We start from the raw sequence: 115,343 nt of genomic DNA on the forward strand, positions 1-115,343 counted from the left end.
AGCCAGTCGTCAAAAGCGCGGAGTCGCGATGTCTGTCACGGGTGCGGGTCAAAATGCTGATCTGATCGTCATCAATGGTCGCGTGCGGACCATGGACGATGACAATCCCGCCGCCGAGGCGATTGCCGTCAAGGACGGCGCCATCATCGCCATCGGCAACCACGCCGCCATCGAAAAACTCAAGGGAACGACCACAGAGGTGATCGACGCCAAGGGCGGTTCGGTCCTGCCCGGTTTCATCGAAGCCCACATGCATCTGTTCTCGGGAGGGGCCGAGCTCGCGCATCTTCAACTCGGCGGTATCCATGGCTTCGAGGCGCTTCAAAGCGCCATCCGCGACTACGCAACGACGCGGCCCGAGGCGAAAATGCTTGTGGGCCAGGGCGTCGACTACACCGTGCTCGGCGACGAGCGGGTGACACGCCATCATCTCGACGCCATCCTGCCCGACCGCCCCTTCTGCATGGCGGCGCCCGACCACCATACGATGTGGGCCAACACCAAGGCGTTGGAGATGGCCGGCATCCTGAAGGGACGCACGCTCGGCCCGGGCAACGAGATCGTGATGGGTGACGACGGCCTGGCCGCGGGCGAATTGCGCGAGGGCGAGGCCTTCGGTCCGGTGCTCGACCTTGCCGGCGAAAGCCGGGTGCGGTTGGGGCTGTCGACCGGCGGCGAGCCGGACCCAATGCCGTCGGCCGCCGAGCGGGCCGCTGACCGTGACATCATGCGGCGCGGGCTTGCATGGTGCGCGCGCCACGGCATCACCTCGATCCAGAACATGGACGGCAATCTCTACGAACTCGAACTGCTTTCCGAGATCGAGGCCGAGGAGGGATTGCCCTGCCGCGTCAAGATCCCGTTCCACTACAAGAACTTCATGACGCTCGACATGCTCGAGAAGGCGTCCGTCATGGCCGAGCGCTACGACGGCGAGTGGCTGTCATCGGGCATGGTCAAGGTGTTCTATGACGGCGTGCTCGATTCCTGGACCGCTGTTATGGTCGAACCTTATGCGGATCGTCCCGACTGGGTCGGCGAGCCGCTGTTCACGCCGCAGCAATTTATCGATCTCGCCGTGGCTATCGACAAACGCGGGCTGCAGATCGCCGTGCACTCGATCGGTGACGGCGCGGTGCGCGCGGTGCTCGACGGTTACGAGGCGGCGCGGAAGGTCAATGGCAAGCGCGACAGCCGGCACAGGGTTGAGCACATCGAGGTCACCACAGCAGCCGACGTGCCGCGTTTTGCCGAACTCGGCGTCATCGCCTCGATGCAGCCGTCGCATCCGCCCGGAGCCATGGATTTTCCTCTGGAGCCGACGGTGTCACGCATCGGGCCGGCCCGCTGGCCGCTGAGCTATGCCTGGCGCGCCCTGAAAAGCGCCGGCGCCCATGTCGTGTTCGCCTCGGACTGGCCGGTGGCGGCGATCGACCCGATCCTGAGCATTCAGGCGGCAGTGCAGCGCAAACCATGGGCAGAAGGCGATCCTGACCAGAGTTTCTCGCTGCAGGAAGCGATTGCCGCCTACACGGTCGAGGGCGCCTATGCCGAATTCGCCGAGCATCGCAAAGGCGTTCTGAAACCCGGCTACATGGCGGATCTGGTGGTTTTGTCGGCCGATATCGAGAAGACGGCGCCGGCCGATCTGCACAAGCTGCGGCCGGTGACGACGGTCTGCGGTGGCAAGGTCACCTACCAGGCCTGACAATGGCATGCGGCTTGCACAGCTTGCCGCTTGCAAGACGAAATGACCGACTGAACTGTGATTCAATGCCGGACTTGCCAACCTACCGGCCGTGTGGTCACATCGAACAGGGGAAAAGCTCCGCCAGCAAGAGCGGGGTGAACAGTGAGGCGTATCGTGCCGGAAAAACCGGATCGGAATGCAATTGAAGTCGTAAACGTCAGTAAAATTTTCGGATCGGGTGAGGGGCAGGTCGCTGCCCTCGATACGGTCTCGGTATCCATCCGCGAGAATGAGTTCTTCACCCTGCTGGGACCATCCGGCTGCGGCAAGACCACGTTGCTGCGGCTGATTGCCGGCTTCGACTTTCCAACCGCCGGCGAAATCCTCCTCTACGGTCAGGACATCGCGCCGTTGCCGCCCTTCAAGCGGCCGGTCAACACCGTCTTCCAATCCTACGCGCTGTTCCCGCATATGACGGTCGCCGACAATATCGGCTTTGGCCTGGAAATGCTGGGCAAGCCGAAGGCCGAGATCAAGGCGCGCGTCGCCGGGATGCTGAAACTGGTGAAGATGGAGGCGCTGGCGGGTCGCCGAACCAGCCAGATCTCCGGCGGCCAGCAGCAGCGCGTGGCGCTCGCCCGGGCGCTGGCGCCGCAGCCCAAGGTGCTCCTGCTCGACGAACCGCTCTCGGCGCTCGACTACAAGCTGCGCAAGGAAATGCAGATCGAATTGAAGCGGCTGCAGCACGAGACCGGAATTACCTTCATCTTCGTCACCCACGACCAGGAGGAAGCGCTGACCATGTCGGACCGCATCGCGGTGATGTCGTCGGGCAAAATCCTGCAGGTCGGCTCGCCGCGCGACATCTACGACCGGCCGGCCGAGCGTTTCGTCGCCGACTTCATCGGCGAGTCGAACTTCCTCAAGGCGGATGTGGTTAGCGCGACTGGTGGCCGGGCGACGGTGAAGCTGCCGTCTGGTGTGGAAATCCCAGCCTCGCTGCCGGAAGGCTTCAGCCCCAGCGGCAAGGTCACCATCGTCGTGCGTCCAGAGCATGCGCAGTTGGGCACGGCCAGCCCGAGCGCTTCGCTGTCCGGCACCGTCGAAAACATCGTCTATCTCGGCACCGACACGCACTTCCATCTGCGCCTTGCCGGTGGCGAGCCGTTCATCGTGCGGCGTCAGAACAGCCGCGGCGCCGGTGACGGCTTCGTGCAGGGCGGCCAGATCGGCATCATGATCGGCAACGACGCCGCGCAAGTGCTGAAGGACTGATCATGGCGACCGCGGAACAAGTCGCCAAGGCAGCGGAGCGACGCGATGTGCGCGACCGGTGGCTGCTGTCAGCGCCAGCCTTGCTGGTGATCTTCCTCGCCGCGACCGGCCCCTTGCTGATCGTGCTGATCTACTCGTTCCTGACGCCTGGCCCCTATGGCGATGTGAAGTGGCAGTTTTCGCCCGATGCCTGGCTGTCGGTGTTCATGGAACGCGACATTTTCGACGATACGCTTTCGCTTGCGGCAGCGCATGTCACCATCTTCTGGCGCTCGATCAAGCTGGCGGTGATAACGACGATCGCCACTTTGGCATTGGGGTTTCCAACCGCCTATTTCATGGCGACGCGCAGCGAGAAAACCAGGGATCTCTGGCTGTTCCTGATCACCATTCCGTTCTGGACCAACCTTCTGATCCGCACCTTCGCCGTGCTGCAGATCATCCGCAACGAAGGCATCATCAACACCATCCTTATCAAGCTTGGTATCGTCTCAGCGCCGGTGCAGATCCTCTTCACCGACACGGCGATTCTGATCGGCATGGCCTATGTCTATCTGCCGCTGATGGTGCTGCCGATCTATGCCAGCATGGAGAAGCTTGATTTTCGCCTCGTCGAGGCGGGCTACGACCTCTACGCGACCCGATTCAAGGTATTGCGGAAGATCATTTTCCCGCTGGTCAAACCCGGCGTCATTGCCGGCTCCATCCTGGTCTTCATTCCAGCCCTTGGCGCCTATGTGACGCCGAGCGTGCTTGGCGGCGGCAAGAATATGATGCTGTCCAACCTGATCGAATTGCAGTTCGGCCAAGGCCGCAACTGGCCGCTCGGCTCGGCGCTGTCGATCACGGTGATGATCATCGTCATGGTGGCGCTGCTTGCCTATGTGCGCAATGCCGGCAAGTCGGGGACGCGGCATGGCTAAGAACTTTTCCATCAAGCACCAGACCGGCTTCACGGTGATCGCTGCGACCTGTTTTATCGTGCTCTATCTGCCGATCATCGTGCTGGTCGCCTATGCCTTCAACGCGGCGAACTCGACGTCCGAATGGGGCGGCTTTTCGATGCGCTGGTTCCAGTCGGCTTGGCAGAACGTGCAAGTTATCGACGCGACGCTACGCTCGTTCCAGATCGGCGCCGTCGCTGCGGTGCTGTCGACAATCTTTGCCACCATGGCCGCGCTCGCCACCACGCGCACCGCGTCCTATCCGGGCCTCACCTTCAAATATGCGGCGATCAACCAGCCGCTGATGGTGCCCGAGATCGTCACGGGCGTGGCGCTGCTGATCTTCTTCTCGCGCATCAAGATCTTCACCGGCTATTCCGGCATTGGCTATCTGATCGCCGCGCACACGGCGTTCTGCATCCCGTTTGCCTATCTGCCGATCCGGGCGCGGCTGGAAAACATGGACCTGACGCTGGAGCGCGCGGCCGCCGATCTGTACGCGACGCCTTGGAAGACCTTCCGCCGCATCACGCTGCCGCTTTTGTGGCCCGGCATACTGGCCGGACTGATGCTGGCCTTCGTCATCTCGCTCGATGACGTCGTCATCACCGAGTTTGTCAAATCGGGCGGCCAGGATACGCTGCCCACCTACATGCTCGGCCAGATCCGCCGCGGCATCACGCCTGAGATCAACGCGATATCGACCGCCTTCCTGCTGCTTTCGGTCGCGATCGTCACGTTGTTTTTCTTCGTCAGCAGGAAAAGAGACTGAACCGACAAATGGGAGCTAAAACCATGAACTGGAAAACAACGACAGCCGCCATGGGGTTGGCGCTGCTCGCAACGACGAGCCTGGCCCGCGCCGATGGCGAGCTGAACATCTACAATTGGGGCAACTATACCAGCCCCGACGTGATCAAAAAGTTCGAAGCCAAATACAACGTCAAGGTGACCATCACCGATTACGATTCCAACGATACGGCGCTCGCCAAGGTACGCCAGGGCGGCACCGGCTTCGACATCGCCGTTCCGTCGCAAACCTACGTGCCGATCTGGATCAAGGAGGGCCTCGTGCAGGAGACCGATCCGGGCAAGATGGAGAACTTCAAGAACGTGGCGCCGGAATGGGCCAATCCAGACTTCGACCCCGGCCGCAAATATTCCGTGCCGTGGGCGCTGGGCACCGTCGGCGTCGTCGTCAACACCGATGCCTACAAGGGACCAGCCGACAGCTGGGGCATCATCTTCAACACGCCGGACGAGCTGAAGGGCAAGACCAATGTCGTTCCCGAGATGAATGACGTTATCTTCGCGGCGATCAAATATGTCGGCGGCCAGCAGTGCACCGACGACAAGACGGTGCTGAAGAAGGTGCGCGACACGCTTGTCGCGGCCAAGCCGAACTGGATCGCCATGGAATACAACACCATCGAAAAGATGGGCGCCGGCGACTTCAAGGCGACCAGCGACTGGAACGGTTCGGCGCTGCGTCAGCGGCTGGCCAATCCGGCCATCCATTACAATTATCCGAAGGAAGGCTACGGCCTGTGGAGCGATAACGTCGTCGTTCTCAAGGAAGCCAAAAATGTCGAGAACGCCAAGCTGTTCCAGAACTTCATCATGGATCCGGAAAACGCGGCCGGCCTCTCGGCCTTCCACCGTTACGCAAACGCCATTACCGGCTCGGACAGATACATGCCGGCCGATATGAAGGATGCCCCGGAAGTCGTCATTCCGGAGGCTGCGAAGGCACAAGGCGAATTCCAGAAGATGTGCGCGCCTGAGATCCAGGACATCTACACCAAGATCTGGACCGAACTGCAGAAATAACCGCAGTCTGACTGACCCGGCGGCATGCGCCGCCGGGTCTTTTCTTTTCCGGAATGGCTTTCATGGACTCCTATCGCAACAGCGATCCGCGGCCGTCGATCATGCAGGGCTCGCCGCCTCAAATGGTGCTGCCGAAGCTCGACTGGGACCGGCCGCCATGGAATCGCTGGGCCTTCCAACACATCCGCGAATTCCTGCCGACCATCGAGGTCTGGCGCGGTAATGGCCATCGCCATCGTCTTGAGCGCGCAGAGACCGATCTCGACGCGCTGCCGGTGGAAGACAGCAAGGGCCGTCCGACGACGCTCGTTGGCCTGCTCGACGAGACCTACACGGACGGCTTCCTGGTGCTCAAAGACGGCAAGGTCGCCTATGAGCGCTATTTCAACGGCATGGCCGAGCGCACGCTGCATCTGTCGCAGTCGATGGCGAAGTCGGTAACAGGCACCGTGTTCGGTATTCTGGTTGGGCGCGGCTTGATCGACCCGGCCAAACCGGTGAGCGCCTATCTGCCGGAGCTCGGCGCGACCGGCTGGGACGGCGCCAGCGTGCAGCATGTGCTGGATATGACCACCGGCGTGCGGTTTTCCGAGGAATACACCGACCGTTACTCCGACATCGGCCAGGTTGATGTCGCCACGGGCTGGAAGCCGGTGCCGCCGGACAGCGATCCGGATTTCCAATGGCCGCCGCATCTGTTCGAGTTGATCCTGCAGCTGAAGGACAAGGTGCGGCCGCATGGCGCCGCGTTCGAGTACCGCTCGATCGAGACCGACGTGCTTGCCTTCATCATGGAGCGGGTCACCGGTAAACGTCTGGCGCAGCTGGTGTCCGAGGAGCTGTGGCAGAAGCTCGGCGCCGACGAAAGCGCTTGCTTCACGGTCGACAGCGCCGGCTATGCGCTGGCCGATGGCGGCTTCAACGCGACGCTGCGCGATTACGCCCGCTTCGGCCAGCTGATCCTCGACAAGGGCCGCGGCATCGTGCCGGCCGACTGGGTCGAGGCGACGCGCAACGGCAGGCATGGGCCGGACTTCAATCCGAGCCTGCCCGAAGGCAGCTATCGCAACCAGTTCTGGATCGAAGACCCGCGCTCACGCGCGCTGATGTGCCGGGGCGTGTTCGGGCAGATGATCCATATCGACTGGGACACCGGCATGGTCGTGGTCAAGCTTTCGACCTATCCGGATTTCAGCAATGTCGCCTATTCGGTGGCAACGCTGAAGGCGGTGCACACCATCGCCATGGCGCTTGGTTGACCCACAACAAATCACCCTCTGAGGAAACGTTCATGACCGGCAAGACCGCGTTCGAGACCCGCTACGGCTTTGCCCGCAATGAGGTGCTGCTCTCCAACTGGCGCGAAAGCCCGTTCAACCGCTGGTCGTTCCAGAACCTTGGCGAGCTGGTGCCGACCGCCCCCGTGGCGGCGACGCTGGGAAGCGTCGAGGCACCGGTGCGGGACCTGAGCGGCCTGCTCGGCGAAAACGTCTCCGTCGCCGGCGCGCCGGAGACGGTGGCCGAATTCCTCACACGTTCGAGCAGCGACGCGCTGACGGTGATGAAGGCTGGCAAGGTCATCGGCGACTGGTTCGCGCCCAATATGGATTTCGGCGCCCGTCACATCATCTTTTCGATCAGCAAATCGGTCACCGCGATCATCGCCGGAATACTGGAAGGCGAGGGCGTGTTCGACCCGGAAGCGCCGGTGACCCAGTACATTCCGGAAGCCGCCGGCTCGGCCTATGCCGATGCAAGCTGCCGGCATGTGCTCGACATGAGCGTCAGCCTCGATTTCGAGGAGGCCTATCTCGATCCCGAAAGCGCCTTTGCCCGTTACCGCCGCGCGACGCTGTGGAATCCGGGCGGCGGCACTGAAAGCTTGCGCGAATTCATTCTGACCTTGCAGCGGCTCGAAGAACCGCACGGCAAAACCTTCCGCTACCGTTCGCCCAATTCCGATCTGCTCGGCCTGCTGCTCGAACGAGCTTCCGGCCAGCGCTTCCCGGACCTGATGCGCGAGAAACTGTGGCTACCGCTGGGTGCAGTCAGCGAGGCTTCGATCGGCGTCGACATGGAAGGTACGGCGCGCACCGCCGGCGGCATTTCGGTGACGCCGCGCGACCTGGCGCGTATCGGCGAGATGATGCGGCAGGGCGGCACGGCCAATGGCCGCGGCATCGTGCCAGAAGGCTGGGTGCGCGATACGACCGTTGCCGGCGGCAGCGCGGAGGCCTGGCAGCGCGGCACAATGGTGCATCTGTTCCCAAAGGGCCGTTACCGTAACAAATGGTACCAGACGGGGGCGGCAAACGGCGCCTTCTGCGGCATCGGCATCCACGGCCAATGGCTCTACGTCAACCCGAAGACGGAAGTGGTGATTGCAAAAATGGGGTCGCAGCGGGTGCCTGAAGATTATCCGCTCGAACGCGAGATCGTTGCCTTTTTCGAGGCGCTGAGCGGGATGGTCTGAGGACGAGCCAAAGCAAGGCGCTTTCCTGTGGACCTCTTTGACGCTTGAGAACACTGCGGTTGGCGTGACGGACATCAGCGCCTATGGTCGCCGCTCTTTGCGACAGGGACCAGCATGGCAGCAGACAGCAAACGCATCGCATCCATCATCGCGGCAGAGATCGGGGCGCGGCCGGAGCAGGCATCAGCAGCTATAGGGCTGCTCGATGAGGGCGCGACGGTGCCGTTCGTGGCGCGCTACCGCAAGGAGGTCACCGGCGGGCTCGACGACACCCAATTGCGCGACCTTGCCGAGCGATTGGCCTATCTGCGCGAACTCGATGCGCGCCGCGATACCATTCTCGGTTCGATCCGCGAGCAGGGCAAGCTGACCGAAGAACTTGGGGCCAAAATTGTGGCTGCCGCCACCAAGGCTGAACTGGAAGACATCTACCTGCCCTACAAGCCCAAGCGGCGCACCAAGGCCGAGATCGCCCGGGAGCGCGGGCTGGGGCCATTGGCGGAGGCTATTTTGGCCAACCGGTCGTTGGTGCCCGCCGAGGCGGCGCTGGCTTATGTGACCGAGGATGTGACCGACGCCAAGGCCGCACTGGAAGGCGCACGCGACATCCTGTCGGAACAGTTCGCGGAAAATGCCGATCTGGTCGGCAAGCTTCGCACCTACATGAAGGAGCGCGCTTTCATGCGTGCCCGTGTCGTCGACGGTAAGCAGGAGGCCGGGGCGAAATTCTCCGACTATTTCGAGCATGTCGAGCGTTGGGCAAATGTTCCGAGCCACCGCGCGCTGGCCATGCTGCGCGGCCGCAACGAAGAGGTGTTGTCGCTCGACATCGAGGTCGATGCCGACGATGCCTCGCCGGTGAAGCCGGTCGAGCGGATGATCGCCAATGCCTACGCCATCGGCGGCAGCCTGCCGGGCGACCGCTGGCTGATGGAAGTCGCCGGCTGGACCTGGCGGATCAAGCTTTCGCTGCACCTGACGCTCGATTTGATGCGCGACCTGCGCGAGCGGGCGGAGGAAGAGGCGATCCATGTCTTTGCACGCAACCTCAAGGATTTGCTTCTGGCGGCACCCGCCGGCTCGCGGCCGACCATGGGGCTCGATCCCGGCATCCGCACCGGCGTCAAGGTCGCGGTGGTAGATGGCACCGGCAAGGTGCTGGCGGCGACGACCGTCTATCCATTTCCGCCGCGGAACGATGTGCGCGGCACACAGGCCCAGCTCGCAGCACTCATCCGCCAGCATAAGGTCGAGCTGATCTCGATCGGCAACGGCACCGGCAGCCGCGAGACTGAAAAGCTGGTCGCCGACATGTTGTCCGACATGCCTTCGGATGGTGGGCCAAAGCCGCTCAAGGTGATCGTCAGCGAGGCCGGCGCCTCGGTCTATTCGGCCTCGGCGACAGCGGCGGCTGAGTTTCCCGGGCTCGACGTGTCGCTGCGCGGCGCGGTGTCGATCGCCAGGCGCCTGCAGGACCCGCTCGCCGAACTGGTCAAGATCGAGCCGAAATCCATCGGCGTCGGCCAATACCAGCACGATGTCGACCAGTATCGGCTCGGCCGTTCGCTGGAAGCGGTGGTGGAGGACGCGGTCAATGCCGTCGGTGTCGATCTCAACACCGCCTCGGCGCCGCTCTTGGCCCGCGTGTCAGGCCTAGGCGCTTCGCTTGCCGACGCCATTGTCGCGCATCGCGATGCGACCGGGCCGTTCGCCAGCCGCAAGGAGCTGCTCAAGGTAGCGCGGCTCGGACCGCGCGCGTTCGAACAGTCCGCAGGCTTCCTGCGCATTGCCAATGGCAGCGAGCCGCTCGACGCCTCGTCGGTCCATCCGGAAGCCTATGGCGTGGCCAAGAAGATCGTAGCCGCCTGCGGTCGCGATGTGCGCTCGCTGATGGGAGACAGTGCCGCGCTCAAGGCGCTCGATCCGCGCGTCTTCGTTGACGAACGGTTCGGCCTGCCGACGGTGCGCGACATCATTGCCGAGCTGGAAAAGCCCGGCCGCGACCCGCGCCCCGGCTTCAAGACGGCGACCTTTGCCGACGGCGTCGACGATATCAAGGATCTGAAGCCCGGCATGCTTCTCGAAGGCACCGTCACCAATGTCGCGGCCTTCGGCGCCTTCGTCGATATCGGCGTGCACCAGGACGGGCTGGTGCATGTCTCGCAACTGGCCGATCGTTTCATCAAGGACGCGCATGAGGTGGTGAAGGCGGGCGATGTGGTGAAGGTGCGGGTCGTCGATGTCGACATCAAGCGCAAGCGCATCGCGCTGTCCATGCGCAAGGACGGCGGCGAGGGCGGGACGCCGAAGGGGCCGCGCGACAATGGCGGCGGCAAGCCGGCGCAACCTTCGCCGATGCCGCAGCGTCAGCCGGAAGGACCGGCACAGCAAGGCGCGTTTGGCGCAGCACTGGCCGATGCCTTGAAGCGGAAGTAGCCTCGAATGGTTCCTTGCAATCCCATCCTTGTGTGGAGATACGCGCGATATGGCAAGTTTCGAGAAAGTGAGTGTCCAAGAGTTGGGGCGTCTTTGGGACGAGGGCATGGCGAGTGGCAGTTCGGTCGATGGAGACCAGGCTTTCGCCCGGATCAAAAGCAAGCTCGATGCGAAAGTTGCCGAACGCAAGTCGCAAAAACGCTGCGCTTCCAGCCGGAAACCGAGTCGATGAAGCGGCAGTAGCTACCAGGCCAGAACGGCCGGTTCCTTCTCAACCTGGCCCAGCAGCCAGTCGCGAAAGCTGACGACGGGCGGGTGGCCGCGCTTGTCGTTCGGGACGACGAGGTAGTAGGCGCTGCGGCTTTGCATCGGCTGTCCCGGCGCCTGCACGAGCTGACCGCGCTGCAATTCGCCGGCGATAAGAACTTGCGGCAGGAGCGCGACGCCAAGCCCCGCCATGCAGGCTTGGGCAACGGTGCCGAATTGCTCGAACTGCATGCCGGGTCCGATCGGTGCGCTCAAGCCCTGTTCCTCGAACCATTCGCCCCAGGCCCCGGGACGCGTCGCCATGTGCAGCAGCGGCAGGCGGCTAATGTCGGCCGCCGTGGTGATATCGCGGCTGGCAAGGAAGTCTGGCGAGACCACCGGCATTACGGTCTCGCGCATCAGAAGCGTGGAGTCGGCGTCCGGCCAGTCGGGCTGGCCATGATGGATGGCGGCGTCGAGCCGCTCGCGGGCGAAGTCGAAGCGGCCGATGCGGGTGACAAAGTTGATGGTGATGTCAGGGTTTTCTGCGACGAAATCCGGGATCAGCGGCATCAGCCAGCGCGTGCCGAAGGTCGGCAGTATGGCGAGGTTCAGCATGCCGCTATGCCGATTGCTCATCAATCCGAGCGCCGCGTCGCGCAATTGCCCGAGTGCCGCCCGCACGGCTTCGGCATAGATTTCGCCCGCCGTGGACAGCCGAACATTGCGGCTGTCGCGCTCGAACAGCCGGCGGCCGAACTGTTCCTCCAGAAGGGCTATCTGGCGGCTGACGGCCCCTTGGGTCAAATCGAGTTCCTGGGCGGCAGCGGTGAAGGAGCCAAGGCGGGCCACGGCCTCGAAGGCGGCAAGGGCGCTGGTGCTGGGCAAAAGCCGGCGTTGGACGTTCATGATCCATTACTAAACCTCATTGATCGGTGATGCAATTTTGTTTGATTTTTCCGAAGCGAAGGCGGATAAGCCCGAGCACTTCAAGATTTTGGGAGAGAGCGAAGCCATGGCCGCCGACAAGAACGCGTTCGTTTGGGAAGACCCCTTCCTGATCGAGAACCAGCTTTCCGAGGATGAGCGCATGGTGCGCGATGGCGCGGCCGCCTTTGCCGCCGACAAGCTCGCGCCGCGCATCGAGGAGGCCTATCTCGAGGAAAAGACCGATGCCGGCATCTTTCGCGAGATGGGCGAGGCCGGCCTGCTCGGCATCACCATCCCTGAGGAATATGGCGGGCTCGGCGCCAATTACGTCACCTACGGGTTGGTGGCGCGCGAGGTCGAGCGGGTCGATTCCGGCTACCGGTCGATGATGTCCGTGCAGTCGTCGCTGGTGATGTATCCGATCCATGCCTATGGCTCGGAAGAACAGCGCAAGAATTTTCTGCCTAAGCTGGCCTCGGGCGAATGGATCGGCTGCTTCGGCCTGACCGAACCGGATGCGGGTTCCGATCCCGGCGGTATGAAGACGCGGGCCGAGAAGACCGCGAACGGCTACAGGATTTCCGGCTCGAAAATGTGGATATCCAACGCGCCGATCGCCGATGTGTTCGTGGTCTGGGCGAAGCTGAAGGGCGACAACGGCAAGGACGAAATCCGCGGTTTCGTGCTGGAGAAGGGCATGAAGGGGCTGTCGGCGCCGAAGATCGGCGGCAAGCTCAGCCTTAGGGCCTCGATCACCGGCGAGGTGGTGATGGAAGGCGTCGAAGTCGGCGAAGACGCGCTGCTGCCCAACGCCAGGGGCCTCGGCGGCCCATTCGGCTGCCTCAACCGGGCCCGCTACGGCATTTCCTGGGGCGCGATGGGCGCCGCCGAGGATTGCTGGCACCGGGCCCGGCAGTATGGACTCGACCGCAAGCAGTTCGGCAAGCCGCTCGCCGGCACGCAGCTGTTCCAGAAAAAGCTCGCCGACATGCAGACCGAGATTGCGCTCGGCTTGCAGGGCTCGCTGCGCGTCGGGCGGCTGATGGATGAAGGCAAGATGGCCCCGGAAATGATCTCGATCGTCAAGCGCAACAATTGCGGCAAGGCGCTCGACATCGCGCGCCAGGCCCGCGACATGCATGGCGGCAACGGCATCCAGATCGGCTACCACGTCATGCGCCACGCGCAGAACCTGGAGACGGTCAACACCTATGAAGGCACGCATGACGTGCATGCGCTGATTTTGGGACGGGCGCAGACGGGGATACAGGCGTTTTTCTAAGCTGTGCCGAATTCAAGTGAGGCCGGCCTGCAAATGGCCGATACCTGCGCTTCCGGTGCTCGCGTGCCAAAAGTACGCTCTGCTCCGGTTCTCGGTATCAGCCATTTTCGACTCGGCCTGACCTGAATCTCGACACAGCGTAGCCGGCTTCGGCTGCTTAATTTAGGTGCAGCGCAACATCTCTGCTTGGAGAATGGCCAATAGATGTGTCAGGGTTCGGCTGAAGAAACGCCGATCTCCGGGGCCCCATGGCAATACTGGCAGCCGTCTACCACCTGACCCATTACAAATATGACCGGCCGGTGGTTCTCGGGCCCCAGGTCATCAGGCTGCAGCCGGCACCGCATTCCCGCACCAAGGTGCTCAGCCATTCGCTGAAGGTCGGGCCGGCGAACCACTTCGTCAATCTGCAGCAGGACCCCTACGGCAATTTCCTGGCCCGCTTCGTCTTCCCGGAACCAGTGACGGAATTGAAGATCGAGGTCGATCTCGTCGCCGACATGACGGTCTACAATCCGTTCGATTTCTTCGTCGAGCCATCGGCCGAGACCTTCCCGTTCGAGTACCCCGAAGACATCAGGGACGATCTCGCCATCTACCGCACGCCGGAGCCGGCGGGGCCGCTGCTGTCGGCTTTCCTCGCAACCATCGACCGTAGCGCCACCAACACCGTCAATTTCGTCGTCGACCTCAATGCGCGGCTGCAGCGGGAGATCGCCTATATCGTGCGGATGGAAACCGGCGTGTTCTCGCCGGAGGAAACGCTGGCCGCGAAAAAGGGATCGTGCCGGGATTCGAGCTGGCTGCTGGTGCAAATTCTCAGGAATCTCGGCCTCGCCGCGCGTTTCGTCTCAGGCTATCTGATCCAGCTGAAGCCCGATCTGGTCGCGCTCGATGGCCCAGCCGGAACCGCCGTCGACTTCACCGACCTGCACGCCTGGTGCGAGGTCTATCTGCCGGGCGCCGGCTGGATCGGCTTCGATCCGACGTCGGGCCTGCTCACCGGCGAAAGCCATGTGCCGCTGGCGGCCACGCCGCATTTCCGCAACGCCGCACCCATTTCCGGCATGGCGAGCTTCGCCAATGTCGAATTCGGCTTCGACATGCGTGTCGACCGCATCGCCGAACATCCGCGCATCACCAAGCCATTCTCGGACGAAAGCTGGCAGGCGCTGGATGCGCTGGGCAACAAGGTCGACGCCGCACTTCAAGCGGGCGACGTCAGGCTGACCATGGGCGGCGAGCCGACCTTTGTCTCCATCGACGATTTCGAGTCCGCCGAGTGGAACACCGCCGCCGTCGGCCCGACCAAGCGCGAAAAGGCCGATGCGCTGATCCGTAAATTGCGCGAACGCTTCGCGCCGGGCGGCTTCCTCCACTACGGCCAGGGCAAATGGTATCCGGGCGAAAGCCTGCCGCGCTGGACCTTTTCGCTCTATTGGCGCACCGACGGCCAGCCGGTGTGGAGCGATCCGTCGCTGATCGCACGCGAAAAGAGCGACGCAAAGGTGGGGCCGCAGCAGGCCGAGAGCTTGCTGACGGCAATCGCCGGCGAACTCGGCATCGACAAGGCGATGGTCAGCGAGGCCTATGAGGACCCGGCCGAATGGCTGCTGAAAGAAGGCAAGCTGCCCGACAATGTCGATCCGTCCAACTCCAAGCTGGAAGACCCGGAAGAGCGCAGCCGCATGGCGAAAGTGTTCGAGCGCGGGCTGACCAAGCCGTCGGGCTACGTGCTGCCGGTGCAGCGCTGGAACAGCCAGGCTTCGGACCCGCGCTGGCGCTCGGAGAAGTGGAAGACCCGGCGCGGGCGGCTGTTCCTGGTGCCGGGCGATTCCCCTGTCGGTTACCGCCTGCCGCTGGGCACGCTGCCCTATGTGCCGCCGGCGCAGTTCCCCTATATTGTGCCGGTCGATCCGTCGCTGCCGCGTGGACCGCTGCCGGCGCGGGAAGCCATACTGCCAGAACCGGCTCCGGCCGAGCTGGAAGGCGCCGACGAGATGGCACGACGCCAGCAGGCGATTTCTTTCACGGCGACGACCGGCCAGCAGGATAGGGTCGAACAGGAGATCACCGAGATCGGCGGCGCGGTGCGTACAGCACTTTCGGTCGAGCCACGCGACGGGCGGCTGTGCGTGTTCATGCCGCCGGTCGAGGCGCTGGAAGACTATCTCGAACTCGTCGCAGCCGCCGAAAACGCGGCCAAGGCGATCGGCCTTCCCGTCCATATCGAAGGCTATGGACCGCCGCACGATCCGCGCCTCAACGTCATCAGGGTGGCACCCGATCCCGGCGTCATCGAGGTCAACATCCATCCGGCTGCCAACTGGCAGGACTGCGTGGCGACGACGACGGCGATCTACGAGGAAGCACGGCAGACGCGGCTTGGCGCCGACAAGTTCATGATCGACGGCCGCCACACCGGTACCGGCGGGGGCAACCATGTCGTCGTCGGCGGCGCGACGCCCAATGACAGCCCGTTCCTGCGCCGGCCCGATCTGTTGAAGAGCCTGGTGCTGCAATGGCAGCGGCGCCCGTCGCTGTCCTATCTATTCTCCGGCCTGTTCATCGGCCCGACCAGCCAGGCGCCGCGCTTCGACGAGGCGCGGCACGATTCGCTTTACGAACTCGAGATCGCGATGGCGCAGGTGCCGCACCCGGGCCAGGGCAACCCACCGCTGCCTTGGCTGGTCGACCGACTGTTTCGCAACCTGTTGACCGATGTCACCGGCAATACGCACCGCTCGGAAATCTGCATCGACAAGCTGTTTTCGCCCGATGGCCCGACCGGCCGGCTTGGGCTTGTTGAGTTCCGCGGTTTCGAGATGCCGCCCAATGCGCGCATGTCGCTGGCGCAGCAATTGCTGGTACGCGCCATCATCGCCCGTGCGTGGAACAACCCGCTTGATGGCCGCTTCGTGCGCTGGGGCACCTCGCTCCATGACCGTTTCATGCTGCCGCACTATGTCTGGGCGGATTTCCTCGACGTGCTCGACGACCTCAAGCTCAACGGGTTCGAATTCCGGCCGGAATGGTTCGATGCCCAGCTGGAGTTCCGCTTTCCGTTCTGCGGCGAAGTCCAGCATGCCGGCATCAAGCTGGAACTGCGGCAGGCGCTGGAGCCGTGGCATGTCATGGGCGAGCAAGGCGCAATCGGCGGCACTGTGCGTTTCGTCGACTCCTCGGTCGAACGGCTGCAGGTCAGGACCGAAGGCCTCAACCCGGAACGTCATGCCATTGTCTGCAATGGCCGAATCGTGCCGATGAAGGTCACCGACAATCGCGAGGTCGCGGTGGCCGGTGTGCGCTTCAAGGCCTGGCAGCCTTCGTCGGGCCTGCATCCGGCGCTGCCGGTCAACACGCCTTTGGTTTTCGACATTTACGACCGTTGGTCGGGGCGGGCGGTGGGCGGCTGCGTCTACCATGTCGCGCATCCAGGTGGGCGCAGCTACGACACCTTCCCGGTCAACGGCAATGAGGCTGAGGCGCGGCGTCTCGCCCGCTTCGAGCCGCGCGGCCATACGCCGTCGGCCTATGTGGTGCGCAATGAAGAAGCCTCTGAAGACTTCCCCATGACCCTTGACCTCAGGCGGCCAGCAAGACTCTGATCAGCGATGGCAAAGGGGAATCAGAAAAAGGTCCGCGGCAAGCCGCTGAGGCACAGTCTGCTGGAGCACTATCAGCCGATTGACGGCGTCGTCGACGAGATGGTCGATGCTTCGGGCCATCCGCGTCCGGCCTGGGCGCCCTTCATCGAGGCGCTGGAGGAGCTGGGTCCCGAAAAGCTGGGCCAGCGCTTTGCCCGCGCCGACCAGTATCTGCGCGACGCCGGCGTTTATTATCGCGTCTACGACAAGGCCGGCGCCAACGAGCGCGAATGGCCACTGGCGCATATCCCGCTGCTGATCGAAGACAAGGAATGGGCCGGGATCAGCGCCGGTCTCGTCCAGCGCGCCGAGCTTTTCGAGGAGATAGTCGCTGATATTTACGGGCCGAACCGGCTGATCGAGAAGGGAATCCTGCCGGCAGGCCTGATTGCGGCGAGCCCCGAATATTTGCGCCCCGTCGTCGGCACCATGCCGGCCAGCGGTCATTTCCTGCATTTTTGCGCCTTCGAGCTCGGCCGTGGGCCGGATGGAAGCTGGTGGGTGCTGGGCGACCGCACGCAGGCGCCGTCGGGCGCCGGCTTTGCGCTGGAAAACCGCGTCGCCACGACGCGGGCTTTGTCCGACATCTATGGCGAGATGCATGTGCATCGCCTGGCCGGTTTCTTCCGTCGCTTTCGCGATGCTCTGATCGGCATGGCGAAAGAGAATGACGGCCGCGTCGCCATTCTGACGCCGGGGCCGCTCAACGAGACCTATTATGAGCACGCCTATATCGCCCGCTATCTCGGCATCATGCTGCTCGAGGGCGAGGATCTGACCGTCTCCGGCGGCAAGCTGATGGTGCGCACGGTTTCCGGGCTGATGCCGATCAGCGTGCTGTGGCGGCGGCTCGATGCCGCCTTTGCCGATCCGCTGGAACTGAGGTCGGACTCGCATATCGGCACGCCGGGGCTGGTCGAGGCGATCCGCCGCGGCACGGTTTCGACGGTCAATGCGCTGGGTTCGGGCTTGATGGAAACCCGGGCGCTGCTCGCTTTCCTGCCGAAGATTTCGCGCGCATTGCGCGGCGAAGAACTTCTGTTGCCAAGCGTCGCCACCTGGTGGTGCGGGCAAGCAACCGAACGGGCCCATGTGCTTGCCAATATCGATCGCATGGTGATCGGTCCGGCGCTGTCGACGCGGCTGGCCTTCGAGGATGACGGCCAGACCAGGCTCGGTTCGGCACTGACGCCGGAGGAACGCATCGCGCTGATCGCGCGCATCGAGAGCGATGGCAGCGGTTTCGTCGGCCAGGAAGCGGTGACGCTGTCAACGACGCCGGTCTATGTCGGCGGCTGGCTGGAACCGCGACCGGCAAGCCTGCGCGTTTATCTGGCGCGCACGCCCGATGGCTGGACGGTAATGCCGGGCGGTTTCGCCCGTGTCGGCCTATCGCTCGACCCGACGGCCATCGCCATGCAGCGCGGCGGCCAGGCGGCCGACGTCTGGGTGGTCAGCGACCGGTCGGTCGAGCGCGAGACGCTGCTGCCGCAGGAGCATGACAGCTTCGTCCGCACCATGCCGGGCAGCCTGCCCAGCCGCGCGGCGGAAAACCTGACCTGGCTCGGCCGCTATATCGAGCGTTCGGAAGATACGGTGCGTATCCTGCGCGCCTATCATGTGCGGCTGGCCGAGACGTCCGATCCTGACATGCTGCTGCTCGCCGATATAAGGGACTATCTCGAACCCTTCGGCATCGATCTCGAAGCGGCCATTCCGCCCGGATTGATCGGCACGCTGGACAGCGCCGTCTACAGCGCCGGACAGATCCGCGACCGCTTTTCACCCGATGGCTGGCTGGCGCTGAAGGACCTGTCGAAGACCATTCATCAGTTCGCCACCACGGTGGCGCCGGGTGACGACGCGACACGGGCGATGACGGTCATGCTGCGCAAGTTGGCCGGCTTTTCCGGCCTGTTGCACGAGAATATGTACCGTTTCACCGGCTGGCGTTTCCTCGAGATCGGCCGGCGGATCGAGCGCGGCATCCAGATCGCCCGTACGCTAGCCCGACTGACAAGGTCCGGTGCGCCGGACGGCTCGCTCGACATGATGCTGGAGATCGGTGACAGCGTCATGACCCACCGCCGGCAATATCCGGTGCGGGCCGGACGGCGCACGGTGATCGACCTCTTGGCGCTCGACCCACTCAACCCGCGCTCGATCCTGTTCCAGCTCGAACGGCTGAAGGCGGAGATCGGCCTGTTGCCATCGGTTGGGCCGGAGGGGCATATGTCGGTCGCGGCCAAGGAAATCCTGCAGCTCAACACGGCAATTGCCGTCATGGAGCCATCGGAGATGTCGGCGGAGGTGCTGGACGATCTCGCAACTGAGATCGGCAACCTCTACAGCAGCCTGGCTAAAGCGTATTTCGGTTAACATGCTGTACGATATCAGGCTTCATCTCAGCTACGATTATGACGCCGCGGCCGGCGGCAGCCGGCATCAGGTGCGTGTATTGCCGCCGACCATTGCCGGCGTGCAGCGCGTGATCGCGGCCTCGCTTTCGTTTGTGCCGACCCCATCGGAGCGCACGGATTTTGCCGATTTCTTCGGCAACAATGTCACCGCGATCGCCTTTCGCGACGTCCATGACGGGCTCGACATCAGAATGAGCGCGCGCGTGTCGGTGTCACGGCCGGAGCCTGGGCTCGACGTGTCGCCCGATCTGCAGCGCCTGCGGGAAGAACTCGGCGCCGTACGGTCACTGGCGCCGGATGCACCGCATCACTTTCTCGCCGCCAGCGATCATGCCGGCATCGATGCGGCGATCACCGCCTATGCTCGCGACAGCGCCGGCGGCTCGACGGTCGGCATGGCCATCGATCTGTGCAACCGCATCCACCGCGACTTCACCTATGACGGGGAAGCGACCACGGTGCGTACCGGGGCCAGCGATGCCTTCCGTTTGAAGCGGGGCGTGTGCCAGGACTTCTCCCACATCATGATCGCCGGCCTGCGCGGTCTAGGTATTCCTGCGGGTTATGTCAGCGGCTTCCTGCGCACCATTCCACCGAAAGGGAAGCCGCGGCTCGAAGGCGCCGATGCCATGCATGCCTGGGTCAAGGTGTGGTGTGGGCGCGATGCCGGCTGGCAGGAATTCGACCCGACCAATGGCATGCGGGCCAGCAACGACCACATCACCGTTGGCTATGGCCGCGACTATTCCGACGTGGCTCCGATCGTCGGCGTGCTGAAAACCACCGGCGGCCAGGTCGGCGACCAGGCCGTCGACGTCATCCCGGTCGCGCTCGAGAAGGCCTGACAGCCTCGAAGCACAGCTTCTCAACAACGGCCATGCCCGCTATGCTCGGTCGAAACTTCGGGGAGGATCGGTCGGCAGGCATGCTGATGCGGAGTTCGGTATTGACGGCAATCAGTGTCATCATCCCGGCGCACAATGCGGCGGCAACCATTGCGGCCACGCTGGCCTCGCTTCGTTCCGAAGCCGAGGTTATCGGCGAGGTGCTGCTGGTCGACGATTCCTCCTCGGACGGGACGGCAGAAGCCGCGCTGAATGCCGCCACGCAATTCTCGTTGCCGTTGCGCGTGCTCAAGAGCAGCTGCCGGGACGCGGGCGGCTCCCGCAATGTGGCGCTGGCGCAGGCGCAATGCTCCTGGATCTACCTGATCGACGCCGACGACTTGCATCTGGAGGGCGGGCTGCGGTCGATGCTGGTCCGGGCGGGGGAGCAACCGGCCGCCGACATGGTGATCGGCGCCTACCGTCGGCGCACCGATGGCGAGAACCGGAACCTCAAGCTTCCAGCCGGCTACATAGAAGACGGTATAGCCAATGCCTCGGCCTATCTGGAAGGTCACATTCGCTCGATCGCCGTGGGCAGTGCGCTGGTTTCCCGGCGGGTCGTCGGCGACACGCGCTTCCCGACCGGGCTTGCCTATGACGAGGACACGCTGTTCTGGTCCAGGCTGATGGGCAGGGCGTCGCTTGCCCTGATCGTGCATCCCGTCATGATCTACCACGTTTCGGCAGTGCGTTCTGATGATCGCTTCATCACCAGGCCGGTGCGCCGCTTTCTCGACTGGCGGCTGGCGCTGCGCGAGCTGACTGACTGTGGCATCCCACTGTCGTCGCTAAAGACCAGGGAGGGGCTGGTCGCCCTCAAGATCGCCCGGGTTCACTATGCGCGCGGTGATCTGGAGACGGCGGCGCGGTTCCTGAGGATCGCGGCGGCGGCGCCGAAGGTGCGGTCGAACACCTGGCGCTGCAGGCGCTACCAGCTGAAGCTGGCGCTGCGGCGCTGGTTTTCCTCTCCGCGCGTCCAGTTGCAACGTGCCTGAATCAGCCCCGCCGCAGCTTGCCGTCATTGTCATCGGCTATCGCGCGCCGGCTCAAATCGTCGAGGCGGTGACATCCCTGCTGGATCAGGATGAGCCGCTCGAGATCATGGTGGTCAACTCGGGCGGAGGCGAGGTCATGGCGCTGCTGACCGGCGCCGGGGTCAAGGTGCCAGTGATCGAGGTCGGTCGAAGGCTGTTTGTAGGCGCAGCCCGCAATCTCGGCATTGCGGCCACCAAAGCGCCTTTCGTTGCCTTTCTTGCCGATGATTGCCTCGCCTGTTCGGGCTGGGCCGAGGCACGGATGCAGCGGCATCTGGCTGGCGACCGCGCCGTGGCGAGCGCGATGGTGAATAGCCATCCGCGCAATCTGATCGCCTGTGCGGCTCATCTGATCATGTTCATGCGACGGCTTCCCGGTCTGCCGTCGGATCGTGCGCTGCGTTACGGCGTGTCGTTCGATCGGCGGCTGTTCGATGAATATGGCTTGTTCGATGAAACCATGCCTGCTGCCGAAGACACCGAATTCCTGGGGCGCCTGCCGCAGGAACTGCAGCCGGTCTGGGAGCCTAAGGTACAAACCGTTCATCGCAACGAAACCCGGCTGTCCAGATTGCTTGCCGATCAGTACAGGCGCGGCTGTCGCCGCGGCGATTACCTCGCAGCGTTCGCCCTGAACACTCCGTTTCGGTGTTTTCGCGACACGTTTCGCGATCGGCGGAATGCCCGCAAGCTGGCGAAGATCGGGCTTTCCGAGCGGGATCGAACTTTCGCGATGATGTCGATGCCAATTGTCTGGCTTGCCCTGCTGGTCAAATCCGTGGGTGTCTATATTGGCGTGCGAAATCGCGTGAAAGCGGCAACAAGAAAATGATAACGAGCCAAATCAAGCCTCGACGCTGGCGACGGAGCCGACTGTTCTGGACGCGCCAGAGAACGGTCGCAGTTTTCAGCTATCGTTATGACGCGCATCTGGTTGCCGATCTGATCACCAATATCGATCCGGTCGTTGACGGCTGGATTGCCTATGACGATCGCGGGGCGACCGGCGTGTTCAGCAGCGAGCCGCAGCGGCGGCGGATCTTACTCGACGCAGCGCATGAAGCTGCCGCCGACTGGATCCTGGCTATTGATCCCGATGAGCGGCTGGAACGCGGTACCGCGGAGCGGATCGGACAGCTGACGGGGGATTACAGGCGCATGGCTTGGGGGTTCCGGCTCCGCGAATTGTATTCGCCGACCGAGTACCGGGTCGACGGGCTGTGGGCCGAAAAGTTCCAGTATCGTCTGTTCAGAGCCTACGATCCGGCGAAGTACCGACCAGAGGACCTGCACGGGCTCTGGTATCCTCCCGATCTTGGTTTCAAGGCCCGCAACAGCGGGCTCAACCTCTATCATTTAAAGATGATGGAGCCGAAGCGGCGGATCGCCCGCCGCAATCTCTACCACCACCTGGATCCAAAGGGGCTCCTGCAGGATGTGGGCTATGACTACCTTGCCGATGAGGCAGGGGCCGTGTTCGAACAGATTCCGCCCGGGCGCGACTACCATCCGCCTCACGTCGACGATGGCGGCCTCTGGATGGCCGTGCCGGCTGGTGCCACCATTGGTGGACCCGACCACATTCCATAGCAACGCGGTGGAACCAGCAGTCGGCCTGGCGCTTATCTACGAGAAAAATCTCGTGGAGCGGGCATGCTGGACAAATCTGGGACGCCATCCGGCCGGTCGGCGGCCGGACAGGGGGACGATGGGGCGCCGAAGAACGGCGCGCAGACCGCTGCCGAACAGGCCTCGCTCACCTATATCAGCGACAGCGAGCCGGGGATCCGGCGCCTGAAGGCGGGCGAAGCCTTTTCCTACAAGGGCGCGAAAGGACAGGCCGTCGGCGCGGCAGCCATTGCCCGCATCAAGGCGCTGGCCATTCCGCCGGCATGGACGGATGTGTGGATCTCGCCCGATCCCGCCGGCCACATCCAGGCGACCGGCCGCGACCAGCGCGGGCGCAAACAGTACCGCTACCATCCGCTGTGGGCCGCCGAGCGCGACGGCGCCAAATACTCCAGCCTTGTCGCCTTTGCCGAAAGCCTGCCGGAGTTGCGCCGCCGGATCGATGCCGATCTGCGCCGCCGCGGCCTGCCGGCCGAGCGCGTCGTGGCGGCAATTGTCTGGCTGCTCGACAACACGATGATCCGGGTCGGCAATGCCGCCTATGCCCGTGACAACAAGAGCTTTGGGCTGACGACGCTGCGCGACCGCCACGTCGACATCAAGGGATCTAGCCTGCGCTTTGCCTTCAAGGGCAAGTCCGGCAAGGAATGGAAATTGAAGCTGGTCGACCGCCGCATCGCCCGGGTCGTGCGCGGCGCGCAGGATATTCCGGGGCAGCAACTGTTCCAATATCTCGACGAGGATGGCGAGAGGCATGGAGTGCGCTCCGACGATGTCAACCGCTATATCCGCGACGCGATCGGCGCCAATTTCAGCTCCAAGCATTTCCGCACCTGGGGCGGCACCATCCATGCCGCGTCGCTGTTTGCGCGGACGGAGCTTCCCGAAAGCCAGGCGCAGACCAAGCGTGTAATGAACGCCGTCATCGACAAGGTGGCCGAGCGGCTCGGCAACACACGCGCCGTCTGCCGCAAATGCTACATCCATCCACAGGTTTTCGAAGCCTGGGTGGAAGGGCGGCTGCTTAGCGAAATGACCGAGGCCAACAAGCGCAAGCGATCGATAGACGGTCTCGATGATGAAGAGGCTCTTGTGCTGAGATGGTTGAAGGCAAGCGAAGGCTGACAAAAATGGCGTAACTTTTTTGTCGACGCCATGTCGGCACAGGCCCTACTGTTTCGTCCTTTGAGACAGAAAAGGACGTCCCATGCTCTACGCTATCCTCTGCTATGCCTCCGAAGATGTCGTCTCCTCCTGGAGCAAGGCACAGGATGACGAGGTCATGGCAAAGCTCATGCATGTGCAGGAAAAATACGCTCAAGCCGGCCGGCTTGGGCCGGTGGCGCGGCTTTTGCCCACCACCGCCGCGACGACGCTGCGCAAGGTCAAGGGCGAATCGGTCGTCATCGACGGCCCGTTTGCCGAGACCAAGGAACAGTTCCTCGGCTTCTACACGCTGGAATGCGCCGATCTCGACGAAGCCGTCGACTTCGCGCGCGAGCTTTCCGAGGTCAATCCCAGCGGCGGATCCTATGAGATCCGACCGGTTTCCGTCTTCAACCCAACCAGAGTAGCCACATGACAGACCTCGCCTGGATAAGCTCGGCGATCAGCGCTGCCCGCCCGCAGGCTATGGGTGCGCTGCTGCGCTATTTCCGCAATCTCGATACGGCGGAGGAAGCTTTCCAGGACGCGTGCCTGAGGGCACTCAAGAACTGGCCGCAGAACGGGCCGCCGCGCGATCCTGCGGCCTGGCTGATCTTTGTCGGCCGCAACACCGGCATCGACGCGGTGCGCAAGCGCGCCAAGCAGGCGCCGATGCCGGAAGAGGACCAGATCTCGGACCTGGAAGATGCCGAGAGCGATATCGCCGAACGGCTGGACGGCGCGCACTACCGCGATGACATATTGCGGCTCTTGTTCATCTGCTGCCATCCGGATCTGCCGCCTACGCAGCAGATCGCGGTGGCGCTGCGCATCGTCTCCGGTCTCACCGTCAAGCAGATCGCGCGTGCGTTCCTGGTCGGCGAAAGCGCCATGGAACAGCGCATCACGCGCGCCAAGGCGCGCATTGCCGATGCCGGCGTGCCGTTCGAGACGCCCGGCGCGGTCGAGCGCTCGGAGCGGCTCGCCGCCGTTGCCGCCATGGTCTATCTGATCTTCAACGAAGGTTATTCCACCAACAGCGGCGAGGCGCCGGCGCGTGCGCCGCTTTGCGAGGAGGCGATCCGGCTGGCGCGCCTGTTGCTGCGGCTGTTCCAGACCGAACCGGAGATCATGGGCCTGACGGCATTGCTTTTGCTGCAGCATGCGCGCGCGCCGGCCCGCTTCGACGAGAATGGCGAGATCGTGCTGCTCGACGACCAGGACCGCTCGCTGTGGAGCCGCAAGATGATCGACGAAGGCCTGGCGCTGGTCGACAAGGCCCTGCGCCACCAGAAGCCCGGACCCTACCAGGTGCAGGCGGCGATCGCCGCCCTTCATGCGCGGGCGGCAACCCCCGAGGAGACCGACTGGACCGAGATCGACCTGCTCTACAGCCTGCTGGAGGCGATGCAACCTTCGCCGGTGGTGACGCTGAACCGCGCGGTTGCGGTCGCCAAGGTGCGCGGGCCGGAAGCTGCCCTTGCCATGATCGAGCCGCTTGGCGAGAGGCTGTCCGGCTATTTCCACTTCTTCGGCCTCAAGGGCGGTCTGTTGATGCAGCTCGGCCGTGGCGAAGAGGCGCGTGTCGCCTTCGATCGCGCCATTGCGTTGGCCAACACGGCAGCGGAAGCCGCCCATATCCGCATGCATATCGACCGGCTGATGCGGGACGGAGCCGTGAAGGCGCCGGCGAAGACAGCGCACTAAGCCTGTTCCTCCTCTGGCTCAATCGTGCAATCCCGGCTTGGACCATGCCGGGGTGGCGATTTTCCCCTGAAACGAGTAATGGCACGCCATGACAGCGCCTGCGGCATGCGGGCGATAATGGCGCCAAGGCTCGACCGCCGCCCTATGATGGCGAGCGGATCTGAAAGGGATAAAAATGACGATAGCGAAGGAAACGGCCGAACTTCTGGCGAAACTGGGTGTGGCCAAGGACGCGCTGACCGGCGGCGACCTCGTCGTGCGCAGCCCGGTGACGGGTGAACAGATCGCGGCGCTGAAGACGATTTCGCCGGCCGATGCGGCCAAGACCATCGATGCCGCGCACACGGCGTTCCAGGCCTGGCGGATGGTGCCGGGTCCCCGACGCGGCGAACTGGTGCGGCTGCTCGGCGAGGAGTTGCGCGCGCACAAAACCGAGCTTGGCCGGCTGGTGTCGATCGAGGTCGGCAAGATCCCGTCGGAAGGCCTCGGCGAAGTTCAGGAAATGATCGACATCTGCGATTTCGCCGTCGGCCTTTCCCGCCAGCTCTACGGTCTAACCATCGCCACCGAGCGTCCGGGACATCGCATGATGGAGACCTGGCATCCGCTCGGCGTCGTCGGCGTCATTTCGGCCTTCAACTTCCCGGTCGCGGTGTGGTCGTGGAACGCGGCGCTCGCGCTGGTCTGCGGCGACGCCGTGGTGTGGAAGCCCTCGGAAAAGACGCCGCTGACGGCGCTCGCCTGCGAGGCGATTTTTGCCGGCGCGGTCAAGCGCTTCGGCGCAGATGCGCCGCATGGCCTGGCACCGGTGCTGATTGGCGACCGCTCCGTCGGCGAGATCCTGGTCGACCACCCGAAGGTGGCGCTGGTTTCGGCCACCGGCTCGACCCGCATGGGCCGGGATGTCGGCCCGCGGCTGGCCAAGCGCTTTGCCCGCGCCGTGCTCGAGCTCGGCGGCAACAATGCCGGCATCGTCTGCCCGACCGCCGATCTCGACATGGCGCTGCGCGCCATCGCCTTTGGCGCCATGGGCACCGCGGGCCAGCGCTGCACGACGCTGCGGCGCCTGTTCGTGCATGACAGCGTCTATGACACGCTGCTGCCGCGGCTGAAGAAGGCCTATGAGAGCGTCTCGGTCGGCAACCCGCTGGAGACGTCTTCGCTCGTCGGGCCGCTGATCGACAAGGCGGCGTTCGACGCCATGCAAAAGGCGCTCAAGGAAGCCACCGCTCACGGCGGCAAGCTGACCGGCGGTTCGCGGGTCGAGAATGGCCATCCCGATGCCTATTACGTGCATCCGGCGCTAGTCGAAATGCCGAAGCAGGTGGCTCCCGTTACCGAAGAAACCTTCGCGCCGATCCTCTATGTAATGAAGTACTCCGATTTCGATGCCGTGCTCGACGAGCACAATGCGGTCGGCGCCGGACTGTCGTCGTCGATCTTCACCCGCGACCTGCAGGAATCCGAGCGCTTCCTCGGCGTCGATGGTTCGGATTGCGGCATCGCCAACGTCAACATCGGCACGTCGGGCGCCGAGATCGGCGGCGCGTTCGGCGGCGAGAAGGAAACCGGCGGCGGCCGCGAGAGCGGCTCCGATGCCTGGAAGGCCTATATGCGCCGCGCCACCAACACGGTGAACTATTCCAAGGCGCTGCCGCTGGCGCAGGGCGTGTCATTCGACATCGATTGAGATGCTGCGCCCGGCTTTTGACCAGTTGATCCACCCGAACCCGTCGGGCGGATCGCTGCCGCTCGCGCGGATCGTTCCGCTTTCAGGCTTCGCCCCCGCTGTCCAGATGTCCGTATCCCGACGGCGGAAAGGCCACCTCGGCCATGCGCCCGGACGGGTCCTCGCGGTCGGCACGATCGGCTGCGCAACAGCGTCTGCGCCGAACGTTCAGCCAGCGTGCGGCGACGCCGGTCGGCAGGCTTCGAACGCGGCATCGATAACGGCAAGCTTGGCGGCCTGGACGGTCATGTATTCCTGGTAGAAGCTGTTCGACACCCACATCACCGAATGCCCGCGCCGGCCCAGCCAGCCGACGCTGCCGAGCTTTTCGGCGTCGCGCAATTTGCGCGCAAGATGGGTGCGCGAGAGTTTTAGCCAACTGGCGAATTCGCCGATCGAAACCACGCTGGTCGGGATCCGGTCGAGGCCGGCATTGTCGGGATCGATGCCAGACATCAGCCAATCCATGACGATGCCGCCATTGTTGAGCCAGATGAACAGCGAAAACGTCTGCTTGGGCTCACGCACAGGGTTGGAGGAGAGCAGGCCTTCCGCCACCAGCGGCTGCAGCCTGGCAATCATGCCGTGCTGCTTGAGAAACGCGGCGAGGCGGTCGCCGCCGTCGAGACCGTCGAGCGTGCGCAGATGCGCAACCACCCAGCCATCGAATTCCTTCAGCGTCGCTGCCGTCACCTGAAAGGGATGGGCTCGTCCGTCACCGGTGTGCGGCAGGTATTCGATGATGTGATAGTGCAGCATCTCCTTGATGAAGGCTTCGGCCGTGTTGCGGCTAGCGACGGAATAGTGAAGCACGGCATCGATGAAGCGGGCCAGTGTCAGTTCCGTGCGGGGATCGCGCGGGTCGCGGGCGAAATGCAGGGCTAGGCCGGTGTGAGCCAGCAACCAGCGCTGTTGCGTGGCGAACACGGCGGCCAGGCGTGGGCTCGTTTCATAGATATGCAGCAGCGCCTTCGACTGCGCCTCGACATGACGGTGCAGCGCCGGATGGCCGGCAATATATTCGAAATTCAGCGCCATCCTCCTCGTCCTCCGGCCAGCCCCCCGGCAGCGAAGACGTGCAATCACATTTCCAGCCTTAGCCGCCCGTGTCCGGCCATGCCAACCCGGACAAAAGGCCTAGAGCGATCAACCGTTCCACAGACACGTTGAAACCCCCGTCATCTCCTGATTTCGAGGCAAATTGCTTGAGAAGCGCCGCGCGCTTCTGCAGAGAAAACCGTGTCACACTTTTTTGGAAACGCTCTGGTCCGTTCGCGCCTAGGGCGTGTCGGAAAACGCTAAGCCATTGCAACCGTTGAAAAACCTACCGCAATAATAGTCAGCTCGGCAGCCTGCGGTTGAATTTGCCTCAAGATCGCCAGCACGTTGCGCGCGGTCCGTTTGTATCCAGGCGGTTCGCCACGTCGGAGCGCCTGGGCTATCGTTCCGGCTATTACGGCCGCAAGCGCGAGGTGATGGAGAGCCATCGCGTCCTAGCCACGAAGACCACATCGTGGCATACTTCTTGTTAACCACATGCTCGGTGAAATTATCGGATTAACCCCAGATGCCACTATCGAGGTTATGTTCCGCACCTTAGCGTTCAATATGAGTTCAAGGGATGTGTGGATTCGGGGGTTATTTCGGGTCAATCCGGGATGCGGAAGCTTTGCTCACGCACATGGTAGCCGCAATTGCCCATCGTGGGCCGGATGAGCAAGGGAAATTCGTAGCACCCGATGCCGGGCTCGGGCATGCGCGGCTGTCGGTGATCGGCATCGGCGATGGCCAGCAACCGATGTCCGACGAGGCCGGCAATTTGACGATTGCGTTCAACGGCGAGATTTTCAACTACATAGAACTGCGCGAAGGGCTGATCGCCAAGGGCCGGCACTTTCGGACGTCGAGCGACACAGAGGTCATCCTTCAGCTCTATGAGGAGATGGGCGAAGACTGCTTGTCTCTCCTGAACGGTGATTTCGCCTTGGCGATATGGGACAATCGGCAGCGACGAATGGTGCTTGCACGAGACCGGATGGGTGTCCGGCCGCTGTTCTACACAAGCAAGGACGGGGTGCTTTACTTTGCCTCGGAGATCAAAGCCCTGCTGAAGGTCCCGGGCGTCTCCGCTGAAATTGATCCGATTGCGCTGGACCAGATCTTTACGCTGTGGGCGCCGATCGCTCCGCGCACGGCGTTCCGCAATATCCACGAGTTGGAACCGGCAAGTGTGATGATTGCGACGCAGGGGCAGGTCACGGTCAAGCGGTACTGGCACCTGGACTATCCGCATCGTGATGAGCCGTCGAAGATCACGAACGAGGACCACGCGGCAGAGGAGTTGCAAGCCCTTCTGACCGATGCGGTGAGGCTTCGCATGCGGGCCGACGTGCCGGTCGGTTCCTATCTTTCCGGAGGGCTCGATTCGTCGCTCGTTTCGGCGCTTGCCGCCGGCATGACTCCTCGGAGACTGGAGACATTTTCCGTAACCTTCGACAGCGCCGAGCATGACGAAAGCGCCTTTCAGATCGAAATGGCCTCGGCGCTCGGCACGCGCCACCACGCCATAGAATGCGGCGCCCGCGATATCGCCGGGGTCTTTCCTGAGGTCGTCCGCTTTGCCGAGCGGCCGATCATCCGCACGGCGCCAGCGCCACTCTACAAATTATCCGCCCTGGTTCGCCAGGCCGGCCTGAAGGTGGTGCTGACGGGTGAAGGCGCCGACGAGGTCTTCGCCGGCTACGACGTCTTCAAGGAGGCGCGTGTCCGCCGGTTCTGCGGGCGGCAGCCCACATCGCGCATAAGGCCGCAGCTGTTCCGCCGGCTTTACCCGTATCTGCCGGGCCTGCAACAGCAATCGGTGGAGTATCTGGCTGCCTTCTTCGGTACCAGCAACGCTGCCCTCGACGATCCGCTGTTCTCGCATCGGCCACGCTTCAAGACCACGGCGGCGGCGAAAATCTTCTTTTCCGGCGACCTGCGCGCGACGTTGAAGGGTTATGACGCAGCTGAAGAGCTGACCAGCCGCCTACCCGAGGCGTTTTCCCTATGGCATCCGCTGCATCAGGCGCAATATCTCGAAACCCGCTTCCTGCTGCCCGGCTACATCCTCTCCAGCCAAGGCGATCGGATGGCCATGGCGCACGGCATCGAAGGGCGGTTTCCTTTCCTGGATCATCGCGTGGTAGAGTTCGCGGCAAGACTTCCGCCGGAGATGAAACTGAAAGGCTTGAAGGAGAAGCACATATTGCGCAAGGTGGCCAGGCACCACCTTCCGGCGGCGATCGGTAAACGCACCAAGCAACCTTACCGCGCCCCGGAGGCCCGCTCCTTCGTCGGGGCGGAGGAACTAGACTATGTTCGTGACTGCCTTGGCGAGGCGAGCATTACCGCCGGCGGCCTGTTCAACGCCAAGGCGGTGGCCAAGCTCCACGAGAAATGCCGCATGGAGACCGCGACCGGATTTCGCGACAACGCCGCCTTCGTCGGCATTCTGTCGACGCAGCTGTGGCAGAAGAATTTCGCCGGCCAAGCGGTCGGCGCGGCAAGAGCGGCCTGAGACGGCGAGGAAAAGGAAAGACACGATGACGGCAATCAAGGACCGGGTCAGAAGCTTTATCGTCGACAACTTCCTGTTCGGCGACACCTCCCACAAACTGTCGGATTCAGCCTCGCTGATCGAGAACGACATTATCGACTCGACTGCGGTGCTTGAGCTGGTGGCCTTCATCGAGGACAATTTCGGCATCGCGATGGTGGACGCCGACATCGTTCCGGCCAACCTGGATTCGCTTGACCGCATCTCGTCCTTCATCGAGGCGAGAGCACAAACGCTGGCAGCGTAAGCGCCAACGGCGAGGAACGTTCCGTGCGGATCGAGCATTTTCTGGTGGCGAAGGCTGCTGCCCACCCGGCCAAGACGGCATTGGTCACTAGGGGCAAAAAGCTGAGCTACGAAGAACTTGACGACCTTTCGAGCCGGCTGGCCACCGCTCTCTTCATGAATGGGATCAGGCGCGACGACCGCGTCCTGGTCTTCATGGACAATTGCTGGGAGGCCGCCGTATCGATCTTTGCCGCACTCAAGGCAGGTGCGACCTTCAGTCCGATCAACCCCTCCACAAAGGTCGACAAGCTCGGTTACATCATCGCCGATTGCGACGCCAGGGCGGTCCTGACGCAGGCGAAGCTGATGCCCGTGGTCACCGAAGCCTGCGCATCGCAAGGCAAGACCGGCATCTTCGTGGCTTCCACTCCTGGGGCCGATGGCAATGCCCGGCAGGGGCCGCGTCCCTGACTGACTGCCTGACGTTCGATGGCGCGGAGGTAGACCATCGCGGCATCGACGTCGACCTTGCGATGCTGATCTACACGTCAGGTTCGACCGGCCGGCCCAAGGGTGTGATGATGACGCATCGCAATTGCGACGCTGCCGCGGGGTCGATCGCCACCTATCTGCGCAACGCGCCGGACGACATCATCCTGAACGTCCTCCCGCTTGCCTTCGACTATGGCCTCTACCAGTTGCTGATGGCAGTCAGGCTCGGGGCCACGCTGGTGCTCGAGAAGTCCTTCGCCTTCCCGCACGAGATCTTCGAACGCATCCGCAAAGAGGGCGTCACCGGCCTTCCGCTGGTTCCTACCATGGCGGCGATGATCCTGCAGATGCGTGATCTGGCGCCGGGTTTCCTGCCCAGCCTCCGCTATATTTCCAACACCGCGGCCGCCTTGCCGCCAGCCCACATAGAACGCCTGCGCTCGTTGCTGCCCGGCGTCCGGATCTATTCGATGTATGGGCTGACCGAATGCAAGCGCTGCACCTATTTGCCACCCGAGGAACTTGACCGCCGGCCAGGGTCGGTCGGCATAGCCATCCCCAACACGGAAGCCTTTGTCGTCGACGACCTTGGACAACGCGTGCCGGCGGGCGTGGCAGGTGAGCTAGTCATCCGCGGTCCGCACGTGATGCAGGGCTATTGGCGCAACAAGGCCGCGACGGAACGAGCGCTCCGGCCGGGGCCTAACCCTTGGGAAAAGGTGCTCTATACGGGCGACCTGTTCCAGACCGACGAGGACGGCTTTCTCTATTTTGTCGGGCGTAAGGACGACATCATCAAGACGCGTGGCGAGAAGGTCGCCCCCAAGGAAGTGGAGGCCGTGCTCCACGCCCATCCAGGTATCGCGGAAGCGGTGGTCGTCGGCGTGCCGGATCCGGTGCTGGGGCATGCGATTGGCGCGCTCGTCGTGCGGTCCGATCCGGCGCTTGGCGGAAAGGACATCATTCGTCACTGCGCGCGCCACCTGGAGGATTTCATGGTCCCCAAAATCATAGAGTTCCGGAGCGAATTACCGAAGACGGAGTCGGGCAAGGTCAGCCGCCGGCTCGCGGCTGAGATGATGGAGGCCGAGCAATGAACATCGGCTCAACCCAGGATGCGCCGGCCTTCACGCAAGCCCTGGCCATCGATCCCGCCGCCGAAACGGACAGGATCGTGGCGGCCCTGCGCGAGCAGTTGCGCGGCATTCGCAAGCGCGGCCTCGTGCTCGGTCTTTCGGGCGGTATAGATTCCAGCGTTTCGGCTGCATTGGCCGCGCGGGCCGTCGGCCACCAGAATGTGCTGTGCGTCCTCATGCCGGAAAGCGATTCCGACCCCGAAAGCCTGCGGCTCGGCCATCTGGTCGCCGACACTTTCGGCGTCGAGGCCGTTGTGGAGGATATCGGGCCGACCCTGCGGGCAATGGGCTGCTATGAACGCCGCGACGCCTTCATCCGCGAATTGGTCCCGGACTATGGCAAGGGCTGGGCCTCGAAGATCGTGATCGCGAACGTGCTCGAAGGCGAGGGCTACAACATCTCGTCGCTGGTGGTGCAGGACCCGCAAGGCAAGCAGACGAAACTGCGGATGCCGGTGGCAGTCTATCTCGGCATCGTTGCCGCCACCAACATGAAGCAGCGCACCCGCAAGCAGCTCGAATATTATCATGCCGACCGGCTGAACTTCGCCGTGCTCGGCACACCGAACCGGCTGGAATACGACCAGGGGTTCTTCGTCAAGAACGGCGACGGCGCCGCCGACGTCAAGCCGATCGCGCATCTCTACAAGACGCAGGTCTATGCGCTAGCCGCCTATCTCGGCATTCCGGAAGAGGTCCGCAACCGGCCGCCGACCACCGACACCTACTCGCTGGCGCAGACGCAGGAAGAATTCTACTTCTCCCTGCCTTACGATCGGATGGATCTGTGTCTCTACGGCCTCAACAACGGCGTGTCCGCCGAGGTGGTAGGGCAAGCGGCGGGATTGGCCGCCTCACAGATCGAACGTGTCTGGGCCGACATCGCCGCCAAGCGAAAGGCGACGCGCTATCTGCACCTGCGCCCGCAGCTCGTTGGCGGCGTGGACGAAGTCGGCTCCTGACCTGATGCATTATGCCATTCCGGACGGAAAACCGCGCACCCTTTCCTGGAATTGCTCTAGGCGGAACGCTTCAGGTGAAGCGGCCGCCGATCAACTGGCTCCACTGCTCGCCCGCAAGCCCGTTCAGAAAGACCTGCGCGTTCTTCATGGCATCGAGAAGCTCGGGATCGCGTGAATGCACGACGGTCGAGGCGACCGGTATGAAGGCTATGCGTCTTACAAGCATGGCGTCCAGAAGCGCGGGCTGGACGCGGCCGCGCAAGCCGGAGACACCGCGCCGGGCGGCATGCTCGACCAGGCAATCGATCACCGGCCCGGCCTGGCCGGGAAGAGCGAGGACCTGCAGCACGCGGCCGATCCCGTCCGGTCGAGCGTAGTAGGCGAAAGCGCCGACATTGGCGCCGTTCGGCGATGCCACCGACACGCAGACAAGCTCTCCGAAATCCGGCTTTTGCGCCGCATCGCCCAGAATATGGTCGAGCTGACCTTCCGCCCACTGCGGACGTAGCGGAAACTGGGCGCAAAGCGGCTCCAGCAGCCCCGCAAAGCTGCCGCTGTCGATCTCGGAGGTCCGAAATGCCCCCCGGCTCGATGCGTTGGCGACGACGCCGGTCCAGCGTCGTTGACTGCCCTTCATTTTGCGAAGGTAGAGCCGGTCGACCATCCGGGCGAGCGGGTTCAACATCCAGGCAAGCTTCATGTGACTGGCAAAAAGGCTGAGCACGAAGGTCGCCGGCCGCATCACGCGAACCCAGTCAAGGCTGTATTGCGGCAGCACAACGCCGCGAAGCCGCGTCCACAGTTTCACGGACGTATCATTGGCGGTTTCGCTGAAGGAGATGTCCTGCGGACCATCGAGGAAGGCCTTCAACAGGCGGGCACCGGCCATCGGATCGGTCTCGTGATCCTCGACCATCAGCGAGCTGCAGATGGCAGCGTAGAGCTGCCGGCCGTTGAATTTCATCGGCAGCGCATGAACGCCGACGAAGCCGGAAACCTGGCCGGCGTCATTGACATGGACAAGCGAACGGAGCCCGCTGCCCCAGTCGGGTGCGTCCAGATAAAACCGCCTCATGTAATCGACGAGGGAGGCCGGCGCTGGCCCCCGCTTCTTGCGCAGCATGCGTTGAAACATGCCCGCGACGGCCGCAAGGTCGGCCTGATCGAGGGCGCGGACGACGCTCACGCCGGGCTCCCTGTTCCGGGAACCCGGCCACCATGTTTGCGCGCCATGGCGATACGGGGCTGGCCGTCGGCCGTCACGGCAAAGGTTGGGGTTTCGTAGGATTTCGTTCTCGATAAAAGGGTTGCTATCTGCCGATCCTGACCTTCGCCGAACTCAAACAGCAGCCATCCGCCTGGCTTGAGGAAAGCTGCGGCATCCCGGACCAGCCTTTGGAGGATCGAAATACCGTAAGGGCCGCCGTCGAAAGCTTCCCGAGGTTCGTTCTCCAACAGATGCGCGCTTTCGCTATCGAGACGGGACGACGAAATATAGGGCGGGTTGCACAAAACCATGTCGGCAGCGCCGTGGAGGCCGTCACCCTCGATCGCGGCAAATAGGTCGCCTTGCCGGACCTTGATCCTGTCCTGCAGGGCGAGGCGCACAACATTGCGGCGGGCAAGCGAAACCGTGCTGTCGGTCAGGTCCGCCGCCCATGCCCGAGCCCGAGGACATTCGCTGACGATGCCCACGGCAAGATTGCCGCTGCCGCAGCACATGTCGATCAGGATCGTTTCGTGCGCCTGTTCGCCAAGAATGGCCGCGGCCGTCCGGCCAAGCAGTTCCGTTTCGGCTCGCGGCACCAGGACGTCAGGCGCGAGTTCCAGCTCAACCCGCATGAAGCGGTGCAATCGCGGCCAATTGCGATCGTTTGCACGGCCGGCAGGAAGGCTGTGATGCTGCGGCAAGGAAAATCCCTATCCTGAGGATAAAACGCGGGTTCCCTGTTGTTACCAACTCCGGGTAAATTGATGTTAAAGATCATGATTGGATTGGGAGTAACCGGCCTATGTTGGCGGCGTCCTGTCCCATCAATGGCGAATTCCTGTGCCGCCGCAAGCCGATCCATGCGCTAATTCAGAGCAACGCCTCGTACCGGTCTCCGATCTTTTCAATTTCGAAATCCGCCGCCCTGCTTTTCAGGATCGCGGCGGTTGTCGGCTGGTCGAGCATTCCGGCCATCGCCACTGCCAGGGCCGCGGCATCGCCGACCGGCACCAGGGCGCCGAAGCGGCCGTCATCAAGTATTTCGCGCGGGCCGTGCGGCGCGTCCGTGGAGACCACCGGAATCCCCGCTGCCATGGCCTCGACCAGAACATTGCCGAAGCCCTCGCTGGTCGATGATAGGACGAACAAGTCAGCTACGGCGTAGCACGCCGCCGGATCATTGACATAGCCCGCAAACAGAACGTCTGCGCCGATACCGGATTCTTCGGCATAGGCGCGCAGCTCGTCGGCCAGCGGGCCCTCGCCGAAGATGACAAGCCGGGCCCGGCGGCCGGCGCGCAGCACAGCGAAGGCCCGCAGCAACGTCCAATGATCCTTAACGGGCACCAGGCGTCCGGCGGTGATGATGATGGGGCCGTCGCCCATCGCCGCGAGCTCTGCCTGCCAGGCGTAGGAGCGTTGCTGGGATGCCGCAGCCGGCGGCAGCGGGTTGTTGATGACCACGACCTTGGATTTCGGGAAGCCTCGGGCCACAAGATCGCCGCCGACACCCTCAGAAACCGCGATGGCCCTGGTGGCGCGGGCCGCAACCAGGGCCGAAAGCCAGACTGCCATTTTCGCGCCAAGGCTGCCGGAAGGCAGTGAGGCGGCGGCGTGGAAACTCGGGAAGAACCGCGCCCTGCTTCGCGCGAGGGAAAGCGCCAGCGCCACGACCAGATTGGCGAATTCCGGGGCGCTGTAGATCGCGTCGGGAGAAAGGCGGCCAAGCAGGCCCGCGCTTCGCACGATGCCTTTCAGTGTCGCCCACTTGCCATAACCCTCGCCGCGAATGAGGAGGCCGAAATCGACCAGATGTACGGCAGGCGAAAGCAGGGCGGCATTGGGCCCCTGCGCGTTCCAGGTAAAAAGCGTGACGTTGTGGCCGCGCGATGCCAGTTCGTTCGCCATCAGGACGAACACGCGCTCGGCGCCGCCGCCCCTGAGGCTGGCAATGTGAAAGACAATCCGCTTCGCCATTTCAGGCGCGGCTGGCAATGACGTCCGGGCGGTTCGGCGGAAGACGCATGTCGCGCACGATACCCAGGGTAATGGCGAGCAACATGCCAAGGATCATGCCGCCAATGGCCCCCAGGCCGATCATCACGACGGTGCGCGGGGGCCATGAACGGCCCTTTGGCGGCACTGCGGTGGAAATCACCTGCACATTGGTGCTGTCGATCTGTTCGCGCTCGGTTATCTGGCGTGCCCGCGACAGGAAGCTCTCATAGATAGCCGTCTTCGACGCGGCGTCACGTTCAAGCTCACGCAAGGCGACCTCGGAATCGCTATCCGAGAACACGTTGCCCTTCAAGTCATTCATCTTGGCATTGAGGGAGGCCGACGAGGTTTTGGCGGCATCGAGATTGACCTTCGCCAGGCGCAGGGTGCGCGCGTATTCGGCGCTGAGTTGCGCGCTGACCGTGTTGTACTCCGTCTTCAGCCTGACGATCGACGGATGACGGGGGCCAAAGGTCATCGACTGCGAATCGATCTGCTGGCGCAGGCCATTGGCCGTTGCGCGCAGCGCCACAAGCGCTTCCGACGTGGCGGGACCGGAATTGGTGCCGTTTGCGCCGGCGGCAAGCAGGGCGTCGTAACTTGCCTGCGCGGCGATGACGCGCGATTGCGTCTCCACGATCTGGCCGTTGAGCTGGGTCATGGTTTGCGAGGAAACAAGCTGCCCATTGCTGGTGGCCAGATTGTGGCTGCGCCTATAGGCCTCGACCTTCTCTTCAGCCGCCTGCACATCGCTCTTGAGCTGGCCCAGCCGCCCGTCCAGCGCGGCCGCGGCACGGCTGGCGCCGGAAGCCTCGGCGCTGGCCAGCTCTTCCTGGAAAGTCTTGACGATATCCTGCGAAATCAGGATCGCCTTAGCGGGGGTTTCCGCCGATACCATCAAGGTCGTGACAAACGACTTTTCATCCGCGATGCTGCTAACCCGTTCCGCCAGGTTCTTCAGGGCGGTAAGCTTCGGATCGGGTTTGGCGCCGTCCGTCCCTGTGCGGCTACGGTCCGCGTCGAAGAACTCCGGGTCACTGGCCAGGTCAAGATCGTCTACAACACGTGAAAGCACGCTGCCCGAGGTCAAGATGCGCTCTTTGCTGCGCGCGCTGAGCAGCTGTCCATCGACCTGGGCCGATTGCGGGTAAAGATCATTCGGAACAACCTGAAGATTGGCGGGATTGATGAGGATGTCCGTGGTCACGGTGTAGCGCTGCTTGCTCAGCAGAGCGTAGGCACCGCCGATGATCCCGCCGACGATTGCCAGCAGGCATACCAGAGCGAGGCCGGCGCGCAGCCAGACAAACAGACGCCCGAAATCGAGTTCGAGAAAGGTTCCGATCTTGTTGAGCGTCACCGTCGTGACGGGCTCGGCTACAGGCGGCGCCACGGGTGCAGGCGACACAGGGGCCGACGTTACAGGGGCCGACGTTACAGCGGGTGCCGCCGCATGTGCCATGATCGGCGCGGTTTGTTGCGGCTTTGGCCTGCTGGCGCGCCGCGCATTTTCGATCCGTTCATAGGGGCTAATGCCGGCGGCGGCCGCGGTTGGAGGAGGACCGGAAGCGGCGGACATCATGCTAACCCTTTAATATTCAATACGCACAGCCTGCTTTACGGAAACATCGTTAATATTTCATTTTCCAGGCGTGTCAGGCGCGTTCCGGAACAGCGATCTATCCACCCTTGGTCGGTATTCTGCCACGCCCGTCGTAGCCTGGCAAAGCGTGCAGGCGTTTCAAATGGAAATGCAAGAGGTCGTCGCGAGGGCACCCACAAGGACGGGCTTTGGCGTCATGTCGCTGTTGATGCTGGTTGGCCTTGAACGGGCGTGCCGGTTTGGCGCCCATCCGGCTTTCGATAAGCGAGCAACAAGATGACGAGCAGCATGATATCCGGCGCCTTCGAAGAGAGGGCATTGTTTGACAATGCCGCGAGAATGGACGCGGCCGCTGCGATATGGGCGGCCCGAGGCGTATTGCGCAGGAGCTTGAAAAGGAACCGGAAGAAAGCAAACGCGAAGAGCAAGGCGATCGGCAGGCCAAACAAAAGCGTAAGAACGACCGGCGTGCTTTCGATGAAGGGGAGGTTGAGCTTTTCGTTGACGATCTTCAACAACTCGTTGGGATTCATGCCAAGCAGGATGTCCCTCCATTCAACGAACTTGAATACATCGTAGATCTTGACGCGCGCGTCGTAATTTTGATCAAAGAGCGTATTGCTGAAGCGGTTCAGCAGCCCCGCCGAAAAGAGTATCGCAATCAGTATGGCGCCACCGGCCAGCGTCAGCATCAGCACCAGGAGTTTGGCCTGGCGTTGATGTCTGGGTGACAAGTCCGGCCAAGGCAGGAACACGAGCAGGAACAGGATCTCGCCGCAAGCGAGCAGCAGGGCGGTGCGCGCGCCCGAAGCGGCCGTGCCGATGAAGAGAATGAAGATGCAAAGCGCACACACCCAGATACGCCACCGCGTCAATGCAACGAAACCTATGGCGGTGGTGCAAAGCGCGCCCAGCGCCAGCGGATGGGCCGACAGTCCGATCGGCCGAAAGTCCAGCTCAACGAGGGATAGGGCAGGAATCGATGCTGGGTGACGGCCTCGATCGTTCCGATGATGGCGCTGAGGACAATCATGCCGACGATGACATTGCCAAGCGCCCTGCGCACATGGTCACCCAGGGCAAGCATGATCATCGCCGCGGCACAAGAGACCAGATAGGAATCGATTATGAAGCCGGCCGAGCCGGCACGGCCTATCACGAAGAGATAAGGCACCAGCCACAACAGCAGCAGCGAATATAACAATGTCGCCTTGAACAGCCTGACTTCATCGCCTTCGAGCCGAATTGGCCGGGTCGTGGCGATGACGACAAGCAGCAGAAAGATCGCATAGGTCCCGATATGCAGCTTTTCGGGAAACGACCCCCCCTCCGTCGAATAGGACATCACCATATTCATCAACTGCGGCGAGATGGTCGAGCGGAGCAGGAAAGCGAAGGCCGCGAGGAGAAAGAACAGGAGCGTGAGGGCGTCTTGGCGGCTGGCCTGCGCGGTCACGAACTGTTGCTCTGTGGGGGTGACACTCACGATTATCCGACCAGCGTTGCGGCTTGCGATTGAGATGGCAGGGGACGAACGCGCCCCCGGGTACATTTTCCTGCACGAACGTAAAGGAATATGGATAACCCGATCTTAACAGTGGCGATGCCCGGCATGGGCCGCCACATGTCAGCTTTGCCGAAAAGCCGGACACCGCTCATTGAGATCTCACCAAAGTGCGCCGCGTGGGAACGAATGCAGGCAATGCACTTGCGCGACATGCATCGGCAGCCGGATTTACGCTATTTCATGAACTCGGTAACCCACACTTAATTGGCCGGTCGTATTGATGGCGATGCTTTGCACGGCGCCGGACGCGCTGCCTGTGGACGGCACAATGGCATCAGGCGCCGGCAAAGCGCAGGAGATCAAGGTGAAGAAATTCTATTCGATTCAGTATCTTCGCGCCTGCGCCGCCTTGCTGGTTCTGTTCGCACACGCCTTTTCCTATCAGATTGGCGTGGACAATCTGATTATCGTGACGGCGGGCCGCCTGGGCGTCGTTCTGTTCTTTGTCATCAGCGGTTTCATAATGGTCCATATTACGGGAGATGGTCCGTTTTCCGCTGCCACCTTCCTGAAACGCCGAGCAATCCGGATCATCCCCCTTTACTGGCTTTTCACCAGCCTCGCCGCCGTTCTGGCGGCGCTCGCGCCAAGTCTCTTCCAGAAGACCGTCTTTACATGGCCCCACTATCTTCAGTCGCTCCTCTTCATTGTTCACGAAGCGCCTGGACGGGATAGCGCCAGTCCAATCCTCTCACTCGGCTGGACGCTCAATTACGAGGTATTTTTCTATATCGCTTTTGCGGTGTTCGCATTTCTGTCCGTGACCTCGCGCGTATTTGTGCTGACGGTCTTTTTCATTGCGATGTGGATAGCCGGGCTGTGGCTGGCTCCCACCAACCCTGTTATCCAGTTCTATCTCAACCCTTCTCCGGTGGCATTCGTAATCGGCATGTGGATAGGGCGGCGCTATTTGGACGGTGATTTCACTTCCGACATACGCCATGCCTGGATATTCGGCGTAATGACCGCTGCAGGCGTGGTGCTTTCATTCGTCGATGACGGTACGCCGCTATTGGGTCAGATCAGCTTCGCGGGACAAGCAATGTGGGCGGCGGGCCTGCTTCATCTCAGCCTCATTCTGGAGCCGAAACTCAAGCACTGGAGCCTTCTCGAGCAGTTGGGCGACGCTTCCTACGCGCTTTATCTGTCGCATATCTTCGTGATCGGCGCTGTGGCGTACCTGGCCAGACGCACCGTCGGATACGAGCATCCGACAACGGTATTGTTGGTGTCGGTGGTCAGCATCGTGGCAGCCTGCCTCGTCAGTCTGGTGATTTACGAGATGATCGAGAAGCCGATTCTTCAGACCCTGAACGGCAGAAGGAAGACGAGAAACACACCGCTTCCTCATATTGCCACGGAGAACAAATAAGCAGGCCACGCAACGGGACGCTCACGGCTTTCAGCGCTTCAGTCAGCCCGCGCTGTCCACGACCTCGACATTGCCGGCGCGGTTAAGCGTATGAATGCCCGTGCGTGCCCATGCCGGACCCGCGCCGATCGGCCGGGGCGAGGCAAAACGGACATCGGACGCGTCGAGTCGCTCAAGCCGCATCAGCCCCAGACCACCGCCATAGGCCCTCGATCCGTTCTGCACCGGCAGCACCAGGGCATCGTCGTGGTGGATAAAGGCGCCGCCCGGCCGGGTGGCCGAATGATCGACGGCAATGGGATTGAGCGGATGGGCGACCCATGGCCCGCGCAGCGAGGGTGCGCAATAGACCGCCATCGTGTCCGACGCGCTGCCGTAGCCGAACCGCTCCGTTCCAACCAGCCAGAAGCGACCGTCGGATTCGAGCAGCGTCGCGTCGTTGAAATCCCTGTCCGCCATCAGCACCGTGTCGCGGACCCAGCGGTCGGGAAACTGCGCGGCGCGATAGAGCACAAGTTCGCGAGCCGAACCACTTTCGGGGATCATGAAAATCTCGCCATCGTGTGCGAACACCTGCGGATACGACAGGTGGTGCGCTTCCTCCAATACAACCCTTGGAACACCGAAAGTGCCATCGTCACCGAGCTCGGCGACGGAAATCACGCCGCGACTCGTCGCGTAGGGGAATTCCTCGACAAACAGATGATGGCGGCGGTCGGCCTCGAAGACGAACGGGTCGGCATAGAAGCGTTGGCCATCGTCCGGCAGGACTGTGAACGGTTTGCCGTCGAGTTGCCCGGTTTCGGCGATGCCTGGTCCGTCGATCACCCGGTAGGCAACCTGCCAATAAAAGGGGCGTCGTCCCCGCCTGATTTTTTGCACGGCGCGATCGATCAAAGCCCTGCCAAAAAAGGGCACATAGTGTCGAACAAAACTGTCGTTCTTCAGGATCGGCACCGGGTTGTCGCTTACCGGCACAAGCTTGCCCGCAAAGAAGCGGGCGACGGTTTGCATGATCAGCGACATGGCGCCGGCGAGCAGGTCGTTGCAGCTTCGAGATAGCCAGAGCCTGTCTGCCAGCATCGGTCTAGCCTGGGCCACGACAACGCCATCGAGGCGAGCGCCAAGTTCAGGCAATTGTCCGCTCGCCAACATTGCGGCAACGCCGGCTGGAAAGCTGTTGCGACCGCAAAATTCGAGCCTCAGGACTGGCGCGTCTTGCCCCGTTGCGCTGGCAGTGAGATCTATGACGAGGTCCGGAGGGCCGCGATCGATGGGCGGCAACGGCTCGGACCGGCCCGCCAGCGAGGGACCGAAACGCCGGCTCTCGATCGCCAAGACAGTGTCCAGCCCCCGAGCGGTTGGCGCCGGCGCCGGCGCGTGGCAACTCGAGACCACATAACCTGCCGCACCCAACCGCATGAAAAGCTCATTTTCCCAGCGCCGGGATGCGACGGCGTGGCCGATGATTAAAATATTAGTCAACCCAAGTTATTCTCGTTAAAGCAAAAAATGGCTTTGCTCTGGTATCTTTCCCCACAGTTCCTGGCAAGGGTTGCCCAAGGGGGGCTGCGGACTCTAGCGTTAATCATACGTTAATTTTTTTGAATACGAAGGCGGTTCAGGGCGCTATTGTTAGGCTGAAAGCACATGTCAGCCGGGCGCCCACGCTTTCGGTGACCAGGGTCAACCATGAACGCCGTTTCACATCCGAGATTGCCCTCAAGGCGAAAACTGCTGATCGTGTTCGGCACGAGGCCGGAGGCGCTCAAATGTTTTCCGGTGGCGCGCGCCGCGCTCGCCCATCCAGGCTTTACCACGGAAATATGTGTGACGGGCCAGCATCGCGAGATGGTCGATCAGGTCATTGAATTGACGGGCCTGCCGGTGCACTACGATCTCAACATCATGCAGCCAGGTCAGACGTTGTTCGACGTGACCTCGCGCGTGCTCCTCGGAATGGCGGGGGTGCTGGAGAAGGCGAAGCCGGACATCGTCATCGTCCAGGGCGACACAACCACCGCGATGACCGCGGCTCTAGCTGCCTTCTACAAGCGCATTCCGGTTGCCCATATCGAGGCGGGATTGCGCAGCCACAACATCAACTCTCCCTTTCCGGAGGAACTGAACCGCAAGATTGCCGGCAACATCGCCACCTGGCATTTTGCGCCGACCACCGAGGCGCGCGACAATCTCATCGCCGAAGGAAAGGCTGCGAACACCATCTTCGTAACCGGCAATACCGTGATCGACACGCTGCTGCATTTCTCCAGCGAGATCGATGCCGACAAGTTGATGAACGCCAAGCTCGCCGCTCGTTTCCCCTTCATCGATCCGACCAAGAAAATGATACTCGTCACCGGTCATCGCCGTGAGAATTTCGATGGCGGCATCCAGAGAATCTGCACCGCGCTGAAGGCATTGTCGGCGCGCAGGGATGTGCAGGTCATCTACCCGGTCCATCCCAACCCGAATGTGCGCTCCGTGGTCGAGGCCGAAATCGGGACGGTGCCGAACATCCACCTGATCGACCCGCAGGACTATTTGCCGTTCCTGTACCTGCAGAAACAGAGCTACCTGGTGTTGACCGACAGCGGCGGCGTGCAGGAAGAGGCGCCTTCACTCGGCAAGCCGGTGCTGGTGATGCGGGAAAACACGGAGCGACCCGAAGGGATCGCCGCTGGTACTGCCCGGCTGGTCGGTACCGATATCGAAAAAATTCTGGCCAATGCCAATAGCCTGCTCGATGATGAGAGCGTCTATCGCGGCATGGCGGAGAGGCACAACCCATACGGCGATGGCCAAGCTGCGACCCGGATCGTTGAGGAATTGCTGAATCATGGCTGAAATCAAAACCGTTTCCGTTATCGGCATGGGCTATATCGGCCTGCCGACCTGTGCCATTTTTGCCAGCCGCGGACTCGATGTCATCGGTGTCGATATCAACGAGGCGGTGGTCGCGAAGGTCAACCGCGGCGAAATCCACATCATCGAACCGGACCTGGATGGTTTGATCCAGAAAGTCGTCGCCAATGGCAAGCTCAAGGCATTCAGTACGCCTCAGCCGGCCGATGCCTATATTATCGCCGTTCCAACTCCGATCACCCCGGACCGCAAGCCGGATGTCAGCTACGTGCTTGCGGCAGCGCGAAGCATCGCTCCGGTGCTAAAACGGGACGACCTGGTGGTGCTGGAATCAACATCGCCGGTCGGTACGACGCGTGTCATGACAGCGCTGCTCGCGGAACTGCGACCCGATCTCAAATTTCCCGTCGCACATGGCGAGGAAGCTGACGTCCTGGTCGCCTACTCTCCCGAGCGCGTGCTGCCGGGAAAGGTGCTGACCGAACTGATCAACAATGATCGCTCGATCGGCGGGCTGTCCCGAAAGTCTTCGGAGCGGACAGCGGCACTCTATTCAAGCTTCGTCGCCGGCGACCTGTTCATAACCCAGGCCGAAAGCGCGGAACTGGTTAAGCTGACCGAAAATGCGTTCCGCGATGTCAATATCGCCTTCGCCAATGAGCTTGCGGCGGTGTGCCAGGATCTGTCGCTCAACGTCTGGGAGGTAATCGATCTCGCCAACCGGCATCCTCGCGTGAACATCCTGCAGCCGAGCCCGGGCGTGGGCGGCCACTGCATTGCGATCGATCCGTATTTTATCATCGACGCCGCACCGAACAATACGCGGCTGATCAGTTCGGCACGGCGCATCAATTCCGAGCGACCCTTGTCGGTGGTCAGGGACATCGAGGCATTGCTCGACCCGACCCGCAAGCAGACGATCGCCTGTCTTGGCCTCAGCTTCAAACCCAATATCGACGATATGCGCGAGAGCCCGGCTGTCGAGGTTGTTAAGCTTCTGTCCAAGATTCCCAATATCAAGATCGTCGCTGCCGAGCCCAATGCGCGTCAGTTGCCACACGAGCTCGAGGGCAGCGGCGTCATGTTCACCGATGCACTTTCCGCTATTGACCAATCCGATATCGTCGTCCTGCTGGTCGACCATCGACAATTCAATCTGATCGATCCCGAAGCGCTCAAGGACAAGAAGCTCGTCGACACACGGGGCCTGTGGACCTGGCGCAAGGCGCGCAAGCCCGACGCCCGCATCGAAGGCAAGAAATCCGAAATGGAACGCTCGCAGTCTCTCGCTCGCACCGGAGAAGCGGCATGAACTCGCATGACACGGCATGGGCGCAACACTCTCTATTGGCATCACGCCGCCGCGAGTTTCTCGGTGCGACCATCCATGCGCTGACCATGGCCGAGACGCTGGCCATCGCAGACGAGGCGATGGCGACGCGGCGGCCGCTTCATCATGTTGTCGTGAACGTCGCCAAGCTTGTGAACATGCGCAAGAATGCCGAACTGCGCGAGGATGTCGTCGGGGCGGATATGGTCAATGTCGACGGCAAAGGCGTGCTTTGGGGCGCGCGGCTCTGCGGCGTCGAGTTGCCGGAGCGTGTGACCGGCGTCGACGTCATGATCAACCTGCTTGCGCTGTGCGCCAGGCGTGGCTATCGCCCCTACCTTCTGGGCGCTGAACAGCACATTCTCGACGCAGTTGAAAGCCGACTTGCCAGAGATCATCCGAGCCTAGCCATTGCCGGCAGGCGCAATGGGTATTTCAAGGCGGACGAAGAGGCCGCGATCGTCGAGGCCATCAACGCTTCAGGTGCCGACTGCCTGTTTGTGGCGATGCCGACGCCGAGCAAGGAGCGCTTTCTCAAGCGCTATCGCGACGTACTCGCTCCGAGTTTCGTCATGGGCGTGGGCGGCAGCTTCGACGTCTATGGTGGAAAGGTCGCCCGGGCACCGAAACTGGTTCAGGCGGCCGGCCTGGAGTGGCTGTTCCGTGTGGCACAGGAGCCGCGACGCTTGTGGCGCCGCTACTACGATACCAACACCGCCTATGCAGTGCTGCTGTGGCGTGAGTTCTGGTCTCGCCGGGGACGCCGAAACGTCAATCCGTAGGCTCGCGACTTTCAGACAAGCATGCCTCATTGCGCGGGATTTATGCGATCCGGAGCCGTGCCCTTAGCTTGCCGATGAACTGCGTCACGGCCGCGGGGTGAAACAACCAGGTCAGTCCCAGGAAAGCCGCAGCGCCGGCGACACCGCCCGCCGCGAGCGGAAAGATCGCCGGCATATTGCCCAGCGCAGTGCTGGCAAGGCTGGCGGCCAGTCCGGTGCAGATAGAAATGATGGCCGAGACAGCGATGTCGCGCCAGGGAACCGGCACCGGCGTGAGCCTCTCGGCGATGACGATGCAGGCTGCAAGACCTGCCAGCGATCCGCCCGCCAACGCCAACGCCGCGCCAACCTCCGCCATGGTGGGAATCAACAGAAAAGACAGTGAAATCGTTGCCACCGAGCCGAAGGAATTGGCGATGATCAGCAACCACGGCCGCTTATGTGCGTGCACCACGACGCCATAAACGAAGCTTGTGAGATTGGCACAAAGAACGCTGAAGGCGATGATCGGAAACAGCAGACCGAAGCGACCATGATATTCCGCGGGCAGCAGGAGTCGCGTGATGTCGCCGCTGAGCGCGATAAGCATTGCTGCGACCGGCAGGCAAAGGCGTATCATCAAGGCCATGAGTTGCGACAACAACCGCCCGGACGCCTCGGATCCCTCGTCGTCGAAGCGGCTGACCACTTCTGGAAATGCGCCCATGTTGATTGCGTTGGCGACCATATCGATCGGCTGCCGAGCCAATGCGTAGGCGGCTGCGAAGACAGCCACCGCGCCGGCATCGTAGTAGAACTTGAGGAAGACGCGTTCAGCGCTGTTGAGACCGAAACCGACCAGCGCCATGATGACGAGGGGCACGCCGAGGGCAAAAAACTCCTTGTGGGTGAAGCGCGGCGGGCCGCCAATAACGCGCCCGGATGCCACAACGCACGCCACGATGCCGGCAATCAGCACGGCGAGGCTCGAGCCGAGCGATACCGTCAGAAAAGAGCATTGGAAGATAAGGGTGGCGGCGATCGGCAAGGCCAGTTGCAGCAGGCCGCGCAGATATTCAAGCATCGAATAGAGGGAATGACGCTGCTGCATTTGCAGCACCGTCAACGCGAACCGGCTGATGGAGCCGGCAATCAGATAGCTGCAGACGGCGATTGCAAATTCTATCCAGCGCTCCGGCACGATCACCGCCGAGGCGATCACGGATATGATCAGGGCCAGCACCGTGGTGGCAAGCAATACCTGTCCGGCAAGCATCAGGCTGCCACGGCTGACGTCGCCTTTTCCACCAAGCCGCAGCAAGGCAATGCGCAGCCAGTTGGTAACGGCAACATCCGTCATTTCGCCCACGGTGACCACCAGGGTCAGCAGGCCATACTCCGTCTGGTCGATCAGCCGCGTCATGACGACCAGCAGGAGCAGAGCGGAAACCCGCGTCAGCAGAATAGCTGGGCCATAGATGAGTGTGGAACGGAGCAGCAAAGGGTTGTTCCCGGAAAATTTGCCGTCGATTAACCGTTGACCGACGGGAATTCCAGCATGATGACGGCAAAGGGTGAACGGATACAGTTTGAACCAAAAGATTTGTCGTAAACCTTTTTTGGAACGTTTGCTTTACGGTCACCCGGCATCCGCAATCCAAATGGTGTCATGTTGCAGCGTCTCGCCCACAATAGAAAAATACATGTCTTGGTCGCAACGCCCTCGGGCGTTTCGGGACAAGGCGGCATCGACCGGATCATGGGGGCGCTGAAGCAGGAGTTCGAACGGCAAGAGATCGCCGACATCGATCTGCGCTTTCTTTCCAGCCGTGGCCCGGGACATGTCGGGCTTTCGATCTTCTACATGCTTGGTTTTTGCGCGCGGATGCTTGCGGCCCGCCTCGACAGACGCGCCGACGTCATTCACATCAATATATCGGTCTCCGGCAGCACCTATCGCAAGATGATGATCGCCGCCTGCGCCAGGCTGTTGTCGATACCATATGTCCTTCATCTGCATGGGGCGCAGTATCAGACATTCTGGAAAGATGATCATAGTTTCATGAGCCGCCGTATCAGGGCTCTGTTCGAGCATGCCGGCCGGGTGATTGTCCTGGGGGGGCTTTGGCGCGATTTCGTCGCCAGCCGGGCACCGGCGAACGGCGGCAATATTGTCATCGTTCCCAACGCCACGGCAGTTCCTTCCCTGGCGCATGTCGGCGGAGGCGATCACGTGCACATCCTGTTCCTCGGCCGCATCGGCGAGCGAAAGGGCGTGCCGCAGTTGGGCGAGGCGCTGGAGCGGATGAAACATCTCAGGGGTTGGCGTGCCACGATCGCCGGCGATGGTGAGGTCGAGCCGGCACGAGCGAGGTCGGTCGCTCTAGGGATTGCCGACCGTATTGCTTTTCCGGGCTGGGTGGGACCTGACGAGGTCGCATCACTGATCGCTTCGGCCGATATTCTGGTGCTCCCCTCGTTCGCCGAAAATCTGCCAATGTCGGTGATCGAAGGCATGGCGGCCGGCCTGGCTGTCGTGGCCACCCCGGTTGGCGCGGTCGAGGACATCATCACCCACGAACAATCCGGTCTGTTGGTGCCGCCCGGCGATGTGGCGGCGTTGACCGAGGCGTTAACTCGGCTGGTCGAGGATACGGCGCTGCGCGCGCGGCTTGGCGCCGCCGCCATGGCGGTGCACCGGGAAAGGCTTGAGCTTGCACCGTTTGTCGACGCGATCTGCGATGTCTGGAGATCGGTCGCGTCCGAGGCGCGACCGGTCAAGCGCTGACGCTGTCCTTCATTGTCGTCACTGCGGCGGGCCAAGCGCGAATTCGCGGTGGAATATCTCCAGGTTCAAAAGCGCCCATATCAGTTTTTCGTGGTCCGCGGCGCGCTCGGCGTGCTCCCTGACAATCTGGTCCAGCTTCTTGGCGCTCAAATAGCTACGGATGACCGAATGGGACGAACACAGATGGTCCCGTACATAATCGCTCATCGGCCCGCGGAACCATTCGGCGACGGGCACCTTGAAGCCGATCTTTGGGCGGTTGAGGACCTCGTCGGGAACCATGCCGGCCATGCAGTCGCGCAGGATCTGTTTGCTGTGCAGGAAGCCCAGCCTGTAACGATCGGGCAGTTGGCTGACGAAGGAAACCAGATCGCGATCAAGGAATGGCATTCGCCCCTCGATTGAACCGGCCATCATCACTCGGTCGCCCCGTTCCAAGAGGTTGTCGGGCAACCACGATGTCTGATCAAAAAACAACACACGGCGCAGATGAGATTCCGTCACACTCGAAGAGAACGGGAAATCGTTGCAGTCATGGCCGCAAGTGGCCAACCCACCGAGGAGCGAATCGCGTTCCCGCGCCGTCATGGCTCCAAACCAGGAGATCATCCGGGTGGCAAAGTCCCGTTCACCCGCGCTTCGGGCAAATGTATCGAACTTGGCCGATGCGCCGGGCAATGCGCGCATCAAAGGGGCGAGGAGATTGTTGTGAAGCGACGCTGGAACAAGTGACCGGTAGACACCCGCCAGAGACTCTGCGCGATGTTTGGGGTAGCCGCCGAGTATCTCGTCCGCACCTTCGCCCGTAAGCACCATCTTGACGTCCTGCGAGGCTCGAACCGACATCAGGTAAATTGGAATGTCCGTACTTTGTGAAACAGGTGCCCCCGATGGCGGACCATCTTGGGCAGATGATTCATCAGGTCATCCGCCTGGATGACGATTTCGCAATGATCGGTCTTGAAATGATCGGCGACGCGCCGGGCGAATGGAAGCTCGCTGTAAGCCTGTTCGCTGAAACCGACCGAAAACGTACGAATGGGGTTGTCGCTGTGCCTGGTCATCAGGGCAACGATTGCCGACGAGTCGAGGCCCCCGGACAGAAAGGCGCCAAACGGCGCATCACTGCGCATCCTGATCTCGACAGAACGGTCGAGCAATTCCAGAAATCGCCGCTTGGCGGTTCCTGGATCGATATCCGCTGTCAGATCGGTCTGATCCGGGGGCGCATAGTAGCGCGTTTCCGTTACTTCCCCTTGCGACCACACAGCGTAGCTTCCCGGGTTGAGCTTGCGGATCTGTTTGAAAAGCGTCCGCGGTCCAGGCACGTAACGCCAGGTCAGATACTCGCGCACTCCATCCAGATCGAGCTGCTGGCCATCTGGCTGCGCAGACAACAACGCGCTGATCTCCGAGGCAAACGACAGCAAATTTCTGCCTTGCATGAGGTAAAGGGGTTTTTTTCCAAAGGGGTCGCGAGCGAGGATCAATTCGCGCCGTTGAGCGTCCCACAGCGCAAAAGCGAACATCCCGCTCAATCGGTCGAACATGGCCAGGCGCCACTGGTCATAAGCCCTGAGCAGCACTTCCGTGTCGGAGCGTGTGCGAAAACGGTGGCCGAGACCGATCAACTCCTCACGCAACTCGATGTAGTTGTATATTTCGCCGTTGAAAATAATCCGGAGCCGTCCGTCCTCGGTCTGCATCGGCTGATTTGAATCGGCGTTTAAGTCAATAATCGCCAGGCGGCGATGCACCAATGCCAACTGGTCCTCGCCTGTGTTCAGGTCCAGGAGTTCGATGCCTTCGGCATCGGGACCACGATGCTGCAAGGCATTCGACATCCCGGCGGCCCGATCTTGTGGCTTCTCGACCCTGCGCCCAATCCAGCCGGCAATTCCGCACATTCTTTCCCTTGGCCCTCTTTCCCTTGTTTGCGTATGATCGAGGACACCAATCTACAGCGAATATATTAAATAGCTGCTCGGTGGAGTGATTTTAAAACTGAGCCTGATTTGGTTCGATCAGGCCCTCTCGGCTGCAACTGGAGACGACGGTCCTTGGGTTTCCACGCGATTGATCGCCAGCAACCAGGCAGACCGCTCGAACCGATCCTGACCCGATGACGAGTTATGGCAGGCCTAGTGCCCGCAACATCTCCCGGTCCGGGATCGCAGGCCCCTTGGGTTGGATAACACTCATTCCGTAAGGGTTGGAGAATTCCCAGGCCGACCACGGCATCGCGAAGCGTTCCGCCTCTCTGCGCACTGCCATGAGATAGCGCAGGCGATCAGCATCGAAAGCTCCCATGCGGCCATCCGCAGACATCAAGATAACGCCGAATTCGCCCACGAACAGGCGTCGGCTCGCTATGCCATGGGCTTCAGCCCAGTCGACCGCCTGACGGAAACCCGCTTCGAGCTGGCTCTGCCCCCAATTCTGCTCAAAGTATCGGGCGATCGTTTCACGCGCCGAGGCCATGTTCATCACCTCTTCGATCTGGCTCAAGCCGGCGGCGTCCATCTGCGCCTTGAGGGTTTCGGCGACCACTTCGGGCGTGCTGGCGTCGGCAGGCCAGGGAAGGCCGGAGGAGAAAGCGTTCTTGTCATCGGCCCGCTGGTGCGTGAAGCTGTGCGGATCATACATGTGGAAGCTGTAATAGACGTTGGGGTCGTCGAAGTTGGGGTCCAGGTTGACCAGTCCCGCGATGCTCCCGCCGCAGGCGCCGGTCGCGACGATGGTGAGTTCGCTGCTGACGGCGCGAATATCGCGAACCGTGCCTGCCATGATCCGCTGCCAGTCATCGCTGCCGCTTGAATCGCACGGGTAGTAGGCGGGCTCGTTATAGGGCTCGAGGGCGACCTTGTCGGCGCCAATTTTGATCAGCATGGCAGCCACCGCCACTACCATTTTGCGATAGCGGGCAACACCCTCGCTGTCGGCCCCGCCATAGATCATTTCCATGCTGTAGGCCGGAACCTGGCTGACGCCATGCAGATCGAAAACCACCTTGAGCCCGCTTGAAACGACCCGCTGCACCGCAGCGGCAAGCATGTCCAGCGCCTGTTGTCGTTTGGCGCCCTCGCTGGCAAGCAGAGGGCCAGGGTCGACACTCAGCCGGACAAAGTCGAAGCCCATGGATCGAATGCGATCAAACTGGTCGCCGTCCGGCCAATCGGTGAGCGGCCTGCCGCCCGCAAGCCATTCCTTCTCGCTGCGATAGGGCGGCCATTTGTAGGAACCATCTTTCTCCACCGGCGACCAGTTGAGCCATTCATGGACGCCGACGCCGCGCTCAAGCGGGATCGGCGCCGCCTCGGCTGACATAGCCATGCCAAGCGCGCACGCTATGACGTAGACAACTTTTCTCATCGCAAAACTCCGCGTCATGGCCGAAGATATTAACCGCGGGAACGGAAAAGAGGATGCCGCCACACGCTTTTTCGACGGGATGGTGTATGAGGATCAAAATCTTGGCGGAGCGCGGATGAGGGTCGGGTGGTATTTCAACCGATTGCGCAGCATGGAGTTGGCCGAGATATTGCATCGGTTGGACGAGCAGCGCCGGAGGACCGTTTCGCGCCGCCGCGACAACGGCTGGCAGCGCTATGCGTCGCCGCAGTTGCACCCGGTGCTGCACGGATTGCGGAATGCTGTGCCGGCCGCTGCGACACCAGCCCAGCGGCAAGCTATCGAGGCGGCTGCGCAAAACACTCTTCGAGGCCAGTTTTCAGCACTTGGGCAGACCTGGCCACAGCGAGACCCCTATACTCTCTTTCCACCCGAGCTCTGGCGCCTTGATCCGGTGACCGGCCGGCTTTGGCCGGGCCCCAAGACCCATACTTTCGATATCGATTTTCGCCATGCCACCGGCCGTGGCGATGTAAAATATGTTTGGGAAATCAACCGGCTGCAGCAACTGCCGCCACTGGCTGCCCATCTGCTTCTCACCGGCGATGATCAATCCCGTGCGGCCATCGAGGCGGCGATCGAGAGCTGGCATTTCGCCAACCCACCATTTCGGGGCGTTGGCTGGGCCTCGGGCATCGAGGTCGCGCTACGAGCCATCAGCCTGATTGTCACGCTCGACCTCGTCGGCGACCGGCTTGGCGCGGCGACGCGAGAAAAAGTCGGTGAAATACTGGCGGCAAGCGCCTATTGGCTGCCGCGGTTTCCCTCCCGTTTTTCGTCCGCCAACAACCATCTCGTCGCGGAACTGGCTGGCGAATATCTGATCGGTCTGGCTTTCGGGGCCGAGGTGGCTCGCGAGTCGCTCCTGGCTGAGGTGCTCAAACAGATCCTGGCCGATGGCGCCGGGGCCGAGCAGACCCCGACCTACGCCGCCTTCAGTGCCGAGCTTTTCCTGCTGTGCGCTGCGGCGGCGCGCCAGGCCGGACTGCCTTTTCCCCAGCCCGTCGAAGCGCGTTTGGCCGCTTTCGCCAATTTCGCAGGCTGGCTCCCGCCGAAAGCCAGCGGCTTCGGCGACAATGATGAAGGCCGCGTGATCACGCTGGGGGGCGAAACCGATTATGTCGGATCGGTCGCGGCCGCCATCCATGGTTTTCTACGGATGCCGGGCAGGGCACCGGAGCCCGGCGATTTTCGCGCGCTTTTCTTCGGCGCGCCACCGCGGCCGGCGCCGGTGCCGGATGGATTGCATACGTTCACGCAAGGCGGGCTCTCCGTCTGGCGCGGCGAGATGAATGGTCGCAACGTCCATCTGACATACGACCACGGCCCGCTGGGCTACCTTTCGATAGCGGCGCACGGTCATGCCGACGCGCTGTCGCTCACCCTGTGCATTGACGGCGATCCGGTGCTGGTCGACCCCGGCACATGGCTCTATGGTTCGGGGGGAGGCTGGCGCGACTGGTTCCGCTCGACGCCGGCGCACAACACGCTGAACCTAGAGGGTAAAAGCCAAAGCATCATCTCCGGGGCGTTCAACTGGTCGCACAAGGCGGTTGCGACATTGGTGGAGAGCGAGCCGGGGCCGCACTGGAGGCTGTGTGCCCGACATGACGGGTACAAAGGCCGCTTCGGCGTTGTGCATCAACGCGCCGTGACACGCGATGGCGACGGCATCCTCGTGACCGACCAACTGCTCGGCGGCAGCCGCGTCGCTGAGATCGTCTTCCAACTCGCCGCCGACCTCCACGCCAACAGGGATGGAAACATTGTCACGATATTGCGCGGCGCTGAACCTTTGATGACTATCCACTTTCCAGACGCAGCGATCCACATCCGTTCCGGCGGCGACACACCGGGCCAGGGCGGCTGGGTTTCGCCGCGTTTTGGTGCAAGGCAGCCAGCCGAACGCCTCGCATGGCGTGGCCAAGTAGGCGAAAAGGGAGTAGTCATCCGGCTCGCGCCAAGTCCGCCGCAGACCCGATAACGGGCAGGTTGCAGGCGCAGCGTTCGACATTAATTACGTTCAGATATTTAGCGGTTTTGACACCGTTGATCTGCTAATTTGGCCATGATTGTTCTGCCAGTCGCATCCCGATACACAGTTGCGGGCAGCATATGATGGGCCTGGCAATATGTGCTTCGCGACGAGCCGGATCGCCATTTCACCACCTAGGAGCCACTGCATCGATGTTTTCGGAATTCGCCAGAGTGATCGTGGAAAAACTCTCACACATCAATCTGCTGACACTCGGTCTCCTGTTGCTCACGGCGCTGGGGAGCGCTGTGGTCGCCTACTGGCGAACGGTCGAACAGAAATCCTTCCGGGACTTTTTCGACTTCGCCTTTCCCGCGGAAGTCATCATGCACCCATCGGCGCGAGCGGACGCATTGTTCTGGATCACGAAAAGGCTGGTGATGCCCTTCCTGCTCATTCCCGCCGGTGTCACCTTCGTTGCCGCCACGGGATATGCAACAAACCAGGCAGTCGGCTGGCTCTTCAGCATCTCGCAACCGCTGATACCCGGCCCCGCCGGCCCAGTGACGATCATCCTCTTCACCGCAACCATGCTCGTTGCTTACGATATCTCCTACTACCTATATCACGTTGCCCAGCACCGTTTTCCGTTCCTGTGGGAATTGCACAAGGTGCATCATTCGGCCGAAGTGATGGTTGGGATCACCAAGGACCGGGTTCACCCCCTGGACGATCTGATGAACCGGATCTGGGACGGCGTCATACCGGGGATCAGTTTCGGCTTGTGGAGCCTGATTGCGCTTGATCCGGTCGAGATCGCCATATTTGGCATCAACGTCTATGTCATTCGCAACATTCTCATGATGGACTTTGTTCGCCACACGCATCTGAAGATTTCCTTCGGCCGGTTGAACGGCGTCATCTTGTGTCCGCACTGGCACCAGGTGCATCACAGTGTCGACCCTCGCCACTACGACAAGAATTTCGGGCTGCTTTTTTCATTCTGGGATCGCATATTCGGAACGCAGTTCATCCCGGATCCGGACGAAGACCTCAAGTTTGGACTGATAGATCGCGACGTACGCGACTATCAGTCACTTTTCGGACTTTACGTGCTGCCGCTCAAGAAAATGGCAAACCATATCATGCGACTTTTTCAAAAGCGCATCGATGTCGCGCAGCCGCAGGACCGTCTCCAACCATGAACAAAATGGCTTCAATTGACGCTGTTGGTGCGGAGCGACTGGAAATCGTCAGTTCGACGGATCGCCTGGCCGCCATCGAAGCCGAATGGGTAGACCTATGGCATCGTACCCATGCACTGATCTTTCAGAGCCATGCCTGGGTTTCGGCATGGTGGAGCACCGTGCGTGACCGCGACCGGCGCTCGCTGCGGATCGGCCTGGTATGGAGCGATGACAGGCTGGTCGCTGTCATTCCCCTGGCGATCGGCAGACGAAAAGGACTTCGGCTCCTCGAATGGGCCGCCAATAGCTATACGGACTATGGTGATATTCTTGTCGCGCCGGAATGCTCCCTATCGGCCCTCCAGAACCTCTGGAACCGGATCTGTTCGGCGGGTGGCTTCGATCTTGCTTTTATCAATCGTCTGTCGCCGGATGCGGCAGCCCGCAGGATTTTTACACCGGGCTCTTCCAGCGGCGTCAAGCTTCGCGCCAATCACCGGGAGGAAGTCAGTTATCGCGTCGCTGGACAGTGGGCCAGCGGAGCAGCATGGCTGGCGGACCAGCCGAAAAAGATGCGCCAGAACTATCGGCGCGGCATCAAGATACTGGAAGAAACAGGCGAAGTGAAATTCCGCCTCCTGTCGGCCGACGAGCCGCTGCAGCCATTGCTGGAGCGACTGTCGGCGCTGAAGCGCAGATGGCTGGAAAAGCACACGCGTGAATCCGACCTTTTCGAAGAGGGCGAGCCGGTTCTTGCCGCCCTGGTGGACGCGCTGTCACGCGCCGGTGTGCTGCGCATTTTCGTACTTGAATGCAATGGTGCGATGGTCGCGGTTTCCATCAACATCGTCCAGCACAACGTCATGATGGCATTCGTTACCACCTACGACCCTGACTTTAGCCGAGCGTCGCCGGGTGCGGTCCTGATTACGGAGTATATACAGTGGTCGTTTGATCACGGCTTGGGATTGGTCGATTTCCTCTGTGGCGGAGAGGCCTTCAAACATAGGTTTGCAACACAGGCCGTTACCCTCCAATCCGTTCTTGGGGCACGCACTGTGCAGGGCGCGCTCGCTTCTCTCGCTGATCGTATCTGTCAGACGATCCGCGTACGCTCACGCGGATTGGCGTCGGCGAATCCAGAGCGCCCGCCCGATGAGACTGCTTAATTTAGCTGGATAACTTGGGCATAAGCCGCCGAGCGTTGAGGGCTGGCGTGCGACATGGGCGCGCCATTCGAAAATCCGCGTCGATTGCGCCTCGGAATTGGGACCGAATGGGTCCGCAGGTGCAGACTTCAATTCCCGCAAATCACGTCTCTCGAGGCGCAGTTTGTCGTCTGCGAAGCGTTGCAACACGTTCGTTGGCGTCACAACGGTAGCAGGCTAGGTCCTGAGAATCATTGAAGATTTTTTCGGACAGGGCGCTACCATAGGTCGGCGTTTTTACTATGATTTCAGTAGCTTAGGTAGGCTGGTAGCGGGAGAGGGACTTGAACCCCCGACCCCAGGATTATGATTCCCGTGCTCTAACCAACTGAGCTACCCCGCCAGGGCGGCGAAAGGCCCGAAATCCGCCTTAAATCGAAAGGCATTTCGAGGCGTTCGCCAAGGTCGCGCGGATATAAGGTTGGGAGGGCGAGCCTGTCAAGCATCGATGCGCGAGGGGCGCCGGCATATTGTCGCCGGTAAAAGCTTTGCCGGGCTGGCATCTCCGGTAAGCCACCGGGGTTGAGTTCGACGGGGCACGCCGCTATGTCTCGGCCAAGAAATTAGAGTTTGAAGCTGATGAAGCCGCGCATTGCAGTCCTCGGTTGCGGATACTGGGGCAGCAACCACATCCGCACCCTCAAGGCGCTCGGCGCGCTGCATGCGGTTTCCGATGCCAATCGGGCGCGGGCCGAAGGCTTTGCCAGCGAGCAGGACTGCCTGGCGATCGAGCCCGACCAGCTGTTCGTGCGTGATGATATCGACGCCATCGTCATGGCGCTGCCGCCGCAGTTCCATGCCGATCTTGCCGTGCGCGCCGCTGAGGCCGGCAAGGACGTGCTGGTGGAAAAGCCGATTGCGTTGACCGTGCCCGACGCCGAGCGCGCCGTGCAGGCGGCCAGGGACAATGGCCGCGTGTTCATGGTCGGCCATGTCTTGCGCTTCCATCCCGCCTTCGAGACGCTGAAGGCGCTGATCGACAATGGCGAGCTCGGCGAGGTCCGCTACATCCACTCGCACCGGCTCGGCCTCGGCAAATTCCACACCGAGAACGACGCACTGTGGGATCTGGCGCCGCACGATCTGTCGATGATCCTGGCCATCACCGGCACCGAGCCGATCGAGGTCAGGGGCGAGGGGGCGGCACTCCTCGACAATCTCAGCGATTTCGCGCATCTGCACATGCGTTTTCCCAACGGGCTGCGCAGCCATCTCTTCACCTCGCGGCTCAACCCTTATCGCGAGCGGCGGCTGACCGTGGTTGGCACCAAGGCAATGGCGGTGTTCGACGATGTCGAGCCATGGGAGCGCAAGCTGGCCGTCTACCGCCACGCGGTGTGGCAGGACAGCGGCCAGTGGGCCTTCACCACCAACGAGCCGTCCTATGTCGCGGTCGGCCAGGGGATGCCGCTGACGCGCGAGCTCGAGCACTTCATCCAGTGTATCGAGACCCGGGCCGAGCCGCGCACCAGCGGCGAGGAAGCCATCAGGGTGCTGCGCATCCTGACGGCGGGTACAGTCACGCACACAAAGTCCTGAGACCGTTTCGAAACTCTGCTTTTAAGGCAGATCGAAACTAAAACTGTCTCCGAGAGGGTAGTGTTTACTCTGCGGGAATCTGCGCCGGCCTGGCTGCGAGCCGGCTGAGCATGGCTTCGGCCTCGGCGCCGCGCTCGGAGCGCTCGATGAAGCCGCCGCCGAAGACGCGGGCTTCGTTGCCGTCGTCGGAATAGAGCACGCAGGCCTGTCCGGGCGCGATGCCGGACTCGCCGTCGACCAGTTCGACAAAGGTGCTGCCGGCGCGGTGATGCAGCACGGCCGGGCGCGGCGGCCGCGTCGAGCGGACCTTGGCGAACAGCTCCATGCCGGCGGCCGGAATGTCGGACAGCGCGCGATCGCCCAGCCAGTTCATGTTGCGCAGATAGATCTTGTGGGTCTCCAGCGCCTCGCGCGGGCCGACGATGACACGGGCCCGGTCGGCGTCGAGATGGACGACGTAAAGCGGCTCGCCCGAGGCGATGCCGATGCCGCGGCGCTGGCCGATCGTATAGCGCAGGATGCCGTCATGGCGACCGAGCACGCGGCCGTCGATATGGACGATGTCGCCTGGGTTGGCGGCAGCTGGCTTCAGCTTGGCGATGATGTCGGAATATTTGCCCTGGGGCACGAAGCAGATGTCCTGACTGTCCTGCTTGGCGGCAACGGTCAGCCGCATTTCTTCGGCGATGGCCCGCACCGCAGGCTTGGACAGCCCACCCAGCGGAAAGCGCAGATAGTCGATCTGCGCCTGCGTGGTGGCAAACAGGAAATAGCTCTGGTCGCGGTCGGCATCGACGGGCCGGAATAGCGCGCGGTGGGCGCCATTGGCCCCGGAGCGGATATAGTGGCCGGTGGCGAGCGCATCGGCGCCAAGGTCCTTGGCGGTGGCCAAAAGGTCGGCGAACTTCACCGTCTGATTGCAAGAGACGCACGGAATGGGCGTTTCGCCGGCGACGTAGCTTTCGGCAAACGGGTCGATGACCGCCTTGCGGAAGCGCTCCTCATAGTCGAGCACGTAATGCGGAATGCCCAGTGTCTCGGAAACGCGGCGGGCATCGTCAATGTCCTGGCCGGCGCAGCACGACCCGGCCCGGTGCGTTGCGGCGCCATGGTCGTAGAGCTGCAGCGTGACGCCGACGACATCATAGCCTTCGCGCTTCAAAAGGCCGGCAACGACAGACGAATCCACACCGCCCGACATGGCGACGACGATGCGGGTGTTTTGCGGGCTGGCGGGAAGGTCGAGGCTGTTCATGGTTCTTTCGTTCTGCGCGGCGCTTCAATGGCAGTGGCGCGAATATAGGTCAACCACACCAGCGGCGCTAGCTTTGCGGCGGTGCCGATTTTGCGGGAAAATTGCGCGCCTGCCCGCCGTTGCCTCAAATGCCGATAAAAAGACTAACGCGGCGTTCATGATCCTTACCTACTCATTAGGGTTCGCTTAGGCAATTTTTAAAGCTGTGGCGGTAATGTGGTGGGGATTGGGTCTTTGAGTTTTTAGTAGAGAGTACGATGACCGATCTTGTTAGACCGCGAGTCAAATATGTTATTGGGCCTGACGGCAGCCCTCTTACGATTGCCGATCTTCCGCCGACGAATACACGTCGCTGGGTTATCCGGCGCAAGGCGGAAGTGGTTGCTGCGGTGCGCGGCGGGCTTTTGAGCCTCGACGAGGCATGCCAGCGCTACAAGCTGACCACCGAGGAATTCCTGTCCTGGCAAGCGTCGATCGACGAATACGGCCTTGCCGGGCTGCGCACGACGCGCATCCAGCAATACCGGCACTAGAGCCAGGACCACAACAGAAAAGGGCGCGGTAACCGCGCCCTTTTGCCTGTCGGTAATGCCTGCTTCAGACCGTCAGCACCACCTTGCCGATCGGCCTAGTGGCGAGAAAAGCGTGCGCGGCGCCCGCCTGTTCGAGCGGAAACGCCTTTGCCACATGGACCGCAAGCTTTCCCGCATCGACCAGTTTGCCAAGTTCGACGAGGCCTTCACGGTCGGGCACGACGGACATGCGCTCGACGCGGATCCCACGCGCAGCAGCCTTGGCTCGGGTGGTGTCGTGGACATTGAGCAGCGACACCAGGGCGCCACCGTCCTTCAGGACTGTCAGCGATTGGTCGGCATGGTCGCCGCCCATCGGCTCCAGCACCAGGTCGACGTCGCTGACCTCGGCGGTGAAATCTCGCTTGGTGTAGTCGACCACTTCATCGGCGCCGAGCGAGCGGACGAAATCGAGTTTCTTCGGGCTGGCGGTGGCGATGACATAAGCGCCGTGCGCCTTGGCGATCTGCACCGCCAGATGCCCGACGCCGCCGGCCGCGGCATGGATCAGCACGCGCTGGCCGCGCTTCAGGCCGCCATGGCGGACAAGGCCTTGCCAGGCGGTCAGGCCGGCCAGCGGCAGCGCGCTGGCATGATTGTGGTCGATGCCTTGGGGCTTCGGTGCGATTTCATCGGCCGGCGCCACAGCGAGTTCCGCATAGGCCGCGGCCTGCTTGGGAAAATGCGGCATGCCGAACACGGCGTCACCGACCTTGAGGCCGCCACCGACGCCTGGGCCCACCGCCTCGACCGTGCCTGAAATATCCCAGCCCAAACTGAAGGGCGGTTCGCCCAGCAAAGGATAGTAACCGGCGCGCACCGAGCCATCGACCGGATTGATGCCGGCGGCATGCACGCGCACGAGCACTTCGCCTGACTTGGGCGAGGGCGCGGGGCGATCGGCGATGACGAGGACGTCGGGCCCGCCGACGGAATTCTGGATAACGGCACGCATGGGAGGCTCCTGCTGGGGTTTTCTGAGCCACTATCATTTCGATAGTAACATTCCCTTGTCCAGTATGTACCTTTTCCATATATAGGCACCTCATGGATAGTGATAATGATTGCGGCTCCGGCTATGACGCCTTCCAGCGGACGTGTCCTTCGCACGCCGTGCTCGAGATGCTGGCCAGCAAATGGATCTATCTGACGGTTTGTGCGCTGCGCCGTGGCCGGATGCGCAATGGGGAACTGGCGCGCAAGCTCGAAGGCATCACGCCCAAAATGCTGACGCAGACGCTGCGCGTCCTCGAGCGCGACGGTCTGGTGCGGCGCGAAATCTTTCCGGTGATCCCGCCGCGGGTCGAATATGAATTGACCGAACTTGGCCAGAACCTGGCGGGGCTGCTCACCCAGATACGCTCCTGGTCGGAAGAGCATGTGCCTGACATCAAGCAAGCGCGGGCGAGGGCGGCGGCGAACCAGGACGGGGATTTGACACGGGCCTGAAGCTGCGGCCGCCTTGCGGCCAAGTCAGCAGCGCTGGAGCCTTTTGGTCCGGAGCAAGAAGATCGGCGTCAGGCGGCGCCGGTCGGCTCAAACTCTGCCGTCAGCCGATCATGGCGCTGCGACCGCCGAGTTCCGCGTCGCGGATCTTGGTGTCGCGCGATTCCAGCATCTCGGCCTTGGAAAGCTCCGCTTCAGCTTCGCCGAGTAATGATTCGGCAGCGCTTCGCTGCTGGGCGAGGTCGCTTTGAGAGTTTCTGAGGTTATCACGGCGCAGACGCGCCGCCTTGGCGAAGGTCGGATAGGCAAAATGATTGATGTCCGTGATGCCGGCCTTCTTCTCCTCGGCGGTGATCTGAAGCTCCAGTTCAACGGCCATGCGCTCGAACTCGGCGATCATCATGTCGAGCTGCAGCAGCTGCCGCCGCTTCTCATTCACCTGAAATTGCTTCAGCCGAACGAGGTTTTCACGTGACTTCATGATTCGGTACTCCCGGAAACGCACACCTGCACATATCGTCCAATCCGCCCGCCAGGGCCTGGCGCCGCCCGTATCCACCGGCATTCCCCGAACTATGGGAAACAAATCCCTAAAGTTTTTTGCCGGCGGTAACCATTCGTTTACGCGCATTGTTAATCATAAGGGCGAGGACTTAAGGCCGGGTAAAAATTCCGGCTCCCGATACGGAAGCCGGCCAGCGAGTCCCTTGAGTCACTTAGTCCGACTTATTAATGTGTTGCATTAGCGATTTGGTTCTGTGATTCATCATTAGATTCAAGAGGGTGTAGAAAGGGGTTAAAAAATCTGGTACCGTCCTTGGTGCGGAATTAGGTTTTGTTAACCATTCGATGGCAGCCTCTGTTCAGGCAATCACTGCTCCGGTCCCGGATGGGTCGTGACATGGTCCGGCGGCAGAAAAGGGGAATGAAATGCGCGTTCTGCTGATAGAAGACGACAGTGCAACCGCTCAGAGCATCGAGCTGATGCTCAAATCTGAAAGTTTTAATGTTTACACGACCGACCTCGGCGAAGAAGGTGTCGATCTCGGTAAACTTTATGATTACGATATCATTCTTCTCGACCTCAACCTTCCCGATATGTCCGGCTACGAAGTCTTGCGGACACTTCGCCTGTCCAAGGTGAAGACGCCGATCCTGATCCTGTCCGGCATGGCCGGTATAGAGGACAAGGTGCGCGGCCTGGGCTTCGGCGCCGACGACTATATGACCAAGCCGTTCCACAAGGACGAACTGGTCGCCCGCATTCATGCCATCGTGCGCCGTTCCAAGGGCCATGCCCAGTCGGTCATCACCACCGGCGACCTGGTGGTCAATCTCGACGCCAAGACCGTCGAAGTCGGCGGCCAGCGCGTGCATCTGACCGGCAAGGAATACCAGATGCTGGAGTTGCTCTCGCTGCGCAAGGGCACCACGCTGACCAAGGAAATGTTCCTCAACCACCTTTATGGCGGCATGGACGAACCGGAACTGAAGATCATCGACGTTTTCATTTGCAAGCTGCGCAAGAAGCTCGACGCAGCATCCGGTGGCCAGAACTACATCGAGACGGTCTGGGGTCGCGGCTATGTGCTGCGCGAGCCGGAAGACATCCGCGTCAGCGCCTGAGCGAACATCATCCAATTGAATCAATGCAAAAAACCCGGCTCAGGCCGGGTTTTTTGCTGTCCTTTTGTGGCCGAAAACGAGCCGAATCAGGCGGCAACCTTCAAGGTACGAAAACGTTCGAGCAGTTGCGGCCGGTTGAACGGCTTCAACAGATAACCCTGGGCGCCGGCGCGCTTTGCCTTCATGATCGAGGCAACATCGACCTCGACCAGCGAGATCAGAATCTGCGGTTTGATCGTGCTCTCCATGGCGCGAACCTGGCGAATGACGTCGACCGCTTGCATGTCCGGCAGGGCGCCGTCGACGACAATCACATCAGGCATCTCGGCAGCGCACATCTCAACAGCATCAAGTCCAGTTGCCGCTTCGATCACCACCATGTCGGAGCCGCCAAGAATCCGTTTTGCAACCTTTCTGATGACGCTCGAATCGTCGACAAACATGCAGCGCTTCATTTCCGGGTCCTCTTTGCCATGGGGCGAACCGGCGGCATCCGGGTATCGGGATGCACACTAGGCCGATCTGGTAAAGAAGCAGAAAAGCCGTTAGGTAAAGTTTTTACAAACATGTCGTCTGCAGCCCCATTCGGCAGGGGCATTGCCGGCAATGAAACTTTCCTGTTCTGAATTGCCGCAAATATCAGCGGGAAAAGATACTTGATTGTTCTTGATGCTCGGACGTCCTGCCGAACGGCTTCGCTCAAGCCGCGGACAGCACGATCTCTTCGGCGGTCGCATGAATCGAGATCGTCATGTTGGCCTCACGCGCCAGCAGCAGCGTGTAGTAGGGCTGGACGGTATGGGCGTCGATAGGCTCCTCGGGCTTGTTGCCGGAATGGAGCTCGAGGAATTTCGGCGGCACGCGCAGCATCGGGCCGCTTGCGGCAAGCGCAAAGCGCGGCTCGGTGTCGAGGTTTTCCAGCGTGACCACCAATCTGCCACCGCGCGGGATGGCAGCATTGGCGACGAGCAGCAAATTGAGCAGCAGCTTGACCTTGTTCTTGGGCAGCAGGGCGCGAACCCCGTTCCAGATCAATTCCGGCTTCTCGTTCTTCAGGAAGGCGATGGCGACGGACTCGGCATCGCCGGTGTCGATCATCATGCCGGCCGAACCGGCGGCGCCGAAGGCGATGCGGGCGAATTGCAGGCGGGCCGAAGCGTTTCTGGCGCTCTGCCGGATCAGTTTCATGGCGTCTTCGTCGGCGCCGCCCTCGTCCAGGAGTTCAAGGCCGTTGTTGATGGCGCCGACCGGCGAAATGATGTCGTGGCAGACTCGGCTGCACAACAAGGCTGCGAGATCGGGTGCGGAGAGAGAGAAAAGCTCAGCCATCGGCGAAAAATCCCTGCTAAAATTCACATCCTGGTGGCCGCGCGGCCGACAGCCACGCTCACCACCCGAATCACGCTCTCTCCCCCAGGCATACTGAATACACAGCGCCCGAGCGTGCAGCAACAATCCACAATTCTTGTGAGAAAAACGGCATCTTTGCACAGGGTGGGAGCCCGTGCAGACAGTCAGAAACAGCCTTCGAACCGCCATGTTCATGTGGGAGGTTAATGGTTGAAAAAGGATTACGGCATAGTTTGCCCGTAACAGTCATCCTTAACGGTCGCCTAAAGAGCCGGACGGGGTGCGAGGCGTCGGCGAAAGTGCTCCCTGACGGAGATTGGAAGCATGGTTTCCCGATTCTACGACCGGACGTTTGTCCGCGTCTTCTTCATGGCGATTGCCCTGATGGGCGCTCTCGCATTCTCAACCTCTGCGTCGCGGGCACAGGAATACACCGCTCAGGAGATCGTCGATTCCGGTCACAAGTTCTTCGGCGCGACGTCGGGCGGTCTCGCAACCGTCGTCGAGAAGATTTTTGCCTCCTACGGCCTGCCCAATGGCTATCTGCTCGGCGAAGAGGGATCCGGCGCGCTGATCGGGGGCCTGACCTATGGCGAAGGTACGCTCTACACCAAGAATGCCGGCGACCATAAGGTGTTCTGGCAAGGGCCTTCGCTCGGTTGGGATTTCGGCGGCGAGGGATCGCGGGTGATGATGCTCGTCTATAACCTCGACGACGTCAGCAATCTCTACAATCGGTTCGGCGGCGTTGCCGGTTCGGCCTATGTCGTGGCCGGCGTCGGCTTCAACGTGCTGCAGAACAACAGGGTGCTGCTGGTGCCGATCCGCACCGGCGTCGGCGCGCGGCTTGGCGTCAATCTCGGCTATCTGAAGCTGACGCAGAGGCCGACCTGGAATCCCTTCTGAGCGATTCCGACCACACTTCGACCCGATCAACAGATTCTGACCCGGTGCAGCTGCGGCAAACCCTTGCCGCAGCGCTGGATTTGCGTCATGCGAACATGGCAAAGTCCAGACTTGGCGGTTGCCGGATAGCGGCCCGCCCGTAACGGGTAGTCACCTTGGTTCAGTCGATCCTGTTCTTCGCCCTCGGCTTTCTGTGCGCAGGCTTTCTGGCGCTGCTGGTCGCGCCGGCCATCTGGCGGCGGGCGGTTGTGCTGACACGCAAGCGTGTCGAGGCGTCGGTGCCGCGAACGCTGGCCGAGATCCAGGCCGACAAGGACAGCTTGCGGGCCGAGTTCGCCATGACGACGCGCCGGCTCGAAATCAGCATCAAGACGCTGCGTGAGCAGGCGAATGAGCAACTCGTCGAAATCAATCGCGGCCGCGAGGCGCTGAAGGGCCTGGCGGTCGAGCGCAAGGACAAGAAGCAGGCGCTTTCGGAGCTCGGGGAAAAAAACGAATTGCTGCTGCATCGCGAGCAGCAGATACAACAGCTGTCTGACAGGCTTGCACAAACAGAGCGCATGATGGAAAAGCGCGCGCTCGAGCTGGAAAAGCTCGAACATATGTACGACGACGCGTCCTTCTCCTCCAGCAATCGTCAGATCGAACTGGTGGCGCGCGAATCCGAGCTGGAAAAACTTGCCAACGACATTTCAGTGCTGCGCGGCCAGCGCAAGGAGGCCGACAGGCGCCATCAGGAAGTCGTCGCCGAGGCCAAGGCCACGCGCGATGCCTTGAAGGCCGAAAAGAAAAGAACCGCCGACCTCGACAGAAAGCTCGAGCGTCTGCTCGCCACGCTTGCCGATCGCGAGGACAAGCTCGATCGCCGCGAAAAGGAACTGGCCCGGCTTCGCGAACGGGTGAAGGGCGAGGCTGCGGGAGCCGCCGCGGCTGCTGGCCTGGTTGGTGCGCAAGACAGTGCCCGCGCCAGGAACGAGGACATCGACAAGACGCTCGCCAAGCTCGAAGGCGACCGAGAGCGGCTCGAAGCCAGGCTGACGACGCTGGCCCGCGAAAACAAGCGGATGAAGGCGGAGCTTGGCGGTTCTGGATCCGCGAAGCCCGGGAATGGCCCCGGCAATGGCAATGATACCGGTTCTGCCTTGCGCGAACAGATGAACAATCTGGCGGCTGAGGTCGTCCATTTGACGGCCAAGCTCGAAGGACCGGATTCACCGATCGCCAAGGCGCTGGCGGCGCCGCAGGAAACGCGGTCAGGAACCACCAGCCTCGCCGATCGCGTCCGGGCGTTGCAGAAGGCAGATTTGCCGAGCTGAGTTTCAAGCCCCGGCTTGAAATTGCCTGACTACGCCTATCAGGGCGAAAAATGGTGCAGCGCAATGGCTGACGCGGCAGCAACATTCAGGCTGTCGAACCCTTCCGACATCGCGATCCGCACCGTCCGCAGGCGGGCAAGCAGGCTCTCCGGGAGGCCCTCGCCTTCGGTGCCGAGATAGAGCGCCAGTCGTTTCGGTCGCGCGGCATCGCGAATGTCAGCCTCACCACGCGGCGACAAAGCGACCTGGCCGAAGCCCAACTCGCCGAGCTTCGCGATGAAAGCTTCAGTGTCGCCGAAGGACGCAAAGGGCACCTTCAACGCGGCGCCGACGGAGACGCGGATCGCCTTGCGATACAGTGGGTCGCAACAGGTGGCGTCGACGAAGACGGCATCGGCGCCGAAGGCGGCGGCATTGCGGAAGATCGATCCGATATTGTCATGGTTGGCGATGCCGATGAGAACGACGATCAACGCTTCGGCAGGCAAGGTGTCGAGCAAGGCCTCGGCGGGCTGTGGCGTGCCCTTGCTGCAGATCGCCATTATACCGCGATGCATGTGGAAGCCGGCGATCCTGTCCATGACGGCGCTTGCCGCAACGTAGACCGGCAGGTCGGCAGGGGCCTTGCGCAGTATGTCGTGGAGCCCGGCCAGGCGGTTTTCGAGAACCAGGACCGACTCCGCAGCAAAGCGTCCGGCTGACAGCAGGACGTCCAGCACCACCTTGCCTTCGGCAACGAACCGGCCATGGCGGCCGGTGAGATCGCGCTCGCGGATGTCGAGATAGGCGGCGACCCGCGGATCGCGCGCGTCGTCGATCTGGATCGGATCCATCAATACCTCGGCCGGCGAAAAATCGTCAGCGAGGTAAGGAGCGATCGGAGCCGCCAGTCAAGCCCTGCAGGTCAAGTCCCGGCGCGGCGCAGACGCGTTGCCATTTGGGACAAGTCGCCTATCCCGAAAATGCCGTCCAGCATGCGCAACAGTTCGCGCACGGCTTCGGACTTGCAGGAATAGTAGATCATCTGCCGGTCGCGGCGGGTCTCGACAAGATCGAGCGCCCTGAGCTTGGCCAGATGTTGCGACAAAGCGGACTGGCTGAGCATCACCTTTTCGGCGATGGCGCCGACCGACATTTCACCGTCGGCCAGATAGCTCATGATCAAGAGCCGCTTTTCGTTGCCCATAAGGGTCAGAAATGTCGCCGCCGATTCGGCATTGGCGATTAGTTTGGTCGAGACCATCGATGCCCCATGTTTTCCTGCTCATCCAAACGCTATGGGGGCAAATAGCGTTGGCTGCTATAATTCAGCTATGGATCACGCTGCTGATTCAGCGTCGCCTGAATCGTAGATCATTTCGCCCAAATCTCAAGACGTGCTTTTGATTCATGACGATTATCCTTGCGTAGCTGGCGCACGACCGGCTTTGGCCATGTCGACCAGAACCGGCCGCAGGTCGCGCGCGGTCTTCAATGGCTGCGGAAAATAGACCCTGCAAACGGTGTCGCCCGATGCCAGGTCCATGCCATCGGCATCGAAGCCGGTCATGGTCCAACCATCACCTTCAACCCTGGCGAAATGATGGGCATAGACGGCGATGGCGTCGAGATGGTCGGCATTCATGTGGTCGAGAGCGGATTGTTCGCTGGCGGCCAGCTCGTCGACGATCAACCCCTCGGTGATGAGATCGGCACGGTCGAGCAGGTAGGCCTTGCCGAAGCCGCCATTCAGCCTGGCGCGCTCCGGCTCGAGGCGAAAGATCGAGAAATCGCCGAGCCCGGCATAGAGCTTTGCCTTGGGATTGCGGTTGAGATAGCGCCGCTCGGCGCGGGCATGCGCGCTCGACCCGCGTTCCAGCGGCTGCGCCCGGCAGACCAGCGTTATCCTGGGATGCGCCAGCGGATCGCCCTTGCCGGGTTCGCCGACAAGCAGCGAGCAGCGCGGCTCGGCAAGGATGGCGCCGGTATGGGCTGACAGCGCCGAGACAAGGATCAGAGGCGTGCCATCGATGTCGGTGGCGACGCCGACCCTGGAGGCCAGCGGTGCGCCGGTCGACGGCTCGATCACCGCGAAGGCGCCGAACCGGGCGCTGCGGATCAGCGTTGCGGCCAGCCTGATCGCCTCGGCGTCCGTCGCGCGTATGACGTCCTTCTTCGGCTGGTCCAAAATGCTCACCAGGTAAGTTGATTTTCTAAATCCAGTTATTGGCCAATCATGCCGGCTTTGACAAGCGCTTTGATCTCGGCTGTCGAAAAGCCGAAGCGCGCCAGCACAGTCTGGGGCAGCTGATCGTCATCTTCAGGCATGCCGGCAAGCGCCGGCTGCGAGGCCGAGAAGCGTGGCGCGGGCGCGGGGCGCTCGAGCGCACCGGCTTTCACAAATGCGTGACGCGCCCGGTTGTGCGGATGATCCCTGGCTTCGGCCAGCGACAGAACCGGCGCCACGCAGGCGTCGCTTGCGGCAAACAGCGCGTCCCAGTCGTCGCGTGTCTTCTGCCGGAACCTGTCGGCAATGGCCGCGCGCATGTCCGGCCACAACGCCTTGTCGTATTGGCCGCGGACAAAATCCTCGCCGAGCGGCAGCAGCCTTGCGAAGGCGGCGAAGAAGCGCGGCTCAAGGCAACCGACCGCAACGTGGCGTGCATCCGCCGTCTCATAGCTATCGTAGAAGGGCGCACCGGAATCGAGCAGGTTGGCGCCGCGCCGGTCACTCCACAGACCTGCCGACATGAAGGCGTGTATGGGAGCCGCCAGCATCGAAGCGCCCTCGACCATCGCCGCGTCGATCACCTGGCCTTTGCCGGAGCGCGAGCGCTCGAACAGCGCTGCAAGCACCCCGGCGATCAGCATCATGGCGCCGCCGCCATTGTCGGCGATCAGATTCAGCGGCGGCACCGGCCGGCCTTCCTCCCGGCCGATGGCATGCAACACACCGGAATAGGCGAGGTAGGTGATGTCGTGGCCGGCGCGACCTGCGAGCGGCCCGTCCTGGCCGAAGCCGGTCATGCGGCCGTAAATCAGCGCCGGATTGCGCGCCAATGCAGCATCCGGGCCGAGACCGAGCCGCTCCATCACACCGGGGCGAAAGCCTTCGACAAACAGATCGGCCTTTTCGACAAGGTGCAGCAGCAGTTCCGTGCCTTTTGCCTGCTTGAGGTCGACGCGCAGGATGGAGCGGCCGTGACGGTCGAGATTGTACGCATCGGAGAGCGGCAGCAGGGGTTGGTCCGAACCGGTGCGCTCGATGCGCAGCACCTCGGCGCCCATGTCCGACAGCATCAGCCCCGCCAGCGGCACCGGGCCAAGCCCAGCCATCTCGATGACTTTCAGGCCGGCCAGCGGACCGGTCTTCACTGCGCCGGCCGCCATGGCCGTCTATTTCGGCGCCATGCGGATTGCCCCATCGAGGCGGATGGTTTCGCCGTTCAGCATCTGGTTTTCGACGATATGCAGGGCGAGCGCGGCATATTCGGACGGCTCGCCGAGGCGGGACGGGAAGGGCACGGCCGCGCCGAGCGAATCCTGCACCTCCTGCGGCATGCCGGCCATCATTGGCGTCTTGAAGATGCCGGGCGCGATGGTGCAGACGCGAATGCCGGAGCGCGCCAGGTCGCGGGCAACCGGCAGCGTCATGCCGACGACGCCGCCCTTGGATGCGGCATAGGCGGCCTGGCCGATCTGGCCATCATAAGCGGCCACCGACGCGGTGTTGACGATGACGCCGCGCTCGCCGCCCTGCAGCGGTTCGAGTTTGGCGGCACGGTCGGCGACGAGGCGGATCATGTTGAAGGTGCCGATCAAATTGATCTCGATCACCTTGCGGTACTGGTCGAGCGGATGTGGACCATCCTTGCCGATCGTCTTCACGCCGATGGCAATGCCCGCGCAATTGACCAGGATGCGCGCTGGCCCAAGTCTCTTTTCCACCTCGGTGACCGCGGCCGCACCGCTGTCGGCGCTGCTCACATCGCACTGGATGGCGGCGCCGCCAATGTCGCCCGCCACCTTCGATGCCCGGTCGATGCCGATATCGAAAATGGCGACGCGCGCGCCCTTGTCGGCCAGCGCGCGGGCGGTTGCCTCGCCGAGGCCGGAGCCGCCGCCGGTTACGATCGCAATCTGGCCGTTCGGGTTCATGCTGCATGCTCCGTGCTGTTCCGGGTCATGCTACGGAGGTCGCCGCCATGGTGCAACCTGACCAATGGGGATCCATCGCGACCGGTGCCGTGACCGATCCTGGAGCTCAGGCCATCACTGGTGCCTGCTCCGCGATCCTGGCAAGGCTGGCATGGCCGACCTCGCCGGAGAGCCGCGCCACGGCACCGGGCACGATCTCGTGCGACAGCAGCCGGTCGAGGTCGACCGGGCGCGGCATGGAGATCTGGCCGCGGGGGATCTTTCTGAAGCCGAGCGGGCCGTAATAAGGCTCGTCGCCGACAAGGATCACCGCCGGCGCGCCGGCCTTGGCGGCCGCCTCCAGCGCGATCGCCACGAGCCGGCGGCCGATGCCGAGATTTTTGAAGGCGGGCCGCACGGCAAGCGGCCCGAGCATCAGCGCGCGGCCGGCGCCGGCGGCGATGCGGGTCATGCGCACCGAAGCAATGACGATGTCGCCATCCATGGCGACAAAGGACAGCGAGCGCTCGTGGCCGCCGGTCTCGCGGATCTTGTAGGCGGCCAGCACGAAACGGCCGGGGCCAAAGGCTTCGTCGTTGATGGCTTCGATTTCGGGATCATGCGCCGGAGTTTCCGGCAGGTATTTCACGTCGGCAAGGCTCATGGTCTTCGCGGTCCGATAAAGAGGAAAGGTTGCTGCAAGCGGCAGCGTTCGCCAGTCAGCGCTTTCTAAGCGCGGGCGCCCTTTCGTCGTCGGTCAAACCGGATCAAGCCAAGATCGAACATGCGGAGTGTCCGCTAGCATCAATTTCCGGCGGCTGCAATCGGCTGTTTTCATCCGGCGTTTCATACGAGTGACGCTCTGTTCAGCAGATGACGGCTTCGGCATTGCCGCCTTGCGACTACATTGGCCAAGGCACGCAAGGAGATTTCGTATGGGATTGCTGGTCGAAGGCAAATGGCAGGGCCGTCCGGCCAATGTCGATAGCAGCGGCAGGTTCATCCGCGCCGAGACGCAGTGGCGTGACTGGATCACGCGCGACGGCGCGCCGGCGCAAGGTCGTACGCGCGGCTTCAAGGCCGAGCCCGGACGCTACCATCTTTATGTCTCGCTCGCCTGTCCGTGGGCGCACCGCACGCTGATCTTTCGCGCGCTGAAGAAGCTAGAAGACATCATCCCGGTTTCAGTCGTGCATCATTTCCTCGGTGCTGAGGGCTGGACGTTTTTGGCCGAGGATGGCGCCACCGGCGACACGCTCTACGGCCTCGACTTCCTGCACCAAATCTACACCAAGGCCGATCCAGCCTATTCGGGCCGGGTTTCGGTGCCGGTGCTGTGGGACAAGAAGGAAGAGACCATCGTCTCCAATGAATCCGCCGAAATCATCCGCATGCTCAATTCGGCCTTCGACGAGTGGGGCGATGCCGCTCTCGATTCCTATCCGCCAGGCCTGCGCGGCGAGATCGACAAGGTCAATGCGCTGGTCTTTCCAGCCGTCAACAACGGCGTCTACCGTGCCGGCTTTGCCACCACGCAAGCGGCCTATGAAGAGGCGTTCGGCGAGCTGTTCGCGGCGCTCGACACGCTGGAGGGCCGACTGTCAAAACAGCGCTATCTCACTGGCGAGCGTGTCACCGAGGCCGATTGGCGGCTGTTCACCACGCTGGTGCGTTTCGACCCGGTCTATTTCGGCCATTTCAAATGCAATCTGCGCCGTATAGCCGACTATCCGAACCTTTCGAACTATCTGCGTGACCTCTACCAGGTGCCTGGTATCGCCGGCACGGTGAACCTGCACCACATCAAAATGCACTATTACGGCAGCCACGAGAGCATCAACCCGACGCGCATCGTGCCGGTCGGGCCTGGGCTCGACTATGGCGCGCCGCACGACCGGGCGCGGTTCAGGCAGGCGGCGTGAGCATCGGATTGACAGCCTACCAGTACGGCGATACCGGCTGGCCTTCAAAAACCTCGGCAAGCCGCCGCAGCGTCGCCGGCGTCGTGCCATGCGGCAAGCGGTCGAGCGGAAAGAAGCCTGCTTCGGCGATCTCGTGGTCCGGCAGTTTCGGCGCGGTCTGGTTGAAGGTTTCGATGAGATAGAGGCCGACATGGTCGCGGCGGCTGGAGCGGCGGTTGAAATGCATCGATTTCAGCACCGGCTGGGCTGTCAGCGCGATGTTGCCTTCCTCGGCCAGTTCGCGCACCAGCGCCTCACCGAGCGTCTCGCCGACTTCGACGCCCCCGCCCGGCAATTGCCAGCCGGGAACGTAGGTGTGGCGGATGAGGAAGACAGTGTTCGAGGCGCGATCGTGGATCAGGCCGCGCACGCCCAGCGTCATCGGCCGCCGCAGCAGGAAATAGAGATGGAACAGCCTTGCCCTGAGGCCTGCCCAACCGGTCTGGCGAAACGCCTGCTCCGGGTCCGATATAGCCATGACTAGCGAAACCGTGGATGGGCAGGAAACAGTGAGTGGAAAGCGGGGAACGCGTCGCCTATGAAGGAAGGATGTTCAGGCTCGCGCATATTTCCGATGTCCATCTGGGGCCGCTTCCCGGTGTAACCTATCGCGAACTCGCGTCCAAGCGCGTCGTCGGCTACGTCAACTGGCAGCGCAACCGCCGCCGCCATATGCACGATGCCGTCATCGACACCATCGTCGCCGACATGAAGGCGAGCACACCCGACCACCTCACCGTTACCGGCGATCTGGTCAATCTGGCGCTCGACGGCGAGATCGAGATGGCCAAGCACTGGCTTGAGACGCTGGGTTCGCCGGAGGATGTCTCGGTGGTGCCGGGCAACCACGACGCCTATGTGCCGGGCGCCTTCGACAAGGTCTGCCGCTCCTGGGCGGCGTGGATGAGCGGCGACGGCGTGACTGCGCCGATCGACCGCAACGCTTTTCCCTATCTGCGCGTACGCGGCAATGTCGCGCTGATCGGCGTTTCGACGGCGCGCGCCACGGCGCCGTTCATGGCCAACGGCTTCTTCCTCGAAGGTCAGGCGCAAAGGCTGGCGACAGTGCTCGACGCAACGAACAAACGCGGCCTGTTGCGGGTGATCATGATCCATCATCCGCCGGTGCGCGGCGCCGTCGCCCAGCAAAAGCGCCTGTTCGGCATCTCCCGCTTCCACAAGACCGTTCATAGGCATGGCGCCGAACTTGTGCTGCACGGCCATTCGCATCTGCCGTCGCTGTTCTTCATCGGCGGGCGCGGCGCCAGGATTCCGGTCGTCGGCGTCGCCGCCGCCGGGCAGTCGCCAGGCAGCAAGAACCCGGCGGCACAGTACAATCTGCTCGATATTGACGGGGAGAAGGGCAATTGGCTGATTCGCCTGACGCGGCGCGGCCTGACCGGGCCGGCCTTGCCGCCATCGGACCTGCAGGTCATTGAACTCGGCGCGCAGACACCGAGGCCTTCAGATCGTTGATCAGAAGCTGATCTTCATCGCCATCAGGCGATCCCAAAACAGCGCGGCCGCCACCGCCAGGCCAACAAGCGCGCCGGCGGCGACGAAGCCCAGGCCTGCAAAGAAGGTTGACCAGCTCTTGCCTGGCGCGGCTGCTTGCAAGGGCGGCTCCGCTTCGACCACCGCAGGGCGTTTCAGGTCGGCGACGGCCGGCTCGACACCGCCCTCCATCATGCGCTGGCGCTCGACGATACGCTCCGCCACATAGCGCGTGACCTGATCGGCGACCGGTTTCATATCGGTCGATTCGGCGAGCACGACGCGGCCGATGCGGGTATCCCTGAGAAAGCGGTAGGTGCGGCGGTCGCGCCCCATGGCGACATGGCTGACGGCGTCGATCCACAGGCGGGGCTGCAGGCCGGAGGAGACGACGAAGTCGAAATTGTCCATGTCAGCGGGCACGTCGGCAAAGACCGGGGCGAGCTCGGCCGCGAGCAGATCAAGCCGCATCCGGTGCGCCTCGCGCATGTCGACCACGACATCGTCGCGATCGGCGAAGGCATTTTTCACATCGCGAACGGCGTCGGACAGTTTGCGGGAGGTGTCGATGGGGGTGATGTTTTCGCCAGTGTCCTTCATCGGCGTCGCCTCGCTGATATGGTTAATTGCGAGTTAACACAGGCGGCGGCAAAATGCACTGGCGAGATGCGGGGCGCAAGTAAGTTAGCTCGCCGCGGCCTCGAATGTCGGACGCAGGCGCCTGCCGCGGCGTGCCATGTTTCGGCGCACGGCCTGGGCGACCACATCAGGCACTTCCTCGACCAGCATATGGCCGGCATCGAGCACGTGATGAATATGAAAATGCGCCGGCAGACAATCAGCCTGGGTAAAGGGCAGCACCGGATCGTCCGTTCCCCAAACCACCATCACCGGCATGTCGAGGGTGTCCAGCTGTTCGCGGGGTATGACCCCCTGCCGCTCGTTCCTGGTCATGACGGCCGATATCTCAATCAGCTTGCGCAACTGGCCGGGCGACGGCGTAGGTCCGCCAGGACGCCAACGATGCGTTCGGGCGGCGGGCTTCGCGGTCCCGACATGGCGGCAAGGCAGGCGCGGATTTCCCGTCTGTCGGCGGCCGCGGCGTAGCGGCGCAACAGCGGTCCGTTGATCTCGGGGCCAACACCGCCCGGCGCCAGAAGCGTCAGCGAGCCTATCCTTTCAGGCTCGGCAAGCGCCATCAGGGAGGCGACCGCGCCGCCCATCGAATGACCGGCGACATGCACCCTTGCTATCCCGCGTGCGGCGATATCGGCGAGAACCGCTCGCGCCGCTGTTTTGGCCGGGCCGCTGCCAGGAAATTCGAGAGACAGTCCGTGTCCCGGAAGATCGTAGGCCAAGGTCCTGACATCGGGCCCTAGCGACGCGGTCACCTCGCGCCAGATATCATGGCAACCACCGAAGCCATGCAGCAGGACGACCGTCTTCGGCCCGGCGCCCCGCTCGGCAACATAGAGGGATGAGACCATGAAAATGTGCGATTATTGCAAGACTGGAGAGGAAATTCCAATCGAGGCTGGATTGCTCCCAGTCCAGACCGATGGCCAGTAAAGTTTTCGCGATCCGGAAAGACTAGCTGGCGTTGCCGAGGCCCGCGGCGCGCAGCGCCTCAACCAGCCGGTCGGTCAGATCGGCGGGATATTTGCGCTCGGCGAAGGCCGCGCGCGGATCGGCGGCGAATTTCGGGAATTTGGTGGTCAGCTCATCCAGAAGCTTGGCTGCCAGCTGTTCGCGGCCGGCAGCCTTGGCGCCGATCAGCCGCGCCGCCAGATAATGCGATTTCATCGCCGTCGTGCGCAGCGACTCGCTGGCTATCGCGGCCTTGTTCATCTCGCCCAGCATGAATTGCCCGGCGAAAAGCCCAAAATCCCACCATGTCGGATGGCCGCTGAACGTCTCGACGGCATGGGTCAGGATGGGTGTTCCCTCGGCATATTTGCCGGCAAAGATCAGGCCATAGCCGTAAGCGGCAGCCATGCCGAGGTCGTAGGGGTTGAGCTCATAGGCCTTGCGCATCCAGCGGATCGATTCCTCGGTGTTGCCGAGGCGCGAATTGAGGTAGCCATAGGCGCGGTGCGCATAGGGGCTGGTCGGTCCCATCTGGATGGCGCGATGGGCGAAAGACATTGCCTGTTCGACCGTCGCGCCAGGCGGATAGGCGTAATGATCGGTTGCGGCCTCAAGGGTCAGGGAGGCCAGTTCCGAATAGACCAACGACGATTTCGCACCCTGGCCGGCGAGGTTGTCCAGGCAGCGATAGGCGGCCTCGTGCGTCCTGGTGCTCTGGTCGAGATAGTATCTGTCGTTGAGGATCAGGCAGCTCGTCAGCCCGGTCTGAATGCCGTTCTGTTCGATGTAGCTGTAGAGCGGGCCGGAGGCGGGAACGGTCGAGCTGAGGATGGCGGCGATACGATCCTCGACGGTGCCAGGTGCGCTGTCGGCGGCCGGCAGACTGCGGGACAAAAGCACGCGGCCGGTCGCCACGCTCTGCAGTTCGAGCGTCACGTCACCTGCCATTGGTCCCGGCAGGACATCGAAAACGAAGCTGGTCGGGTCGGTGCTCGGATCGCGCTTGCTGTCGGCGTCGCGGCCGATGAAGTCGATCGTGTCGAAACCGGCAAGGCCGGCGCGCAGCGAAGCGGCGACGCGGCCGGCCTCGGGGCCGGTGGCCTTCACGGCGATATAGACGAGGGGCAGGGCCTCCATCGACGGCGATGCGATGCTGCTCGTTACGCCCGCGGTCTCGACCGCCGCGGTCGGATCGCTGCTGGCAAGCAATGCGCCGCTGCCCTGGCGCAGGATGAGCACGCCCAGCATGAGGATGACCAGCGTCATGGCGACCCAGAAGAACTGGAGATGGCGCGCCAGCGAAGGCCCAGGTTCTGTAACCCCCAAGGCCGTCGCGGCAGCGGGAACGGCGTCAAGAGCCGTCTGGTCGGGCGATCCGGGCAAGGCGGCTACCGCCGCCGCAAGCGGCTCCTGCCCAACCGGCAGGCGTATGGCGTTGAGCTCATAGGACGGCACGTAGCCGCCGCGCGGAATGGCAATGCGAACCGGTTCGGCGATGCCTTCATTGGCGAAATAATGCTGGAGAAGTTCGCGCAGCCGGCCTGCCTGCACCCGGACAACGGCGTCGGTCGATGAATCGAAATCGCCGTCCTTGCCGAAGACGTCCATGGCGATGGAGAAACCCTTGAGCCTGTCGGCTTCGCCGGCCTGCTCGCGCTCAACAAGATAACGCAGCAACTTGCGCGCGCGCTCGGAACGGCCGAACGTTTCGCTGGCGAGCAGTCGCTCCAGTGTCTCGCGCACTGCGGGGGCGGCAGGCGTGGCATGCTGCAAGTGTCGATCCTCTCGAAGTCGGCACAGGTTGAGGCGCAATCATATAGAGCCTGCACTTCCATACAAGCATGCTTATGTTATGCGATCGCGTAACACACCGGATAGTTGCCGGTGGTTGACACAAAAAACCGGAATTTCCCTCGGCAAATGGCGGATTTCCGGGCGCCGCGGACATTCGGCGCCCGGGAAAATATCAGCCGGCCTTGCGGCCGATTATCCGGTTGGCGGCCGAAACAACGGCTTCCAGCGAGGCGGCGACGATGTTGGTGTTGATGCCGGCGCCGAACAGCTTGCCGCCGGGATATTCCATCTCGACATAGGAAATCGCCGAGGCGTTCGAGCCGCGCTGGAGCGAATGTTCGGAATAATCAAGCACCGACATGTCGACGCCAACATGACGCGACAGCGCATCGACGAAGCCGTCGATCGGGCCGGTGCCGGAGCCGGCGATGGTCGTCTCCTTGCCGTTGTCGAGGATCACCGCCTCGACCACGCGCCGGCCCTTTTTCTCGGTGTCGGGATAGGTGTGATGGTCGAGGAACTTCAGTCGTGCGCCGGGCTGGTCGACATAGGTTTCGATAAAGCGGTCATGGATGCGTTTTGCCGGCACTTCCTTGCCTTCGGCGTCGGTGATCGCCTGGATCTCCTGGCTGAACTCGATCTGCAGGTTGCGCGGCAGATTGAGGCCGTAGTCGGCCTGCAGCACATAGGCGATGCCGCCTTTGCCTGACTGCGAGTTGATGCGGATGATCGCCTCGTAGCTGCGCCCGACATCGGCCGGATCGATCGGCAGATAGGGCACTTCCCAGACCGGCGTGTTGGCCTTCTTCAAGGCCTTCATGCCCTTGTTGATGGCGTCCTGGTGCGAGCCGGAAAAGGCGGTGTAGACGAGTTCGCCGACATAGGGATGGCGCTCGGAGATCTTCAGCTGGTTGGAATATTCGTAGACGTCCTTCATCCGGTTGATGTCGGAGCAATCCAGATGGGGATCGACCCCTTGCGTGTACATGTTGAGCGCCAGCGTCACGATGTCGACATTGCCGGTGCGCTCGCCATTGCCGAACAGCGTGCCTTCGACGCGGTCCGCACCCGCCATCAGGCCGAGCTCGGTGGTGGCGATGCCGGTGCCGCGATCGTTGTGGGGGTGCAGCGAGATCAGCAGGTTCTCGCGGTCGTCCAGGTTGCGGCACATCCATTCGATCCGGTCGGCATAGATGTTGGGCGTCGACATCTCGACCGTCGACGGCAGGTTGATGATCAGCCTGTTGTCGGCTGTCGGCTTCACGATCTCGGTGACGGCGTTGCATATCTCCAGCGCGACTTCGAGCTCGGTGCCGGTAAAGCTTTCGGGCGAATATTCGAAGCGATAACCGCCGCCGGCTTTGGCCGCCATGTCGGTGATCATCTTGGCCGCGTCGGTGGCGATGCGCTTGATACCGCCGACATCCTTCTCGAAGACGACGCGACGCTGCAACTCGCTGGTCGAATTGTAGAAATGCACGATCGGGTTGGTGGCGCCCTTCAGAGATTCGAAGGTGCGGGTGATGAGTTCGGGACGGCACTGCACCAGCACCTGTAGCGAAACATCGGCCGGCACATTGCCTTCCTCGATGCACCAGCGGGCGAAATCGAAATCGGTCTGCGAGGCCGAGGGGAAACCGATCTCGATCTCCTTGAAACCCATGTCGAGCAGCAGGGCGAACATGCGCGCCTTGCGCTCATGACCCATTGGATCGATCAGCGCCTGGTTGCCGTCGCGCAAATCGACCGAGCACCAGACCGGTGCCTTGTCGATGACCTTGTTGGGCCAGGTGCGGTCGGTGAGACCGACCGTCGGATACGGCTGGTATTTTCGGGCCGCGCCCGGCATGTGGCCGGCCGCGCCTTTTACGCTTTCGGCTTCGCCGGCGCGGATGTCTTCTCGTGCGTTCATCGTCTTGTTCTCCCGGCGGCTCCCGGATCGGTCTTCGGACGGATTCCAGGGCGAGCAGCGCCTTATCAGATTTTCGTTCGCTTGATGTGAATTGCCAATTTCTGAACTGGCCAAGGAGCGTGCGCGTAAGCGGCGGTTCGACCGCCGGGCGCTCCTTCAGCGAACCCGGCGATCGCCGATAAGGCCGAGAAGAAGCAGGGTCGATGCCAGCGCGCGCACGGTCTCGCCGGCAAAGCCGGTCGGACGGGAAGCGACGGAGGAGACGCGCGTGTTCATGGCGGGGTTCATACAGGAGCCGCCATGGACAGGCAAGTGGGCTGCCATTCCACCACTCGCGAGCACTCTTCCCCATGCGCGGCAAATGCGCCAGACTTGCGTGTAGCCGAGCCCGCAATGCTTCGCCGTCGGAGGGGTCATCCGTGAATTTCGTTTTCTTCTCGCCGCATTTTCCCGCCAACGGCGCCGATTTCTGCGACCGGCTGAAGAAGGCCGGCGCCACGGTGCTGGGCATTGGCGATGCGCCTTATGAGGCGCTGGACGGCAAGCTGAAGGTGGCCCTGTCGGAATATTACCGCATCGCCGACATGGAGGACTACGATCCGGTGTTCCGGGCGATGGGTCATTTCATCCACAAATGGGGCCGCATCGAGCGCTTCGAGTCCCTCAACGAGCATTGGCTGGAGCTGGAAGCCAACATCCGCACCGACTTCAACATCTACGGAACCAAGCTCGATTTCGTGAAGAATTTGAAGCGCAAGAGCCGCATGCGTGCATTCTTTCGCAAGAGCGGCGTCGACACCATCGCCCAGCGCAAATGCTCCGACCGGGCCGGTGCCATGACCTTCATCCGCCGCGTCGGCTATCCCGTGGTGGTGAAGCCCGATTCCGGTTCCGGCGCCTCGAACACCTTCAAGATTTCCAACGCCAGGGAACTTGACCAGTTCTTCAGAGACAAGCCCGAGGACGTGACCTTCGTCATGGAGCAGTTCATCGAGGGGCTGGTGGTGACCTTCGATGGGCTGGTCAACCGTGACGGCGAGGTGGTGCTGGCGGCCAGCCACCGCTACGACCAGAGCATCATGGAAGTGGTCAACAAGGATCGCCACATGAGCTACACCTGCTTTCCCAAGGTCCGACCGGCGATCGAAGAGGCCGGCCGCAAAATCCTCAAGGCGTTCGACGTGCGCGAGCGCTTCTTCCACATCGAGCTGTTCGAAACCAAGGACGACCGCGTCATCGCGCTTGAGGTCAACATGCGGCCGCCCGGCGCCTGGATGACCGATGCGATCAACTACACGTTCGACATCGACGTCTACGCGGCCTGGGCGGACATGGTGGTGAAGGATGCCGCCGGCGGTCCTTATGAGGGCAAGTATTTCACCGCTTATGCCAGCCGCAAGCAGCACCTCCACTATTTGCACAGCCATGAGGACGTGCTAGCCGCGCATCGCGACAAGATCGTCCATCATCAGCCGATAGAAAATGTTTTCAGCCGCGCCATGGGAAATTACGCCTACCAGATGCGCTCGAAAGACGAAGCAGCACTGCGCGCGGCCGTCGCCTACATCCACGCGGAAAAGGCTTGAACGCGATGGACATCTCCTATCACAAGCATTTCTCCGGCAATCTCGGCCGCGACATGGAATACAAGCGCTACGGCCATGCCGGCCGGCCGGTGGTGGTGTTCCCGACGTCGCAGGGGCGGTTCTACCAATTCGAGGATTCCGGAGGGGTTGGAGCGCTGGCCGAATTCATCGATACCGGCCGCATCCAGCTGTTCGCGGTCGACGGCGTCGATTCGGAATCGTTCTTCAACAAGCATGCCGGCGCCGCCCACCGTATCGGTCGCCACGAGGCTTATTTCCGATATGTGCGCGAGGAGGCGCTGCCGGAGTTTCTGGCGACCGCCGAGCAAGCCAATGGCGGGCGCAAATTAAAGCCGCTGTTCACCGGCTGTTCGATGGGCGGTTATCATTCCTCGAACTTCGTCTTTCGCTTTCCCGAACTCGCCAGCGGCGTCATCGCGCTGTCGGGCGTCTATTCGGCGGGCGACTTCTTCGGCAAGGTGCTGGAAGGCGACATTTTCTACAATTCGCCGCTCGACTATCTGCCCGGCATCGTAGACCCAAAACTGCTTGCCCGGCTGAAGTCGCTGAGGATGATCTTCTGCTGCGGGCAGGGCGCCTGGGAAGAGCGGATGCTGGTCGAGACCCGCAGGCTGGAACAGATCCTGCGCGACAAATCCATTCCCGCCTGGGTCGACTATTGGGGCGGCGATGTCAGTCATGACTGGCCATGGTGGCACAAGCAGCTGGTCTATTTCTTCGGCCGCTGGCTGGATGATGATCTGATGCACCGGCTCGATTGATGACCACACCCGAACCTATCCGCCGCTTTATCGAGGCCACCAATGCGGGTGATAGCGAAGCCGTTCTCCACACGTTCACAGCCGACGCGTCCCTGACCGACTGGGGGCGGTCCTTCCAAGGCCGCCAGCAGATCGCGCGCTGGAACCAGTCGGACAATATCGGCGTGAAGTCCAATCTTCGCATTGTCCGCATCGCCGAGGTCGAGGGCAGCTACCGCGTCCGCATTGCCGTGAAAGGCAATGGCTTCAACGGCGAGGGTGACATGACCTTCGTGCTGGACGGCCACCGCATAGCGAGCCTCGTCATCTCCTGACGCGGCTCAGCTACCCTTCCTGGCAAACCGGCAGAGCAATGGTCTCGTGTTCCACCGCCCATCCACGGCGCAAGCCGAGAAAGACGACAAGGGCGGTGACGATGGTGATTGCCGCCAGCACGATCAGCAGCCTGTCGAACGCGATCTCATAGGCCTGGACCAGGACCGTGGCTCCGGCACCCGGCAAGCGGGCTGCCGCTTCGCCGATGTTGCCGGTCACCAGCAGCTGCGCGGCGGCGGTTGCATCCTGGGAAGATGCCGTTCCCTGAGCCGCCAGTTGGGCTGCCGTGAAACCCGACAGGACTGCCATGACGATCGCCAGCGCCACGCCTTCGCAAGCGACGCGGGTGGTGTTGAAGATGCCGACCGCCATGCCGGCACGCTCTTTCGGCACGACGCCGACGGCAAGTCCGTCCATCAGCCCCCAGGGCAAGGCGATGCCGACGCCGATGAGGATCAGCGGCGCCACCAGCGCTGCGACGACAGGCGGTATCAGGCTCAGCCAGACAAGGCCGCCGGCGGCCACAAGCAGGCCGACACCGCAGATCGTTGCCGGAGCGATCCAGCGCGCTACCTGGCCGGCGAGCAGTGGCAGGATCAACAGCGGTCCCGACAGGCAGATCATCAACTGCCCCGCCTTGATCTCGCTCATCCCCTCGATGCCGATGAAGCGGATCGGCAACAGCACCAGCAGGACGACGAAGCCATAGGCGGGAGCGGCCGCCAGGAACTGGACGCCGACGAAGCGGGGAAAGCGGAACAGCGAGAGATCGAGCATGGGCCGGCGCACGCGCCGCTCGACGACGACGAAAGCGGCAAAGCAAAGGGCGGCCGCCACGAGAAGCCCGATCACCAGGGGATCGGTCCAGCCGCTCTGCGGCGCTTGCAGCACGCCGTAGGTCAGCCATGCCAGCGCGATCGTAAAGGTGCCGGCTCCCGCCCAGTCGAGGCCGGTCGCATCCGGATCGCGCGATTCCCTGATGGTGCGCAGGCCGAGCAAAGCGGCTGCAATCGCGAGCACTGCCACCAAGACGAAGATCGATCGCCAGCCGAAAGCATCTATGAGCAGACCCGACGCGATCGGCCCAAAAGCGAGGCCGATGCCGAAACTGGTGCCGAGGAAGGAGAAGGCGCGCAGCCGCAATGGCCCATCGAATTCCTGGGCAAGAGCGGAGGCGCCGCCGGCAAAGGCGGCGGCACTGCCGAGCCCTTGCGCAGCCCTGAGCACATCGAACCAGACGATATCAGGGGCAAACATCGATCCCAGCGATGCCAGCACATAGGTTGCGAGGCCGACAAGGAAGAGCCGCTTGCGGCCATGATTGTCGGCCAGCGCGCCTGATGCCATCAAGGTGGCGGCGAAGGTCAGCATGAAGGCGTTGGTCACCCAGTTGAGCGCGATCGGGCTGCCGCCGAGGTCGGCCGCAATGCGGGAAAGCGCGACGGCCGGGCCGGTGAAGGTCAAGGGCATTGTCATGGCGGCAAGGCATACCGACAACAGGACAAGCCGTGGCGCGACCGCGCCGTTTGTGGTCTTCGAGGTCATGGATTTCCTATCTGAACCAGGATCCGCCGGCCTGCCGCAAGCTTGCTGCGCCGGTCGTAACGGGAAGATAGGCCCGCGACAGTTCGAGAAAAATGGTGTTAAATCTCCAGATATATCGGACTGAAACGCTCGAATGGAGAGATGCGATGGAACGCCTCAATGGGCTCCTGGCCTTTGCCCGCACGGCTGAGTTCGGCAGCTTCATCGCTGCGGGCCGCACGCTCGGCATCTCGGCATCGGCCGTCGGCAAGAGCGTCGCCAGGCTCGAGCAGGATCTCGGCGTAAGGTTGCTTCAGCGCAGCACGCGCCGCATCGGCCTGACCGAAGAGGGCAAGCTGTTCAACGAGCGGGTGCGGCGCATCCTCGACGACATCGACGATGCCGAGGCGATGCTGTCGCGCAGCCGCGAAACACCGCATGGGCGGCTGCGCGTTTCGACGCCGATCGTGACCTATCATTTGCTGTTCCCGGTGCTGTCCGAGTTCATGGCGCGCTATCCCGAAATCGAACTCGACATCGACTTTAACGACCGCATCGTCGACCTCATCGACGAAGGCGTCGACATCGCGATCCGCAGCGGCGACCTGCCGGATTCGCGCCTGGTGGCGCGGCCGCTTGCACCCTTCCGGCTGCTGTTGTGTGCGGCACCCTCCTATATCGAGCAGCACGGCAACCCGAGCCGCCCGGACGATCTCGTGAACCATTACGGCATACGCTTCCGCTTTCCCAACAGCGGCAAGCTGCAAGGCTGGCCGTTCATCGGCGGCAGCGCCGAGCCGCAGGTCCGCTCGATGCTGACCTGCAACAACACGGAGGCGCTGAAGGGCGCCACGATGGCCGGGCTCGGCATCAGCTCGATGCCCGATTTCCTGGTCCGCGAGGCGCTGCGTGACGGCCTGCTGCGCACGGTGCTGGACGACCATGTCGACGGCCGCGGCCAGTTCCGGTTGTTGTGGCCGTCCAATCGTCATTTGTCGCCGAAGGTTCGCGCCTTCGTCGATTTCCTTCCCGACCGGCTTGCCGCGACGCTGAGCGGCTCTTGAATTGGTCCTTCGCGGCCGACAGCGATAACGGAGACAGCGAGGAATAGCTCTGCTTCTCAGTAGGTGGCGCGGCCGCCGGAGAGGTCGAAGGTCGCGCCGGTGGTGAAGGAATTTTCGTCCGACAGCATGAAGGCGATCATCGCGGCCGCCTCTTCGACTTCGACGAACCGGCCTCGCGGCACCTTGCCCAGCATGTAGGCGACCTGGGCCTCAGTGAGCTGTTCGAGGATGCGGGTGCGGGCGGGCGATGGGGTCAGCGCGTTGACGGCGATGTCGTGGCCGGCCAACTCCTTACCGAGCGATTTTGTCAGCGCGAGCACGCCGGCCTTGGCGGCGGAATAGGCGGCGGCATTCGGATTGCCTTCCTTGCCTGCGACCGAGGCGATGTTGACGATGCGGCCGTAGCTGCGCGCGATCATGCCGGGCACCAGGCGCTTGCAGCAGTAGAAGACGCCGTTGAGGTCGATGTCGATTATCTGGCGCCAGGCGGCAGGATCATAATCCGCCACCGTCGCTGCCGGTCCGGCGATGCCGGCATTGTTTACCAGCAGATCGACCGGACCAAGCGAGCGCTCGGTTTCGGTCGCGGCGCTGTCGACGGCCTCCATCAGCGATTGATCGCACAGCAAACCCTCGACCCGGCCGAGCGGGGCGAGTTCGGAAACGGCCTTCGCCATGGCGGTCTCGTCCACATCCCAGATGGCGACGCTGGCGCCCGATGACAGCAGTCGCCGGGCGACGGCAAGGCCGATGCCTTGCGCGCCGCCGGTCACCACGGCGACCCGGCCTGAGAGATCGACGGCATTCACACGACGTTTCATGGGCACTTTTCCTCTTCCCTGGATATTTGAATCTCAGTCCCTGACGGCTCTCGCCATCAGCCGCGCTATGCTCGGCCCGGCGATGAGCACGACCAGGAAGCGGGCCGACTGCAAGCCCATGACGAAGGATATGTCGACGTTCTGGGCGGCGGCGGCAATGATGGCGACGCTGTCCATGCCGCCGGGGCTGGTCGCGAGATAGGCGGTCAGCGGATCGATACCAAGGACGTGGCTGATCAGCCAGGCTAGCCCGCCGCAAAAGGCGATCAGCACGACGATAGAGCCGACGATCTGCGGCAGCGCCCGTGTCGCATGACGCAGGATCGCTCGGGTAAAATTCAGCCCTATCGACCAGCCGACCATCGCATAGGAGAGCGCCAGCAGCCATGGCGGCAATTGCATCGCCACGCCGAAGCCGAGATGGACGATGGTGCCGATGATGAAGGTGCCGAGGAAGAAGGGTGACGGCAGCCGGCACAACCGGCCGAGCAGGCCGCCGACCAGCGCCACGCCGAGCGTGGCGGCAAAGGCTGCCGGTTCGATCGGCGGGAACCAGACGATGGCTGGTACCTCGATGCCCGAAGTGTCGACCCACATCTTGGCGACGAGTGCTGCCGTCATCGAGACGAAGATGACGCGCAGATACTGCATGAAGGCGACGAGGCGCTGATCGGCGCCGAAGGCACCGGCCATCAGCACCATGGCAGTGGCAGCACCCGGCGACGAGCCCCAGACCGCGGTGGTGCCGGGCAGGATGCGCCAGCGGCTGATCAACCAGCCAAGCAGGCTGGACGCCGCAAGGGTCGCCAGCACCACGACAAGGACCAGCGGCCATTCCTTGTAGAACACCGAAAAAATGTCGGTGGAGATCGACGCCGCGACCAGACAGCCGACCAAGGCCTGGGCGGCGGCGAACAGCGGCCGCGGCACGCGCACCGTGGCGCCATTGGTGCCGGCAAGGATCGCCGCCAGCATCGGGCCGATCAGCAGCGCCGCCGGCAGTGCGGCGTATTCCAGCGCGCCGGCGAACAGCAGCGAGACGATCAGCAGCACCAGCCACTGCCGAACCGGACGCATGCGCGCCATGCGTTCGACGGCCGGTTGGTCTGGCGAAGAGTCCATGTTTGGGTCTTAGACCTGGAAGAGAAAAATGCGAACGCTGTCTCGGACGAAATTCACGACCCCGACCCCGCGTTGGGATGTCACTCGTTCTTGATGGCGGGCAGGCCGAAACCGCCGGCCGGATGGGTCTCGACCTGGAATTCGAAGCCGGCGATGATCGGCCGGGCCTTGGCGATCGCTGCCTGGACCTCCGGCAGCTGCAGCGAAGCCTTGTGGCTTGCGGCGTCGGTCCACACTTCGGTCACCCAGATCGCGTCGGCATCGGCCGGGTCGCGGGCGATGACATAACTCAGGCAACCCGGCATGGCGCCGGTCGAGGCGAGCAGCACATCCATGATCGCGTCGCGCTGGCCGCGCGCCGCCCGCATCTTTCCGATCAATCCGTACATTGCCTCTCCCCTTTCTTCCAACCTCAGCAAACGTGCGCACGACATGCATGGTTGCGAGACGCAGTATGCAATTGCCGGCTCACGGCATCAACTGGCCACCGTTCACCTCGATCACCTGGCCGGTGATGTAACCACTCAGGAGATCGGAGGACAGGAAGAGATAGGCGCCGACGCAGTCTTCGGCCGTGCCGGCACGCCCTTGAGGAATGGTGGTGACCATGCCCTTCATCTGCTCGTCGGTGGAATAGCGCTCATGGAAGGGTGTCGCGATGGTGCCCGGCGCCACCGCGTTGACGCGGATGCCGAAGCCGATCAGTTCCTTGGCCATGCCGCGCGTCACATTGGAGACAAAGGCCTTGGCCGAGCCGAAGAGCCCGGCGCCGCCGCCGGCGCCATTGCGCGCGGCGATCGACGAGGTGTTGACGATGAAGCCGCCCTGCTTCTTCAGCCATGGCATCGCCTTGCGTGACGCCGTCAGCACCGAGCGGGCGTTGAGGTCCATCACCGCGTCGTAATGCGCCTCGGTTTGCTCGGCATAAGGTACGCGGCCAAGCATGCCGCCGGCATTGTTGACCAGCCCGTCGAGCCGGCCGAAATGCTCTGCGCTCTCCTCGACGACACGCTCGACATCCGCGGCCTGCGAGAAGTCGCCCTGGGTTAGAAACACCTCGCCGCCGTCATCGCAGATGGTCTTGGCCAGCGTCTCGGCCGCCTCGCGGCTCGAATTGTAATGCAGCGCGACACGGCATTTCTGCGCGGCATAGGCGAGCGCGAGGGCCGCACCTATGCCGGTCGAGGCGCCGGTGACCAGCACCGCCTTGCCGGCAAGATCTGGGATGACAAGAGCGGTCGCGGTCATGGGCACTTTTCCTTCGGGATGTCTGCTCTCCCTTCGTAAGCTTACACCGCCTTCACGTTCAAGTCCGTGGCGGCTTATGGCCTGAGATAAGCGTAGCCCTGGCGCTGCAACTCGGCGAGTTTGACGACGCCGCCCTTGTCGGCGGCGTGAAAACCATCGAGCAGGTCGGCAAGGGTGATCTCCATGCTTTGCATTGTGTTGCCGCAAGCATGCGGCTCAAGACCCTGCTGGACGAGGCCGGCAAAGCGTCCCGAAATCGCCGCCGATATGCCTTTCGACTTGAAACCGGCAAGGGCGGGACCATGCACGACCAGCACGATGTCGAAATTGCCGCCGGTGCCTTCATAGTGGTTCTTGATGTTGCCGAGCACAAAATTGACCTTGTCGAGGTCGCTGAGATGATAGGCGACCTTCGGTCTCTCTTCAGCGGCGGCCGCCCGGCTCAGCCCGAACAGGCCGGCGGCGCCGGCAAGGCTGGCCCGGAACATGTCGCGTCGACGCATGGCATCCTCTCGGCTTGCGCTCACCGCAAATTGCATGGCTGCGGCCATGATACTAGCATAAATTGACGTTACGTCCTGTCGATGCGAGGAGGGGTCACATGGCGTTCAGGAAGTGGAAGGTTGTTGCCAGCGCTGGATTTGGCTGCGTGCTGCTCGGCGCGCTTGCAAGTTCGGCCCTTGCCGGCGATGCGCTTAAATTACCCGAACTCAGCCCGAATGGCGCCGATGCGTGTTTCGGCCGCGTCTATGATGCGGCGCACCTCAAGGCGCATCCAAAGCAGAAGGTGGCGCGGATCTTCTTCCTCTATGGCCATGATCCGGTGAGCCATCCGAACGAAGAGCCGATGGCAAACGCCGACACCTCCTACAACGGTTTTCTCACCACCACGGTGCGCGGCGCCAAGGCGCCGCAATGGGCCGGCGGCTGGTGCAATCACGAGTCCGAGGACGGCAAGTCAGGTCCGGTCCGCTGCGGCATGGACTGCGACCGCACCATGGCGTCGCTGAAGCTCGATGACAAAGGCCGCCTGATCCTTACCGATGTCTCGTCCGATCTCTATCTCGACGCCGGATCGGAAGACGAACTGGGCGAAGCCGAATATGACCGGCAGGCTCTGGGCTCGGAGGACAACAATTTCCGCCTCGACCCGATGCCGGCCGCAACCTGCCAGGCTGAATTCGCCAAGATCGACCCGATCGATCCGGCGCTTGGGGCTCCCTTGCGCGAGCGACTGAAGCCGGACCAGCCTTTCTGTTTCGGGCGAGACTACGATGCCGCGCATCTCTCCTCGCATCCCGACCAGGTGACGCAATCGATCCGGGTCTTCCGCGGGCCGGTCGAACTCGCCTCCTTTGCCTCAGGCGATGTCGCCAACTGGCCCGACGGCTCCGATGTCGCCGTTTCGGTGACCACCAGGAAGAACGGGACGAAGGTCACGCAGACCTATTCCTGCCAGGGTGAAGCGGATCAATGGCGCTGCGCGGCCAGTTCGAAGATGAGCAATTTTTCCTGCGATATCGCGCAAAAGGAAATCTTCCTCAAGCGCGGCGCCAACGGCACCATGATGCTCGCCAATCCCAACAGCAGCCTGGCGATCGTCGATATGTGCTCGAAGACGGCGGATGGCAAGACGAAGTCGGACGACAAGGTTTACCGGTTGGAGGCCATGCCGCAGTCGGCGTGTGCGCCTTAGTCACTTTAGCAGCCATTTGGAAATGAATATGATGCGTCGCAGCTTTCTTGGTTTTCTGACTTCCTTGGCTTTCATCGGTTCCGCCAACGCTGAAGGCGAGGCTGAGGCTCGCAAGGCGGCCTCAACAGCACAGTTGAAGAAGGAGGGCGTGCCGTTCATCGACCATTTGCCGACGATCGAAACCGAAGCCGAAAGTCGGCGACGAACGAAGGACGAGGTGGTTAAACGCGCCATCGCACTGGTGATCGTGGCCGTCACAGCGGAGACCAATGATCGAAATCTTTTAAGCAACTTGATCAGCCAGTTTGGAGCCGAAGGGTTTTTTACGCCCAAAGAGCAGGCGTTTGTCGGTAACCCCGTTGCAACCGAGCAAGATCGCGCAAATTTTAGCTGGCGCTATGAAGGGGCTTTCGTGATGTTGTGGGCGTTGCAAGTCTTCAAAAACCTTGGGCGTCCAGACAAGCCTTGCGATGTGTCGCGTATGGTTTCGGTGTTGCGTGACCTCGACACGGAAGGGCTGCTCAAGCGGGCCAATTTGCGCCCGCAAAGCGAGCTTCTCGATGCTGCCGATCTGATCTATCGGTACAATTGGGCTGTGATGGATGCGCGGGTGAATGGGAAAGCCGCGCCGGCAGGATTGGAACGAGACGTGGTTGTCGAACGTCATTACGTGCTCAATTGGCTGATTGGGTATATGGGGCAGGAATGGGATGACATCTCGACCGACACATGATGAGCCGATCGCAAGCGGGTGCTACCTTGGATCGGACTTCGCTTGCCGAGTTTGGATTTGACGAACTTAGACGGTTCGCCTGACTACGCTTTTGCCGAGGCCGAGCTGGCGCGCGCTTGAGCAGCAGGCGCTGCCCGATTTGGATGCAATCAACGCCTGGATGTAGCCATTGGCGAGCTACCCACATGGCGGTAATGGCGCAATCGATCCGGCGAGGTCGGCAGATCCTCGCCCGAGGATGATGCCCTGAGTTTTTCCTCAAGCAAACGGCACAGCAGTGGTGCCTTTCGGCAGCTTCGCCTCGTCGTCGGGCTCGACATGGATGGTGACGCGCACCGAGGGGATTTCGGCCTTCAGCGCGTCCTCGATGCGGTCGCAAATGACGTGGCTGGCGCCGACCGTCATGTCGGCGTCGACGACCAGGTGGAACTCGATGAAGGTGGCGCGGCCGGCGATGCGGGTCTTGAGGTCATGAACCTCCAGCGCGCCCTTGCAATTGGCCGAGATGATGTCGCGAATGTGCATGTGTTCGGTCGTGTCCACTGCGCGGTCCATCAGCCCGTTCATCGACGAGCCGATGACGTGCCAGCCCTGCCACAGGATGTTGAGCGCGACGATGACGGCAAGCGCCGGATCAAGGATCTGCCAACCGGTCAGGATAGCGCCGGCGAGGCCGCCGAAGACGCCGACCGAGGTCACGACGTCGGTCATGATGTGCCGGCCGTCGGCGACCAGCGCCGGTGATTTTGCGCTGCGCCCGGCGCGGATCAGCGTCCAGGCCCAGAAGGCGTTGATGACGGTGGCGACACCGTTGATCGCCAGGCCCTCCCAAGGTTGTTCGAGCGGGGTCGGCGTCTGCCAGGAGCGCCAGACCTCGTTGAGGATCAAAAGCGCGGCGAGCACGATCAGCACGCCTTCCAGCACCGCCGAAAAATACTCGGCCTTGTGGTGGCCGAACGGATGGTCCTGGTCGGCCGGCTTGTAGCTGACCAGGACCGCCCAATAGGCGGCGGCCGAGGCTATGACGTTGACGATCGACTCCAGCGCATCCGAATAGAGCGCAACGGAGCCGGTGACGTACCATGCGGCAAGCTTGAGCGCGAGCACCACGCAGGCGATGACAATCGACCAGAAGGCAAGGCTGGCGACCCTCTGCCTGGCCGCTGCCTTCGCTGCTATCGCCGCCATGTTGTCGGTTGCCGCCATCGTTTTCTAAGCGGCCTTTTCCTTGGCCTTGCGCGGCAAATGCGCAACGATGTTCTCGATGATGCGCATGCCGGCATTGTGGCCGAGCGTCATGATCGATTCCGGATGAAACTGCACCGCGGCGATGGGCTCCTTGCGGTGCTCGAAGGCCATGATGACGCCGTCCTCGGTCTCGGCGGTGACGATGAAATCGTCGGGCAGCCGCACCGGATCGGCAAAGATCGAGTGGTAGCGGCCGACGGTCACTTCCTTGGGAAGGCCGGAGAAGATGATTCCGGGTTTGGAGACGCGGATCCGCGACGGCTTGCCGTGCATCGGCACGTGCAACTGCCTGAGTTCGCCGCCATAGGCCTCGGCCAGCGCCTGCAGGCCAAGGCAGACGCCGAAGATCGGCAGGTCGCGGGCGCGGGCGTTCTTGATGGTCGCGGCGCAGTCGAAATCCTTCGGCGTGCCCGGTCCGGGCGACAGCACGACGAGATCGGGCTTCAGCCGTTCGAAGACTTCTTCCGGCACCGGCGAACGCACGGTCGAGACATTGGCACCGGTCTGGCGGAAATAGTTGGCCAGTGTGTGGACAAAGGAGTCTTCGTGGTCGACGAGCAGGATGTTGACGCCGTCGCCGACGCGCGCGGTGGTGCGTTCGGCGCCTGCGGCATTGCCCAATTTGGCGTCGCGAATGGCGGAGAGCATGGCGGATGCCTTCAGTTCGGTTTCGGCTTCTTCTTCCTCGGGGATGCTGTCGAAGAGCAATGTGGCGCCGGCTCGCACCTCGGCAATGCCGTCCTTGATGCGGATGGTGCGGAGCGTCAGGCCGGTGTTCATGTCGCCGTTGAAATTGACCATGCCGATGGCGCCGCCATACCAGGCACGCGGGCTCTTTTCGTTCTGCTCGATGAAGCGCATCGCCCACAGTTTCGGCGCACCGGTGACGGTGACCGCCCAGGCATGCGACAGGAAGGCGTCGAAGGCATCCATGCCTTCGCGCAGGCGCCCTTCGATGTGATCGACGGTGTGGATCAGGCGTGAATACATTTCGATCTGGCGGCGGCCGATGACGCGCACCGAGCCCGGATCGCAGACCCTGGACTTGTCGTTGCGGTCGACGTCCGAGCACATTGTCAGCTCGGATTCATCCTTCTTGGAGTTGAGCAGCTTCAGGATCTGCTCGCTATCGGAAATGGCGTCGTCGCCGCGCTTGATGGTGCCGGATATCGGGCAGGTCTCGACGCGGCGGCCATTGACGCGCACGAACATTTCGGGCGAGGCGCCGATCAGATACTCGTTTTCGCCGAGATTGATGAAGAAGGAATAGGGCGACGGGTTGATCGACTTCAGCTTGCGCGAGATTTCGGAAGGCTGCGTCTCGCAGCGTTCGTAGAACATCTGCCCGGGCACGACCTCGAACAGGTCGCCGCGCTTGAAACTGTCCATCGCCTTGCGCACCAGATTGGCGTATTCGCCCGGCTCATGGTCGCCGCGCGGCGGGATGCGGTCGGCGGTCTTGAACGGTTCGGCGATTTCGTCCCGCGGCAGCCCCTCGGTTGAAAAACCGTCGCCGGAATAGTCGTAGCGGTCGGTCCAGGCCTTGGTCGAATAATGGTCGACGACCAGGATCTCGTCAGGCAGGAACAGCACGAGATCGCGCTGGCTCTGTTTGCGCTCGAGCTTGTAGTCGACTGGATCGAACTGGAAGGCGAGGTCGTAACCGAAGGCGCCGTAAAGGCCGAGATTGGCGTCTTCATCGGTCTTGAACAAAGCGGTGATGGCGCGCAGCACAGTAAACACAGAGGGGACGCGGCTGCGCTCTTCCTCGGTGAAGACGCGGCCGGGCTTGGCGACATCGAGGCGGATCAGCTTTTTCGAGGTTTCAGCAATCGTCACCTCGGCAATGCCGGCCAGCGTCTTGCCGATCACCGGCAGCAGCACTTCGCCACGGCCGTTCAGCGCCTCGATGCGCATGGCGCGGCCACGCGCGGAAATCACCAGCGGCGGATCGATGATGGCCGTATCCCAGCGTGTGTAGCGGCCCGGATATTCGTAATTCGAGGAAAACACCGCACCACGGCGCGAGTTCAAGCCGTCGACATAAGCATCGATCGCACCGGCGTAAGGCTTGTCGTGGCGTTCGCGGGTGATGGTGACACCACCTGCGGTCACGAAGCTTTCCGCGCCGTTTTCCAGAGCCTTCATCGTCATTGCCGTCTCCATATGGCTTGTTGGGGCAACGGACCCGGGAATGGCTTTGAAAAAACAAATGGCCGCCCGGACATTCCGTTGCGGCCACCCTCTATTTTCACGCGCACGCGTTCGAACAGGCCGCTGTCAGCGAGCCCACCACCAAATGGTCTTGATCGAGCGCATGTTCATGGGCGAAATCCATAGCGGCGAAAAGCCGGATGCGCAACAGGTTTGAAAGGCCTGTTTGTGGCCGCCGCTTCTGCAGCCCATGGCACATCGCCAAGGCTTGGGGTCCTGCCTAGACTGTTCGTCCAACATCGGAAAGACGGGAAGACAGCAATGACCGAGCAGATCGAGCGCGCACGCACGTTCCATGCCCTTCATGTCAAGGGCAACCCGATCGTTCTCTACAATGCCTGGGATCCGGGCTCGGCCAAGATCGTCGAGAGGGCGGGCGCCAAGGCGATCGCCACCGGAAGCTGGCCGGTGGCAGCCGCCTTCGGCTATGCCGATGGCGAGAAAATCCCGCTGGAGCTAGCGCTGGACAACATCAAGCGCATCGTGGCGGCAGTCGACCTGCCCGTGACCATGGACCTCGAAGGCGGCTACGGCGTCGAGCCGGAGACTGTCGCCCAGACGGTGACACGTGCCCTGCAGGCCGGCGCCATCGGTTTCAATTTCGAGGACCAGATCTTCGGCGGCGCCGGTCTGCACGACATCGCGGTACAGGTGAAGCGGATCGAGGCGGCAGCGGCGGCGGTGAAGGCTTCCGGCATTCCCGCCTACATCAACGCCCGTACCGACATTTTCCTCAAGGCCAAGACGGATGCGCATGACAGCGTGCTGCTCGACCAGGCCATCGAGCGGGCGCACGCTTATGAAAAGGCAGGAGCGAGCGGCTTCTTTGCGCCGGGACTCGGCGACGAGGGTCTGATCGAGGCGCTGTGCAAGGCGACGGCATTGCCGGTCAACATCATCGCGCTGGCGCATGTGCCGCCGCGCCAGCGCCTGGCCGAGCTTGGTGTTGCCCGTGTCAGCCACGGCCCGGTGCCGTACCGGCAAATGGCCGAATGGCTGGAGGCCAAGGCGCGGCTGGCGATTTCGGGTTAGCTCAGTCCTCCAGCGTGCCTGACCTCGCGTCGGCGCTCTTCTTGTCGCCGACCAGCTTCAAGAGATCCTCGCCGGCGCGGATGATGCGGCGCGAGCGGCGGGTCAGGATGACGCCGTCCTGCGGCGCCAGCACTTCGGTGCGGCCGCCGGCCTCGCCCGGTGTGTGGACGATGGTGGCGAGGCGCGCGCCCTTGGCGACGCGGTCGCCGGGCTTGACGTCGTAGAGGATGGCGCCGGCCCGGGGCGCCGGCATCATGTCGATGTTTTCGAGCGGCGCGACGAGGCCCTTGAACGGGCCGGGTTCGGGAAGGGCGGCGTCGGCGATCACGCCGCGCGCCGCCAGCAGCCGGTAGAGGCCTTCGGCATCGGAATTTGCCAGCGCGCCGTCGACATCCAGCATGCCACGGTATTCTACCGTAGTGGCAACGCGGCGGTCGAGCTTCGCCACGTTGGCGGGGACGTTCTGGTAGGGCATGATCGTGGCGCCCTCGAAGGTGCCGTCGGCGTCCTCGCTCCACAACACCACGGCGTCGATACCCATGGCGGCGGCGCAATCGGCCATCGCCGGCCACAGGCTGGCGTGGACGTAGAGATAGGCAAGGCCCTCGTCGTCGCAATGCAGGTCGAGCACGATGTCGTGGCCGAGCGACAGCTGCACCAGACGGGTCTTCAATCGCTGGTCGGGGGTGCCAAGCGTGGTGTCGGGCAAAAGCTTGGCGTCCGGTGCTGCGAGCAACGGAAAGCCGCGGTTGAAATTGTTGCGGGTGCCGAGATGAAAGCGGCCCTGGTGCTCGCCGAAATGATATTGCGCGCGGCCGATCGGATTGGCCCAGGGCACGACCGTGATGCTGCCCTTGATGCGGCCTTCCGCTTCGGCCTTGTTCAGCGCCGGCATCAGCGCGTCGATGGCGACGACACCAGGCAATTCACCGGCGTGGAGCGCTGCCTGCAGGTAGGCCGAAGGTGCTGCCTTGTCGGCGCCGGCGAAGCGGAACACCGGGAATTCGTAGGAAACGCCTTCGGTATCGCCGGCGATGCGTTCGATCGATTTCTGCATGGGATGCCTCCAGGATAAGAGGCAGAACACATGCACTTTTGCCGAAGGGCTGTCGATTGGTCCAGTTCGCGCCGCCATGGGCGCAATGGAATTATTCGGCGGCGGCCGGAACCGTCGTTATCGGCGCCGATCCTTCGAGCGCCTGCGAGACAACGGCTACGCTGACCGCCAGCAGGGCCAGCACCGCGCCGACCAGCGGCAAATGAGCATAGGAAACGCCGGCCGACAGAGCCACGCCGCCGATCCAGGCGCCGCTGGCATTGCCGATATTGAATGCGCCGTGGTTGAGCGTGGCGGCAAGGTTCGGCCCTTCCGAAGCCGCTTCGACGACGCGGATCTGCAGCGGCGGCACGACGACGAAGATCAGCAGTCCCCACAAGAAGACGACGCCGATGGCGACGCTGGCGATAGCGCCGAACTGCATGAAGCCGACAAACAGAACTGCCATCAAAAGCAGCGTGCCGATGACCGTCGGCATCAATTTCCAGTCGGCCAGCCGGCCGCCGATGATGTTGCCTATGGTCATGCCGGCGCCGAACAGCAGCAGAACCCAGGTGACCGCGGAGGTCGACAGGCCGGAGACATCGGTAAGGTAGGGCTTGATGTAGGTGAAGACGGCAAACAGGCTGGCCGAGGCCAGCGAGGCGATCAGCATGGCGAGCCAGACCTGCAGCTTGCCCAGCACGCGCAGTTCGCTGCGCAGGCCGCCGCCGCTCGGTTCGACGACATTGGATGGCACCAGCCAGGCGATGGCGGCAACAGAGATCAGGCCGATGCCGACGACGGCGAAGAAGGTGGAGCGCCAGCCGAAGGCTTCGCCAAGCGCGGTGCCGGCAGGAACGCCGAGAATGTTGGAGAGCGTCAATCCCGCGAACATCATCGCCATGGCGCTGGCGCGCTTGTTGCGCGGCACCAGGCTGGCGGCAACGACGGAACCAATGCCGAAAAAGGCGCCATGACCGAACGCGGTGAAGACGCGCGCGGCCATCAGAAGCCAGTAATTGGGCGCAATGGCGCAGAGCAGATTGCCGACGACGAACATCGCCGTCAGCGCGACCAGCACCGGCTTGCGCGGCAGATGCGCGGTGGCCATGGCGACGATGGGTGCGCCGAAGACGACGCCCAGCGCATAGCCGGTGACCAGCAGGCCGGCCGAGGGGATCGACACGCCGAGATCGGCCGCAACCTCCGGCAACAGGCCCATGATGACGAATTCGGTGGTGCCGATGCAAAAGGACGCAATGGCAAGCGCAAGGATCGGCAAAGGCATGGAAAATCCAGACTGAATCGGTTCAATTCAGACTGAACGAGAAGCCTTGCCGCGCGCAATGCACATTGCTGCAACGCACCAATGCAGAAAGCGCTGAGCTTGACGCGGAGCTATGTCAGGCGAGCGGCTTCAGCTCCTGGGCGATGGTTGGCAACAGCTCCGAGACGTTGGGGTGGATATGCACGGCGCGCGCCAGCGTATCGACCGGCGCCTTGGCGTACATCAGGTCGAGCACGCAGTGCACCGCCTCGTCGCCGCCGGGGCCGAGCACGGAGCAGCCGAGGATTTGCCTGGTGTCGGCATCGACCAGGATCTTCATGAAACCTTGCGTCTCGCCCTTTTCGATGGCGCGGCCGACGCGGGTCATTGGCCGCTGGCCGACCAGCGCCTTGCGCCCGGATTTCTTCACCGCCGCCTCGGTCATGCCGCAGCGGCCGAGCGGCGGATCGATGTAGAGCGCATAGGCCTCGATGCGGTCGCTGACCTTGCGCGGATCGTCGTCGAGCAGATTGGCGGCAACGATCTCATAATCGTTGTAGGAGGTGTGGGTGAAGGCGCCCTTGCCGTTGCAGTCGCCCATTGCCCAAATGCCGGGCACGCTGGTGCGCAGCTGGTCGTCGACGGTGACGAAGCCGCGCAGATCGACCGCGACGCCGGCCTTATCGAGGCCGAGATCGTCGGTGTTGGGGGTGCGGCCGAGTGCCAGAAGCACATGCGAGCCGACCGCCGGCGGCTTGCCGGATGAGAAGGTCACGGCGATCTCCTTGCCCTGTCTGGCAAAGCGGATGTCGTCGGCGCCGACATGGACTTCTATGGCTTCGTTTTCGAGGATCGACAGGATGGCCGCCGACACGTCCTCGTCCTCGCGGCCGGTCAGGCGCGAACTCTTCTCGATGACGGTGATTTCAGAGCCGAAGCGGCGAAACATCTGCGCGAATTCAAGAGAGATGTAGCTGCCGCCGACGACGATAAGATGGCGCGGCAAAACATCGAGATCCATCATCGAGGAGTTGGTGAGGTAGTCGACGTCGTTGACGCCCGGCAGGTCGGGCACCGAGGCGCGGCCGCCGGTGTTGAGGAAGATCTTTTCGGCGGTCAGAAGGTCGCCGCCGACACGCACGGTGTTGGCGGATTCGAAGCGGGCGTGGCCGCGATAAAGCGTGCAGCCCTTCATGCCGGCGATCCACGTCTCCAGATTGCTGCGGGAGTCGTTTGTGACCTTGTCCTTGCGCGCCTTGATCCTCTTGTAGTCCACGCCGACAGGGCCTGAGAACGTCACGCCGTAGTCCGCGGCACGCCGCGCCAGATGCGCGGCATAGGCGCTGGCGACCATGGTCTTGGTCGGCATGCAGCCGGTGTTGACGCAGGTGCCGCCGACCAGCTTGCGCTCGATCAGCGCCACGCTCATGCCGGCTGACGTCAGCCGGCCGGCGAGAGGAGGGCCGGCCTGTCCGGCGCCGATGATGATGGCGTCGTATGTCTTGGCGTCTGAGGCTTGGGCAGTCATACCACCGCCGCCACGATCAGCAGGCCGCCGATGATCGCCACCGCGTCCTCGATGAGGGCGGCAGGCAAATCCTTGCCGAAGGCGGCGGCCAACCGGCCGCGCGCTTCGCCGCCGCCATAGGTGCCGATGACAGCACCGATGGCGCCGGCAATCAGGCCGCCAATGGTGGAACCGGCAGTGGCACCGATCACCGCGCCGCTGAAGGCGCCAAGCAGGATGCGGGCGCCGAATTGCTGCGGAACCTTGCGGCTCGGCGTCGAGGGCAGCTGGTCGGTGACCAGTTCGACGATGGCGAGGACGGTGAAGATACCGACGGCGGCCCAATGGCCCATGAAACTTGCCCAGGTGCCGGCCACCGGCAGCCAGCCGAGATAGGCGCCCCAGGCGATCGCGCCCGGCGCGGTCATGGCGCGAAGACCGGCAATGACGCCGATCAGAAGTGCAAGCAAATAGAGCATGTCGATCCCCTCGAAAGCAGGCCCGGGACTGGCCCACGAGGGCAAGCTAGCATAGGTCCTACGTTTGACGAGAGTAGGCGATGGTGCTTCTTCCATCAGCGAGCATTGTACTTTGGTAACCAGTCGAACATGACGAAGGGACGGAGTCGCTGTGATGGCCGGAAGCGAACGCACAAGGATGATTGCAGGCGAATGGTACACCTGCATCGACGACGAACTGGAGGCGCTGCGGGCGATCGCGCGCGATGCGGTGTTCGAGCATAATACGCTACGGCCCCAGCAACGCGGCAATATCGGCCCGGCGCTATTGGCGCTGCTCGGCAGCGCGGGCGCAGGCTCCCGCATCGAGGCGCCGTTCCACTGCGCCTACGGTTTCAACATCCATCTCGGCGACGGCGCCTTCCTCAATGCCGGCTGCACCATCCTCGATACCGCGCCGGTGCGTATCGGCAGGCGGACGCTTCTCGGCCCCAATGTGCAGATCTACTGCGCCGAGCACCACAAGGAGGCCGCTGGCCGTCAGTCGGGACTGGAGATTGCCAGGCCGGTCACCATCGGCGATGACGCCTGGATCGGCGGCAGCGCCATCATCCTCGGCGGCATCAGCATCGGCGATGGCGCCATAGTCGGCGCCGGCGCGGTGGTGACGCGCGACGTCCCTGACAACACCACGGTGGTCGGCAATCCGGCGCGGGCGGTCAAGCGGGGCTGAACTCGTCGTGGGCGGTCAGTATGAAGCCGTGCGTGCCATGCGCTCGTCCGGACCGGCTCGTCGCGAGAATTCACGCCGGTATTGGGCCGGTGACGTCTTGAGCCGTGCGGCGAAATGCTGGCGCAGCGAGGTGGCGCTGCCGAAGCCGGCTTCGAAGGCCACCATGTCCATCGATTTTTCCGTCGCCTCCAGCAGCCGTTGCGCCAGTTCGATGCGTTGGCCGGCCAACCATTCGCCAAAGCTGGTGCCGATCGATTTCTGGAAACGGCGGGTGAAAGTGCGCCGGGTCAGGCCCGCGGCCTCCGCGACGCGGTCGAGGTTGTGCGTTTGTCCGAGCGTTGCCCGCACCGTGTCGAGCGCCAGGGTGAAGCGGTCGGTGGCCGGGGTTTTCGCCAGCGGGCGCTCGATGAACTGCGCTTGCCCACCCTGCCGGTGCGGCGACAGCACGATGTGCCTGGCCAGCCGCAGCGCTACCTCTGCGCCATAGCGGGCGCGCACAATGTGCAGGCAGCAATCGAGCCCGGCGGCGACGCCGGCCGAGGTGACGATGTCACCGTCGTCGACATAGAGCACGTCGGCGTCGACTTCGATGTCCGGGTATAATGTTTGCAGCCGGTCGGTGGAGGCCCAATGTGTCGTCGCACGCCGGCCCGCAAGCAGCCCGGCGGCGGCAATGGCGAAGGTGCCGAGACAGAGGCCGACGATCACCGCACCGCGCCGGTGCGCGTGGGTGAGCGCTGCCAGGAGCGGCGGCGGAATTGGGGCCTCGAGATCCTTCCAGCTCGGAATGATGACGATGTCGGCATCGTCGAATGCGGAAAGGCCATACGGCACCGCGATGGTCAGCCCGGCATCGGTGTGGATCGCTCCATCGTCGAGTGCGCAGACGCGAAAGTCGAAACGCGGCAGGCCAAGCTTGGTGCGGTCGGTGCCGAACACCACGCACGGCACGGAGAGGTGGAACGGGCTGATGCCGTCAAAGGCGAGAACGGCAATGATCGGATCGGTCATGCGTGTTTCCAGCAAGCGAAAAGCGAATTGTCCTAATTCTTTCGAATGATGTCAATCGGGCCACTTTTGGCAGTCGGGCGATCCGCCTATTTTCGACCTATCCCATTCAAGCCCGAAGGAGAACACCATGTCCGCCAATATCACGCCGCGCCGCGCGCTCATCGTCATCGATGTCCAGAACGATTATGATGGCGGCAACCTCGCCATCCAGTATCCGCCGTTCCGCGACAGCGTCGTCAATGTCGCGCGCGCCATGGATGCCGCCGCTGCAGCCGGCGTGAAGGTGGTGGTCGTCAAGCAGATGGCGCCCGAGACCTCGCCAGTCTTCGCCAAGGGCAGCCATGGCGGCGAACTGCATCCCGAGATCGCCCGGCGAAGCCGCGACCACTATGTCGAGAAGTCACTGCCTAGCGCCTTTGCCGGCACCGACCTCGAGGCGTGGCTGCGCGCCAATACCATCGATACGATAACGGTGATCGGCTACATGACGCATAATTGCGACCTGTCGACCATCATCCACGCTGCGCATGTCGGCTTTGCGGTCGAGTTCCTGTCCGACGCCACCGGTTCGCTGCCTTACGCCAACAGCGCCGGCTACGCCTCGGCCGAGGAGATCCACCGCGTGGTGTCCATCATCCTGCAGTCGCGCTTTGCGGCCGTGCTCAAGACCGCCGAATGGATCGATTGCCTGAAGACCGGTGCTTTGCCCGAACGCGACACGCCTTATGCGTCCAACCAGCGCGCGCTGGCGCGCAACGCTGCATAGGCAATCTGCGCCCGAAAAGCAAAAGGGCGGCCAGTGGCCGCCCTTCTTGGATCTCGCAACGATCTCGAAATTTTCAGAACAGGCCTTCGATCTGGCCGGCCTCGTTGAGGAAGATCTTTTCCGAGGACGGCGCCTTGGGCAGGCCGGGCATGGTCATGACCTCACCGCAGATGACGACGACGAAGCCGGCGCCCGCCGAAAGCCTGACCTCGCGTACCGGCACGGTGTGCCCGGTCGGCGCGCCGCGCAGGTTCGGGTCGGTCGAGAAGGAATATTGGGTCTTGGCCATGCAGACCGGCAGGTGCCCGTAGCCGGCCTGCTCCCAGGCATGCAGCTGGTCGCGCACCGACTTGTCGGCGATCGCCTCGTCGCCGCGATAGATGCGCTGGACGATGGTGTTGATCTTCTCGAACAGCGGCATTGCGTCGGGATAGAGCGGCGCGAACTGCGAGGCGCCGGATTCGGCGATCTCGACGACCTTGCGCGCCAACTCCTCAATGCCGGCAGAGCCATTGGCCCAATGCTTGCACAGGATCGCCTCGGCGCCGAGCGAGGCGACGAAATCCTTCATCGCCTGGATTTCCACCTCGGTATCGGTGGTGAAATGATTGATCGCCACGATCGCAGGCACGCCGAACTGTTTCACATTCTCGATGTGGCGGCCCAGATTGAGGCAGCCCTTCTTGACTGCCTCGATGTTTTCCTTGCCGAGGTCTTCCTTCTTGACGCCGCCATTCATCTTCATGGCGCGCACGGTGGCGACGATGACGGCAGCCGCCGGCTTCAAACCCGCCTTGCGGCACTTGATGTCGAAGAATTTTTCGGCTCCGAGGTCGGCGCCGAAGCCGGCTTCGGTGACGACGTAGTCGGCGAGCTTCAGCGCCGTGGTGGTGGCGACCACCGAGTTGCAGCCATGGGCGATGTTGGCGAACGGACCGCCATGGACGAAGGCAGGGTTGTTTTCCAGCGTCTGCACCAGGTTTGGCTGCATGGCGTCCTTCAGCAGCACCGCCATGGCGCCGTCGGCCTTGAGGTCGCGGGCATAGACCGGCGTCTTGTCGCGGCGGTAGGCGACGATGATGTCGCCAAGGCGCTTTTCCAGATCCTTGAGGTCGGTGGAAAGGCACAGGATAGCCATGACTTCCGAGGCGACGGTGATGTCGAAGCCGGCCTCGCGCGGATAACCGTTGGCGACGCCGCCGAGCGAGCAGATGATTTCGCGCAGCGCCCGGTCGTTCATGTCCATGACGCGGCGCCAGGCGACGCGGCGGGTGTCGATGCCGAGCTCATTGCCCCAGTAGATGTGGTTGTCGATCAGCGCTGACAGAAGGTTGTGCGCCGTGGTGATGGCGTGGAAGTCGCCGGTGAAGTGGAGGTTCATGTCCTCCATCGGCACGACCTGCGCGTAGCCGCCGCCGGCAGCACCGCCCTTGACGCCGAAATTCGGGCCGAGCGAAGCCTCGCGGATGCAGACGATCGCCTTCTTGCCGATGCGGTTCAGACCGTCACCAAGGCCGACGGTGGTGGTCGTCTTGCCTTCGCCGGCCGGCGTCGGGTTGATGGCGGTGACGAGGATCAGCTTGCCGTCCTTGTTGCCCTTCACCGATTTGATGAATTCGGCCGAAATCTTCGCCTTGTCGTGGCCGTAGGGCAAAAGGTGCTCGGTCGGGATGCCGATCTTGGCGCCGATCTCCTGGATCTGCTTTTTCTTGGCGCCGCGCGCGATCTCGATGTCGGACTTCACTTCGGCCATGACGGCTTTCCTTCGGATTGGACGGTGGAGGGGACGGGTTTGATCTCACTCGCAGGCATGTTGAACCCGGGCGCGGGCATGTTCTAACCCTGTCGCTCCCGCGGCGTCAACTTGCATGCAACTATGTTTCCTATGAAGAAAGTGTCTCCGCGGCCGGCCGACCTGTCGCCGGTTCTTCCTGGCTCCGTTGCCGCGCCGTATAGAAGCCAGAGGACGCGACGTTCCGCCGTCTCAAAACAGCCGCCCAATGCACGGAATGCGACAGAGGCGACGGCGCAAATTCGCCATCGCTCGCCGGGAAAGCTGTAGACGCTACTGAGTCAGGACGTTGCTGATCTCGACCATGTTGGAGCGCACGCGAAGCACGTAGAAACCCATCGTCGTCAGGTGCGTCGGCATGATCCAGCCATCCTCGCGGCCATTGGCGATGATGAAGGGCTGGATGCGCAGCGCCGAGACGAATTGCGCATCCATCGTGTCCCACAGATTGCCGAGATGCTTTTCCTTGATGACGTCCTCGAAGTCGGCCTGGGCGCCTTTCATCAGGCCGTAATAGGCATAGAGCTGGCCATAGGCGAACCAGAAGCGGTCATCGGCGCGGAAGTCGAACCAACCATTGTTGTGGTTTTCGGCGCGCTCCTTGAGGATCGCGGAGGTGGAACCGATGTCGGAGGAGATGCGGTCGATATACTGCTTCAGATTGTCGGCGCGGGCATCGAACGTCGCCTGGCAGATGCCGAGGCGGGCGTTGAAGGAGCGCAGCTTGGTGACGGCATCGCGATAATAGCTCGGCGTCGGCGTCTTGGGGCCGAACGGGTTGATGCCGAAATACCAGGTCTCCTCGTCGAACTGCAGATTGCCGCGCGCATCCTGCAGATCGCCGTCGATCTGCGATGTGGTGCGAACACGGCCGAGATTGTCGGCAAGCTCGGTGGCGGTACGCCGCACCGCCTGGTTGATGCCGCGCTGGAACGAGGCCTTGTTGTCCATGAACGGCGTGTTGTCCCAGTCGATGCCGAACAGGCCGAGTTTGTAGAGGATCATCGACGAGATCCAGGCATTCTGGTTGACGTTGAAGTCCGTCAGGTCGGCCGCCACCTGGGCGATGCCCGAATTGCCGCAGGTCTTGGCGGTGTCGGTGCCGGCGCCGGCGGCGACCTGTTCGCCGGCGGAAATGTTGCGGTTCTCGAAGGTGTATTTGTCGACGTAGTTGGGATCGAACTTGTTCCACCACTGGGTGGCGTAGAAGAAATTGGCGTAGAGGCCGATCAATACCAGAAGCGCGAGGCCGACCACAGCCTTCAGGATCCAGCCGCGCTGCGTATACCAGCGCCCAGCCCAGAGGAACGGCCACAGGATCGCGCCGATGACGAGGCCGATGCCGCGGCCGATCCATTGGAAGATGCGGGTGAAGAAATTCACGATCGGATCAAGCATGGCTCTCGTTCACCCCTCAGTCAGTCAGGCCGTAAAGGCGCGTGCGAAACGCCACTTTGTCTTTCAAATATGTGGTTTTCAGAACGTCCACAACATGCGACCGCCAGGCGTCGCTGTAGCCGTCATAGTCCTTGTAGAAGCCCGGCTTGTTGAAGACGTAACGCGAGACAAAGTCCTGCGGCACGAAATCCGAGATCAGCTGGTTGGTCAGCCAGGCGTCGGGATGGTCGGGCTTGCCACGCACGACCAGGAAGCGCTGTTGCGGAAACACATCCTCGATCTTGAGATGGCCGAGCTGGGCGATCTCACGCTTGGCGGCGTTGAGAAAGGGGAAATTGCCGTCCTTGGTGATCAGATCGGCATGGCCATGGATCCAGGTCTGCAGCCAGACCTTGTCGACCTCGGTCAAATTGCGGTTCGGCTCTGTGTCGCGGATGAGAGAGCGCACCACCATCTCGGCGCGATGCTCGAGATAGCCCGAGCTTTCGACCCATGACGCGCGCGGCAATTCGATGCGGCCGGTGCTGGCCAGGAACTTGAACACCTTGTCGGCATCGTTGATCGAGAGATAGCTGACCTGCCAGGGCCGCGAACGGCGAAAGCCGGGGGCGGCCGGGTCGCCGATGACGGTGGTCATATCAGGATCGACGAAGACGTAGACGCCGCCGAAATGGCTGGTCCAGTAGGCGTTGTGGCGGAAGATCACCTGGTCGGGCACCAGCGCATTCTCACGGATATCGCCGCAGACCTTCGCCAGCTCCACCATACGGCTCAGCATGGTGTTGTCGCGCCAGGCATCGGGCTCCTGCTTCAGCCGGTCGACCAGCTTGCCGAGTTCGGCGGCCTTGCCCAGCACGTCCTCGGCCGAAAGCACCCGGAACTCGACCTGGCTGATCGACAGCAGATCCTCGATGTCGTTGACCAGGGGAACGGAATCCTCGATCTCGCCGTAGATGACATCCTTGATGGTCAGCGCATCGATGGCGCGCTGGTTCTTGGACATGAACTCGAACATCAGCTGCGAGGTGTTGGAAAAGGCGGTGTGCACCACCGGCAGATCGATCTGCGAAGGCGTCAGGATGATGAAGCGGCGGTTGACCTCATTGGGGTCGAGATAATCGTAATCGCCGCATTCCTCGGCCACTTCGGGCGAGAAGCCGGTGCGGTCGATCTGGAAGCTCTTCAGCTTGGTGGGCTTGAGGCCGAAGGCAACAAGCGCCTTGTTGTAGCGCTGGATGAGGTGCGACTCGTCGACGGTGAGCAAGCGGCCGTAGATCAGCTCATTGTCGCGGAGAAGGTCGGGTTTTTTGGCGTGGCTCATGCAGAACGTTCCGAGCGGCGTTGCCTGTTGTGGCGAAGCGCCAACGCTGACGCCTCCCTCTCCCCGTTCTTCACGGGGAGAGGGTAAGGGTGAGGGGCAGCGCTAGCATTCAAGGACATGTCTCCCCATGGCCTTTGGCGTCAATAAATCGAAGATCATTGGTCCGGATGTCCCGATCGAGGCGCTGTTCGATAGCTGCCAGTAGGGTCGGAGCGATCTCTGGTCCACGCATGCGCCGCCCCTCACCCTTGCCCTCGCCGCGTGAAGGACGGGGAGAGGGGGGCGTCAGCGTTAGCGCCAAGCCTTTCAGCACCCGCGGGCAGCGAAGGAAGTTCACGCATTCCAGAGCCCCTTCTTCTTCATCTCCTCCATCTCGCGCCCCGCCCGTTCGCGCAGGCGTGCGTCGCGCAGCAGCTTCTCCACCGCGGCGTCGTCGGATTTGTCGGAATAGCGGAACTCCGAGTCGGCGTAGCGGTTGATCTCCTGCATGACCATGTCCATCGAGAACGGCCCCCGCAGTTCCTCGATCATGGCCTTCTTTTCGTCGTAGCCCTTGTGCATGAAGACTTCCGGCTTCTCGAACCAGTCGTCGGGCAGCTCGATGTCCATGGCGCGCATCTTGATGGCGTCGGTGACGTTCTTGATGGCTCGGCCGGTGAAGCGCGGCTCGGCATCCTTGATCAGGTGCAGATAAGTGCCGATGTCGGCCATCGATTTCGGCGCGCCATTCTCCTTCATGTAGCGCTCATAGACCTTCATCAGCCCGTCTTCCTGAGGCTTCTCGTGCTCCTCATAGGCTTCGGTCACCGCGCGCTGGATCTCCTGCGCGGCGTAGAGCTTGTGGTCGCCGAGTGGGATCTTGTGGTTCTTGCCGGCAAGCAGGACGAAGATGTCGATATAGTCGTCGCGGCTCTGTGGGCCGTCGACCAGCCAGCGGGCCCCGGCGCGCTGGCGCAGCGCATCGTCGACATTTTCGGGATAGTTGGAAAACATGCCGAACGAGCAATTGCCGCGCACCACCGTGCCGGCGCCGGCAAAGGCGTCCATCAAGACGCCGGTGATTTCCTGTTGGCCGGCCGAGGCGCGGTCGTCGGAGCGGCGGGCCGCCACCTGGTCGATGTCGTCGACGGTGCCGAAACCGATGACGCGTGGGTTCAAGACATTGTTGATGAACTGGCGGCAATTCTGGCCAGATTTGCCCTGGTAGGACGAGATCTGGTCGACGCCGAAATTCTCATAGGCGAAGGGATAGCCGGCAACCTGACAATAATTGTTGACGAGGCCGGCGATCATCTGGATCAGCGTCGTCTTGCCGGTGCCCGGCGCGCCGTCGCCGATGAAGGTGAAGAGGAAGCCCCCGAGTTCGACGAACGGGTTCAACTCGCGCTCGAAATCGTAGGCCATCAGCATCTTGGCGAGCTTGACCGACTGGTATTTGGCAATGTGGTTGCCGACGACCTCTTCCGGCTTCTTGAAGGTCATCACCAGCGGCTTGGAGCGCTTGCCGGGCGCGACGTCGAAGCCGTCGAGGGTGAAATCGTCGGCGTCGATGCGGATATGGGCGTTCTCGAACGGGCCGATGCCGTCGAAGCGGCCTTTACGGGCCAAGAGCCCGTCAATGGCAACACGGGCGAAAGCACGCGCCCGGGTCGTCAGGTCGCCATCGTCCTTCGACCCGGTGATCGCCTTGTCCAACCCAGCCACGATCGACTTCACCGCGTCCTGCGGCGTGTCGAACAGGAAGTCGGGTTCGGGGATATCGTTGGGCGCCTCGCCATCGCTGTCGATCAGCTGGAACAGATAGGAGGCAAGGCTGAAGGCCGAAACGTAAGCAGAGGCTGACAGAAGCTTCTTGAAGGTCGCGGCTTCATCGCCTTCGAGCGGTGCGCGGGTGTTCTTGGCCTGCAGGCTTTCAAGGTCGGAGCCTTCGGCGAAGACATCGGAAATGGCGAGCGCAATCGCCAGGCCGCGGCGGGCGCGAAACAAAAGCGTGTGCTGCGGGATGCTCATCAACTGGTCGTCGGGATGGATCGCGGCGACGGTCTTGGTAAGCTCGACCTCGCGGGTACGGCGCACCGAGCCGACCGAGACTGTCGAGACAAAGCGGCGATTGGTGCCGGCAAGCGCGGTGCCGGATTCGCGTGAAGGATCCTCCAGCACGACGACGCGAGTGATGAAGCTTTGCGCGGTTGCGCGGTGCTTTTCGATAGCCGCTTCCGGAATGGTGGTCAGGCCGGTGTCCATGAAGGATGCTCCGCGATGTGACGGTCAGACATCTGAAATCACCTGCCCATTTGACAGGATGTGAACCTTGTAGCCGGAAAAGATCTTTTGAGCTTCGCCGGCGGCGTAGAGTGCTTGATAGGCTTCGTGCGGGATCAGGGCGTGGTTCTCGTAGCTCGACACACCCTGGCGCGCGGCTTCGAGATCGTCGGTGTTGATAAAGAATTCCTGCGTCGTCTTCTCGCTCGAAAACAGCCCCTTGCGGCCGGGTTTCTCGCCCTTGGAGTAGACCTCCTGGATGGTCCAGGTGAGCAGCCAGGCATTTTCCGGTTTGCGCACCTTGGCCAGCACCTCGGTCACGGTCGAATTGTTGTCCGTAATGCCTGCGGAATAAAAGGGGCCGAGCACGACGCGGCGCAGCTGCTTGGGGTGCAGCGGCTCGAAATCCTTGTCGAGATTGACCGCAATCGTTGCGGGCGAAAGCGTGTAGGCGGAATTCTTCTCGGTGAAATCGTCGAAGCGATGGGCGAGTTCGGGGTTGAGCAGGCCGTCCACCGGCAGCGGGATGTCGACCCGTTCATTGAGCTTGCCGCTGCTGTCAACGAGCTGCCGGATCATGCTTTCGGAGGAATCCTCCACCGTCACCATGTAGACCAGCGGCAGGTTGGCGCTGCCGTCGAAGCTCGCCCAGTGCACGAGGTAATAGGGACGCCCGGTCTTTGGATTGACCGAGACCTTGGCCGTCTGCGCCAGCGAGAACGGGCCAAAAGTCTGTTCGCTCTTGACGTCCTCGAGATAGAGCCGCTCGGCCATCGACTTCTGCAGCGCTTCGGGGAATTCCTTGTGGCGCAGGATGAAGTCGGCCATTTCCTCGCGCAATTCGCCGGCCAGCGGAATGTTGGCCAGCCGCGCCTCGGCCTGGCGGCGGTCGTTTTCCAGTTCGAGCAGGTTCTGGAAGACGGGATAGCCGCTGTCGGCGCGCGAAATGCGGAACGTGTCCATGAAGCCGAGCCGGTTGCGCCAGCAGGAAAACGATTTGTCCAGCCGGGCAATGTATTCGGCGACAATCTTGGCGACGATGCCGTGCCGGTAAAGCGGCGAGCGGTCGTCGCGCATGAACACTTCGAGGCCGCTGAGTGCCGCCGTGATGGCGGAAAAATAGCGCGCCGCCGCTTCGTTTTCGGGAGTCATGCCGGTGTGCCCGCGTGCAGCCGCTCCTTACGACTGCACGTAGTTGGCCGAATTGTGCTTCTTCATCACGTCGTCGAAACGGCGGGCGAAGGCGTCGTCGGCGAGCTTCTTGCGGCGCTGGATGTCGGAGCTGGCGACCATGTTCTTCTCGTGCATTTCGAGGAGATCGCCGATGTGCTTTTGCGAGGCGGCGCCAATGCCGGCCATGGTCTCTTCGGCGGTGTTGTCAACCTGGCTGCCCAGCGTGTTGATCTTGTGGGCGACATCCTGCTGGGCGGCGGTCTTCAAGGAATCTTCCAGTGCCTTGTAGAGCACGATGCGCTGCTCGGTATCGATGGTCAGCTTGTTGATCAGCGTCGACTGCGCTGCGATCTGATTGTTGAGCGAATCGACGAAGGTCTGGAACATCGAGGTGTAGCGTTCCAGCGTCTGGCTTTCGGCCAGAAGCTCCTGCTCCTTGGCCTGCTTTTCATTGTATTCGGTCGCCAGTTTCGAGCGCTCGCCCTCAAGCTGCGTGCGCTCCTTCTGACTGGTAGAAGCGGCGATCTTGTTTTCGATGTCGAGCAGCAGCGGATTGACCTCCTCGATGCGCTTCTGCACCGCCTCGAGGTTGGTCATGGTGACCTTGCGGCGCTCGATGACCTGCGACAGGCTGTTTTCCGAGGTCTTGTAGCGCTGGTCGAGGACCTCTTTCTGCGCTTTCAGGATGCCGACGATGGTGTCGGACTTGACCAGAAGCTCCTGCAGATTGCCGGCCAGCGACATGTTGCGGACGCGGTCGGTGCGCATGCGCTGCTTGCGTTGCGCCGAGAAGACACCGACGAAGCTTTCCCAGCCGGTGTAGTTCTTCATGCTCTCGAATTCAGTGCCGAAGACGTTGGTGGCGTCTTCCAGCCCGATGATCAGGTCGGCGATGTTGCCTTCCATCACCTTCTGCTGCTTCAGCACGTCCTCGATGCGGGCATTCTCGATGTCGAAATTGGCGTCGCCGATCTTCTTGTCGGCGGTGGCCAGCGTATCAAGCACCGTGCCCGACTGCTCGATCTTGGAGCGCATGTCCTGCACGACCTGCCTGGTCTTGGCAATTTCGGCATCGAAATTCTGCAATGTCGCCATAGGGGCCTCCCGCTTCGGCTTCCGGTCGCTGGCTGCGAACAGCGGCGAATATATGTGGGGTATCAGGGGATTGAAAGACGCAAGACAAGACCCGCCCCGAAAACAAAAAAATGCCTGGTCGTCTTGAAAGGCAATGAAGGCGGGGTCATGGCGTGATTAACCAGCCGGCCAAGTATTGTTCAATTGTCATTGAACTTTGACGGCTGCGAAGAAGTCGATCTCGGACAGTGTGGGTGTGCTGAATTCGACAGAGGGCTCAATGAGTTGCAAGCGCGAGACAGCTGGCGGAAGCCGTCGCCATCACGCTACGCATCGCGCCGTTCAAGGCTTCGGATCGGCGGCCTTCAGATAGGCGATGACGTTGGCGATGTCCTCGTCGCTGCTCAGGCCGGAGAAGCCCATCCTGTTGCCGGGTACTTTCAGCTTGGGAGCGCCGAGATAGGCTTTGAGGTTGGCTTCGTCCCAAACGAGGCCGGCCGCGCCGGCGTCCTTCATGGCCTGCGAATAGTTGAAGTTCTGGGCGGTGCCGGCGGTGCGGCCGACGATACCGAGGAGATGCGGGCCGACCTTGTCGCGGTCGCTTGCCGCCTCGTGACAGGCCATGCAGCGGTAGAACACTTTCTTGCCAAGTGCTGCATCGCCGTCGGCCAGCGCGGCGAGGATACCGGCCAAGTAAATGACAAGGCCTGATGAAATGGCTCGAAGCATGGCGGTTCCCGGCTGGCTCTGGCTGAGGACAAAATAGGCTGCAGGCCTTAACAAACGCCGTATGCCGGTGGATAGCAGCCGGGCTCAATCCGTGCGCGGGATCGCCGCGACCGCCTGCTTGACCTGCTTTTCAATCGCCGCCGACGAATGATTGTCGCGCACGAAAGCGCGGCCGATCTCCGCCATCTCGGCGGCCGCTTGCGGGCGTGTCGCGAGATCGATGATTTTCAATGCCAACTTGCCGGCATCGTCGCTGGACAGGAAATGCCTGCCCGCCTGCAGGCCAAGCCCTTCGACGGCCTTTTCGGTGGCGGCGACGACAAGGCCCGCCGCCATCGCCTCCAGCACCTTGATGCGGGTTCCGCCGCCGAAGCGCAGCGGGATCGGCGCATAGCCGGCACGCCCAAGCAATTCCGGCAGATGCGGTGGGTTCTCGATCAACCGCAGACCATGCCTGGTGCATAGACCGCGCACGACATCGCGCGGGTTTCTGCCGGCGACGGTGATCGACCAGGGCCGGCCGGAGGCGGCGAGGCGCGGCGCCATCGCGCGGCCGATCTGCTTGACGGCGTCGATGTTTGGGAAGTAGCCGAGATGCCCGATGAAGCACAGGCTGAGCTCACTGAAGCGCTCGGCAGCAATCGGCAGGGAAAGCACGCTCTCGTCTGGAATGGGGTTGGCGACGAACCTGACGTCGTTGACGGGGCCGAGAGCGGACAGAAGCGCTTCGTCGGCCCGCGAACAAACCCAAACCTGGTCGGCCAGGGCAGCCGCACACCTGTCGGCTTCGCGCGCCTCTGCCTTCCTTCGCCTGTTTTGGCGCCAGTCTCGAATTTGCTGCCACAGCGTCAGGCCGGCGATCCGGTCGGACACCGTCCGGGAATCAATGTTGTGCTGGTCAAGGACGGTGCGCGCGCGATGCTTCGGCGCCAGCGTCAGCAGCTGCGAAAGCACGATCTCCTCGATCACCACGAGATCGGGCGCGAATTCCCTCCAGATGGCGTCGGCTTCGGCCAGCTCGTCGTCCGGCATCATATGCACGGTCGGGTGCGGGCTGCGCCTGCCCCAAGGCGCCCTGCCGCGCGCTGCCTCGATGATCCGGTGACGGATGTTCGGCGGTGTGGAGGGTGCCGGGGCGCCAGTCAGGCTTACCGTCAGGACCTCGCCCATCGATGCCAGGGCGCGTGCATTGGCGGCGTTCCGGATCTCTCCGCCGGAGACCGGCGGAAACGGGCAATCAACTGTGAACTGCAGAATTTTCATGTTGTCCCGGCCGTTCAGCCTCTGGTGAAGCCAATGAAATCGTCGGGCGCGGCGCGGCCCATTTCCTCTTCCCAGTGGCGGCGGCAGAGCGAGATATAGACGTCCTTGCCTATCGCCACCTGTTCGCCTTGTCTGGCCACCTTGCCGTCAGCGCCGAGACGCACGACCATCGTCGCCTTGCGGCCGCAGCGGCAGATGGTGCGCACTTCGCGCAGTTCGTCTGCGATGGCCAGAAGCGCTCGCGAACCGGAAAACAGATTGCCCTGGAAATCGGTGCGCAGGCCGTAGCACATCACCGGGATGTTCAGCCGGTCGGCGATACGGGCGAGCTGCCAGACCTGCTCTTCCTCGAGAAATTGCGCCTCGTCGACAAAGATGCAATGCACCGTCGTATGTTCGTGATGCTCGGCGACGCGAGCGTAGAGATCGTCGCCGTCGCGGAACATCTCGGCCTCCGTCTCCAGGCCGATGCGCGACGAGATCAGCCCGGTGTCGCCCTTTCTGTAGTGGCCGGCGACGAACAGCATCGTCGTCATACCGCGTTCGCGATAATTGTAGGACGCCTGCAGCAGCATTGTCGTTTTGCCGGCATTCATCGTCGCATAGTGGAAGTAGAGCTTGGCCATGCCGTCCTTTTAAGCCGAGTTGGCGCGGCGCGGGGAGAGGGCACCGCTGCATTTCATGGGAAAAGCCGTCTGCCATCGAAAAAGCGGCAGGCGTGTCGCTGTTTGGCCAGTCCGCGCCGTTGATCGTGATTGTCTTAGCGCTTGAAACCACACCAGAATGGTGTTTGGCTGACGAAACAAGGCGGGCAGAGAAACCGTAACTACGCTTCGCCAAAGAATCACAATGGGAGACTGCCAATGTCGCGTATGAACACCTTCGTCGCCGGCCTCGGCCTGGCGACTTTTCTGTCCACGAGCGCTGCACTTGCCGGCGATCCGGAGAGCTGCAAGGCGGTGCGCCTTTCCGATGTCGGCTGGACCGACATCCAGGCAACCACCGGCGTCGCTTCGGTGCTGCTCACCGCGCTCGGCTACGAGCCGCAGACGATCCAGCTGTCGGTGCCGGTGACCATGGCGTCGCTGAAAAACAAGGATCTCGACGTCTTCCTCGGCAACTGGATGCCGTCGATGACCAACGACATCAAGGACTACACCGCCGATGGTTCGGTCGAGACGATCGGCACCAACCTGACCGGCGCCGGCTACGGCATCGTCGTACCGACCTATGTCGCGGAGGCCGGCGTCAAGTCGCTGACCGACATCGGCAAGTTCAAGGACAAGTTCAACGGCAAGATCTATGGCATCGAGGCGGGCAATGACGGCAACCGCATCATCCTCGACATGATCAAGAATCCGAAGGACAATCTCGAAGGCTTCGAGCTGGTCGAGTCCTCGGAAGCCGGCATGCTGACGCAGGCCGAGCAGTCGATCAAGAACAATGAGTGGATCGCGTTCCTCGGCTGGACGCCGCATCCGGTGATGGGCGCCATGAAGCTCACCTATCTCGACGGCATGGGCGACAGCGGCTTCGGCGCCGCCACCGTCTACACCAATGTGCGCAAGGGCTACACCACCGAATGCCCGAATGCCGGCAAGTTCATCGCCAACCTGAAGTTCAACCTGGACATGGAAGGCGAGATGATGGACGCGATCCTGAAGGGCGGCGACGCCAACACGGTCGCAGCCGACTGGCTGAAGAAGCACCCTGACGCGGTTGCGCCGTGGATTGCCGGCGTCACCACCTTCGATGGCGGTGATGCGGCAGCGGCGGTCAAGACCGCGCTCGGAAGCTGAGCCGACTAATTCGGCCAAGCCGAACCAGGAAGGGCAGCCAATCTAGAAAAGGCTGCCCTTTTTCATATCCTGTGAGAAGATGACCTAACGACAGCGGAGGCCGGAAGCAGGCGGTCTCTCGCATGAGAGGGGCGATATGGATCCGATTTCGAAATTCATGGTCGATCACAAGATACCGATCGGCGCCTGGGGAAAGGCGTTCTTCGGTTTCCTCACCGACAATTTCGACACCGTGTTCAGGGCCTTCTCGAATGGCCTCAATTTCTTGCTCGACGGGCTGGTTGGCATCCTTTTGATGGTGCCGCCGGTGCTGCTGGCGCTGATCATCGCCATCATCGCCTGGCTGCTGCAGCGCTCGCGCCCGCTGGCCATAGGCGTCTTTCTCGGCCTGATCTTCATCATCAACCAGAACCTCTGGAAGCAGACGGTGCAGACGCTGGTGCTGGTCGTGGCCGCCGCCGCCATGGCGATGGCCATCGGCGTGCCGCTCGGCATC

The 115,343-nt window shown here is 62.5% G+C and carries 100 protein-coding genes, 1 tRNA gene and 2 pseudogenes (1 of these 103 cut by a window edge); 51 read left to right on the forward strand and 52 right to left on the reverse strand.

All coding sequences use genetic code 11. The features are described from left to right. Window positions 1-28: 28 nt before the first annotated feature. The 9 genes from NLY33_RS12260 (at window position 29) to NLY33_RS12300 (ending at window position 10,880) form a co-directional block, all read left to right on the forward strand. A complete protein-coding gene (locus NLY33_RS12260; RefSeq protein WP_023703964.1) occupies window positions 29-1,708 on the forward strand; it encodes an amidohydrolase in 1,680 nt (559 codons plus the stop codon). 156 nt (window positions 1,709-1,864) lie between these two features. Then, window positions 1,865-2,965, forward strand: coding sequence for an ABC transporter ATP-binding protein (locus NLY33_RS12265; RefSeq protein WP_023703963.1), 1,101 nt, complete (start codon window positions 1,865-1,867; stop codon window positions 2,963-2,965). A gap of 2 nt (window positions 2,966-2,967) precedes the next feature. After that, a complete protein-coding gene (locus tag NLY33_RS12270; RefSeq protein WP_023703962.1) occupies window positions 2,968-3,888 on the forward strand; it encodes an ABC transporter permease in 921 nt (306 codons plus the stop codon). Beyond that, entirely contained in the window at window positions 3,881-4,681 is an 801-nt protein-coding gene (locus NLY33_RS12275; RefSeq protein ID WP_023671766.1) for an ABC transporter permease, read from the forward strand. Before NLY33_RS12270 ends, NLY33_RS12275 begins: the two co-directional genes overlap by 8 nt. Window positions 4,682-4,704: 23 nt before the next feature. Next, a complete protein-coding gene (locus NLY33_RS12280; protein WP_023703961.1) occupies window positions 4,705-5,739 on the forward strand; it encodes an ABC transporter substrate-binding protein in 1,035 nt (344 codons plus the stop codon). A gap of 62 nt (window positions 5,740-5,801) precedes the next feature. Further along, a complete protein-coding gene (locus NLY33_RS12285) occupies window positions 5,802-6,998 on the forward strand; it encodes a serine hydrolase domain-containing protein (protein ID WP_023707660.1) in 1,197 nt (398 codons plus the stop codon). Window positions 6,999-7,030: 32 nt separating this feature from the next. Then, window positions 7,031-8,212: a serine hydrolase domain-containing protein gene (locus NLY33_RS12290; protein WP_023703959.1), complete on the forward strand. Its 1,182-nt coding sequence runs from the start codon at window positions 7,031-7,033 to the stop codon at window positions 8,210-8,212. Window positions 8,213-8,326: 114 nt separating this feature from the next. After that, window positions 8,327-10,648, forward strand: coding sequence for a Tex family protein (locus NLY33_RS12295; RefSeq protein ID WP_023703958.1), 2,322 nt, complete (start codon window positions 8,327-8,329; stop codon window positions 10,646-10,648). A 49-nt stretch (window positions 10,649-10,697) separates the two neighbouring features. Beyond that, a complete protein-coding gene (locus tag NLY33_RS12300) occupies window positions 10,698-10,880 on the forward strand; it encodes a hypothetical protein (RefSeq protein ID WP_023671771.1) in 183 nt (60 codons plus the stop codon). 11 nt (window positions 10,881-10,891) lie between these two features. Here NLY33_RS12300 and NLY33_RS12305 read toward each other — a convergent pair whose 3' ends face one another. Beyond that, window positions 10,892-11,803: a LysR family transcriptional regulator gene (locus NLY33_RS12305; protein WP_286439811.1), complete on the reverse strand. Its 912-nt coding sequence runs from the start codon at window positions 11,801-11,803 to the stop codon at window positions 10,892-10,894. Window positions 11,804-11,909: 106 nt separating this feature from the next. On the opposite strand from NLY33_RS12305, the gene NLY33_RS12310 reads away from it, so the two are divergent. The 11 genes from NLY33_RS12310 (at window position 11,910) to amaB (ending at window position 27,266) form a co-directional block, all read left to right on the forward strand. Continuing rightward, window positions 11,910-13,106 (forward strand): acyl-CoA dehydrogenase, encoded by a 1,197-nt coding sequence (locus tag NLY33_RS12310; RefSeq protein ID WP_023703957.1) that lies wholly within the window; start codon window positions 11,910-11,912, stop codon window positions 13,104-13,106. 248 nt (window positions 13,107-13,354) lie between these two features. Beyond that, on the forward strand, window positions 13,355-16,714 hold the full coding sequence (locus tag NLY33_RS12315) for a transglutaminase family protein (RefSeq protein WP_023699742.1): 3,360 nt from the start codon (window positions 13,355-13,357) through the stop codon (window positions 16,712-16,714). A 6-nt stretch (window positions 16,715-16,720) separates the two neighbouring features. Next, window positions 16,721-19,132 (forward strand): circularly permuted type 2 ATP-grasp protein, encoded by a 2,412-nt coding sequence (locus NLY33_RS12320; RefSeq protein WP_023703955.1) that lies wholly within the window; start codon window positions 16,721-16,723, stop codon window positions 19,130-19,132. A gap of 1 nt (window position 19,133) precedes the next feature. Next, window positions 19,134-20,018 (forward strand): transglutaminase family protein, encoded by an 885-nt coding sequence (locus tag NLY33_RS12325; protein WP_023683456.1) that lies wholly within the window; start codon window positions 19,134-19,136, stop codon window positions 20,016-20,018. Window positions 20,019-20,119: 101 nt separating this feature from the next. Next, window positions 20,120-21,055 (forward strand): glycosyltransferase family 2 protein, encoded by a 936-nt coding sequence (locus NLY33_RS12330; RefSeq protein ID WP_023686317.1) that lies wholly within the window; start codon window positions 20,120-20,122, stop codon window positions 21,053-21,055. Next, a complete protein-coding gene (locus tag NLY33_RS12335) occupies window positions 21,048-21,926 on the forward strand; it encodes a glycosyltransferase family 2 protein (protein WP_023707661.1) in 879 nt (292 codons plus the stop codon). Before NLY33_RS12330 ends, NLY33_RS12335 begins: the two co-directional genes overlap by 8 nt. Beyond that, a complete protein-coding gene (locus tag NLY33_RS12340; RefSeq protein ID WP_023686315.1) occupies window positions 21,923-22,684 on the forward strand; it encodes a hypothetical protein in 762 nt (253 codons plus the stop codon). Before NLY33_RS12335 ends, NLY33_RS12340 begins: the two co-directional genes overlap by 4 nt. 63 nt (window positions 22,685-22,747) lie before the next feature. Continuing rightward, window positions 22,748-23,848: a DNA topoisomerase IB gene (locus NLY33_RS12345; RefSeq protein WP_023707662.1), complete on the forward strand. Its 1,101-nt coding sequence runs from the start codon at window positions 22,748-22,750 to the stop codon at window positions 23,846-23,848. A gap of 82 nt (window positions 23,849-23,930) precedes the next feature. Further along, window positions 23,931-24,305 (forward strand): YciI family protein, encoded by a 375-nt coding sequence (locus NLY33_RS12350; RefSeq protein ID WP_023671781.1) that lies wholly within the window; start codon window positions 23,931-23,933, stop codon window positions 24,303-24,305. Beyond that, the gene (locus NLY33_RS12355; protein WP_023707663.1) at window positions 24,302-25,576 is read left to right on the forward strand and encodes an RNA polymerase sigma factor; all 1,275 of its coding nucleotides are present in this window, start codon (window positions 24,302-24,304) and stop codon (window positions 25,574-25,576) included. Before NLY33_RS12350 ends, NLY33_RS12355 begins: the two co-directional genes overlap by 4 nt. A 175-nt stretch (window positions 25,577-25,751) precedes the next feature. Next, entirely contained in the window at window positions 25,752-27,266 is a 1,515-nt protein-coding gene (gene amaB / locus NLY33_RS12360) for an L-piperidine-6-carboxylate dehydrogenase (protein WP_023691701.1), read from the forward strand. Between the two features lie 207 nt (window positions 27,267-27,473). On the opposite strand, the gene NLY33_RS12365 is transcribed toward amaB, so the two are convergent. Further along, window positions 27,474-28,343, reverse strand: coding sequence for a hypothetical protein (locus tag NLY33_RS12365; protein ID WP_023691700.1), 870 nt, complete (start codon window positions 28,341-28,343; stop codon window positions 27,474-27,476). A gap of 583 nt (window positions 28,344-28,926) precedes the next feature. Between NLY33_RS12365 and asnB (NLY33_RS12370) the strand changes: the two genes are divergently transcribed. The 4 genes and pseudogenes from asnB (NLY33_RS12370) to nadE all read left to right on the forward strand — a co-directional run bounded on the left by asnB (NLY33_RS12370) (window position 28,927) and on the right by nadE (window position 33,721). Then, window positions 28,927-30,864, forward strand: a complete 1,938-nt coding sequence (gene asnB / locus NLY33_RS12370; RefSeq protein WP_023703951.1) for an asparagine synthase (glutamine-hydrolyzing) — start codon at window positions 28,927-28,929, stop codon at window positions 30,862-30,864. 25 nt (window positions 30,865-30,889) lie between these two features. Further along, window positions 30,890-31,150, forward strand: coding sequence for an acyl carrier protein (locus NLY33_RS12375; RefSeq protein ID WP_023703950.1), 261 nt, complete (start codon window positions 30,890-30,892; stop codon window positions 31,148-31,150). A gap of 23 nt (window positions 31,151-31,173) precedes the next feature. Next, a pseudogene (locus NLY33_RS12380) lies at window positions 31,174-32,720 on the forward strand (class I adenylate-forming enzyme family protein). Next, window positions 32,717-33,721, forward strand: a complete 1,005-nt coding sequence (gene nadE / locus NLY33_RS12385) for an NAD(+) synthase (RefSeq protein ID WP_023707664.1) — start codon at window positions 32,717-32,719, stop codon at window positions 33,719-33,721. The pseudogene NLY33_RS12380 and the gene nadE overlap by 4 nt, the downstream one beginning before the upstream one ends. Window positions 33,722-33,791: 70 nt before the next feature. On the opposite strand, the gene NLY33_RS12390 is transcribed toward nadE, so the two are convergent. The 6 genes from NLY33_RS12390 to NLY33_RS12415 all read right to left on the reverse strand — a co-directional run bounded on the left by NLY33_RS12390 (window position 33,792) and on the right by NLY33_RS12415 (window position 39,988). Continuing rightward, window positions 33,792-34,907 carry a hypothetical protein gene (locus NLY33_RS12390; RefSeq protein WP_023703947.1) on the reverse strand — a complete coding sequence of 372 codons (1,116 nt, stop codon included), beginning with the start codon at window positions 34,905-34,907 and terminating at the stop codon, window positions 33,792-33,794. Continuing rightward, the gene (locus NLY33_RS12395; RefSeq protein ID WP_023707665.1) at window positions 34,904-35,632 is read right to left on the reverse strand and encodes a N5-glutamine methyltransferase family protein; all 729 of its coding nucleotides are present in this window, start codon (window positions 35,630-35,632) and stop codon (window positions 34,904-34,906) included. The genes NLY33_RS12390 and NLY33_RS12395 overlap by 4 nt, the downstream gene beginning before the upstream one ends. A 169-nt stretch (window positions 35,633-35,801) precedes the next feature. Then, complete coding sequence (locus tag NLY33_RS12400) at window positions 35,802-36,908, reverse strand: glycosyltransferase (RefSeq protein WP_023703945.1); 1,107 nt, start codon at window positions 36,906-36,908, stop codon at window positions 35,802-35,804. A 1-nt stretch (window position 36,909) separates the two neighbouring features. Continuing rightward, entirely contained in the window at window positions 36,910-38,511 is a 1,602-nt protein-coding gene (locus tag NLY33_RS12405; RefSeq protein ID WP_023707666.1) for a GumC family protein, read from the reverse strand. A 215-nt stretch (window positions 38,512-38,726) separates the two neighbouring features. Further along, a complete protein-coding gene (locus tag NLY33_RS12410) occupies window positions 38,727-39,407 on the reverse strand; it encodes a hypothetical protein (protein WP_286439817.1) in 681 nt (226 codons plus the stop codon). 11 nt (window positions 39,408-39,418) lie between these two features. After that, window positions 39,419-39,988, reverse strand: coding sequence for a hypothetical protein (locus tag NLY33_RS12415; protein WP_286439818.1), 570 nt, complete (start codon window positions 39,986-39,988; stop codon window positions 39,419-39,421). A gap of 379 nt (window positions 39,989-40,367) precedes the next feature. Here NLY33_RS12415 and NLY33_RS12420 point away from each other — a divergent pair, with 379 nt between their 5' ends. Further along, window positions 40,368-41,471: an acyltransferase family protein gene (locus tag NLY33_RS12420; RefSeq protein WP_196813675.1), complete on the forward strand. Its 1,104-nt coding sequence runs from the start codon at window positions 40,368-40,370 to the stop codon at window positions 41,469-41,471. A 42-nt stretch (window positions 41,472-41,513) separates the two neighbouring features. Here the strand turns inward: NLY33_RS12420 and NLY33_RS12425 are convergent, their stop codons facing one another. Beyond that, window positions 41,514-42,497, reverse strand: a complete 984-nt coding sequence (locus NLY33_RS12425; protein WP_245260948.1) for a glucosamine inositolphosphorylceramide transferase family protein — start codon at window positions 42,495-42,497, stop codon at window positions 41,514-41,516. A gap of 666 nt (window positions 42,498-43,163) precedes the next feature. Here NLY33_RS12425 and wecB point away from each other — a divergent pair. The 3 genes from wecB to NLY33_RS12440 are packed head-to-tail and all read left to right on the forward strand — an operon-like array spanning window position 43,164 to window position 46,448. After that, complete coding sequence (gene wecB / locus NLY33_RS12430; RefSeq protein WP_023707669.1) at window positions 43,164-44,318, forward strand: non-hydrolyzing UDP-N-acetylglucosamine 2-epimerase; 1,155 nt, start codon at window positions 43,164-43,166, stop codon at window positions 44,316-44,318. Beyond that, the gene (wecC, locus tag NLY33_RS12435) at window positions 44,311-45,648 is read left to right on the forward strand and encodes a UDP-N-acetyl-D-mannosamine dehydrogenase (protein WP_023686301.1); all 1,338 of its coding nucleotides are present in this window, start codon (window positions 44,311-44,313) and stop codon (window positions 45,646-45,648) included. The genes wecB and wecC overlap by 8 nt, the downstream gene beginning before the upstream one ends. Further along, on the forward strand, window positions 45,645-46,448 hold the full coding sequence (locus tag NLY33_RS12440; protein WP_023703939.1) for a WecB/TagA/CpsF family glycosyltransferase: 804 nt from the start codon (window positions 45,645-45,647) through the stop codon (window positions 46,446-46,448). The genes wecC and NLY33_RS12440 overlap by 4 nt, the downstream gene beginning before the upstream one ends. Window positions 46,449-46,488: 40 nt before the next feature. On the opposite strand, the gene NLY33_RS12445 is transcribed toward NLY33_RS12440, so the two are convergent. Continuing rightward, window positions 46,489-47,928, reverse strand: a complete 1,440-nt coding sequence (locus tag NLY33_RS12445) for a lipopolysaccharide biosynthesis protein (RefSeq protein ID WP_023703938.1) — start codon at window positions 47,926-47,928, stop codon at window positions 46,489-46,491. 168 nt (window positions 47,929-48,096) lie between these two features. Here NLY33_RS12445 and NLY33_RS12450 point away from each other — a divergent pair, with 168 nt between their 5' ends. Then, window positions 48,097-49,215: a glycosyltransferase gene (locus tag NLY33_RS12450; RefSeq protein WP_031195905.1), complete on the forward strand. Its 1,119-nt coding sequence runs from the start codon at window positions 48,097-48,099 to the stop codon at window positions 49,213-49,215. 18 nt (window positions 49,216-49,233) lie between these two features. Here NLY33_RS12450 and NLY33_RS12455 read toward each other — a convergent pair whose 3' ends face one another. The 3 genes from NLY33_RS12455 to NLY33_RS12465 all read right to left on the reverse strand — a co-directional run bounded on the left by NLY33_RS12455 (window position 49,234) and on the right by NLY33_RS12465 (window position 52,587). Further along, on the reverse strand, window positions 49,234-50,061 hold the full coding sequence (locus NLY33_RS12455) for an asparagine synthase-related protein (protein WP_286439819.1): 828 nt from the start codon (window positions 50,059-50,061) through the stop codon (window positions 49,234-49,236). Next, window positions 50,061-51,122, reverse strand: a complete 1,062-nt coding sequence (gene asnB / locus NLY33_RS12460) for an asparagine synthase (glutamine-hydrolyzing) (RefSeq protein ID WP_286439820.1) — start codon at window positions 51,120-51,122, stop codon at window positions 50,061-50,063. Before asnB (NLY33_RS12460) ends, NLY33_RS12455 begins: the two co-directional genes overlap by 1 nt. Before the next feature lie 223 nt (window positions 51,123-51,345). After that, on the reverse strand, window positions 51,346-52,587 hold the full coding sequence (locus tag NLY33_RS12465) for a glycoside hydrolase family 5 protein (protein WP_031195904.1): 1,242 nt from the start codon (window positions 52,585-52,587) through the stop codon (window positions 51,346-51,348). Between the two features lie 16 nt (window positions 52,588-52,603). On the opposite strand from NLY33_RS12465, the gene NLY33_RS12470 reads away from it, so the two are divergent. The 3 genes from NLY33_RS12470 to NLY33_RS12480 all read left to right on the forward strand — a co-directional run bounded on the left by NLY33_RS12470 (window position 52,604) and on the right by NLY33_RS12480 (window position 56,957). Then, entirely contained in the window at window positions 52,604-54,610 is a 2,007-nt protein-coding gene (locus NLY33_RS12470) for a heparinase II/III family protein (RefSeq protein ID WP_023703934.1), read from the forward strand. Window positions 54,611-54,813: 203 nt separating this feature from the next. Continuing rightward, entirely contained in the window at window positions 54,814-55,806 is a 993-nt protein-coding gene (locus NLY33_RS12475) for a sterol desaturase family protein (protein ID WP_023703933.1), read from the forward strand. Continuing rightward, window positions 55,803-56,957 (forward strand): GNAT family N-acetyltransferase, encoded by a 1,155-nt coding sequence (locus tag NLY33_RS12480; protein WP_023696861.1) that lies wholly within the window; start codon window positions 55,803-55,805, stop codon window positions 56,955-56,957. The genes NLY33_RS12475 and NLY33_RS12480 overlap by 4 nt, the downstream gene beginning before the upstream one ends. Window positions 56,958-57,262: 305 nt before the next feature. Here NLY33_RS12480 and NLY33_RS12485 read toward each other — a convergent pair. Further along, a tRNA-Met gene (locus NLY33_RS12485) sits at window positions 57,263-57,339 on the reverse strand. 236 nt (window positions 57,340-57,575) lie between these two features. Here NLY33_RS12485 and NLY33_RS12490 point away from each other — a divergent pair. Further along, entirely contained in the window at window positions 57,576-58,535 is a 960-nt protein-coding gene (locus NLY33_RS12490; RefSeq protein ID WP_023669941.1) for a Gfo/Idh/MocA family protein, read from the forward strand. A 64-nt stretch (window positions 58,536-58,599) separates the two neighbouring features. Here NLY33_RS12490 and mnmA read toward each other — a convergent pair whose 3' ends face one another. Further along, on the reverse strand, window positions 58,600-59,790 hold the full coding sequence (gene mnmA, locus NLY33_RS12495) for a tRNA 2-thiouridine(34) synthase MnmA (protein WP_023669942.1): 1,191 nt from the start codon (window positions 59,788-59,790) through the stop codon (window positions 58,600-58,602). A 257-nt stretch (window positions 59,791-60,047) separates the two neighbouring features. Between mnmA and sciP the strand changes: the two genes are divergently transcribed. After that, the gene (sciP, locus tag NLY33_RS12500) at window positions 60,048-60,323 is read left to right on the forward strand and encodes a CtrA inhibitor SciP (protein ID WP_013529904.1); all 276 of its coding nucleotides are present in this window, start codon (window positions 60,048-60,050) and stop codon (window positions 60,321-60,323) included. Between the two features lie 64 nt (window positions 60,324-60,387). Here the strand turns inward: sciP and NLY33_RS12505 are convergent, their stop codons facing one another. Next, the gene (locus tag NLY33_RS12505) at window positions 60,388-61,317 is read right to left on the reverse strand and encodes an NADP-dependent oxidoreductase (protein ID WP_023707672.1); all 930 of its coding nucleotides are present in this window, start codon (window positions 61,315-61,317) and stop codon (window positions 60,388-60,390) included. Window positions 61,318-61,409: 92 nt separating this feature from the next. On the opposite strand from NLY33_RS12505, the gene NLY33_RS12510 reads away from it, so the two are divergent. After that, entirely contained in the window at window positions 61,410-61,811 is a 402-nt protein-coding gene (locus NLY33_RS12510) for a winged helix-turn-helix transcriptional regulator (protein WP_023705955.1), read from the forward strand. Window positions 61,812-61,911: 100 nt separating this feature from the next. Here NLY33_RS12510 and NLY33_RS12515 read toward each other — a convergent pair whose 3' ends face one another. Beyond that, window positions 61,912-62,289 (reverse strand): flagellar export protein FliJ, encoded by a 378-nt coding sequence (locus NLY33_RS12515; RefSeq protein WP_023669945.1) that lies wholly within the window; start codon window positions 62,287-62,289, stop codon window positions 61,912-61,914. A 449-nt stretch (window positions 62,290-62,738) separates the two neighbouring features. On the opposite strand from NLY33_RS12515, the gene ctrA reads away from it, so the two are divergent. Beyond that, the gene (gene ctrA, locus NLY33_RS12520; protein ID WP_006203583.1) at window positions 62,739-63,434 is read left to right on the forward strand and encodes a response regulator transcription factor CtrA; all 696 of its coding nucleotides are present in this window, start codon (window positions 62,739-62,741) and stop codon (window positions 63,432-63,434) included. A gap of 86 nt (window positions 63,435-63,520) precedes the next feature. On the opposite strand, the gene NLY33_RS12525 is transcribed toward ctrA, so the two are convergent. Both NLY33_RS12525 and chpT read right to left on the reverse strand, forming a co-directional pair. After that, window positions 63,521-63,889 (reverse strand): response regulator transcription factor, encoded by a 369-nt coding sequence (locus NLY33_RS12525; RefSeq protein ID WP_023669946.1) that lies wholly within the window; start codon window positions 63,887-63,889, stop codon window positions 63,521-63,523. A gap of 244 nt (window positions 63,890-64,133) precedes the next feature. Continuing rightward, window positions 64,134-64,763, reverse strand: a complete 630-nt coding sequence (chpT, locus tag NLY33_RS12530; RefSeq protein WP_023669947.1) for a histidine phosphotransferase ChpT — start codon at window positions 64,761-64,763, stop codon at window positions 64,134-64,136. A gap of 390 nt (window positions 64,764-65,153) precedes the next feature. Between chpT and NLY33_RS12535 the strand changes: the two genes are divergently transcribed. Both NLY33_RS12535 and NLY33_RS12540 read left to right on the forward strand, forming a co-directional pair. Continuing rightward, on the forward strand, window positions 65,154-65,690 hold the full coding sequence (locus NLY33_RS12535; RefSeq protein WP_245259859.1) for a DUF1134 domain-containing protein: 537 nt from the start codon (window positions 65,154-65,156) through the stop codon (window positions 65,688-65,690). A gap of 155 nt (window positions 65,691-65,845) precedes the next feature. Continuing rightward, window positions 65,846-67,006, forward strand: a complete 1,161-nt coding sequence (locus tag NLY33_RS12540; RefSeq protein ID WP_023705954.1) for a coiled-coil domain-containing protein — start codon at window positions 65,846-65,848, stop codon at window positions 67,004-67,006. A 38-nt stretch (window positions 67,007-67,044) separates the two neighbouring features. Here the strand turns inward: NLY33_RS12540 and NLY33_RS12545 are convergent, their stop codons facing one another. The 6 genes from NLY33_RS12545 to NLY33_RS12570 form a co-directional block, all read right to left on the reverse strand. After that, the gene (locus NLY33_RS12545; protein WP_023705953.1) at window positions 67,045-67,839 is read right to left on the reverse strand and encodes a TrmH family RNA methyltransferase; all 795 of its coding nucleotides are present in this window, start codon (window positions 67,837-67,839) and stop codon (window positions 67,045-67,047) included. A gap of 71 nt (window positions 67,840-67,910) precedes the next feature. Next, on the reverse strand, window positions 67,911-68,249 hold the full coding sequence (locus NLY33_RS12550; protein ID WP_023669951.1) for an ArsR/SmtB family transcription factor: 339 nt from the start codon (window positions 68,247-68,249) through the stop codon (window positions 67,911-67,913). Window positions 68,250-68,402: 153 nt separating this feature from the next. Further along, entirely contained in the window at window positions 68,403-69,173 is a 771-nt protein-coding gene (locus NLY33_RS12555; protein ID WP_023705952.1) for a HugZ family pyridoxamine 5'-phosphate oxidase, read from the reverse strand. Between the two features lie 35 nt (window positions 69,174-69,208). Next, a complete protein-coding gene (locus tag NLY33_RS12560) occupies window positions 69,209-70,375 on the reverse strand; it encodes a CaiB/BaiF CoA transferase family protein (RefSeq protein WP_023705951.1) in 1,167 nt (388 codons plus the stop codon). 6 nt (window positions 70,376-70,381) lie between these two features. Then, on the reverse strand, window positions 70,382-71,143 hold the full coding sequence (locus NLY33_RS12565; protein ID WP_023705950.1) for a 3-hydroxyacyl-CoA dehydrogenase: 762 nt from the start codon (window positions 71,141-71,143) through the stop codon (window positions 70,382-70,384). 106 nt (window positions 71,144-71,249) lie between these two features. After that, window positions 71,250-71,786: a GNAT family N-acetyltransferase gene (locus tag NLY33_RS12570; RefSeq protein WP_023669955.1), complete on the reverse strand. Its 537-nt coding sequence runs from the start codon at window positions 71,784-71,786 to the stop codon at window positions 71,250-71,252. 271 nt (window positions 71,787-72,057) lie between these two features. Here NLY33_RS12570 and NLY33_RS12575 point away from each other — a divergent pair, with 271 nt between their 5' ends. Next, entirely contained in the window at window positions 72,058-73,044 is a 987-nt protein-coding gene (locus tag NLY33_RS12575) for a glutathione S-transferase family protein (RefSeq protein WP_023705949.1), read from the forward strand. A gap of 16 nt (window positions 73,045-73,060) precedes the next feature. Here NLY33_RS12575 and NLY33_RS12580 read toward each other — a convergent pair whose 3' ends face one another. After that, window positions 73,061-73,561 (reverse strand): NUDIX domain-containing protein, encoded by a 501-nt coding sequence (locus tag NLY33_RS12580; protein ID WP_031195895.1) that lies wholly within the window; start codon window positions 73,559-73,561, stop codon window positions 73,061-73,063. Window positions 73,562-73,632: 71 nt separating this feature from the next. Here NLY33_RS12580 and NLY33_RS12585 point away from each other — a divergent pair, with 71 nt between their 5' ends. Then, a complete protein-coding gene (locus NLY33_RS12585) occupies window positions 73,633-74,559 on the forward strand; it encodes a metallophosphoesterase family protein (protein WP_023695843.1) in 927 nt (308 codons plus the stop codon). Here NLY33_RS12585 and NLY33_RS12590 read toward each other — a convergent pair whose 3' ends face one another. From NLY33_RS12590 to leuA, 4 genes and pseudogenes are all read right to left on the reverse strand, one after another. Continuing rightward, the gene (locus NLY33_RS12590) at window positions 74,560-75,177 is read right to left on the reverse strand and encodes a hypothetical protein (protein WP_023686189.1); all 618 of its coding nucleotides are present in this window, start codon (window positions 75,175-75,177) and stop codon (window positions 74,560-74,562) included. 84 nt (window positions 75,178-75,261) lie between these two features. Beyond that, window positions 75,262-76,064 (reverse strand): annotated as a pseudogene (locus tag NLY33_RS12595) (alpha/beta fold hydrolase). Window positions 76,065-76,167: 103 nt separating this feature from the next. Continuing rightward, on the reverse strand, window positions 76,168-77,937 hold the full coding sequence (locus tag NLY33_RS12600) for a tetratricopeptide repeat protein (RefSeq protein ID WP_023705947.1): 1,770 nt from the start codon (window positions 77,935-77,937) through the stop codon (window positions 76,168-76,170). Between the two features lie 193 nt (window positions 77,938-78,130). Next, entirely contained in the window at window positions 78,131-79,807 is a 1,677-nt protein-coding gene (gene leuA, locus NLY33_RS12605; protein WP_023683640.1) for a 2-isopropylmalate synthase, read from the reverse strand. Window positions 79,808-80,289: 482 nt separating this feature from the next. On the opposite strand from leuA, the gene NLY33_RS12610 reads away from it, so the two are divergent. From NLY33_RS12610 to NLY33_RS12620, 3 genes are read left to right on the forward strand one after another with little or no spacing between them, the layout of a single operon-like run. Next, window positions 80,290-81,456: an ATP-grasp domain-containing protein gene (locus NLY33_RS12610; protein ID WP_023705946.1), complete on the forward strand. Its 1,167-nt coding sequence runs from the start codon at window positions 80,290-80,292 to the stop codon at window positions 81,454-81,456. A 5-nt stretch (window positions 81,457-81,461) separates the two neighbouring features. Further along, a complete protein-coding gene (locus NLY33_RS12615; protein WP_023705945.1) occupies window positions 81,462-82,238 on the forward strand; it encodes an esterase family protein in 777 nt (258 codons plus the stop codon). After that, window positions 82,238-82,552, forward strand: a complete 315-nt coding sequence (locus NLY33_RS12620) for a nuclear transport factor 2 family protein (RefSeq protein WP_031192978.1) — start codon at window positions 82,238-82,240, stop codon at window positions 82,550-82,552. The genes NLY33_RS12615 and NLY33_RS12620 overlap by 1 nt, the downstream gene beginning before the upstream one ends. A 10-nt stretch (window positions 82,553-82,562) precedes the next feature. On the opposite strand, the gene NLY33_RS12625 is transcribed toward NLY33_RS12620, so the two are convergent. Then, complete coding sequence (locus NLY33_RS12625; protein ID WP_023705944.1) at window positions 82,563-84,098, reverse strand: MFS transporter; 1,536 nt, start codon at window positions 84,096-84,098, stop codon at window positions 82,563-82,565. A 146-nt stretch (window positions 84,099-84,244) separates the two neighbouring features. Between NLY33_RS12625 and NLY33_RS12630 the strand changes: the two genes are divergently transcribed. Then, window positions 84,245-85,141: a LysR family transcriptional regulator gene (locus NLY33_RS12630; protein WP_023669967.1), complete on the forward strand. Its 897-nt coding sequence runs from the start codon at window positions 84,245-84,247 to the stop codon at window positions 85,139-85,141. A gap of 56 nt (window positions 85,142-85,197) precedes the next feature. Here the strand turns inward: NLY33_RS12630 and NLY33_RS12635 are convergent, their stop codons facing one another. The 5 genes from NLY33_RS12635 to NLY33_RS12655 all read right to left on the reverse strand — a co-directional run bounded on the left by NLY33_RS12635 (window position 85,198) and on the right by NLY33_RS12655 (window position 88,835). Then, the gene (locus NLY33_RS12635; protein ID WP_023669968.1) at window positions 85,198-85,950 is read right to left on the reverse strand and encodes an SDR family NAD(P)-dependent oxidoreductase; all 753 of its coding nucleotides are present in this window, start codon (window positions 85,948-85,950) and stop codon (window positions 85,198-85,200) included. A gap of 45 nt (window positions 85,951-85,995) precedes the next feature. Continuing rightward, the gene (locus NLY33_RS12640) at window positions 85,996-87,084 is read right to left on the reverse strand and encodes an AbrB family transcriptional regulator (RefSeq protein WP_023705943.1); all 1,089 of its coding nucleotides are present in this window, start codon (window positions 87,082-87,084) and stop codon (window positions 85,996-85,998) included. An 80-nt stretch (window positions 87,085-87,164) separates the two neighbouring features. Continuing rightward, the gene (locus NLY33_RS12645) at window positions 87,165-87,473 is read right to left on the reverse strand and encodes a putative quinol monooxygenase (RefSeq protein WP_023691624.1); all 309 of its coding nucleotides are present in this window, start codon (window positions 87,471-87,473) and stop codon (window positions 87,165-87,167) included. Window positions 87,474-87,552: 79 nt separating this feature from the next. Then, window positions 87,553-88,332 (reverse strand): SDR family NAD(P)-dependent oxidoreductase, encoded by a 780-nt coding sequence (locus tag NLY33_RS12650; RefSeq protein WP_031195893.1) that lies wholly within the window; start codon window positions 88,330-88,332, stop codon window positions 87,553-87,555. A gap of 74 nt (window positions 88,333-88,406) precedes the next feature. After that, a complete protein-coding gene (locus NLY33_RS12655) occupies window positions 88,407-88,835 on the reverse strand; it encodes a DsrE family protein (protein WP_023705941.1) in 429 nt (142 codons plus the stop codon). A gap of 98 nt (window positions 88,836-88,933) precedes the next feature. Here NLY33_RS12655 and NLY33_RS12660 point away from each other — a divergent pair, with 98 nt between their 5' ends. Both NLY33_RS12660 and NLY33_RS12665 read left to right on the forward strand, forming a co-directional pair. Beyond that, entirely contained in the window at window positions 88,934-90,028 is a 1,095-nt protein-coding gene (locus tag NLY33_RS12660; protein ID WP_023705940.1) for a hypothetical protein, read from the forward strand. 28 nt (window positions 90,029-90,056) lie between these two features. Continuing rightward, the gene (locus NLY33_RS12665) at window positions 90,057-90,761 is read left to right on the forward strand and encodes a DUF4272 domain-containing protein (protein WP_023705939.1); all 705 of its coding nucleotides are present in this window, start codon (window positions 90,057-90,059) and stop codon (window positions 90,759-90,761) included. Between the two features lie 258 nt (window positions 90,762-91,019). Here NLY33_RS12665 and NLY33_RS12670 read toward each other — a convergent pair whose 3' ends face one another. After that, window positions 91,020-91,967, reverse strand: coding sequence for a cation diffusion facilitator family transporter (locus NLY33_RS12670; protein ID WP_023705938.1), 948 nt, complete (start codon window positions 91,965-91,967; stop codon window positions 91,020-91,022). Between the two features lie 6 nt (window positions 91,968-91,973). Beyond that, on the reverse strand, window positions 91,974-94,163 hold the full coding sequence (locus tag NLY33_RS12675; RefSeq protein WP_023705937.1) for an anthranilate synthase: 2,190 nt from the start codon (window positions 94,161-94,163) through the stop codon (window positions 91,974-91,976). A 321-nt stretch (window positions 94,164-94,484) separates the two neighbouring features. On the opposite strand from NLY33_RS12675, the gene NLY33_RS12680 reads away from it, so the two are divergent. Beyond that, the gene (locus tag NLY33_RS12680; protein WP_023705936.1) at window positions 94,485-95,255 is read left to right on the forward strand and encodes an isocitrate lyase/PEP mutase family protein; all 771 of its coding nucleotides are present in this window, start codon (window positions 94,485-94,487) and stop codon (window positions 95,253-95,255) included. Between the two features lies 1 nt (window position 95,256). On the opposite strand, the gene NLY33_RS12685 is transcribed toward NLY33_RS12680, so the two are convergent. The 4 genes from NLY33_RS12685 to NLY33_RS12700 form a co-directional block, all read right to left on the reverse strand. Then, window positions 95,257-96,312 (reverse strand): succinylglutamate desuccinylase/aspartoacylase family protein, encoded by a 1,056-nt coding sequence (locus NLY33_RS12685; protein ID WP_023705935.1) that lies wholly within the window; start codon window positions 96,310-96,312, stop codon window positions 95,257-95,259. Window positions 96,313-96,403: 91 nt separating this feature from the next. Continuing rightward, the gene (locus NLY33_RS12690) at window positions 96,404-97,582 is read right to left on the reverse strand and encodes an MFS transporter (RefSeq protein WP_023686172.1); all 1,179 of its coding nucleotides are present in this window, start codon (window positions 97,580-97,582) and stop codon (window positions 96,404-96,406) included. Window positions 97,583-97,697: 115 nt separating this feature from the next. Further along, a complete protein-coding gene (locus NLY33_RS12695; RefSeq protein WP_023705934.1) occupies window positions 97,698-99,089 on the reverse strand; it encodes an FAD-containing oxidoreductase in 1,392 nt (463 codons plus the stop codon). Next, complete coding sequence (locus NLY33_RS12700) at window positions 99,086-99,547, reverse strand: membrane protein (RefSeq protein WP_023707674.1); 462 nt, start codon at window positions 99,545-99,547, stop codon at window positions 99,086-99,088. Before NLY33_RS12700 ends, NLY33_RS12695 begins: the two co-directional genes overlap by 4 nt. A 154-nt stretch (window positions 99,548-99,701) precedes the next feature. On the opposite strand from NLY33_RS12700, the gene NLY33_RS12705 reads away from it, so the two are divergent. After that, on the forward strand, window positions 99,702-100,259 hold the full coding sequence (locus NLY33_RS12705; protein WP_023686169.1) for a sugar O-acetyltransferase: 558 nt from the start codon (window positions 99,702-99,704) through the stop codon (window positions 100,257-100,259). A 15-nt stretch (window positions 100,260-100,274) separates the two neighbouring features. On the opposite strand, the gene NLY33_RS12710 is transcribed toward NLY33_RS12705, so the two are convergent. Further along, on the reverse strand, window positions 100,275-101,270 hold the full coding sequence (locus tag NLY33_RS12710; protein ID WP_023705933.1) for a helix-turn-helix domain-containing protein: 996 nt from the start codon (window positions 101,268-101,270) through the stop codon (window positions 100,275-100,277). 127 nt (window positions 101,271-101,397) lie between these two features. Here NLY33_RS12710 and NLY33_RS12715 point away from each other — a divergent pair, with 127 nt between their 5' ends. Then, on the forward strand, window positions 101,398-102,036 hold the full coding sequence (locus tag NLY33_RS12715) for a cysteine hydrolase family protein (RefSeq protein WP_023705932.1): 639 nt from the start codon (window positions 101,398-101,400) through the stop codon (window positions 102,034-102,036). Window positions 102,037-102,109: 73 nt separating this feature from the next. Here NLY33_RS12715 and NLY33_RS12720 read toward each other — a convergent pair whose 3' ends face one another. The 9 genes from NLY33_RS12720 to NLY33_RS12760 form a co-directional block, all read right to left on the reverse strand. Then, complete coding sequence (locus NLY33_RS12720; RefSeq protein WP_023683662.1) at window positions 102,110-103,789, reverse strand: formate--tetrahydrofolate ligase; 1,680 nt, start codon at window positions 103,787-103,789, stop codon at window positions 102,110-102,112. A 312-nt stretch (window positions 103,790-104,101) separates the two neighbouring features. Then, window positions 104,102-105,226 carry a DUF2333 family protein gene (locus tag NLY33_RS12725; RefSeq protein ID WP_023705931.1) on the reverse strand — a complete coding sequence of 375 codons (1,125 nt, stop codon included), beginning with the start codon at window positions 105,224-105,226 and terminating at the stop codon, window positions 104,102-104,104. Between the two features lie 16 nt (window positions 105,227-105,242). Continuing rightward, complete coding sequence (locus NLY33_RS12730) at window positions 105,243-106,547, reverse strand: DUF6638 family protein (RefSeq protein ID WP_023683664.1); 1,305 nt, start codon at window positions 106,545-106,547, stop codon at window positions 105,243-105,245. A 333-nt stretch (window positions 106,548-106,880) separates the two neighbouring features. Then, window positions 106,881-108,791: an ATP-binding protein gene (locus tag NLY33_RS12735; RefSeq protein WP_023695821.1), complete on the reverse strand. Its 1,911-nt coding sequence runs from the start codon at window positions 108,789-108,791 to the stop codon at window positions 106,881-106,883. Between the two features lie 24 nt (window positions 108,792-108,815). After that, a complete protein-coding gene (locus NLY33_RS12740) occupies window positions 108,816-109,961 on the reverse strand; it encodes a hypothetical protein (RefSeq protein WP_023669989.1) in 1,146 nt (381 codons plus the stop codon). Window positions 109,962-109,988: 27 nt separating this feature from the next. Further along, entirely contained in the window at window positions 109,989-111,077 is a 1,089-nt protein-coding gene (locus NLY33_RS12745) for a hypothetical protein (protein WP_023669990.1), read from the reverse strand. A 321-nt stretch (window positions 111,078-111,398) separates the two neighbouring features. Beyond that, window positions 111,399-111,785, reverse strand: a complete 387-nt coding sequence (locus NLY33_RS12750; RefSeq protein WP_023705930.1) for a c-type cytochrome — start codon at window positions 111,783-111,785, stop codon at window positions 111,399-111,401. An 84-nt stretch (window positions 111,786-111,869) separates the two neighbouring features. Next, on the reverse strand, window positions 111,870-113,048 hold the full coding sequence (locus tag NLY33_RS12755; RefSeq protein WP_023691608.1) for a glycosyltransferase: 1,179 nt from the start codon (window positions 113,046-113,048) through the stop codon (window positions 111,870-111,872). 14 nt (window positions 113,049-113,062) lie between these two features. Then, window positions 113,063-113,674 (reverse strand): thymidine kinase, encoded by a 612-nt coding sequence (locus NLY33_RS12760; RefSeq protein WP_023707675.1) that lies wholly within the window; start codon window positions 113,672-113,674, stop codon window positions 113,063-113,065. 237 nt (window positions 113,675-113,911) lie between these two features. Here NLY33_RS12760 and NLY33_RS12765 point away from each other — a divergent pair, with 237 nt between their 5' ends. Both NLY33_RS12765 and choW read left to right on the forward strand, forming a co-directional pair. Next, window positions 113,912-114,847 (forward strand): choline ABC transporter substrate-binding protein, encoded by a 936-nt coding sequence (locus tag NLY33_RS12765; protein ID WP_023686157.1) that lies wholly within the window; start codon window positions 113,912-113,914, stop codon window positions 114,845-114,847. Window positions 114,848-114,983: 136 nt separating this feature from the next. Then, window positions 114,984-115,343 carry the beginning of a choline ABC transporter permease subunit gene (gene choW / locus NLY33_RS12770; RefSeq protein ID WP_023669995.1) on the forward strand. Its footprint extends 495 nt past the window's final position, so only the first 360 of its 855 coding nucleotides appear in the window; it begins with the start codon at window positions 114,984-114,986; its stop codon lies off the right edge, out of view.

It is taken from the genome of Mesorhizobium sp. C432A, assembly GCF_030323145.1.
Classification (GTDB): domain Bacteria; phylum Pseudomonadota; class Alphaproteobacteria; order Rhizobiales; family Rhizobiaceae; genus Mesorhizobium.

Coding starts and splice junctions, on each gene's coding strand:
- NLY33_RS12480 (WP_023696861.1), top strand. CDS start 55,803: ATGAACAAAATGGCTTCAATTGACGCTGTTGGTGCGGAGCGACTGGAA.
- NLY33_RS12550 (WP_023669951.1), bottom strand. CDS start 68,249: ATGGTCTCGACCAAACTAATCGCCAATGCCGAATCGGCGGCGACATTT.
- NLY33_RS12675 (WP_023705937.1), bottom strand. CDS start 94,163: ATGACGATGAAGGCTCTGGAAAACGGCGCGGAAAGCTTCGTGACCGCA.
- NLY33_RS12375 (WP_023703950.1), top strand. CDS start 30,890: ATGACGGCAATCAAGGACCGGGTCAGAAGCTTTATCGTCGACAACTTC.
- NLY33_RS12735 (WP_023695821.1), bottom strand. CDS start 108,791: ATGGACACCGGCCTGACCACCATTCCGGAAGCGGCTATCGAAAAGCAC.
- NLY33_RS12765 (WP_023686157.1), top strand. CDS start 113,912: ATGTCGCGTATGAACACCTTCGTCGCCGGCCTCGGCCTGGCGACTTTT.
- NLY33_RS12650 (WP_031195893.1), bottom strand. CDS start 88,332: ATGACCGCGACCGCTCTTGTCATCCCAGATCTTGCCGGCAAGGCGGTG.
- leuA (WP_023683640.1), bottom strand. CDS start 79,807: ATGCCGGGCGCGGCCCGAAAATACCAGCCGTATCCGACGGTCGGTCTC.
- NLY33_RS12280 (WP_023703961.1), top strand. CDS start 4,705: ATGAACTGGAAAACAACGACAGCCGCCATGGGGTTGGCGCTGCTCGCA.
- NLY33_RS12515 (WP_023669945.1), bottom strand. CDS start 62,289: ATGAAGTCACGTGAAAACCTCGTTCGGCTGAAGCAATTTCAGGTGAAT.
- NLY33_RS12575 (WP_023705949.1), top strand. CDS start 72,058: ATGGGATTGCTGGTCGAAGGCAAATGGCAGGGCCGTCCGGCCAATGTC.
- NLY33_RS12260 (WP_023703964.1), top strand. CDS start 29: ATGTCTGTCACGGGTGCGGGTCAAAATGCTGATCTGATCGTCATCAAT.
- NLY33_RS12665 (WP_023705939.1), top strand. CDS start 90,057: ATGATGCGTCGCAGCTTTCTTGGTTTTCTGACTTCCTTGGCTTTCATC.
- NLY33_RS12640 (WP_023705943.1), bottom strand. CDS start 87,084: ATGGACTCTTCGCCAGACCAACCGGCCGTCGAACGCATGGCGCGCATG.
- asnB (WP_286439820.1), bottom strand. CDS start 51,122: ATGTGCGGAATTGCCGGCTGGATTGGGCGCAGGGTCGAGAAGCCACAA.
- NLY33_RS12465 (WP_031195904.1), bottom strand. CDS start 52,587: ATGAGAAAAGTTGTCTACGTCATAGCGTGCGCGCTTGGCATGGCTATG.
- NLY33_RS12345 (WP_023707662.1), top strand. CDS start 22,748: ATGCTGGACAAATCTGGGACGCCATCCGGCCGGTCGGCGGCCGGACAG.
- NLY33_RS12580 (WP_031195895.1), bottom strand. CDS start 73,561: ATGGCTATATCGGACCCGGAGCAGGCGTTTCGCCAGACCGGTTGGGCA.
- NLY33_RS12755 (WP_023691608.1), bottom strand. CDS start 113,048: ATGAAAATTCTGCAGTTCACAGTTGATTGCCCGTTTCCGCCGGTCTCC.
- NLY33_RS12475 (WP_023703933.1), top strand. CDS start 54,814: ATGTTTTCGGAATTCGCCAGAGTGATCGTGGAAAAACTCTCACACATC.
- NLY33_RS12680 (WP_023705936.1), top strand. CDS start 94,485: ATGACCGAGCAGATCGAGCGCGCACGCACGTTCCATGCCCTTCATGTC.
- wecC (WP_023686301.1), top strand. CDS start 44,311: ATGGCTGAAATCAAAACCGTTTCCGTTATCGGCATGGGCTATATCGGC.
- NLY33_RS12570 (WP_023669955.1), bottom strand. CDS start 71,786: ATGAGCCTTGCCGACGTGAAATACCTGCCGGAAACTCCGGCGCATGAT.
- NLY33_RS12670 (WP_023705938.1), bottom strand. CDS start 91,967: ATGGCGGCAACCGACAACATGGCGGCGATAGCAGCGAAGGCAGCGGCC.
- wecB (WP_023707669.1), top strand. CDS start 43,164: ATGAACGCCGTTTCACATCCGAGATTGCCCTCAAGGCGAAAACTGCTG.
- NLY33_RS12700 (WP_023707674.1), bottom strand. CDS start 99,547: ATGCTCTATTTGCTTGCACTTCTGATCGGCGTCATTGCCGGTCTTCGC.
- NLY33_RS12620 (WP_031192978.1), top strand. CDS start 82,238: ATGACCACACCCGAACCTATCCGCCGCTTTATCGAGGCCACCAATGCG.
- NLY33_RS12320 (WP_023703955.1), top strand. CDS start 16,721: ATGGCAAAGGGGAATCAGAAAAAGGTCCGCGGCAAGCCGCTGAGGCAC.
- NLY33_RS12740 (WP_023669989.1), bottom strand. CDS start 109,961: ATGACTCCCGAAAACGAAGCGGCGGCGCGCTATTTTTCCGCCATCACG.
- NLY33_RS12510 (WP_023705955.1), top strand. CDS start 61,410: ATGGATAGTGATAATGATTGCGGCTCCGGCTATGACGCCTTCCAGCGG.
- NLY33_RS12560 (WP_023705951.1), bottom strand. CDS start 70,375: ATGGCGGCCGGCGCAGTGAAGACCGGTCCGCTGGCCGGCCTGAAAGTC.
- sciP (WP_013529904.1), top strand. CDS start 60,048: ATGACCGATCTTGTTAGACCGCGAGTCAAATATGTTATTGGGCCTGAC.
- NLY33_RS12525 (WP_023669946.1), bottom strand. CDS start 63,889: ATGAAGCGCTGCATGTTTGTCGACGATTCGAGCGTCATCAGAAAGGTT.
- NLY33_RS12270 (WP_023703962.1), top strand. CDS start 2,968: ATGGCGACCGCGGAACAAGTCGCCAAGGCAGCGGAGCGACGCGATGTG.
- NLY33_RS12655 (WP_023705941.1), bottom strand. CDS start 88,835: ATGCGTCGACGCGACATGTTCCGGGCCAGCCTTGCCGGCGCCGCCGGC.
- NLY33_RS12625 (WP_023705944.1), bottom strand. CDS start 84,098: ATGACCTCGAAGACCACAAACGGCGCGGTCGCGCCACGGCTTGTCCTG.
- NLY33_RS12425 (WP_245260948.1), bottom strand. CDS start 42,497: ATGTCGCTGATCATGCAAACCGTCGCCCGCTTCTTTGCGGGCAAGCTT.
- NLY33_RS12585 (WP_023695843.1), top strand. CDS start 73,633: ATGTTCAGGCTCGCGCATATTTCCGATGTCCATCTGGGGCCGCTTCCC.
- ctrA (WP_006203583.1), top strand. CDS start 62,739: ATGCGCGTTCTGCTGATAGAAGACGACAGTGCAACCGCTCAGAGCATC.
- mnmA (WP_023669942.1), bottom strand. CDS start 59,790: ATGAACAGCCTCGACCTTCCCGCCAGCCCGCAAAACACCCGCATCGTC.
- NLY33_RS12305 (WP_286439811.1), bottom strand. CDS start 11,803: ATGAACGTCCAACGCCGGCTTTTGCCCAGCACCAGCGCCCTTGCCGCC.
- NLY33_RS12720 (WP_023683662.1), bottom strand. CDS start 103,789: ATGGCCGAAGTGAAGTCCGACATCGAGATCGCGCGCGGCGCCAAGAAA.
- NLY33_RS12340 (WP_023686315.1), top strand. CDS start 21,923: ATGATAACGAGCCAAATCAAGCCTCGACGCTGGCGACGGAGCCGACTG.
- NLY33_RS12660 (WP_023705940.1), top strand. CDS start 88,934: ATGGCGTTCAGGAAGTGGAAGGTTGTTGCCAGCGCTGGATTTGGCTGC.
- NLY33_RS12545 (WP_023705953.1), bottom strand. CDS start 67,839: ATGGATCCGATCCAGATCGACGACGCGCGCGATCCGCGGGTCGCCGCC.
- nadE (WP_023707664.1), top strand. CDS start 32,717: ATGAACATCGGCTCAACCCAGGATGCGCCGGCCTTCACGCAAGCCCTG.
- NLY33_RS12300 (WP_023671771.1), top strand. CDS start 10,698: ATGGCAAGTTTCGAGAAAGTGAGTGTCCAAGAGTTGGGGCGTCTTTGG.
- NLY33_RS12470 (WP_023703934.1), top strand. CDS start 52,604: ATGGCCGAAGATATTAACCGCGGGAACGGAAAAGAGGATGCCGCCACA.
- NLY33_RS12455 (WP_286439819.1), bottom strand. CDS start 50,061: ATGTCGGTTCGAGCCTCGCAGGACGTCAAGATGGTGCTTACGGGCGAA.
- NLY33_RS12690 (WP_023686172.1), bottom strand. CDS start 97,582: ATGCCTTTGCCGATCCTTGCGCTTGCCATTGCGTCCTTTTGCATCGGC.
- NLY33_RS12325 (WP_023683456.1), top strand. CDS start 19,134: ATGCTGTACGATATCAGGCTTCATCTCAGCTACGATTATGACGCCGCG.
- NLY33_RS12535 (WP_245259859.1), top strand. CDS start 65,154: ATGGCGATTGCCCTGATGGGCGCTCTCGCATTCTCAACCTCTGCGTCG.
- NLY33_RS12365 (WP_023691700.1), bottom strand. CDS start 28,343: ATGGCGCTGAATTTCGAATATATTGCCGGCCATCCGGCGCTGCACCGT.
- NLY33_RS12705 (WP_023686169.1), top strand. CDS start 99,702: ATGGCCGGAAGCGAACGCACAAGGATGATTGCAGGCGAATGGTACACC.
- NLY33_RS12760 (WP_023707675.1), bottom strand. CDS start 113,674: ATGGCCAAGCTCTACTTCCACTATGCGACGATGAATGCCGGCAAAACG.
- NLY33_RS12450 (WP_031195905.1), top strand. CDS start 48,097: ATGTTGCAGCGTCTCGCCCACAATAGAAAAATACATGTCTTGGTCGCA.
- NLY33_RS12420 (WP_196813675.1), top strand. CDS start 40,368: ATGGCATCAGGCGCCGGCAAAGCGCAGGAGATCAAGGTGAAGAAATTC.
- NLY33_RS12715 (WP_023705932.1), top strand. CDS start 101,398: ATGTCCGCCAATATCACGCCGCGCCGCGCGCTCATCGTCATCGATGTC.
- NLY33_RS12695 (WP_023705934.1), bottom strand. CDS start 99,089: ATGACTGCCCAAGCCTCAGACGCCAAGACATACGACGCCATCATCATC.
- NLY33_RS12730 (WP_023683664.1), bottom strand. CDS start 106,547: ATGAGCCACGCCAAAAAACCCGACCTTCTCCGCGACAATGAGCTGATC.
- NLY33_RS12505 (WP_023707672.1), bottom strand. CDS start 61,317: ATGCGTGCCGTTATCCAGAATTCCGTCGGCGGGCCCGACGTCCTCGTC.
- asnB (WP_023703951.1), top strand. CDS start 28,927: ATGTGTGGATTCGGGGGTTATTTCGGGTCAATCCGGGATGCGGAAGCT.
- NLY33_RS12310 (WP_023703957.1), top strand. CDS start 11,910: ATGGCCGCCGACAAGAACGCGTTCGTTTGGGAAGACCCCTTCCTGATC.
- NLY33_RS12355 (WP_023707663.1), top strand. CDS start 24,302: ATGACAGACCTCGCCTGGATAAGCTCGGCGATCAGCGCTGCCCGCCCG.
- NLY33_RS12440 (WP_023703939.1), top strand. CDS start 45,645: ATGAACTCGCATGACACGGCATGGGCGCAACACTCTCTATTGGCATCA.
- NLY33_RS12615 (WP_023705945.1), top strand. CDS start 81,462: ATGGACATCTCCTATCACAAGCATTTCTCCGGCAATCTCGGCCGCGAC.
- NLY33_RS12630 (WP_023669967.1), top strand. CDS start 84,245: ATGGAACGCCTCAATGGGCTCCTGGCCTTTGCCCGCACGGCTGAGTTC.
- NLY33_RS12725 (WP_023705931.1), bottom strand. CDS start 105,226: ATGCTTGATCCGATCGTGAATTTCTTCACCCGCATCTTCCAATGGATC.
- NLY33_RS12295 (WP_023703958.1), top strand. CDS start 8,327: ATGGCAGCAGACAGCAAACGCATCGCATCCATCATCGCGGCAGAGATC.
- NLY33_RS12350 (WP_023671781.1), top strand. CDS start 23,931: ATGCTCTACGCTATCCTCTGCTATGCCTCCGAAGATGTCGTCTCCTCC.
- NLY33_RS12565 (WP_023705950.1), bottom strand. CDS start 71,143: ATGAACCCGAACGGCCAGATTGCGATCGTAACCGGCGGCGGCTCCGGC.
- NLY33_RS12685 (WP_023705935.1), bottom strand. CDS start 96,312: ATGCAGAAATCGATCGAACGCATCGCCGGCGATACCGAAGGCGTTTCC.
- chpT (WP_023669947.1), bottom strand. CDS start 64,763: ATGGCTGAGCTTTTCTCTCTCTCCGCACCCGATCTCGCAGCCTTGTTG.
- NLY33_RS12405 (WP_023707666.1), bottom strand. CDS start 38,511: ATGATGTCCGCCGCTTCCGGTCCTCCTCCAACCGCGGCCGCCGCCGGC.
- NLY33_RS12590 (WP_023686189.1), bottom strand. CDS start 75,177: ATGAAGGACACTGGCGAAAACATCACCCCCATCGACACCTCCCGCAAA.
- NLY33_RS12275 (WP_023671766.1), top strand. CDS start 3,881: ATGGCTAAGAACTTTTCCATCAAGCACCAGACCGGCTTCACGGTGATC.
- NLY33_RS12400 (WP_023703945.1), bottom strand. CDS start 36,908: ATGGCGAAGCGGATTGTCTTTCACATTGCCAGCCTCAGGGGCGGCGGC.
- NLY33_RS12315 (WP_023699742.1), top strand. CDS start 13,355: ATGGCAATACTGGCAGCCGTCTACCACCTGACCCATTACAAATATGAC.
- NLY33_RS12490 (WP_023669941.1), top strand. CDS start 57,576: ATGAAGCCGCGCATTGCAGTCCTCGGTTGCGGATACTGGGGCAGCAAC.
- NLY33_RS12750 (WP_023705930.1), bottom strand. CDS start 111,785: ATGCTTCGAGCCATTTCATCAGGCCTTGTCATTTACTTGGCCGGTATC.
- NLY33_RS12285 (WP_023707660.1), top strand. CDS start 5,802: ATGGACTCCTATCGCAACAGCGATCCGCGGCCGTCGATCATGCAGGGC.
- NLY33_RS12290 (WP_023703959.1), top strand. CDS start 7,031: ATGACCGGCAAGACCGCGTTCGAGACCCGCTACGGCTTTGCCCGCAAT.
- NLY33_RS12645 (WP_023691624.1), bottom strand. CDS start 87,473: ATGTACGGATTGATCGGAAAGATGCGGGCGGCGCGCGGCCAGCGCGAC.
- amaB (WP_023691701.1), top strand. CDS start 25,752: ATGACGATAGCGAAGGAAACGGCCGAACTTCTGGCGAAACTGGGTGTG.
- NLY33_RS12710 (WP_023705933.1), bottom strand. CDS start 101,270: ATGACCGATCCGATCATTGCCGTTCTCGCCTTTGACGGCATCAGCCCG.
- NLY33_RS12745 (WP_023669990.1), bottom strand. CDS start 111,077: ATGGCGACATTGCAGAATTTCGATGCCGAAATTGCCAAGACCAGGCAG.